The sequence below is a fragment of the Enterococcus sp. PF1-24 genome (genome assembly GCF_029893325.1).
Taxonomy (GTDB): Bacteria; Bacillota; Bacilli; order Lactobacillales; family Enterococcaceae; genus HY326.
In genome coordinates this window covers 57,672-144,728 of record NZ_JARXWL010000005.1, presented here as the reverse complement: position 1 = coordinate 144,728, position 87,057 = coordinate 57,672, and the positions used below count along the sequence as shown (strand labels likewise).

80 protein-coding genes (1 of these 80 cut by a window edge) are annotated in these 87,057 nt (G+C 36.1%); 16 read left to right on the top strand and 64 right to left on the bottom strand.

Annotation, left to right across the window (positions count from 1 at the left end; all coding sequences use genetic code 11):
• Positions 1-99: 99 nt before the first annotated feature.
• Entirely contained in the window at positions 100-1,530 is a 1,431-nt protein-coding gene (locus tag M2139_RS03895) for a 6-phospho-beta-glucosidase (RefSeq protein ID WP_280737357.1), read from the bottom strand.
• A 50-nt stretch (positions 1,531-1,580) separates the two neighbouring features.
• A complete protein-coding gene (locus M2139_RS03890) occupies positions 1,581-2,957 on the bottom strand; it encodes a 6-phospho-beta-glucosidase (protein WP_280737356.1) in 1,377 nt (458 codons plus the stop codon).
• A 259-nt stretch (positions 2,958-3,216) separates the two neighbouring features.
• On the opposite strand from M2139_RS03890, the gene M2139_RS03885 reads away from it, so the two are divergent.
• Complete coding sequence (locus M2139_RS03885) at positions 3,217-4,137, top strand: MurR/RpiR family transcriptional regulator (RefSeq protein ID WP_280737355.1); 921 nt, start codon at positions 3,217-3,219, stop codon at positions 4,135-4,137.
• Positions 4,138-4,212: 75 nt separating this feature from the next.
• On the opposite strand, the gene M2139_RS03880 is transcribed toward M2139_RS03885, so the two are convergent.
• From M2139_RS03880 to tyrS, 9 genes are all read right to left on the bottom strand, one after another.
• Complete coding sequence (locus M2139_RS03880; RefSeq protein WP_280737354.1) at positions 4,213-5,037, bottom strand: histidine phosphatase family protein; 825 nt, start codon at positions 5,035-5,037, stop codon at positions 4,213-4,215.
• Between the two features lie 64 nt (positions 5,038-5,101).
• Complete coding sequence (locus M2139_RS03875) at positions 5,102-7,006, bottom strand: beta-glucoside-specific PTS transporter subunit IIABC (RefSeq protein WP_280737353.1); 1,905 nt, start codon at positions 7,004-7,006, stop codon at positions 5,102-5,104.
• Between the two features lie 132 nt (positions 7,007-7,138).
• Complete coding sequence (locus M2139_RS03870) at positions 7,139-7,981, bottom strand: PRD domain-containing protein (RefSeq protein WP_280737352.1); 843 nt, start codon at positions 7,979-7,981, stop codon at positions 7,139-7,141.
• A gap of 370 nt (positions 7,982-8,351) precedes the next feature.
• Positions 8,352-10,136 (bottom strand): ABC transporter ATP-binding protein, encoded by a 1,785-nt coding sequence (locus tag M2139_RS03865; protein WP_280737351.1) that lies wholly within the window; start codon positions 10,134-10,136, stop codon positions 8,352-8,354.
• Positions 10,137-10,141: 5 nt separating this feature from the next.
• On the bottom strand, positions 10,142-11,890 hold the full coding sequence (locus tag M2139_RS03860) for an ABC transporter transmembrane domain-containing protein (protein ID WP_280737350.1): 1,749 nt from the start codon (positions 11,888-11,890) through the stop codon (positions 10,142-10,144).
• A 223-nt stretch (positions 11,891-12,113) separates the two neighbouring features.
• Complete coding sequence (locus M2139_RS03855; RefSeq protein ID WP_280737362.1) at positions 12,114-12,365, bottom strand: YneF family protein; 252 nt, start codon at positions 12,363-12,365, stop codon at positions 12,114-12,116.
• 163 nt (positions 12,366-12,528) lie between these two features.
• The gene (locus M2139_RS03850; protein ID WP_280737349.1) at positions 12,529-13,422 is read right to left on the bottom strand and encodes a deoxyribonuclease IV; all 894 of its coding nucleotides are present in this window, start codon (positions 13,420-13,422) and stop codon (positions 12,529-12,531) included.
• 75 nt (positions 13,423-13,497) lie between these two features.
• Positions 13,498-14,403 carry an AEC family transporter gene (locus M2139_RS03845; protein ID WP_280737348.1) on the bottom strand — a complete coding sequence of 302 codons (906 nt, stop codon included), beginning with the start codon at positions 14,401-14,403 and terminating at the stop codon, positions 13,498-13,500.
• Positions 14,404-14,485: 82 nt separating this feature from the next.
• On the bottom strand, positions 14,486-15,748 hold the full coding sequence (gene tyrS, locus M2139_RS03840) for a tyrosine--tRNA ligase (RefSeq protein WP_280737347.1): 1,263 nt from the start codon (positions 15,746-15,748) through the stop codon (positions 14,486-14,488).
• Positions 15,749-16,189: 441 nt separating this feature from the next.
• Between tyrS and M2139_RS03835 the strand changes: the two genes are divergently transcribed.
• Positions 16,190-18,736 carry a transglycosylase domain-containing protein gene (locus M2139_RS03835; RefSeq protein WP_280737346.1) on the top strand — a complete coding sequence of 849 codons (2,547 nt, stop codon included), beginning with the start codon at positions 16,190-16,192 and terminating at the stop codon, positions 18,734-18,736.
• Positions 18,737-18,796: 60 nt separating this feature from the next.
• On the opposite strand, the gene M2139_RS03830 is transcribed toward M2139_RS03835, so the two are convergent.
• The 21 genes from M2139_RS03830 to M2139_RS03730 form a co-directional block, all read right to left on the bottom strand.
• Positions 18,797-19,531: an amino acid ABC transporter ATP-binding protein gene (locus M2139_RS03830; protein ID WP_280737345.1), complete on the bottom strand. Its 735-nt coding sequence runs from the start codon at positions 19,529-19,531 to the stop codon at positions 18,797-18,799.
• A 35-nt stretch (positions 19,532-19,566) separates the two neighbouring features.
• On the bottom strand, positions 19,567-20,256 hold the full coding sequence (locus M2139_RS03825; RefSeq protein ID WP_280737344.1) for an amino acid ABC transporter permease: 690 nt from the start codon (positions 20,254-20,256) through the stop codon (positions 19,567-19,569).
• 26 nt (positions 20,257-20,282) lie between these two features.
• Positions 20,283-21,113, bottom strand: a complete 831-nt coding sequence (locus M2139_RS03820; RefSeq protein WP_280737343.1) for a transporter substrate-binding domain-containing protein — start codon at positions 21,111-21,113, stop codon at positions 20,283-20,285.
• A gap of 251 nt (positions 21,114-21,364) precedes the next feature.
• A complete protein-coding gene (locus M2139_RS03815) occupies positions 21,365-22,150 on the bottom strand; it encodes an acetyl-CoA carboxylase carboxyl transferase subunit alpha (RefSeq protein WP_280737342.1) in 786 nt (261 codons plus the stop codon).
• A gap of 1 nt (position 22,151) precedes the next feature.
• On the bottom strand, positions 22,152-23,012 hold the full coding sequence (gene accD, locus M2139_RS03810; RefSeq protein ID WP_280737341.1) for an acetyl-CoA carboxylase, carboxyltransferase subunit beta: 861 nt from the start codon (positions 23,010-23,012) through the stop codon (positions 22,152-22,154).
• A gap of 55 nt (positions 23,013-23,067) precedes the next feature.
• Positions 23,068-24,438, bottom strand: a complete 1,371-nt coding sequence (locus M2139_RS03805) for an acetyl-CoA carboxylase biotin carboxylase subunit (RefSeq protein ID WP_280737340.1) — start codon at positions 24,436-24,438, stop codon at positions 23,068-23,070.
• 7 nt (positions 24,439-24,445) lie between these two features.
• Positions 24,446-24,865: a 3-hydroxyacyl-ACP dehydratase FabZ gene (fabZ, locus tag M2139_RS03800; protein ID WP_280737339.1), complete on the bottom strand. Its 420-nt coding sequence runs from the start codon at positions 24,863-24,865 to the stop codon at positions 24,446-24,448.
• 86 nt (positions 24,866-24,951) lie between these two features.
• Complete coding sequence (accB, locus tag M2139_RS03795; protein ID WP_280737338.1) at positions 24,952-25,422, bottom strand: acetyl-CoA carboxylase biotin carboxyl carrier protein; 471 nt, start codon at positions 25,420-25,422, stop codon at positions 24,952-24,954.
• A gap of 7 nt (positions 25,423-25,429) precedes the next feature.
• Positions 25,430-26,665, bottom strand: coding sequence for a beta-ketoacyl-ACP synthase II (gene fabF / locus M2139_RS03790; protein WP_280737337.1), 1,236 nt, complete (start codon positions 26,663-26,665; stop codon positions 25,430-25,432).
• 60 nt (positions 26,666-26,725) lie between these two features.
• Entirely contained in the window at positions 26,726-27,463 is a 738-nt protein-coding gene (gene fabG / locus M2139_RS03785) for a 3-oxoacyl-[acyl-carrier-protein] reductase (RefSeq protein ID WP_280737335.1), read from the bottom strand.
• Positions 27,463-28,395, bottom strand: a complete 933-nt coding sequence (gene fabD / locus M2139_RS03780; protein ID WP_280737334.1) for an ACP S-malonyltransferase — start codon at positions 28,393-28,395, stop codon at positions 27,463-27,465. Before fabD ends, fabG begins: the two co-directional genes overlap by 1 nt.
• 127 nt (positions 28,396-28,522) lie before the next feature.
• On the bottom strand, positions 28,523-28,753 hold the full coding sequence (locus tag M2139_RS03775; protein ID WP_280737333.1) for an acyl carrier protein: 231 nt from the start codon (positions 28,751-28,753) through the stop codon (positions 28,523-28,525).
• Positions 28,754-28,805: 52 nt separating this feature from the next.
• A complete protein-coding gene (locus M2139_RS03770) occupies positions 28,806-29,774 on the bottom strand; it encodes a beta-ketoacyl-ACP synthase III (protein ID WP_280737332.1) in 969 nt (322 codons plus the stop codon).
• 9 nt (positions 29,775-29,783) lie between these two features.
• A complete protein-coding gene (locus M2139_RS03765; protein WP_280737331.1) occupies positions 29,784-30,224 on the bottom strand; it encodes a MarR family transcriptional regulator in 441 nt (146 codons plus the stop codon).
• A gap of 283 nt (positions 30,225-30,507) precedes the next feature.
• Positions 30,508-30,738, bottom strand: a complete 231-nt coding sequence (locus M2139_RS03760) for a YkuJ family protein (protein ID WP_280737330.1) — start codon at positions 30,736-30,738, stop codon at positions 30,508-30,510.
• Positions 30,739-30,848: 110 nt separating this feature from the next.
• Entirely contained in the window at positions 30,849-31,715 is an 867-nt protein-coding gene (locus M2139_RS03755; protein WP_280737329.1) for an NAD(P)-dependent oxidoreductase, read from the bottom strand.
• A gap of 79 nt (positions 31,716-31,794) precedes the next feature.
• Positions 31,795-33,024, bottom strand: coding sequence for a glycosyltransferase family 4 protein (locus M2139_RS03750; RefSeq protein WP_280737328.1), 1,230 nt, complete (start codon positions 33,022-33,024; stop codon positions 31,795-31,797).
• An 18-nt stretch (positions 33,025-33,042) separates the two neighbouring features.
• Positions 33,043-34,086, bottom strand: coding sequence for a glycosyltransferase family 4 protein (locus M2139_RS03745; protein ID WP_280737327.1), 1,044 nt, complete (start codon positions 34,084-34,086; stop codon positions 33,043-33,045).
• 344 nt (positions 34,087-34,430) lie between these two features.
• The gene (gene ptsP, locus M2139_RS03740; RefSeq protein WP_280737326.1) at positions 34,431-36,158 is read right to left on the bottom strand and encodes a phosphoenolpyruvate--protein phosphotransferase; all 1,728 of its coding nucleotides are present in this window, start codon (positions 36,156-36,158) and stop codon (positions 34,431-34,433) included.
• The gene (locus M2139_RS03735; RefSeq protein ID WP_280737325.1) at positions 36,158-36,424 is read right to left on the bottom strand and encodes a phosphocarrier protein HPr; all 267 of its coding nucleotides are present in this window, start codon (positions 36,422-36,424) and stop codon (positions 36,158-36,160) included. Before M2139_RS03735 ends, ptsP begins: the two co-directional genes overlap by 1 nt.
• A 161-nt stretch (positions 36,425-36,585) precedes the next feature.
• A complete protein-coding gene (locus M2139_RS03730; RefSeq protein ID WP_280737324.1) occupies positions 36,586-36,774 on the bottom strand; it encodes a hypothetical protein in 189 nt (62 codons plus the stop codon).
• Positions 36,775-36,995: 221 nt separating this feature from the next.
• Between M2139_RS03730 and M2139_RS03725 the strand changes: the two genes are divergently transcribed.
• Positions 36,996-39,242: an ATP-dependent Clp protease ATP-binding subunit gene (locus M2139_RS03725; RefSeq protein WP_280737323.1), complete on the top strand. Its 2,247-nt coding sequence runs from the start codon at positions 36,996-36,998 to the stop codon at positions 39,240-39,242.
• A gap of 238 nt (positions 39,243-39,480) precedes the next feature.
• Complete coding sequence (locus M2139_RS03720; protein WP_280737322.1) at positions 39,481-39,780, top strand: DUF1827 family protein; 300 nt, start codon at positions 39,481-39,483, stop codon at positions 39,778-39,780.
• Between the two features lie 46 nt (positions 39,781-39,826).
• On the opposite strand, the gene M2139_RS03715 is transcribed toward M2139_RS03720, so the two are convergent.
• The 3 genes from M2139_RS03715 to M2139_RS03705 all read right to left on the bottom strand — a co-directional run bounded on the left by M2139_RS03715 (position 39,827) and on the right by M2139_RS03705 (position 44,294).
• Positions 39,827-41,407: a peptide chain release factor 3 gene (locus M2139_RS03715; protein WP_280737321.1), complete on the bottom strand. Its 1,581-nt coding sequence runs from the start codon at positions 41,405-41,407 to the stop codon at positions 39,827-39,829.
• Between the two features lie 183 nt (positions 41,408-41,590).
• On the bottom strand, positions 41,591-42,964 hold the full coding sequence (locus M2139_RS03710; protein ID WP_280737320.1) for a hemolysin family protein: 1,374 nt from the start codon (positions 42,962-42,964) through the stop codon (positions 41,591-41,593).
• A 202-nt stretch (positions 42,965-43,166) separates the two neighbouring features.
• Positions 43,167-44,294: an AI-2E family transporter gene (locus M2139_RS03705; protein ID WP_280737319.1), complete on the bottom strand. Its 1,128-nt coding sequence runs from the start codon at positions 44,292-44,294 to the stop codon at positions 43,167-43,169.
• A 196-nt stretch (positions 44,295-44,490) separates the two neighbouring features.
• On the opposite strand from M2139_RS03705, the gene M2139_RS03700 reads away from it, so the two are divergent.
• Complete coding sequence (locus tag M2139_RS03700) at positions 44,491-44,925, top strand: GNAT family N-acetyltransferase (RefSeq protein ID WP_280737318.1); 435 nt, start codon at positions 44,491-44,493, stop codon at positions 44,923-44,925.
• A gap of 55 nt (positions 44,926-44,980) precedes the next feature.
• Here the strand turns inward: M2139_RS03700 and M2139_RS03695 are convergent, their stop codons facing one another.
• The 4 genes from M2139_RS03695 to M2139_RS03680 all read right to left on the bottom strand — a co-directional run bounded on the left by M2139_RS03695 (position 44,981) and on the right by M2139_RS03680 (position 48,834).
• Entirely contained in the window at positions 44,981-46,087 is a 1,107-nt protein-coding gene (locus tag M2139_RS03695) for an N-acetylmuramoyl-L-alanine amidase (protein ID WP_280737317.1), read from the bottom strand.
• A 91-nt stretch (positions 46,088-46,178) separates the two neighbouring features.
• The gene (locus M2139_RS03690; protein ID WP_280737316.1) at positions 46,179-46,712 is read right to left on the bottom strand and encodes a DUF402 domain-containing protein; all 534 of its coding nucleotides are present in this window, start codon (positions 46,710-46,712) and stop codon (positions 46,179-46,181) included.
• Positions 46,713-46,889: 177 nt separating this feature from the next.
• On the bottom strand, positions 46,890-48,044 hold the full coding sequence (gene mutY, locus M2139_RS03685; protein ID WP_280737361.1) for an A/G-specific adenine glycosylase: 1,155 nt from the start codon (positions 48,042-48,044) through the stop codon (positions 46,890-46,892).
• Complete coding sequence (locus M2139_RS03680) at positions 48,037-48,834, bottom strand: RecX family transcriptional regulator (protein WP_280737315.1); 798 nt, start codon at positions 48,832-48,834, stop codon at positions 48,037-48,039. Before M2139_RS03680 ends, mutY begins: the two co-directional genes overlap by 8 nt.
• A 176-nt stretch (positions 48,835-49,010) precedes the next feature.
• Here M2139_RS03680 and rlmD point away from each other — a divergent pair, with 176 nt between their 5' ends.
• A complete protein-coding gene (gene rlmD, locus M2139_RS03675) occupies positions 49,011-50,381 on the top strand; it encodes a 23S rRNA (uracil(1939)-C(5))-methyltransferase RlmD (protein ID WP_280737314.1) in 1,371 nt (456 codons plus the stop codon).
• A gap of 114 nt (positions 50,382-50,495) precedes the next feature.
• Here rlmD and M2139_RS03670 read toward each other — a convergent pair whose 3' ends face one another.
• The 6 genes from M2139_RS03670 to M2139_RS03645 all read right to left on the bottom strand — a co-directional run bounded on the left by M2139_RS03670 (position 50,496) and on the right by M2139_RS03645 (position 55,253).
• Positions 50,496-51,152, bottom strand: a complete 657-nt coding sequence (locus M2139_RS03670; protein WP_280737313.1) for a hypothetical protein — start codon at positions 51,150-51,152, stop codon at positions 50,496-50,498.
• A gap of 241 nt (positions 51,153-51,393) precedes the next feature.
• Complete coding sequence (locus M2139_RS03665; RefSeq protein WP_280737312.1) at positions 51,394-52,350, bottom strand: LCP family protein; 957 nt, start codon at positions 52,348-52,350, stop codon at positions 51,394-51,396.
• A gap of 398 nt (positions 52,351-52,748) precedes the next feature.
• The gene (locus M2139_RS03660) at positions 52,749-52,949 is read right to left on the bottom strand and encodes a cold shock domain-containing protein (protein ID WP_280737360.1); all 201 of its coding nucleotides are present in this window, start codon (positions 52,947-52,949) and stop codon (positions 52,749-52,751) included.
• 74 nt (positions 52,950-53,023) lie between these two features.
• The gene (gene dapF, locus M2139_RS03655; protein WP_280737311.1) at positions 53,024-54,007 is read right to left on the bottom strand and encodes a diaminopimelate epimerase; all 984 of its coding nucleotides are present in this window, start codon (positions 54,005-54,007) and stop codon (positions 53,024-53,026) included.
• Positions 54,008-54,116: 109 nt separating this feature from the next.
• Positions 54,117-54,725 carry a superoxide dismutase gene (locus tag M2139_RS03650; protein ID WP_280737310.1) on the bottom strand — a complete coding sequence of 203 codons (609 nt, stop codon included), beginning with the start codon at positions 54,723-54,725 and terminating at the stop codon, positions 54,117-54,119.
• A 99-nt stretch (positions 54,726-54,824) separates the two neighbouring features.
• Complete coding sequence (locus M2139_RS03645; RefSeq protein WP_280737309.1) at positions 54,825-55,253, bottom strand: GtrA family protein; 429 nt, start codon at positions 55,251-55,253, stop codon at positions 54,825-54,827.
• Between the two features lie 156 nt (positions 55,254-55,409).
• Here M2139_RS03645 and M2139_RS03640 point away from each other — a divergent pair, with 156 nt between their 5' ends.
• Both M2139_RS03640 and M2139_RS03635 read left to right on the top strand, forming a co-directional pair.
• A complete protein-coding gene (locus M2139_RS03640) occupies positions 55,410-56,219 on the top strand; it encodes a DUF1189 domain-containing protein (RefSeq protein WP_280737308.1) in 810 nt (269 codons plus the stop codon).
• 20 nt (positions 56,220-56,239) lie between these two features.
• Positions 56,240-57,190 (top strand): phosphoglycerate dehydrogenase, encoded by a 951-nt coding sequence (locus M2139_RS03635; protein ID WP_280737307.1) that lies wholly within the window; start codon positions 56,240-56,242, stop codon positions 57,188-57,190.
• A 46-nt stretch (positions 57,191-57,236) separates the two neighbouring features.
• On the opposite strand, the gene M2139_RS03630 is transcribed toward M2139_RS03635, so the two are convergent.
• The 8 genes from M2139_RS03630 to mltG all read right to left on the bottom strand — a co-directional run bounded on the left by M2139_RS03630 (position 57,237) and on the right by mltG (position 64,290).
• Entirely contained in the window at positions 57,237-58,175 is a 939-nt protein-coding gene (locus M2139_RS03630; protein WP_280737306.1) for a glycosyltransferase family 2 protein, read from the bottom strand.
• Positions 58,176-58,303: 128 nt separating this feature from the next.
• Complete coding sequence (locus M2139_RS03625) at positions 58,304-58,597, bottom strand: iron-sulfur cluster biosynthesis protein (RefSeq protein WP_280737305.1); 294 nt, start codon at positions 58,595-58,597, stop codon at positions 58,304-58,306.
• Positions 58,598-58,783: 186 nt separating this feature from the next.
• Complete coding sequence (locus M2139_RS03620) at positions 58,784-59,455, bottom strand: TrkA family potassium uptake protein (RefSeq protein WP_280737304.1); 672 nt, start codon at positions 59,453-59,455, stop codon at positions 58,784-58,786.
• A gap of 153 nt (positions 59,456-59,608) precedes the next feature.
• The gene (locus tag M2139_RS03615) at positions 59,609-60,241 is read right to left on the bottom strand and encodes a response regulator transcription factor (RefSeq protein WP_280737303.1); all 633 of its coding nucleotides are present in this window, start codon (positions 60,239-60,241) and stop codon (positions 59,609-59,611) included.
• Positions 60,241-61,311 (bottom strand): sensor histidine kinase, encoded by a 1,071-nt coding sequence (locus M2139_RS03610; protein ID WP_280737302.1) that lies wholly within the window; start codon positions 61,309-61,311, stop codon positions 60,241-60,243. Before M2139_RS03610 ends, M2139_RS03615 begins: the two co-directional genes overlap by 1 nt.
• Positions 61,308-62,042 carry a cell wall-active antibiotics response protein LiaF gene (gene liaF / locus M2139_RS03605; RefSeq protein WP_280737301.1) on the bottom strand — a complete coding sequence of 245 codons (735 nt, stop codon included), beginning with the start codon at positions 62,040-62,042 and terminating at the stop codon, positions 61,308-61,310. Before liaF ends, M2139_RS03610 begins: the two co-directional genes overlap by 4 nt.
• A 248-nt stretch (positions 62,043-62,290) precedes the next feature.
• Entirely contained in the window at positions 62,291-62,770 is a 480-nt protein-coding gene (greA, locus tag M2139_RS03600; protein ID WP_280737300.1) for a transcription elongation factor GreA, read from the bottom strand.
• Positions 62,771-63,036: 266 nt separating this feature from the next.
• Positions 63,037-64,290 (bottom strand): endolytic transglycosylase MltG, encoded by a 1,254-nt coding sequence (mltG, locus tag M2139_RS03595; protein ID WP_280737359.1) that lies wholly within the window; start codon positions 64,288-64,290, stop codon positions 63,037-63,039.
• A 606-nt stretch (positions 64,291-64,896) separates the two neighbouring features.
• Here mltG and M2139_RS03590 point away from each other — a divergent pair.
• Complete coding sequence (locus M2139_RS03590; protein ID WP_280737299.1) at positions 64,897-66,288, top strand: hypothetical protein; 1,392 nt, start codon at positions 64,897-64,899, stop codon at positions 66,286-66,288.
• Between the two features lie 26 nt (positions 66,289-66,314).
• Here M2139_RS03590 and uvrC read toward each other — a convergent pair whose 3' ends face one another.
• Together uvrC and trxA are read right to left on the bottom strand one after the other, a co-directional pair.
• Positions 66,315-68,102 (bottom strand): excinuclease ABC subunit UvrC, encoded by a 1,788-nt coding sequence (gene uvrC / locus M2139_RS03585; protein WP_280737298.1) that lies wholly within the window; start codon positions 68,100-68,102, stop codon positions 66,315-66,317.
• Between the two features lie 183 nt (positions 68,103-68,285).
• A complete protein-coding gene (gene trxA, locus M2139_RS03580) occupies positions 68,286-68,600 on the bottom strand; it encodes a thioredoxin (RefSeq protein WP_280737297.1) in 315 nt (104 codons plus the stop codon).
• 237 nt (positions 68,601-68,837) lie between these two features.
• Between trxA and M2139_RS03575 the strand changes: the two genes are divergently transcribed.
• The 3 genes from M2139_RS03575 to M2139_RS03565 are packed head-to-tail and all read left to right on the top strand — an operon-like array spanning position 68,838 to position 71,652.
• Complete coding sequence (locus M2139_RS03575) at positions 68,838-69,449, top strand: ATP-binding cassette domain-containing protein (protein ID WP_280737296.1); 612 nt, start codon at positions 68,838-68,840, stop codon at positions 69,447-69,449.
• Positions 69,446-70,606: an ABC transporter permease gene (locus tag M2139_RS03570; RefSeq protein WP_280737295.1), complete on the top strand. Its 1,161-nt coding sequence runs from the start codon at positions 69,446-69,448 to the stop codon at positions 70,604-70,606. Before M2139_RS03575 ends, M2139_RS03570 begins: the two co-directional genes overlap by 4 nt.
• On the top strand, positions 70,603-71,652 hold the full coding sequence (locus M2139_RS03565) for a hypothetical protein (RefSeq protein ID WP_280737294.1): 1,050 nt from the start codon (positions 70,603-70,605) through the stop codon (positions 71,650-71,652). The genes M2139_RS03570 and M2139_RS03565 overlap by 4 nt, the downstream gene beginning before the upstream one ends.
• A 72-nt stretch (positions 71,653-71,724) precedes the next feature.
• Here the strand turns inward: M2139_RS03565 and M2139_RS03560 are convergent, their stop codons facing one another.
• The gene (locus tag M2139_RS03560; RefSeq protein ID WP_280737293.1) at positions 71,725-72,012 is read right to left on the bottom strand and encodes a hypothetical protein; all 288 of its coding nucleotides are present in this window, start codon (positions 72,010-72,012) and stop codon (positions 71,725-71,727) included.
• 205 nt (positions 72,013-72,217) lie between these two features.
• Here M2139_RS03560 and M2139_RS03555 point away from each other — a divergent pair, with 205 nt between their 5' ends.
• Positions 72,218-72,880 (top strand): GPP34 family phosphoprotein, encoded by a 663-nt coding sequence (locus tag M2139_RS03555; protein WP_280737292.1) that lies wholly within the window; start codon positions 72,218-72,220, stop codon positions 72,878-72,880.
• Between the two features lie 63 nt (positions 72,881-72,943).
• On the opposite strand, the gene M2139_RS03550 is transcribed toward M2139_RS03555, so the two are convergent.
• The 4 genes from M2139_RS03550 to M2139_RS03535 all read right to left on the bottom strand — a co-directional run bounded on the left by M2139_RS03550 (position 72,944) and on the right by M2139_RS03535 (position 78,123).
• Complete coding sequence (locus tag M2139_RS03550) at positions 72,944-74,692, bottom strand: carbon starvation protein A (RefSeq protein WP_280737291.1); 1,749 nt, start codon at positions 74,690-74,692, stop codon at positions 72,944-72,946.
• Between the two features lie 263 nt (positions 74,693-74,955).
• Positions 74,956-76,296: an NADP-specific glutamate dehydrogenase gene (gene gdhA / locus M2139_RS03545; protein ID WP_280737290.1), complete on the bottom strand. Its 1,341-nt coding sequence runs from the start codon at positions 76,294-76,296 to the stop codon at positions 74,956-74,958.
• A gap of 199 nt (positions 76,297-76,495) precedes the next feature.
• The gene (locus tag M2139_RS03540) at positions 76,496-77,209 is read right to left on the bottom strand and encodes a DUF5131 family protein (RefSeq protein ID WP_280737289.1); all 714 of its coding nucleotides are present in this window, start codon (positions 77,207-77,209) and stop codon (positions 76,496-76,498) included.
• A gap of 23 nt (positions 77,210-77,232) precedes the next feature.
• Positions 77,233-78,123, bottom strand: coding sequence for a radical SAM protein (locus M2139_RS03535; protein WP_280737288.1), 891 nt, complete (start codon positions 78,121-78,123; stop codon positions 77,233-77,235).
• Positions 78,124-78,299: 176 nt separating this feature from the next.
• Here M2139_RS03535 and M2139_RS03530 point away from each other — a divergent pair, with 176 nt between their 5' ends.
• Together M2139_RS03530 and M2139_RS03525 are read left to right on the top strand one after the other, a co-directional pair.
• A complete protein-coding gene (locus M2139_RS03530; protein ID WP_280737287.1) occupies positions 78,300-78,602 on the top strand; it encodes a Dabb family protein in 303 nt (100 codons plus the stop codon).
• Between the two features lie 18 nt (positions 78,603-78,620).
• A complete protein-coding gene (locus tag M2139_RS03525) occupies positions 78,621-79,430 on the top strand; it encodes an MBL fold metallo-hydrolase (RefSeq protein ID WP_280737286.1) in 810 nt (269 codons plus the stop codon).
• Positions 79,431-79,490: 60 nt separating this feature from the next.
• On the opposite strand, the gene nifJ is transcribed toward M2139_RS03525, so the two are convergent.
• From nifJ to M2139_RS03510, 3 genes are read right to left on the bottom strand one after another with little or no spacing between them, the layout of a single operon-like run.
• Positions 79,491-83,021 (bottom strand): pyruvate:ferredoxin (flavodoxin) oxidoreductase, encoded by a 3,531-nt coding sequence (gene nifJ, locus M2139_RS03520; protein WP_280737285.1) that lies wholly within the window; start codon positions 83,019-83,021, stop codon positions 79,491-79,493.
• Between the two features lie 28 nt (positions 83,022-83,049).
• Positions 83,050-84,447: an NADPH-dependent glutamate synthase gene (gene gltA, locus M2139_RS03515; protein WP_280737284.1), complete on the bottom strand. Its 1,398-nt coding sequence runs from the start codon at positions 84,445-84,447 to the stop codon at positions 83,050-83,052.
• Positions 84,440-85,276 (bottom strand): sulfide/dihydroorotate dehydrogenase-like FAD/NAD-binding protein, encoded by an 837-nt coding sequence (locus M2139_RS03510; protein ID WP_280737283.1) that lies wholly within the window; start codon positions 85,274-85,276, stop codon positions 84,440-84,442. The genes gltA and M2139_RS03510 overlap by 8 nt, the downstream gene beginning before the upstream one ends.
• A gap of 443 nt (positions 85,277-85,719) precedes the next feature.
• Here M2139_RS03510 and M2139_RS03505 point away from each other — a divergent pair, with 443 nt between their 5' ends.
• Positions 85,720-86,340 (top strand): hypothetical protein, encoded by a 621-nt coding sequence (locus M2139_RS03505; protein ID WP_280737282.1) that lies wholly within the window; start codon positions 85,720-85,722, stop codon positions 86,338-86,340.
• 87 nt (positions 86,341-86,427) lie between these two features.
• Here M2139_RS03505 and M2139_RS03500 read toward each other — a convergent pair whose 3' ends face one another.
• Positions 86,428-87,057 carry the 3' portion of a cation-translocating P-type ATPase gene (locus M2139_RS03500; RefSeq protein WP_280737281.1) on the bottom strand. It continues 2,070 nt past the right edge of the window, so 630 of the gene's 2,700 nt are visible here — the last part of the coding sequence; the start codon falls outside the window, past its right edge; it ends in the stop codon at positions 86,428-86,430.

The following is an 87,057-nucleotide window of genomic DNA, read 5'->3' as shown; positions in this document are numbered from 1 at the left end:
AGAAAAAAGCAGTCAAGCAATGAAAGCTGCTTGACTGCAAAAATCAAATTATTCTATTGGATTTTCTCTTCACCAACACCAGTTGACAAAGAGCCTAAATTATTTACTTAAATCTTCACCATTAGAAGCAATTACTTTTTTATACCAATCAAATGATTTTTTCTTAGTACGTTTCAAAGTACCGTTGCCGTCGTTATCGCGGTCAACATAGATAAAGCCATAACGTTTTTTCATTTCGCCAGTTCCCGCAGAAACTAGGTCAATACAGCCCCAAGTTGTGTAGCCTAATAAATCAACGCCGTCAATTTCAACTGCATCTCTCATGGCTTTAAGGTGAGCGGCTAAGTATTCAATTCGATAATCATCTTCCACATAACCATTTTCATCTGGTGTATCAACAGCACCTAAGCCGTTTTCAACGATAAATAATGGTTTTTGGTAACGATCATATAAATCATTCATTGTGATTCTTAAACCTAATGGGTCAATTTGCCAGCCCCATTCACTAGCTTCCAAATAAGGGTTTTTAACTGAAGCAAAAATGTTGCCTGCTGTTTTTTCCAATAATTCAGGATCAGTTGTTGCAACACGAGAAGCATAGTAAGAGAATGAAATGAAGTCAACAGTATGCTCTTTTAATAATTCAGCATCGCCTTCAGCCATTTCAATTTTAATACCTTTACGTTCCATATCTTTCAAAGCATAAGCTGGATATTCTCCACGAGATTGTACATCAATAAAGAAATAATTTTCGCGGTCTTCTTGTTTACCAGCCCATACGTCTTCTGGTTTACAACTATATGGATAGTAATTACCCGCTGCTAACATACAACCCACTTGGTTTTCTGGATCCACTTCATGAGCAATTTTTGTAGCAATTGCACTAGCAACTAATTCATGATGAGCCGCTTGGAATTTAACTTGTTCAACGTTTTCGCCTTCTTCAAAGTATAAACCAGCGCCCATAAATGGTGCATGTAAAATCATGTTAATTTCGTTAAAAGTTAACCAGTATTTAACTAAGCCTTTATAACGGTTAAAAATTACTCGGCAAAGATTTTCATAAAAACCAACTAATTTACGACTGCGCCAAGCACCATATTTTTCAATTAAATGCATTGGACAATCAAAGTGAGTAATGGTAACTAAAGGTTCAATGCCATATTTATGACATTCTTTGAAAAGATCTTCGTAGAATTTCAAACCTTCTTCATTTGGCTCAGTTTCATCGCCATTTGGAAAAATTCTAGTCCAAGCAATTGAAAGACGGTAAGTTTTGAAACCCATTTCTCCAAATAAAGCAATATCTTCTTTATAATGATGGTACATATCAATCGCATTTTGTGCTGGATAAAAATGTTCGTCATCAAAATCAAACATTTTCATTTGTCCAGAAATAATTGGAAAACGGTCTTTACCGATTGGAACAACATCCACGTTAGCTAAGCCACGGCCGCCTTCGTTATAGCCACCTTCACATTGATTGGCAGCAGTTGCACCACCCCATAAAAAGTCTTTTCTAAATCCCATAAGTAAAATCTCCTCGTTCTCTAGTATTCGTTTTTCTATATAATAAATTATTAATCTAACGCTCGTGCTACTTCATCTTGAACAGTTACCCCTTCAGCTTCTAAACGAGCAATCGTTTCTGCAAATTGTGGTAAATGTTTTTTATGAGCGATAAATAGTTCATCCATAATTCTTACAGCTGTTTTTCCAGAACGAACTAACGGATTAATGGTAAATGCTTGTAAAGCTGTACCATAATCCCCCGTTACTGCAGCTTCAATTGTTAACAATTCCATATTTTTCATAACTTGCAACCAACCACGTTCAGCTGGTGGCAATGAACCAAAGGCAACATTACGAGCCCCTTGCGCTCCAATGTAAGCTGTCACCTCAACCACGCAATCAGCCGGTAGATCAGGTACGGCACCATCATTTTTAGTTGAAACAACAATTTGCGTATCTTTATTGCCATAAATAGAAGCAATAGTTTCGCAAGCTGCATCAGAATAATAAGCGCCACCGCGTTTTTGTAATTGTTCAGGTTTATAATTTAAGTTAGGATCTTTGTATAACTCAAATAATTCAGCTTCGGTTTCTTTGACTTGTTGTGCGCGGGTACCGATGCCGTTGTATTCCTCTAAAGCATGCTCCAACATTTCTTCTTCCATGTAATAATAGCGGTGATAGCCACAAGGAATCATTTTCATCTGTTGAAGTTGGGCTTTGTTGAAAGGAATATCATGAATATTTTTAGGTAGACCGCTGTCTCCTTCATACATTCTATCAATTAATTCTAAAGTGATATCATTGCCTTTATCGTCCGCAACTTTGTGCCAATGGAAGTGATTCAAACCAGCAAACTTATAAATTAAGTCTTCTTTTTTCACACCCATTAATTCAGGTTCAGTCATCATCGCCATCACTGGTACATTACATAAACCGACAACTTTATCCCATTTACCATAACGAACTACGGCTTCAGTCACCATACCACTTGGATTGGCAAAATTGACTAACCAAGCATCAGGACAAAGGCGCTTCATATCTTCTACAATTTCTAAAATAATCGGAATCGTTCTAAATGCTTTGAACATTCCGCCAGCACCATTCGTTTCTTGACCAATCATTCCATAATAAGCTGGGATACGCTCATCTTTAACACGAGCATTTAACTGCCCAACACGAAATTGTGTTGTAACGAAATCAGCATCTTTTAATGCTTCTTCACGACTTAAAGTCATATGAATTTTTACATCATAAGGGGATGCATCCCACATCCGTTGGGCCATTTTACCGACAATCTCTAATTTTTCTTTACCAGCTTCCACATCAACTAACCAAATTTCACGAATAGGTAGCTCATCGTAACGTTTAATAAAACCTTCCATCAATTCCGGAGTGTACGAACTACCGCCACCAATTGTAGCAATTTTAACACCTTTAGTCATAAAATGATTCTCCTTAGTTTTATTTACATATCTATTATCATTCACGTAAATAGGTTTTGCAATTGTAAAAATCGAAGTTTAAACATTATTTACGCCACCGCTAGAACAAAAGAGTATTTTTGTAAATTGAATTTACGAATATTTGATATGGAAGTAAATTAACTCACTAATCACGATATTTACCTTTACATTCCATTCACAATAAATTATAATTTTTGTAAAAATAAGTAAACGTTTTTTAGAAAATTTAGGTGGGAAAATGCTAATTAGAGAAAAAATGAAAAGTCATAAATTTTCAGCTGCAGAGCAAACCGTTGTGGATTATATTTTAACGACGCCAGAAACTTTAGCAGATTTAACCGTTCAGGAAATCGCCAAAAAGAATTTCACTCATCCCTCAACTTTAATTCGTATTGCTAAAAAACTGGAATATTCTGGTTGGTCCGAATTAAAAACAGCTTACTTAGAAGAATGGCAATATTTGAATACCCATTTTTCAGACATTGATGCTAATCTACCTTTTTCTAGCAGTGATGGTATTACCACAATTGCTAAAAAAATTGCTCAATTGGAGCAAACTACGATTGAAGACACATTATCGCTGATTCATCATGATGATTTACAAAAAGCGAAACAACTGATTTTATCAGCAAAACAAATTCGCATTTTTGCCAGTAATGCCAACACTTTAATTTCTCAAGACTTTGCTTTAAAAATGAATCGAATTGGCAAAAATGTTGCCATCTCCACTACTTTCGGAGAAAGCATGTACGAAGCTTACAACTGTTCTGAAGAAACTTGTTGTATTTTAATTTCCTACACTGGTGAAAACAGCATGATTCGTCGTTCTGTTGATGCTTTAAAAGAAAAACAAGCTAAAATTATCGCGATTACCAGCATTGGCGAAAACTATTTATCCAGCCACTGTGATGCACTATTACCAATCACTACCCGGGAAAAGCTCTATTCAAAAATCGGCAATTTCACTACCAATACTTCCATTTGCTATTTATTAGATGTGCTGTATTCTGTTGTTTTTGCAGAAAATTATCAAAAAAACTTAAATCATCTCATTCAATTAGGTCAAATTGTTGATAACCGCAAAAGTAATGTTGACATTATGCGTGAAGCCAAACCGATTGACGCTCTTAAAATCACTGATTCTTGGATTCCAAATTAACTTTTTTAGAAATAAGAGGTTAGTAGAAAGTCTGATTGACCTTCTAACTAACCTCTTTTTGCAACTTACAAAAATTTATTCTGCGCCTTTTTCAACATATTCAAGGCTACCTACTGATTCTACAGTGAAGTTGCCATCTTTATAAACAATTTTAGTTACACTAGCATTTGGTAATTGGCCACCTTCTGGCACTTCATCTGTCATATCAGAAATCATCGCCATAATTGACATACCATGAGCAACAACTAACACGTTACCCCCACCAGCTTTTTCAGTATCTTCAGCAATTGCTTTCAATTCAGTTTGCATTCTGTTTTTAACTGTTGCGAAATCTTCCGCCATACCGGCTTCAGAGTCAATCACATCAACAGCATCAACTACTTTTTCTAAATCAATAGCACCAGCTTCAAATAAAGCAGTTTGTGATTCATAACCCATCTCTTTAGCGATGGCATTCCACATATTTTCATCTGTGTCGCCTTCGTAAACGCCGAAACAAACTTCTCGCAAATCTGAACTTTCATTTAAAACTAAATCTTCTTGGCCGTTATTTTCTAATACTAAACGAGCCGTTTCTCTAGCGCGACCTGCATCACTAGAGTAAGCTGAAACAAATTCAATCCCTTCAGCTTTTAAACCAGCGCCTAACTGTTCAGCCACCTCTACACCAGCATCAGTTAGTGGTGTATCTGACCAACCTTGCGCCCGATGAACAGTATTAAACATTGTTTTACCGTGGCGCGTTACATAGAGCACCACTTCTTGTGGTTCTTCAGTTGCCACTACTGAACTTTCAACGGTAGATGCAGCTGTACTACTTGTATCAGTAGTACTTGTACCACAACCAGCAAAAGCTAATAGAGAAACCAAAACTAAACTAAGAGAAATTCTTTTTTTCATTATAAAACGCTCCTTCAATCATCACTTGAATGTAAAGTTCTTTTTTTGCAGCAATCAACACTTACTATGTTAAAGCTGTAATTAAGTCATCATTAAAGGATACTTCTGTAGCTTGTGGTTCAAGAATATCTAAATAGTCATTTGAGTTCGTTACAAGGACTGGTGTTTCTGTACTATAACCAGCCGCTTCAATCGCTGCTTTATCAAAAGTAACTAAAACATCACCTTTTTTTACTTTATCGCCTTGTTGAACAAAGCTTTCAAAATGTTGACCTTCTAATTGAACAGTATCTAAACCAATATGGATTAATAGTTCCATACCATTGTCAGAAATTAAACCAATTGCATGTTTTGTTGGAAAAAGAGTCATAACTGTGCCATCAAATGGTGCAACTACTTTACCTTCTTTTGGATAAATTAAAACGCCACGACCTAATGCACCTGTTGAAAATGCTTCATCTTTTGCTTCGCTTAAAGGAGCAACTTTTCCTTCAACGGGTGTAGAAATTACTTCTTTAGTAATTGTTTTTGTTGTTTCGACTTCAGCAGCTTCAACTACTGTGTCATCTTTCCAGAAGAAGTAAGTTAAAACAAAACCAATCACTGAAGAAATCACAATTGCTACAATTGCATGAATTGCACCAGTAGCATCCCCAGTTTCTTGATTAATATAGCTTGGAATACCAAAGACACCTAAACCGCCCATTACATATGAACGAACACCCATAATTGACATGTAAGCACCACCAGCGGCACCACCAATCATAGAAAAGATAAATGGTTTTTTCTTAGGTAGTGATAAACCATAAATCGCAGGTTCAGTTACCCCACAAATACCAGAAATAACGGCTGGAATAACCAATGATTTTTCTTTAGGATTTTTCAACTTGAAGTACATTGCTGCTACAGCTGCAGTTTGCGCAAAGCTAGCACCAAACATTCCGATTAAAGCAGTAGAATACCCTAAGCTTCCCAATTGAATGATTGCTAACGGAATCAAACTCCAGTGTAAACCAAACATTACTAACACTTGCCAGAAGAAACCAACGATTAAACCAAATAGTAATGGTGAGAAGTTCATCAATGCATCAAAACCAGCACCTAGCAAACCTGTTAAAATAGTAATAACTGGACCAATTACTAAGAAACCAACTGGTAAAGCAATTAATAGTACAAAGAATGGTACAAAGAAGTTACTAATTACTTCTGGAATAATTGGTTTGATTAGTTTTTGAACTTTACTTGCAAACCAAACAATTAATAATGCTGGAATAACACTACTTGCATAGTTATTTGCAACAAAAGGAATTCCTAAGAAAGTTGTATAAACTGGACTTTCAAACATTGTTCCTGCAAATAAAACAGATAACGGGCCATCAGGCATTGCTGCTTGAAAAGCTGATAATTGCAGATTAGGATACATTAACGCGCCACCGATGGCTAAACCAACATATTGATTAACACCGAATTTTTTCGCTGCGGAAACCCCTACTGCGATTGGTAAGAAATTAAAAATTGCATCGCCAATACCATTTAAAACCATGTAAGTACCACTATCAGTAGTTAGTACGCCAAAAGCAATCAGTAAGGCAACCAAACCTTTAATCATCCCGCCAGCACTTAAAGCACCTAAGAATGGTTGGAAGGTTCCACTAATCACATCAATCAAAGTATTAAAAATTCCTGATGATTCTTCACTTTGTGTTTCTGTTTCGCCAGATAAACCTGCGATACTAACCACATCTTCATAAACTGCAGGTACATGGTTCCCAATAACTACTTGGTATTGTCCGCCGCTCTTCATCACGGTTACAACGCCTTCCATGTTTTTCAGTACGTCATCATTGGCTTTGCTTTCATCTTTCAATTTAAAGCGTAGCCGTGTAATACAATGTGTTAAACTGTTAATGTTTTCTTTGCCGCCTACATTTGCGACAATTTTTTCTGCTAAATCATGATATTTTCCCATTTTTTTGTTCCTCCAATAATTTTTCTTTTAATTGAAGGTTTAGCCAACTTAATGTCACTATCCAAATTGTATCTTTTAATCAAAATTCCTTGCAGTTTTGAAACGACCCTCCTTGTTTCAAATTTTTATTTATCAACTATTTTTTTGCACCAAACGGGCAATATGAATAGTTAAATACAAACTTTCATCACTCGACATCTGATAAGCATAATTTTCTTCTAAAAAGTCAGCAATTCGTAGTACACACTGATAAGCGTTATGATATTTCATTTTTACAATTTCTAATAATTCCTCGTCTGTTTCGCCTTCGTGTGTTGAATGTGCCATCATTCTAGCGATGAAAAAGCGTAGATGCGTTGTGAAACGATAGAAATAAACGGACTCTTCATCAAAAGTTGTTTTGAAGAAGTACTTCACGATGTTCATAATATCTTGCATGGTCTTCGTTAAGTCGTACATATCATTCATTTCGTCGTTTTCGGTTTGGGCGTTCACCAAATGTAATGCAATGAAGCCCGCTTCATCCTCGGGTAAATCCACATGATATTCTTTATCAATTTTTTCAATGGCCTTTATCCCGATTTTGTACTCTTTAGGAAAAAAGCGTTTAATATCCCAAAGGAGCACATTCCTAATTTTGATGCCATTTTCTACTCGTTCAATGGCAGTTCGAATATGGTCGGTTAGTGAAATGTAGATTGCTTCACTTAAATCCTTGTCTAGAACACTCTTACTGTACTCAATAATTTCATCTGCCAATGACAAATATTCCAACGGCAAATCTTGAAGTAGTTCTTGAAATTTTTGTGATAGTTCATCGTTGGACAAGCGATAAACCTTGTCAATTAAGCTTTTTTCAATGCGATCACCAATCTTTTTCTTAAATGCCAACCCGCACCCCATCACAATCACTTCGTTGTCTTGATCATCTTTTGTAATCACGACATTGTTATTTAAAATCTTTTCGATTTGCAATATCTACCCTCCCCCCATAAAAAAAACCTAACACTACCCCATAAAGCAAGGAGTAGAGGCCCTTACTATTCATTAGGTACTGTTAGGTTTAGCTTGTCGAAACAATCACTATCCATCACATATTAAACTATAAGGTAATTCTACAGTCAATAATGAAAGTTGTCAACGTTTTCAGAAGTTATTTTTCGAAAAAATTTACAAAAAAGCTTTTTCCCGCGATTTTTTTTGTAAACAAAAAATTTATTTAGTAATAATGAAAAAAATTCAAGTATCTTCTTCGATTTTTAAATTCTTTTTATGACAAACTATTTTTTCTGGGTAAAAAACAACAGCGAGATTCTTCTTTAACCGAAAAATCTCACTGTTATTTTTAATATTCATTATTTTGAAGTTTATACATATCAGCATATAAGCCATCAATTTGTAATAAGCTATCGTGATTACCTTGCTCTACCACACGACCTTTATCTAAAACTAAAATTAAATCGGCATCTTTAATTGTCGAAAGGCGATGAGCAATCGCGATTGTCGTTCGACCCTGACGCATATTTTTCAAACCTTCTTGAATCAGGCCTTCTGTTTCCGTATCAATATTAGCAGTGGCTTCATCCAAAACTAAAATTTTCGGATTCGTCACAATCGTACGGGCAAAAGAAATTAACTGCCGTTGACCACTAGAGTAGCTGGCGCCCCGTTCAATTACTTTTGAATGATAATCATCCGGTAAGCTTTCAATAAATTTATCAGCTTGTACGAAACGAGCGGCTTCTACAATTTCTTCATCGGTTATTTTAGGATTCATCATGCGGATATTGCTAGCAATATCACCATAAAACATAAAGGCATCCTGTAACACCAAGCCCATTTTTTCCCGTAACTCAGTTAAAGAAAAATTGCGGATATCTTGATCATCCAGTAGAATTTCACCTTCGTAAAATTCATAAAAACGCATCAAGACGTTAATAATTGAACTTTTCCCACTACCAGTATGGCCCACTAAAGCAATCGTTTCACCTGGTTCAGCCACAAAAGAAATATTATTTAAAACATTGTTTTTACCATCATAAGAAAAACTAACATTTTTAAATTCAATTTTCCCAGTTAAAATTTTTGCTTGGGCATCAGCATTTTGTTGCGGGGTATATTCTTCAGTGTCAATAATTTTTAAAATACGACTACCTGCTACCAAACCATCGGTAAAAATACTTAAATAATCCATCATTTGCGACATCGGATTGAAAAAACTTTGAATATAAGTGATAAAAGCATAAATCAAACCGACTTCAGTTGGCGAATGTAATGTATCAAAACCAAAAAGCTGTAAAGTTAAAGCTACCGCTAAAGCATGCAATAGGCTAATTACCGGGCTTAACAATAAAGAATTAGTACGAATCATGTTATAACGAGTACCTAAATATTCATTGTTAATTTTATCAAACTCTTGGGCTAAACGTTTTTCTTGACGAAATTGTTGAATGATTTGCATCCCTGAAATCGACTCATTTAATTTAGTATTCAATTGACTTAATTTTTCCCGCATTTTCCGATAAATTCGTGAACTATATTTTTGATAATACCAAATAATCGTTAGTAAAATCGGTAAAAATAATAAATTAGCCAAAGCAATTTTTTGATTAATTTGAAACATCGCTACAAAAGAAGAGATGACCGCAAAAATCCCAGTTAAAACAGTTAAAAAAACAAACCAAAATTCAAAGAGAGTTTCTGTATCATTGGTCACTCGTGAAACAATCGAGCCAGCTGGTGTCTGGTCAAAATAACGCATCCCTAAAGTATGCAATTTTTCAAAAAGTTTCACGCGAATATGTTGATAAGTTTGCAATGACGCCTTTGAATAGAGAAACCATTGGAAAAACCAAATGACACTTTTCAAAATAACTCCTAATAAATATAACGCAGCAAAGTAAAGAATCACTTGCGTCGTCGCTGTATAATTCATTAAATATTCATCCATAAAGGTTTGAATAACTCTTGGTAACAAAACGTTGACGATAGATAAAGCAAACGCAAATAAAATTGCGGTAAAAAAAGTTTTTCTAAAAGGTTTTGTATATTTTAATAAACGCTTAATGATCTGGCCTTGCTCCTTCATTGATAAGGATTTGGACCATTCAGATTGATATTTTTCTTCCATAAAGCTTAGTCACTCCCTTCAATCTTAGCTTCTAGTTGTTGTTTTCGCCACATTTTATTGTACCAACCATCGTTAGCTAGTAAGCTTTCGTGATCTCCTCGTTCAACAATTTTTCCTTCATCAACAACGATAATCTCTTGAGCGTGCATCACACTGCTTAAACGATGAGCAGCAATAATAGTCGTTTTATCTGCCCGATAAGCTTTCAAATTCGTTAAAATCGCTTCTTCGGTTTTAGCATCAACCGCTGATAAAGCATCATCTAAAATCAGTAGCTCAGGATTGACAATTAACGCACGGGCAATTGAAATCCGTTGTTTTTGCCCACCTGATAGAGATACACCGCGTTCTCCTACCATCGTGTCATAACTTTCAGGCAATTCTTTAATATCTTCATCAATAAAGGCTAACGCAGCCGCCTCTTCCACTTGAGCTTGCGTATAATCAGGATTAGCAAAACGAATGTTATCGCGAATCGTCATGGAAAATAAGAAATGATCCTGTGGCACATAGCCCGTTGATTGCAATAACGCATCTAAACTGTAGTCTTTAACATCAACATCGCCAATCGTAATTTCCCCTTGATAATTATCATATTCTCGCATTAATAATTTCAAAATCGTGGTCTTACCCGCACCAGTTTTACCAACAATGCCTAAAGTACCGCCTTCAGAAATTTTGAAATGTAAGTCTTCCAAAGTCGCTTTTTCAGCATCAGGATATTTAAAGTTAACTATATCATAGGTTAATTGACCTTTAGCTGGCTGATTAACAGCCGCCATTTTTTCAACAATATGGCTTTTTTCATGCAGTAACTCATTAATCCGGTCGTAGCTGGCATTGCCCCGCTCTAAAACGTTAAACAAACGACCAATCGCAAACATCGGCCAAACCAACATCCCAATGTAACTAATAAAAGAAACTAACTGCCCAACGGTAATTGTTTGGTCCATAATAAATTTTCCGCCGACAATAATCGTCAGCACATAAGCACAACCAATAATTAAAGTAATCGTCGGATCAAACAATGCATCTAAAAAATTCACTCGGCGATTTTTTACAATTGACGCTTCAGTTTTGCTGATAAAATCATCTAAATCTTCTTTTTCTTGACCAAAAGTTTTGATAACTTTAATGCCGGTTACACTTTCTTGCGTCTTATCATTTAAATCAGAAAAAGCTTCTTGCGATTCTCTAAAAGCTTCATGAAGCTTCGTTCCTAAAACCCGCGCCATTACAGCTAACAGTGGCAAAGGAATTAAAGCAATCAGCGTCAAACGCCAATCAACAAATATCACCATCGCAATAATCGTTGCACCACCGGTAATAATCGAGTCAGCAAAAGTTAAAATCCCTACCCCAGCAACATTTTGAATTGCGCTTAAATCATTAGTCGCATGAGCCATTAAATCCCCTGTCCGATATTTTTGATAAAAAGTATGATCCATTTTAGTAAAATGAGTAAATAATTGCTGGCGAAGTTCTTTTTCTAAACGAGCCGCACCACCCCAAATTCTTCCCCGCCAAATATAGCGGAAAATGTATTGTGACAAAGCGGCAACCGCTAAAACAGCTACCCATAAAGTAATTTTTTTAAGCGTGAAATCTTTTTGAGCAATTTCATCAATGATAATCCCAATTACTTTTGGGGGAATCAATTGAAAAAGCGCTACTAAAATCAGGGCTGTTACCCCAACCACATAAGTTTTTTTCTCTTTCTTAAAAAACCAACCTAATTTTCGATAAATCGACATCGTGTACCTCCTTTTTTAGTTAACCTTTGCGATTAACTCCTTTCCTATAAAAATCTGACAAGCAATGATCGAGCAAATCATTACTTTTGAACAAAATAAAAATGCAGACACTCACAGTTGGACAACACCGAAAAGCGGAGCGAGCTCGTGCAGCTGGACAACAAAAAAACGACCAGAAAAATTCTGCTCGTTTTACATACGTGTGTCTTAAAAAATTCAAAAATTACTTAGCTTTTTTGTCTTTAGCATTTTGGCTCTTAGCTTGACCTTGTAATTGAGCTGTAATTTGACGAACTTTTTTCTCAGAAGGCTTTTGCCCCATTGACTGCATCATTGTACGTACTAATTCCTCATTAAAAGGAGGATTTTCTTGCAGATATTTTTCTAAATATTTTCTTGCGATAAAGAAACCACCAACTGCTCCCACAGCCAAAGCGATAACCGCGATTAGAATTACCATTCCTGTTGACATAATTAAATCTCTCCTCTCTAATAAATTGCTCTCAAGAAATTATTCTACTAGAACTTGTAGAAAAAGAAAAGCAGTTTTCTTAAAAAAATTCATTTTCTCTTAAAAATCTTCTGAAAAAGCTCAATTAAGTTACTTTCAACTCCATTTAACAGCTAATAAAACCTTTTTACACCTGATAATCAATTTCGGGGAAAGCTGTTTCATCAAAAGTTTGCGCTTTTAACATCGCAATTTCTTTTTTATAAGGGGCATAAGCTGTTTTTTTATCGGGCCCCACATAAGGTGTCTCTAAAATTTTAGGTAGCTCTATCAATTGCGGATGATGAACCACTTTATTTAAAGCCTCAAAACCAATCGTACCAAAACCAAGATTGGCGTGGCGATCTTTACCAGCACCGCGAGGATTTTTAGAATCGTTGACGTGAACAACTTTTAAACGATCTAAGCCAATTACATCATCAAATTCTTTTAGTACCCCGTCAAAATCTTCTTTTACGTTATAACCGGCATCGTTTAAATGGCAAGTATCAATCGTCACAGAAAGTTTTTCATTTAACGTCACACCATTAATAATCGTCGCTAACTCTTCAAAATTCCGCCCTAGCTCCGTGCCTTTTCCCGCCATAGTTTCTAAAGCGATTTGAGGAATTTGTTCTTTAGTAAGCACTTCATTTAAACCTTTAATAATTTGTTGTAACCCCGCATCAACGCCAGCGCCAACGTGAGCCCCTGGGTGCATAGTAATTTGAGTTGCACCTAAAGCTTGCGCCCGTTGAATTTCTTCTCTTAAAAATTGCGTCGCAAAACCAAAATTTTCCGGTTTAATAGTGTTGCCTAAATTGATAATATAAGGGGCATGTACCACCATGTGCGTTAAGTTATGCTCTTGCATAAAAGCTTGCCCTAACTCAATATTCATTTCCTCCACGCTTTTACGGCGAGTATTTTGCGGGGCACCAGTATAAATCATAAAAGTGGTTGCGCCATAGCTAGCGGCTTCTTCAGCTGCCCCTAATAACATTTTTTTACCGCTCATACTTACATGTGATCCAATTAGCATTTTTTTGCTCCTTTTCATCTGCGATTTCGTTACTTTAAACATAGCGAACTTTCTGCTTTGAAACAACTATTATGCTTATAAAAATACCATTAAGACGCCAGTCATCAATAAAAAGCTAATCAAAAAACTAGCTGAGGAAGCAAAACCTACCGCTTCTTCGGCCATGCCAGCTTTAACACTGTTAATCACGCCAAACGTGCTCATCGGCCCCACACACAATAAACATAAAACAATCGTTAGCATTTGTGGCAGCGGTAGTAAAACAATTATCAAGCCCATAACAATTCCGGTTAAATAGCGCACTCCTAAAACTTTAACTACCCCTTGATGAAAATCTTTAGGTAAATACAAATCTAAAAATAAACCAATCATAAACATCGAAAGAAACGTATTAGCGCCACCAGCAATTGTTGTTACCGACAAAACAGCGCTAGGAATCGTAATTTCAAAATAACGTAAGCCAAACATAATTAAATAGGTCAAAAAAGTCGGTGAACCAAATAATTTTTTAACAACTCCGATAAAATTATTACTTTCGCCATCTTTAGTTAACGCATCAATCGCTAAAGTCGTACCGCCTGCCAACATCACACTATTGCCTAAATCAAACAAAGCCAACAGCGGCAAAGCAGCTGGTAAAAAAGCTTGCGTGAAAGGAATCGTAAAATTTCCAATATTATAACCAGAAACACTATACATTAAAAACTTTTGTTGTGGCAAAGTTTTTTTCGTTGCTGAAAAATAGCCGATAATAATTAACAACAAATTAAAAAGAATGCCCAGCACAGCTAAAATCAATAATTTCGGATCAATTTGCAGCGTAGCTAAATTATTAATGACCGCAGCCGGCAAAGTTACATTTAAAATAATAATTGAAAGCCGTGAACCGTCATCTTTACTTAAAATATCTAATCTTTTCAACAAATAACCTAGTAATAAAATTGCAAATAATGCCCCAGTATTTTTTAAAACTTCTCCCATAAATATCCTCCAAATATCCTTGTAAAAAAGAAACTGGGCCACTTAACATCAGTAGTCAACCCAGTTTCAACATAATTAATTTTTAAAATTTCAACAAGAAATATTTTTTCTTCCCACGACGAACAACCGTAAATTGATTAGAAATTTTATCTTCAGCAGTTAAAACGTAATCAAGTTCTTGTTTTCGTTCACCATTTAAGTAAATCGCACCGTTTTGAATATCTTCTCTTGCTTGACGTTTAGAAGCTTCAATGCCGGCGGTAATTAACAAATCTACCAAATTCAAGCTATCAGTCGCTTGAACTTCATAACTAGGAACATCTTTAAAGCCTTGTTGAATTTCTTCAGCCGTTAGATTTTTCAAATCGCCACTAAATAGCGCTTCAGAAATATGCACGGCTTGTTGGTAAGCTGCTTCACCATGAACTAAAGTCGTTACTTCTTTCGCTAAAGCTTTTTGGGCTGCCCGTTGTTCTGGCGCAGCTGTAAAGGCAGCTTCAATTTCAGCAATTTCTTCAATCGTTAAGAAAGTGAAGTATTTCAAGAATTTCACCGCATCGCGATCATCGGTATTAATCCAGAATTGATAAAATTCGTAAGGTGAAGTTTTATCAGCATCTAACCAAACGGCGTTTCCTTCAGTTTTACCAAATTTCGTACCGTCAGCTTTAGTAATTAAAGGCATGGTTAAACCAAAACCTTGCACTTCTTTTTCACGACGCAATAATTCAATACCTGAAGTGATGTTGCCCCATTGATCACTACCACCTAATTGTAATAGGCAACCATGTTTTTCATATAAATTCAAGAAATCATAAGCTTGTAGTAATTGGTAAGCAAATTCAGTGTAAGAAATCCCCGTTTCGATCCGGCGTTTCACACTTTCTTTACTCATCATGTAGTTAATTGTAAAGTTTTTACCTACATCCCGTAAGAAATCAATTAAGCTGATTTCTCCTAACCAGTCGTAGTTATTGGCAATAATCGCTGGATTTTTTTCATCTTCAAAATCAATAAAACGTGATAATTGATTTTTAATACTTTGTGACCAGTTTTTAACGGTATCTAAAGTATTCAGTTGGCGCTCAGCGTCCTTAAAGGAAGGATCGCCAATCATGCCCGTCCCACCACCAACTAAGGCAATTGGCACATGACCATTTTGTTGAAAACGACGTAAAGTTAAAATTGGTAATAGATGCCCGATATGTAAGCTATCAGCCGTTGGGTCAAAACCTATATATAACTTCACAGACTCTTCGTTTAATTGTTTTTCTAAGGCAGCTTCATCCGTTACTTGATGAACTAATCCCCGCTGCTTCAGCTCTTGAAAAAAGTCTGAACTCATTTTTATTCCTCCTAATAATATGCAGTCGTTAGCTTTTTTGGCAAAAATGCTGATTACTCATACATTTCAAGCACTAACAACTTACTTAACTAAAATTTCTTTAACAAATTTTATATATACCTATTTATCTTAACTGAAATGAAAAAGAAATAAAAGTAGTTCAGCTTAATTTACCTAAGTTTTTTTACTAATTTCCAGCCTTCTTTTTTGAAATTTAGCATTTAACAGCAACTTTTTTAAAAATAATCCTGATTTTAACGAACATTAGTTTAAAATTGGGGATATTTTATAAGTTTCTCTTTGATTACTACCCAATGAATCGCTTATTTGGTATAATGACGGGTAGAAAGTTTTTTAATCAAGAAATTTTAATTGCGTTAAAAGTTTGTCTTAACAAACAAAGGACGCTGCTTTTATAGTAGGAAAGGTGGTTATTTTCTTTTGTCAGCTAGTGAAAATCCCAATCAACAAAAGAAACCTCAGAAAAAAATTGAAGGTGATGTTAGCTTTTTCGCTAATGTAACTTTACGTGTTTTTCAATCAGTATTCATTTTCATCATAGTTGCCATCATTTTATTAGGTTCTTTAGGAGCCGGAGTTGGGGCTGGCTACTTTGCCTCTTTGGTTGAAAAAACAGCTTTATTAGATAAGGAAAGTTATGATCGGGCTTTCGGTAATATTACCGAAACTTCTCATATTACTTATGCCAATGGTGAACGAATCGCGACAATTAGTTCTGATTTAGTCAGAACAACCGTTGCTTCTGATGAAATCTCTGATCTTTTGAAAAATGCCATTATTAGTACAGAAGATGAGCATTTCTATAAACATAAAGGTTTTGTCCCGAAAGCCGTTTTACGGGCCTTAATCTCAGAAGCTACTGGAATCGGTTCTTCTGGGGGTTCAACTTTAACGCAACAGTTAATCAAACAGCAAGTTTTAACAGACGAAACAACTTTTCAACGGAAAGCCAATGAAATTTTGTTAGCTGCTCATGCTGAGAAATTTTATAGTAAAGATGAAATCGTAACAACTTACTTAAACATCTCACCTTTTGGCCGAAATAATAAAGGCCAAAATATTGCGGGTGTTCAAGAAGCAGCTTTAGGAATTTTCGGGGTAAAAGCTTCCGAAGTTAATTTAGCCCAGGCGGCATTTATCGCTGGCTTACCACAAAGTCCGATTGTCTACTCCCCTTTCACTAACACAGGTGAGTTAAAAGAAGACTATTCATATGGTTTAGAACGTAAAGATTTTGTGCTTTTCAACATGTATCGAGAAAAAATCATTACTAAAGAAGAGTACGAAGAAGCCAAAGCTTATGATTTATCGCAAGACTTTTTACCACAACAAACAGTAGAAACCAATAATCATGGCTTTTTATATTATGCTGTTTTAGATGCTTCAGTAGAAACTTTAGCTAAACACAATGCTGAAGCTGATGGTATTTCAAAAGAAAAATTTGCTGAAGAAACAACTTACCAAAGCTATCGTACAAAAGCCCGTCGGGAATTAGAGAATGGCGGCTATACGGTAACTTCAACGATTGACCGTAGCCTTTATGATGCGATGGAAGCTGCCGTTAACGATTATGGTTATATGTTAGATGACGGTTCAGGTATTCCTGTCGAAACAGGTAGTGTTTTAATGGAAAACTCTACTGGTAAGATTTTAGCCTTTTTAGGTGGTCGCGATTATGGTACTAGCGAAAACAATCACGCTCTTGATACGATGCGACAATCTGGTTCTACAGCAAAACCACCTTTTGTTTACGGACCAGCAATTGATCAAGGAATGATTGGTTCGGAATCGTTAATCTCTGATTACAGTACTACTTACACCAACGGTTCACCAGTTAGTAACGCTGGCGGAACCGCCAGCAACACTTTCCAAACCGTCCGTAAAGCTTTACAAGTTTCTAGTAATAATACAGCGGTAAATACTTATCGTGATCTACAAAAGAAAATGGGTTCGGCTAATTTTGTTTATGATAATTATTTATCAAAAATGAACTTTCCTATTAGTGATAACAGTTGGCAAGAAGAATCTGCCGCTTTAGGTTCAACAGTCATTACAACTTTAGATATGACTAATGCCTATCAAACTTTAGCTAACAATGGTGTTTATCAAGAAGGCTATATGATTGAATCAATTGTTGATAATCAAGGCAATGTAATTTATCAACATGAAGCGGATCCAGTGCAAGTTTACTCGCCAGCCGCTGCTTCAATTATGATGGATATCACAAAGAGCGTCATCGATGCTGGAATCACAACTAGCTACAAAAATATTTTATATAGTTTAGATGGTAATTTAGCGAACACTAGCTGGGCTGGTAAAACAGGGACTTCTGAAAATAATGTTGACTCTTGGTTAATTGTCTCTAATCCAGCTGTAACTTTAAGTAATTGGTCAGGTAAAGATAACAATGCTGTTATGTATGGTGATACCGGAGCTCGCTCAGGTCGCTTTATGGCTTACTTAACTACTCGGCTTTATCAAGCAAATAGCGGAATTTTCGCAGTTGATCGTAAATTTGAATTAGCGCCTGATGTTAACTCTGTCTATGTATCTAGCTTTACTGGCTTGAAAAAAGGGAGTTTCCAACATAATGGAGCAACCATTCAAGATCCTGGTAAAGATATTCTTTCTTTATGGGCAACCCAAGATGTTCCTACTTCCAAATATCAATTTGGTTTAGGTGGCACCATGGCTAACTATGATAGTTATTGGAGCGGTCAAGGAAAAGAAGCTGATAAAGACAAGGATAAAGATAAAGACGCTGACAAAGACAAAGATAAGGATAAAGATAATCCTGATAGTAGTAGCTCTGACAGCAGTAGCTCATCTAGCTCAAGTTCTTCATCAGAGTCATCAACAGAGCCGCCCGCTTCATCAACAACGCCTGAAACGGAACCACCGGCTTCAGAAACAGAACCAGAGATACCAGAACCACCGACACCGGCACCAGAATCCGGCGGTGAATAAAATCGAAATTAGCAAAAAGCCTTGGGAGCAATCATACTCCTAAGGCTTTTTATTATTCTTTTACAAAACTTTTGATAAGAAATCAATCGTTCGCGGATGTTTAGGAGCATCAAAAACTTCAGCAGGTGTGCCTTCTTCCAAAACAATCCCTTCATCCATAAATAAAATTCGCGAACCTACTTCACGGGCAAAGCCCATTTCATGAGTGACAATAATCATCGTCATACCGTCTTTAGCAAGTTGTTGCATCACCCCTAAAACTTCTCCCACCATTTCGGGGTCAAGAGCCGAAGTCGGTTCATCAAAAAGCATTACTTCTGGTTCCATCGCTAAAGCTCGCGCAATCGCAATCCGTTGTTGTTGTCCACCAGATAAAGATTGAGGATACTCTTGAGCCTTATCTTCTAAACCAACTTTTGATAAGAAATCATAAGCAATTTTTTCAGCAACACTTTTTTCTAAACCTTTCACTTTAAGGGGAGATAAAGTTATATTATCTATGACTTTCATATTAGGAAATAAGTTGAACTGTTGAAAAACCATCCCCATTTGCTCACGAACTTTAAAAATATCCGTTTTTTTGGCGGTTAAATCGGTTCCCGAAAAGTTAATTTCCCCTTTGGTAGGTTCTTCTAACAAATTTAAACAGCGGAGAAAAGTGCTTTTGCCAGAGCCAGAAGGGCCAATCACAACCAAAACTTCCCCTTCAGTCACTTCTGTAGTAATCCCCTTTAAAACTTCTTGTTTCCCAAAATATTTATGCAAATTTTTAACAGTAATTATTTTTTTCGACATATTTTTCTCCTAGCTATTTTGAACTATCATAAAATTTAACGACGATAGCCCTTCCCTAATTTCTTTTCAAAAAGATTTAATAAACGAGAAGTTATAAAAGTTAATATGAAATAAATTCCCGCCGCAATATATAACGGCTCTAAAGGAATAAAGGAGCGAGAAATAATAATCTGTGAACTACTTAATAGCTCATAAATTCCAATGCTGGAAAGTAAAGAAGAGTCTTTTATCAAAATAATAAACTCATTTCCTAAAGCTGGTAAAATATTACGGATGGCTTGGGGTAAAATCACATAGCGCATCGCTTGAAATGGCCGCAAACCTAAAGAATAAGCCGCTTCTTGTTGACCAAAGTTAACCGCCACAATTCCGCCTCGGACAATTTCAGCCACATAAGCCCCTGAATTTAAGGAAAGAACAATCATCCCAGGAATTAAACGGCCTAAATCAATCGCTAACACTCCAAAATTCAATGTTAAAGAAGGAAAGATTCCTTGCAGCAAGCCAAAGCCAATTAAAATTTGAATCAACATCGGTGTGCCCCGTAAAATTTCAATATAAAGATTGGCAAGCAGTCGTAAAATTCGATTTTTAGACAATTTCATTAAAGCTAAAATGCCCCCTAAAATCGTCCCACAGATAATGGTGATAATCGAAATTAAAATCGTAACGCTAGCACCATCGATAAAATACATATAATATTTGGGTAAAAATGAAAAATTCAAACGTCTCGCCCCTTACTCACTTCGTTTTATTCAGCTTGTTGATTGGCTAACTGAATATTTTTATCCACAAATTCTTCAATTTGACCATTATCAATTAATTTTTGAATACTTTTATCAATTTCCGTTTTTAAGTCGCCACTATCTTTCGGTAAAGCAATTGCGTAAGCTTCGTCTTCACTAGAAGTTAATTCAATTTCCGCTAACATCAAATCAGGATTTTGATAAATATAAGATTCAGCAATCGTTTTTTCTAAAACTAAAGCTTCAATGGAACCTTGATTTAATTCAACAATTAAATTAGGAACTTTCGGAACGGAAACTTTAGTTGAATCTGGTAGTTGCGCGGTAACGATATCTTCTTGAATCGAACCTTTTTGTGCACCTACATTTTTACCTTTTAAAGAAGCCAAATCAGTGTAAACATCCGCATTTTTCTTATTAATCACCACTACTTGTGGGGGATTGTAATAATTCACGGAAAAATCAAAGCTTTCTTGACGCTCTAGCGTTGCGGAAATCCCTGATATCGCAATATCCACCTTGCCTTGTTGTAAAGCTGTCAGCACGGCATTAAACTCCATATCCATATATTCCACTTCGACCCCTAAGTCTTTAGCAAGCTCCGCTATTAAATCAACATCTGCGCCGACAATTTTATCTTTACCATCAACTAATGCGTGAAATTCAAAAGGAGCAAAATCGGCCGATGTGGCAACTTTTAACACGCCTGCTTCTTTAATTGCAGTTAAAGAGTCTTGCTCTGTTGTTTTTGAACTTTCAGCTTTGGCATCATTACCGCAAGCTGCCATTGTCATTACCATTAATCCTGTTGCTAATAAACTTAAAAACTTTTTCATACTTCATTCCTCCAATTATCTTTTATTTCCCGTCTAACTAAAATACAATTCCAGACTAATAAATATTCACTAAAATCAGCACATATTAGAATTATATACATAATAAAGTATTTTTTTGAATAACGCAAGTGTTTCTATGTAAAAATATTCATTTTATCGCGAATAATGCTAATTTATATTCAAAACAAAGCAAAAAGACACTTACAATCAACTAATTAATAGTCAATTTAAGCGTCTTTTTTTTCTCAAAATTAAAATTTTCTAAAACGTTGATAGCGATTATTTAACAGCTGCGTTTTTTCAATTTTAGCTAGTTCAGTTATTTTTTCAATGATTGCATTTTTTAACATTTCATCAATGGTAGCTTGTGGGATTAATTTGCCGTTCTTCGTTTCAGGAATCACCTGGTCAATTACCGCTAAATCAAACAGCTCATTAGCAGTGATTTTCATTAACTCAGCTGCCTCTGATGCTCGTGAGCCATCTTTCCAAAGAATTGAAGCAAAGCCTTCTGGTGATAAAATCGCATAGATGCTATGCTCCATCATCCAGACTTCATCAGCAACCGCTAACGCTAGCGCACCACCGCTGCCACCTTCACCAATAATTAAAGAAAGAATCGGTACTTTCAAATCTGACATTTCCATCAAATTTTTAGCGATAGCTTCCCCTTCACCACGTTCTTCGGCACCAACGCCACAAAAAGCCCCAGCTGTATTAATCAGATTAATTACCGGCCGGCCGAATTTTTCCGCTTGCTTCATTAAACGTAAAGCTTTGCGATAGCCTTCGGGATTGGGCGCACCAAAATTTCTTTTGATGTTATCTTGTAGATTTTTTCCTTTTTGAATACCGATAACTGTTACTGGTTTGCCGGACAAAGTAGCGACACCGCCAACAATCGCACCGTCATCAGCAAACAGGCGGTCGCCGTGAAACTCTTGAAAGTCATCGAATAAAGTTAAAAAGTAATCGAGACTGGTGGGACGATCTTGTTTACGGGCTAACTGAACAATTTCATTTGCAGTCATACTCATTTCAATCCCATCCTTTCAAACTATGAATTTCCAAAAGCACACCTAACCGCTCTCTTAGTTCTAAGCGGGGAACAATTTGATCCACAAAGCCATGAGCTAATAAAAATTCAGCTTTCTGGAAATCTTCAGGTAACTCTTGCTTAATTGTTTGTTCAATTACGCGACGACCAGCAAATCCAATTAAACTTTGTGGTTCCGCTAAAATAATATCCCCTTCCATTGCAAAACTGGCAGTTACACCTCCAGTTGTCGGATCGGTTAAGACGGTGATATATAATAAACCAGCGTTGCTGTGGCGTTTCACAGCTGCGGAAACTTTTGCCATCTGCATTAAAGAAAAAATGCCTTCTTGCATGCGGGCGCCACCAGAAGCGGTAAAAATCACTACTGGTAATTGCTCCTCAGTTGCTCGTTCAAATAGTCGGCAGATTTTTTCACCGACGACTGTTCCCATGCTCCCCATGATAAAATTCGCATCCATCACACCGATAGCAATTTTATGATCTTTAATTAAAGCTTGACCGGTAACCACCGCTTCATGTAAGCCAGTTTTTTCTCGTAAAGCTTCAAGCTTCTCAAGATAATTAGGAAAGTTTAAAGGATCTTCCGTTTCAACTTCGGTATCCCATTCAATAAAGCTTTTATCATCAACGGTTAACGCCAAACGTTCCCAAGCGCTGATCCTAAAGCTATAACCACAATGCGGACAGACCTTCTCTTGACCCATTTCCTTTGTATAAAGAGTTCTTTTACAACTAGGACATTTAGCCCACATATTATCTGGTACAGAAGGTTTAGTGGCGGTCTCCTCTAAACGATTCGGCTGGATTCTAATGTAATTTTTCTTTTTGAAAAGCGCCATCGAAAGCTCCTCCCCTTCATTCCATCTCAAAAATGAGATGCATTTCTATTTTAGCTTATTCACTCATATCAGGTTGCCAATTTGGCAAGAAAGTTTCTTGTAAAAAGCCAGTATCATAATCGCCAGCAATCACTGCAGGATGACTGATTAAATCTAATTGGAATTCGGCATTGGTAATAATGCCATCTGTCACAATTTCTCCTAACGCTCGTTGCATTTTCATTAAAGCTTCAAAGCGATTGTTGCCATGAACAATAATTTTAGCAATCATGGAATCATAGTAAGGCGGAATCACATAGCCAGAATACATAGCGCTATCAACTCGTAATCCCATACCACCGCTTGGCAATAAAAGATTTTTAATCGTCCCCGGTGAAGCTGCAAAATTAAACGCCGGATTTTCAGCGTTAATACGACATTCAATGGCATGACCTTTAAATTCAATGTCCGCTTGTTTTAGATTTAAAGCTTCACCAGCAGCGACTTCGATTTGTTTTTTAACTAAATCAACGCCAGTCACCATTTCCGTTACCGGATGCTCCACTTGAATCCGTGTATTCATTTCCATAAAATAGAAATCGCCAGCTTGATCCATTAAAAATTCAATCGTACCAGCATTTTGGTAATTAACCGCCTTAGCCGCACGAACTGCCGCATCACCAATTGCTTGACGCTTAGTGGCACCTAAAGCCACCGATGGCGATTCTTCTAAAACTTTTTGATTATTGCGTTGTAAGGAACAATCTCTTTCTCCTAAATGAACGACATTACCATAATTATCCCCTAAAATCTGCACTTCAATATGACGCGCGGGATAAATAATTTTTTCCACATACATATCACCATTGCCAAAAGCTGCTAAAGCTTCTTGGCTAGCAGAATCAAAATGTTGCGGTAATTCTTCAGCATTTAAAACTTTACGAATACCTTTACCACCACCACCAGCGGAAGCTTTTAACATAATCGGATAACCAATTTGTTCGGCAATCGCTAAAGCTTCGGCGACACTTTTTACAGCGCCGTCACTGCCGGGAATAACTGGTACCTTAGCTTCTTTCATTAAAGCACGGGCATTAATTTTATTACCCATGACATCAATCGTTTCACTTTTAGGACCGATAAAAACTAAATTTAATTCTTCACACATGGAAGCAAAACGACTATTTTCAGATAAAAAACCAAAACCAGGATGAATCGCTTCTGCTTTGGTTACAATCGCTGCACTTAAAACTTGTTGCACATTTAAATAAGAATCATTGGCTTTAGCTGGCCCAATACAAACGGCTTCATCAGCTAACTGGGTATGAAGAGCTTCTCGGTCGGCTTCAGAATAAACCGCAACCGTCCGCACTCCCATTTCTCGGCATGCCCGAATAATTCGTACGGCAATTTCGCCACGATTTGCAATTAAAACTTTAGAAAACATGATTCACCTATCCAATCATAAAGGTCAGTTCTGCTTCAGCAACTTTTTTTCCATTAACATAGGCGGTGCCTTTGCCGATACCTGCTACTGCCTTAACTTTTAAAATTTCAACTTCTAAAATTAATGTATCACCTGGTACAACTTTTTTACGAAATTTGGCTTTATCAATTCCGCCAAAATAAGCAGTTTTTCCACGAAAATTTTCTAAAGACAACAAAGCAACCGCGCCAGCTTGCGCTAAAGCTTCTAAAATTAGAACCCCTGGCATCACTGGCTCTTGGGGAAAATGCCCTTGGAAAAACTCTTCATTAATCGTCACGTTTTTACGAGCGACAATTCGTTTACCTTCTTCTAACTCATCTACCCGGTCAATTAGTAACATCGGATAACGATGAGGAATAATCGCTTTAATTTCTTCTATATTCATAACTCAATCCTCTTTCTGTAAAAAACAACCTTAAACTTGCAAGCAGCTGTTAAACACTTAGCTTGCAAGTTTTTTTAGATAGCTATTTATTTGACGCGGAAAAGGGCTTGACCAAATTCAACAACTTGTTCATTTTCCACTAAAATTTCGCTAATTACACCATCAACATCGCTAGTAATTTCATTCATGACTTTCATGGCTTCAACAATACAAACCACTTCGCCTTTTTTCACAGTATCACCTAAATCTTTAAAATTAGCTTTATCAGGTGCTGGTTTTAAATAAATCACACCGACAATCGGTGAAACGATTTCTGTACCAGAAACAACAGCTGCTTTTTCGGCAGGGACTTCAACTACTGGTGCTACAGGTGCCGCTGCAACTGGCGCAGCTACTACCGGACTCGCTTCAACAACAGTTGTAGTTGGTGTTGCCAGACTGCGACTCATTTCATTTTTATTCATATATAATTCAAAAGTGCCTTCTTTTAACTCAAATTCCTTTAAAGAAGACTCATCAAATTTTGCTAATAAATCTTTCACTTCATTGATATCCATGATGTATTTATGCCTCCCAACGCTTCAAGCAAATAACTGCATTGTGGCCCCCAAAGCCTAATGAGTTACTTAATGCATATTCAATTTCAGCAGACTGACTTTGATTTTTTACAATAGTAATATCAATTTCAGAATCTTGATTCGTTACATTAATGGTTGGTGGAATAAATTGCTCTCTTAACGCTAATAAAGTAGCAGCAGCTTCCACACCACCAGCAGCACCTAAAAGATGGCCTGTCATTGATTTAGTACTACTTACATAAGTATCTTTATAATTTTCACCTAAAGCTAATTTAATCGCTTTTGATTCAGCGCCATCATTAGTTGGTGTACTTGTGCCATGAGCATTAATATAGCCAACTTGTTCAGGGGTAATTCCAGCTTCAGCCATCGCAAGTTGCATCGCTTTAGCTGCACCAGAACCATCTGGCGTTGGGGCCGTCATATGGTAAGCATCACAATTAGCGCCATAACCAACCACTTCACCAAGAATTTCAGCACCACGCGCTTGGGCGTGCTCTAATGATTCTAAAACAAAAATCCCCGCACCTTCACCCATTACGAAACCATCGCGATTTTCGTCAAAAGGTCGTGAACCTTTAGCAGGATCTGACTCTGAAGATAAAGCTGTTAATGAAGCAAAGCCAGAAATACCAATTTCACAAATTGAAGCTTCAGTCCCACCAGCTAAAATAGCGTCAGCATAGCCATGTTTAATATTACGGAAAGCTTCCCCGATTGAATGTGTTCCACTGGCACAAGCCGTTACGATTGCTGAACAAATTCCTTTAGCGCCAACTTTTAAAGCAATATTGCCGGCTGCCATATTAGCAATTGACATTGGCACAAACATTGGTGAAACGCGTTTTGGTCCTTTTTCATTCATGCGAGTTACTTGATCTTGAATTGTTGGTAAACCACCAATTCCTGAACCAACAATCACACCTAAACGATCAGCATCCATTATTTCGGCTTTTAGATCAGCCATCTCCAACGCTTCTAATGCTGCATAAATGCCGTAGATTGAAAACCAATCCATCCGTTTAGCATCTTTTTTAATAAAATATTTATCAAATGGAAAGTCATTAATTTCACCCGCTAAAGAAATCCCAGTTTCTGTAGCATCGAATTTTGTAATTGGACCAATCCCATTTTTACCTTCTTTTAAGCTTTTTAAAAAAGTTTCATGGTCGTTACCGATTGGAGAAGCAACACCATAACCTGTAATAACTACGCGATTCATTTAATTCCCTCCAGATTTACGCTGAATTATTTTCAGCATTTTTGAGTAATTTTTTATTTTTTAACCATTCATAACTAATCCGCCATCAACATTGATGACTTGACCCGTAATATATGGACTTTTTGCTAAAAAGATAGCTGTATTAGCAACATCAGCTGCACTACCATATTTCGCTAATGGAATTTGCGCTACTGTTTGTTCTTTAATTTTGTCAGATAAAACTGCCGTCATATCTGTTTCGATAAAGCCAGGAGCAATGGCATTACAAGTAATTCCACGAGCGGCAGCTTCGCGCGCCACTGATTTAGTAAAACCAACCACACCAGCTTTACTGGCCGCATAATTTGCTTGACCAAAATTCCCCATTAAACCAGAGATACTAGCTAAATTAATAATAACGCCTTCTCTTAGCTTCATCATTTTTTTCAAAGCATGTTGCGTCATATTAAAAGTTCCTGTCAAATTAATTTTAAGGACACTTTCAAAATCTTCTTCCTTCATGCGAATCAATAATTTATCATTCGTAATTCCAGCATTATTGATTAAAATGTGAACTGGACCTAAGTTCGCTTCAGCTTTGGCAAACATTTCGCCGGCACTTTCAAAGTTAGAAATATCGCCCGAAACACCGATACATTTCACATCATAAGCTGTGATTTCCGCAATTTGCTCTGCTGAAATTTCACCACGACCATTTAAAATAATATTAGCGCCCGCTTTAGCAAAAGCTTTGGCGATAGCTTTACCTAACCCTCTAGTGCTCCCTGTTACAAAAACATTTTTTCCTGTTAATTCCATTATGTCCCCCTGTTTAATAAGACTTCTGTTTCTGCTAATGTCGCTAAATCTTCCACGCGACTGATAGCGATTGATTTATCAATTTTCCGAATAAAGCCACTTAAAGTTTTACCTGGACCGATTTCTACCATAGTATCTACCCCTAACTCACGTAAAGTAGCGATACTTTCAAAAAAGCGCACTGGCGACATCACTTGCTGCTCTAGCAAATTTTTAATTTCTGCTGGTTGCATGATTTTAGCGGTAGTATTACTGATGACTGGCACTTGCATTTCACTAAAATAAATTTCTGCCAAAGCTTCCCGTAATTGTTCAGCCGCTGGTTGTAATAAGGCGGTATGGAAAGGTCCACTAACATTTAAAGGAATCATGCGTTTGGCTCCTTTAGCCGCTAAAATTTCAACCGCCCGGTCAACCGCTGCCACTTCACCACCAATGACAATTTGTTGTGGGGTATTGTAGTTAGCCGGAGAAACAATCCCGACTTCACTAGCTTCTTGACAGCTTTCTTCAATTAATTCTACTGGCGTATTCATGACCGCCACCATTTTGCCAACGCCTGCTGGTGCTGCGTTAGCCATATATTTTCCTCGTTTAGCAATTAGGCGGATGCCGTCTGTAAAGCTTAAAGCGCCACTAGCGATTAACGCGCTATACTCTCCTAAACTTAACCCTGCCACAGCTACGTATGGATATTTTTTCGCTTGTAAAACACGTAAAAAAGCAACACTAACTGTTAAAATCGCTGGTTGCGTATATTCAGTTTGATTCAATTGAGGATTTTCCTCAAAGCATAATTTCGCTACGTCATATCCTAAAGCATCACTGGCTTCTTCAAAAGTTTGGCGAACAACTGCTTCAGCTTGGAATAATTCTTGTCCCATCCCAACGTACTGCGCCCCTTGTCCGCTAAATAAAAAGGCTGTTTTCATCGTTATTATCTTCCTTATTCAAAAAATATTAATAAAAGCATCATTATGTAACATCTGTCATTATAAATAGAGGGCTGGGACATTAATTAGTTACTAATTCTCCCCCGCCCCCTATTTGTATAATCAATTATTTTGCTGCGATTTGTTTTTCAACGTAAGTTACTAAATCTTGAACCGTTGTTAAACCATCTTCAACTTCAATTTTCACGTCAAACTCATCTTCGATTTCGTTGATGATTTGGAATAAATCTAAGCTATCAGCTTCTAAATCTTCTTGAATGTTTGTTGTTAATTGAACTTCTTCTGCTTCTTTACCTAATTCTTCTACGATGATTCCTTGGATTTTTTCGAATACCATAATGCTTATTCCTCCGATATGTTTGTTTTTATTTTTTATATTTGTGAAGGGGTTAAATCGCTATTAATAGGCTGCCCCATGTCAGGCCGCCGCCATACCCCGTTAACACCAATTTTTGGTTGGAACCGATTTGAATCTTTTTTTGTGCAACCATTTCATCAAGTAAAATGGCGATGCTAGCAGCTGATGTGTTGCCATAGCTGCCCATATTCATTAAAAAGCGTTCACTAGGAACTTTAAGTTTGCGAGCAATTTTTTCAATAATCCGCTGATTGGCTTGATGCAGTAAATAAAAATCAACTTCATCTTTTTCATCAGCAACTGTCGCTAAGATATTTTTTACAACATCTCGAGTTGCAAAATCAAAAATATCCCGACCATTCATTTGCAAATAGTAATCACTGACTGTTTCTCCTTGCCAGAAAGGACTGTTGTTAGCAAATTCGCCAGCCGTTAAAGCAGCACTTCTGGTCCCATCTGCCATTAAATTTTCCTTTAAGAGATGTTTTTGGCTATCAGCTTCCATTAAGACGCCACCAGCACCATCGCCGAAAAGAACAGCAGTTGAGCGGTCTTGCCAATTCAAAATTTTTGAAATGGTTTCGCCCCCGATAATTAAGCCCCGTTTTGAACCTGTGCGGATGAACTTATCCCCCGTTGCTAAGGCATAAACAAAGCCTGAGCAAGCGGCACTAATATCAAAAGCTAAGGCGTTTTTCGCACCAATTGCCCCTTGCACCATGCAAGCTACAGAAGGTGAAGTATAATCAGGTGACATAGTTGCTACAATAATAAAGTCTAGACTTTCAGGTGAAAGTTTTTGCTTTGCCAACAATTTTTTAGCAACTTCAATACATAAATCAGAAGTTGTTTGATTGGTGACACAACGTCTTTCTTTGATCCCTGTGCGGGAATAAATCCACTCATCAGAAGTATCCATTATTGACGCTAAGTCATCATTTGTTACAACTTTTTCAGGCACATAACTTGCGGTTGCCGAAATTCTTCCATAACTTTCCATTGCTCACACTCACTTATAAGATTGCAGGAAATCATGAAGATTCTCTAAAGCTTTTAGCAAAGCTTTTTCTTCATCAGCTTCCATATTAACTAAAATATTTTTTACCATTTCCCGGTGAAAATGTTGATGCACCCGATAAAGCAATTTGCCTTTTTTAGTCAAACTAAGTTTAACTACCCGGCGGTCATCTTCACTTCTTATTCTTTCTACATAACCTTTTTTGACTAAACGATTAATGGCTATCGTAAGTGTTCCAACAGTAATTGATAGTTCTTTAGCAACTTCAGAAGTTGTTTTACGATAATACATGCCAATTGCTTCAATTGTATGCATTTCAGTAATTGACAAATCGTTAAACTGAGATTTCTTTAACTCAGATTCCTCAATTGTCAAAATATCATTGAAAACACTCACCAGATAATCATTGACGCTTTTAAAATCAGTTGCCATTACTACACCATCCATTTAGTTTGATTATCAAATCTTTTGATATTCAAACTATATCTTAAAAAAAAAAAAATTGCAACAATCTTTTTGTGAAATTTATTCAAAAATTTCTTTTAGCTAATTACAAATCCCGTTATATCAACATTCATGCTTTTGCTAAAAATTTTCCCTACCTTTAAAATAACCATTCAGCCCATTAAACTTTAACTTTTTTTAAGATTTATAACTATAAATATGTAGATTAAAAAAAAGACCAGCAAATGCTGGCCTTTTCTCTACATGCAAATTATTGAATTAAATCATAAATTTCCATCGCAACAATATCAATATTGTCAAATTGGTACTGTTGTTGCGAATCAGTTTCAAGTAGGTCAAAAGTTTCAGTTGAACCATCATAGCTCACTGTACATTTTTCTACGCCTTCTTTTTCAAAACGGCGAACTTGTACTTCATTATCGGTTGCCTCAGTCATTGCTTCAAGTCTTTTGATAATGGCAACTAGTTGTGAATGTTTCATATGGGTACCTCCCTCTTTCTAGTTCTGTTATATTGTATCAAATACCGCTTAATCATGCACTAGTTTTTAGCGAAGTTTCATATTTTATTTGCAACTTGTTTCACAAGCATTTATTCTGCCTGCCACCAACGTTGAATTAAAGCTTGTGTTCCGCTATTTTCATAGCCTTCTGCTGCTAATTCAGCATATAATTTTTCAGCTAATTCCGTCATAGGTAAGTTTAAATTTAAAGCTTTTGCTTCAGTTAATGCAATTTTCAAATCTTTAATAAAATGCTTAATAAAAAAACCTGGTGAATAATCTTCCCGCAAAATCCGGGGACCATAATTATCTAAAGACCAATTGGCAGCTGCACCTCCACCAACAACTTGTAAAGTAGCTTCTAAATCTAAATTAGCGGCTTTCGCATAGACTAGCATTTCTGATAAACCTAACATTGTCCCTGCTACCATAATTTGGTTGGCCATTTTCGTATGTTGACCACTACCAGCGGCTCCTTGTAAAACAATTTTTTTACCGATTTTTTCAAAAATTGGCAAAACTTGTTGGAAAGTTGCTGCATCGCCACCGACCATAATCGTTAAAGTAGCATTTTTCGCGCCAATATCGCCACCCGAAACTGGCGCATCCAAAGCTTGCGCGCCCTGTTTGACAGCTGCATCAGCAATTTTTTTAGCTAAAGTTGGCGTACTGGTAGTCATATCAACAACAATTTTATCAGTCATTGTTGCTGCGAAAATTCCTTGCTCACCAAAATAAGTCATTTCCACATCACTTGGGTAGCCGACAATCGTAAAAATAATCTGACTGGCTTCTGCCACCGCTTGCGGACTAGCTTGCCAAATCGCTCCGTCTGCGATTAAAGATTGGGCTTTACTTTTTGTTCGGTTATAAATATTTACTTGATAACCAGCCTTTAATAAATTAGTAATCATGCCGCTGCCCATAACGCCAGTGCCAATAAAACCAATTTCCATATCTTTCATCTTCTTTCAAGTTAGATTTTAATCAAAAACAGCTAACTCTAGTCTACACGAGAATTAGCTGTCTAAAAAGTTATTTTTCTTGAAACTTCGAAGTAAATCTCACTTTTATTTTGTCGATCGGTGGCGTCATTTCTTTGACTAATAATTTCTGTTGATGATATTCAATCATATCTTGATAAAAAGCTAACATCGAATCGCCAAAACAAGTTGCTGAAATTTCATAAAGTTTTTCTTTTAAAATAATTGGATCCATACCTTGATTATTTTGCATATAATCAATCATACAATCGGCAAAATCTTCTTCCGTTTCATAAGTACAGCCTAATGTCGGATGATTAATCAACTGCTCCAAATAAGCATTTCCCATAACAACTGATTGTAAACCAGCTGACATAGCTTCTATATAAGTTAAGCCTTGTGTTTCAGAATGAGAAGCGCTGATAAAATAATCCGCAGCCTTATAGTAATATGCCACTTCTGCATTATCAACTTCTCCGACAAATTGCACAAACTCTTCTATATTAAGGTCGGCAATCAGCTTTTCTAATTCTTCTAAGTAAGGACCTTTCCCGACAACTACTAAACGAGCTTGTGGAAAAGCGGCCAAAATTTTAGGGAAACCTTTAATCAAAGCTTGAATATTTTTTTCATAAGAAAGGCGGCTTAAGGATAATAGCATTAACTGATCTTCTGCAATACCTAAATCTTCCCGTAATTTTTGAGTCATATCCGGCGTAATATCAGGCCGCAAAAATTTTTGAATATCAATCCCGGTGGGAATAATCCGCATCGGCGTCGTTGTTCCATAACGCTCCAAGGTATCCGTCACTCGTTTACTAGGACAAACAACCCCAGTTGAATGGTTAACAAACAAACGAGAAAAATATTTTACATGACTAGGTTTTACAACTTTACCTTTTGCAATATAGTGTAAATAATCTTCATACATCGTATGATAAGTATGAATGACGGGAATCCGTAATTTCTTCCCTACCATTTTACCTAAAATCCCGGTACCAAATTCGGTATGGGTATGAATTAAATCTAGTTCCAGCTCTTTCGCAATTAAATAGGCATACCACATTCCCCGAACCACAATGCGCCGGTCAGTAAAAGAAACAAACGGTACGCTGGGCATCCGAATAATGTCTTTTTCAACTTCAGGGGCTTGCGGATCAGTTGTTGTAAAAATATAGACTTCATGTCCACGATTTTCCAATTCATTTTTTAAAGTCTGAATTGATGTAGCTACCCCACTTACTTGTGGAAAGTAAGTGTCCGTAAAAAAACCAATCTTCACAATTATTACTCCCAACTTTTAAATCTTTTCGTGAATCATTTTCTCAGAAGAATCAGGTGTTCCTAACACTTCTGAATAAACACTCGCTAACTCACTACCAATTTCACTAATACTTCTTGATTGGGCCGTTTGATAACCAGCTGCTGTTAAATCCGGCAATTCTTTTTGAACAATTTGTCGGATTTTAGTAGCAAATTCTTGGTTATTACTACCCATATAGCAGTTTTCATCAGCCGCTAACCAGCCTTGATAAACCGGAATATCTCGTACCAAAACATTTTGTTTACTAGCTAATGCTTCCAACACAACAATTCCTTCTGTTTCTTCATAAGAAGGAAAGAAAAATAAGTCAGCGTTGGAATACGCGCCTTCAATAATATCCCCTTTAATATAACCAGGGAAAATCACGTTTTCAGGATGATCTTCTTTAACGATATTACGAATATTTTTAGGGATACTATACATAGGTACATCCCCAAACCAAATAAATGTATATTCTGGCATTTGACGAGCAATTTCAACAAAGTCAATAATACCTTTGCGTTCAAAGAATAAGCCGACACAAATAATTACTTTTTGATCAGGTGCTAATTGGAAATACTCTCTAAAAAGTTGTTCTTTTTCAGGGTTTGGTTGATAGCGTTCAATATCAATCCCGTTTGAAATAGCACTAATCGGCAATTGAATGCCGTAACTTTCTAACAACATTTTAGAATAAGGCGTTGGCGTAATCAAATAATCCGCCTTAGAATATAAACTAACCAAATATTTTTTTACAAGTGGTGAAATCTGGTTAGAACCAATAAAGGAATTTCTGAAATCTTCTTCTGTTGAATGGGCGTGGTAAATCACCTTTTTCCCCATTTTTCGTGCTTTAGCTACCATATTATGGCTATTAATTCCATAAGTGTTAATATGCAAAATATCATAGTCAGTACTATTTGCATCTAATGTATATTCAATCCCAACTTCTGAAAGAGCTCTTTTTTGATGTGCCAAGGCACGGCCAATTCCAGATTTCGCTAGGATCTTCTCACCTTCAAAGTACAGCAATACCTTCAAAGTTGGATCACCTCCAAGTTTCATACAATAACATTATAGCACAGCTTTAAAAAAATGCACTCAAACTAAAGTCTTAATTTTTGCAAAGAAATCATTCCAATCTCCTTAATATTTTAAAGAAGTTAATCAAACACCTAATAAATCAAGCTTTTATCAGATACTACCAGAAAATAACAAGTGTAAAAAAATATTTAAATTTTTTCTCATTTTTTTATCCAACTAATGGTTAGCTATCAAAGAATGACTACGCTTTTTTCAAAATGAAACTTTTTTATAAAGTAACAAGCGATTTACCACACCACAAAAAAGGACACCTAAATAGGTGTCCTTAAGTAGTTGTTTAATTAATTAGTATATTCTTCCACCAATGCTACAACTTCTTCCATTGTATCGCATTCATCAATTGCGCGATTTGCAAGTTCAGTCATTTTAGTAGTGTCCAAACGTTTCATTAAACTACGAGTTTTAAGAATAGAAGTTGCGCTCATAGAGAACTCATCTAAACCAAGACCCATTAATAATGGTACTGCAGTTTGATCGCCAGCCATTTCGCCACACATACCAGCCCATTTACCTTCAGCATGCGCTGCATCAATTACGTTCTTAAGCAAACGTAGAATAGATGGGTTATAAGGTTGATATAAGTAAGAAACGCGTTCGTTCATACGGTCAGCAGCCATTGTGTATTGAATTAAGTCATTTGTTCCAACTGAGAAGAAATCTACTTCTTTAGCAAATTTATCAGCAATGACAGCAGCAGCAGGAATTTCAATCATGATACCTACTTGAATTTCGTTAGAAACTTCAACGCCTTCGCTAACTAATTTAGCTTTTTCTTCTTCAAAGATTTGTTTAGCTGCTCTAAACTCTTTGATTGTTGCAACCATCGGGAACATAATTCGTAAGTTACCATAAACAGAAGCACGTAACAACGCCCGCATTTGTGTACGGAACATATCGTCACCTTGTTCTGATAAGCTAATACGCAATGCGCGGTAGCCTAAGAATGGGTTCATTTCATGAGGTAATTTCAAGTAAGGTAGCTCTTTATCGCCACCGATATCCATTGTCCGAACAACAACAGGTTTACCAGCCATACCTTCTAAAACAGCTTTATAAGCTACGAATTGATCTTCTTCGGTTGGGAAATCAGGTGAATCCATGTATAAGAATTCAGTCCGATATAAACCAATACCTTCCCCACCATTGTTATGCACACCTTCTAAATCTTTTGGTGTACCAATGTTAGCTGCTAATTCAAAGTGTTTGCCATCAGCAGTTACAGTTTCAGCATTTTTTAATTTTTCCCATTCAGCTTTTTGAGCTGCATAAGCATCACCAGCTTTTTTGAATTCAGCTGCTTGGTCATCAGTAGGATTAACAATTACATCCCCTTCAATCCCATTAACAGCTAAAATATCGCCAGCTTTAACTTTAGCAGTAATTTCTTTAGTACCAACAATTGCTGGAATTTCTAAAGAACGTGCCATAATTGCTGAGTGAGAAGTACGTCCACCAACATCTGTAACGAAAGCTTTAACGAAGTTACGGTCTAATTGAGCAGTATCACTTGGTGTCAAGTCATGTGCCACTACGACAACTTCTTCGTTAATCATTGAAGGATTCGGTAAAGTTACTCCTAGCAAATGAGCTAAAATACGTTTCGCAACGTCGCGGATATCCGCAGCTCTTTCTTGCATATAAGCATTGTCATCCATTGCTTCAAACATACCGATATACATATCAGTAACTTCTTTTAAAGCAGCTTCAGCATTTACTTTATTATCGCTAATATTTTGATTAATCTGACCAATCATTTCTGGGTCAGACAATACCATTAAATGTGCATCAAATACTTGTGCTTCTTCTTCACCAAGACTTTGTGCTGCCTTTTCCCGAATTGCTTGCAGTTCTTCAGTTGAAGTAGTTAGCGCTACTTGTAAACGTGCTTCTTCAGCAGCAACATCTTCCACATTGGTTTTACTGAAAGATAAATCCGGTTGAACTAGCAGGTAAGCTTTGGCAACGGCAACTCCATCACTTGCGGCAATCCCTTTTAGCATTTCAACCATTATTCAGATAAACCTTCCTTTTTCATAGTTTCAACGATCGCAGCAATTGCGTCTGCTTCGTCAGCACCTTCTGCAGAGATTGTTACGTCAGCGCCTTGGCCAACACCAAGAGACATAACGCCCATGATAGATTTAAGGTTTACAGATTTGCCTTTGTATTCAAGGTTGATATCTGAGTTGAATTTACTTGCAGTTTGCACTAATAATGTTGCAGGGCGTGCATGAATCCCAGTTTCTGCTACTACATGAAAGTCTTTCTTTTCCATAATAAATCGGTCTCCTTTGTGTAAAAAAAATTTAATGTTAGGGTTTTCTTTTTGATGCCTTTAAAGCGTCTTCAGAAACTCCCCTTCATTTTTTAAGATTAACATTTTTTTGTCATTGTTACAACCATTTTTGATTGTTTTGTCGCAAAAATCTATTTGTTTTACGAACTTTCTTGATAGCGATAGACAATTCGTCCATTAAATTGCGCTTCGCCGACAAAATTCTTCTTGTCTGCTTGGGTCATCCAAACTTCTCTAAACAGCATAAAATCAGCACGTTCAACAACTAATTCTGAACTTTCACCGTTACGCAGCGCGGCAATTTCTTTTTCATAGCGATTTTCTTCCAATCAGAATCCCTCCAACATTTTTACAAAGATTAACTTCATTATACCCCTTTATTTCGTCAAAACAAAATACTTGCATAAGGATAAAAAATTGCTATAATTATCTCAAAGGTCAAAATTGGTCAATGATTTATTTGACTAAAAAAAGCCTTATCTTTTTACCTTTCAGCTATCGAGGAGTAAAATAGTCGTATCAACTTATTTTGAAAGGATGTGCAGCATTTATGCTTTGTCAAAATTGTGGTCAAAATGAAGCTACCATTCATTTATATGCAACAGTCAATGGTTCTCGCAAGCAACTAGATTATTGTCAGAATTGCTATCAAAAAATTAAAAATCAAACTTTAGATAATCAGCCAAATATGGCACAACAAGACCCTTTTGGTTTTAATAGCTTAGAAGATTTATTTCGTTCAATGTCTCGTCAAATGCAACAAGGAAATAGACCTTACGAGCAAACACCACCCACTCAAATCGGTGGTGGCAATAACTTTAATGGTGGTCAACCTCCCCGTAATCCACAAGCCCCCAATGGTTTGTTAGGAGAATACGGCATTAACATTACTGAGCAAGCCCGCCAAGGTAACGTCGACCCAGTTGTCGGTCGTGACCAAGAAATTAAACGGGTGATTGAAATTTTAAATCGCCGCACGAAAAACAATCCAGTTTTAATCGGCGAACCTGGTGTCGGTAAAACAGCGGTAGTTGAAGGTTTAGCGCAAAAAATTATTGATGGCGATGTGCCCCAAAAATTGTTAGATAAAGAAGTCATTCGTTTAGATGTAGTTTCCTTAGTTCAAGGAACAGGGATTCGCGGTCAGTTTGAAGAACGGATGCAAAAATTAGTTGAAGAAATCAAACAATCTGAAAACGTAATTTTATTCATTGATGAAGTTCACGAAATTGTTGGCGCTGGTGCCGCTGGCGATGGCAATATGGATGCTGGTAATATTTTAAAACCAGCGCTAGCTCGTGGTGAATTACAAATGGTTGGTGCCACAACTTTAAACGAATACCGCATTATCGAAAAAGATGCCGCTTTAGAACGCAGAATGCAACCAGTGCGGGTAGATGAACCAAGTGTCGCAGAAACCATTACGATTTTAAAAGGTTTGCAACAGCGCTATGAAGACTATCATCACGTTAAATACACCGATGAAGCCATTACCGCCGCCGCTACTCTATCTAATCGTTATATTCAAGATCGTTTCTTGCCAGATAAAGCCATTGATTTATTAGATGAAACTGGTTCTAAGAAAAATTTAACGATTCAAATTGTCGATCCAAAAGTTATTGAAAAAAAATTGAGCGATGCTCAAGCGCAAAAACAACAAGCTTCCCAAGAAGAAGATTTTGAAAAAGCAGCTTATTATCGCGATCAAATCAATAAACTACAAGCTATGAAAGAAAAACAAATTAGCGATGAAGAAACACCAATCATCACAGAAAAAGATATGGAAGAAATTGTTGAACAACGGACTGGCATTCCAGTTGGTGATTTAAAAGAAAAAGAACAAACACAGTTAATCAATTTGGCCACTGACTTGAAAGCCCATGTCATCGGTCAGGAAGAAGCGATTGATAAAGTTTCCAAAGCGATTCGTCGTAATCGGGTTGGTTTAGGCAAACAAAATCGGCCGATTGGTTCCTTCCTTTTCGTTGGTCCAACAGGTGTTGGTAAAACAGAATTAGCGAAACAATTAGCCAAAGAAATGTTTGGTTCTGAAGAATCCATGATTCGTTTTGATATGAGTGAATACATGGAAAAACATAGTGTTTCTAAATTAATCGGTTCTCCTCCAGGTTACGTTGGTTATGATGAAGCTGGTCAGTTAACTGAAAAAGTCCGCCGCAATCCTTACAGCTTAATTCTGTTGGATGAAGTGGAAAAAGCTCATCCAGATGTTTTGCATATGTTTTTACAAATCTTAGATGATGGCCGTTTAACAGACGCACAAGGGCGTACCGTTAGCTTTAAAGATACGATTATCATCATGACTAGTAACGCGGGAACTGGTACAGTAGAAGCTAGTGTTGGTTTTGGTGCAGCTAGAGATGGCGTCACTCGTTCCGTTTTAAATCAACTAAATAACTACTTTACCCCTGAATTTTTAAACCGTTTTGACGGGATTATTGAGTTTCAAACTTTATCTAAGGAACACTTAAACAATATCGTGGCTTTAATGTTAGATGAAGTCAATCAATTGTTAGTGCCACAAAAACTGCATATTGAAGTTCCGGAAAACGTTCGTGAAAAATTAGTAGAATTAGGCTACAATCCTTCCATGGGTGCTCGCCCACTCCGTCGAACGATTCAAGATCATATTGAAGATGGCATTGCTGAATTCTATCTTGAACATCCTGAAATTCACGAGTTAAAAGCCAAATTGGATAAAGAAGGCAAAATTATCGTTACCTCAAAACCTGAACGCTTAGTTAAAGAAGCCACTAAAGAAAAAACTGTCGAATAACTACGGTCTTAGCTGCATGAATTTTGATAAATAATATTCATGCAGCTATTTCTTTTTATATGAAAAACTGCTTTTTTTGAAAAATCTGAATTTTAATGATAAATTACTTTCTATTTTTTCTAAAAAAATTTATAATTGGTATAGTGAGAAAAATTCTTTAATCAATTAATAATTTTTAAATAAGCGATTTAACTTTGCAGAAAAATTGCTTATCAAAATAGATGCTGAGGTGAATAATATGAAACTTGTTAATGTTACTAATAGTCACGCCCGTCTTGTTCGTAGCCAGCTGGAAAATACTGATGCTCAATTAGTCAAAGTTTATTCTGCCGGCAACACAACTGTCGTCTTCACACAAGCGATTAATCATAACGAAATTCTATTAATCAATAAAAAACGCAATATTTTAGCTAGCGAAATTTCTTATGTCAAAAAATATTTCTTAAAAAAATTGCCAAAAGATTCCTACGATGAAGCTGGCATTAAAGTTATTGAAATGGAAGGCTTAGTGGAAATTTCAATCCCTAAAACTGCTTAAAACCACCATGAGCAAGCTACTTGGCTCATAGTGGTTTTGCGTTTTTTTATAATAAACTTTTCAACTCAACGTCAGGATATTTATCGGCAAACCATCGCATCGCAAATTGATTTTCAAATAAGAACAATGGTTGGTCGAAGCGATCTTTCGCTAAGATATTTCTGCTTGAGCTCATTTTTTCATCTAAATCTTCTGGTTTAATCCAGCGAGCAATTTTACTACCCATCGGCGTCATGACCACTTCGGCATTGTATTCATTCAGCATCCGGTATTGGAAAACTTCAAATTGTAATTGCCCAACTGCTCCAATAATATATTCATCACTTAAATAAGTTTTATAAAGCTGAATAGCCCCTTCTTGCACTAACTGATAAATCCCTTTATGGAATGATTTTTGCTTCATGACATTTTTAGCAGTTACTCGCATAAATAATTCTGGCGTAAATGACGGCAACTCTTCATAAGCAACTTTTAATTTACCTTCATATAAAGTATCGCCAATTTGATAATTTCCGGTATCATAAACCCCAATAATATCGCCAGCTACCGCTTCTTCCACATTTTCGCGTGCATCTGCCATAAACTGCGTAACATTACTTAATTTCATTTTTTTAGCCGTGCGCTCTAAATTGACATCCATTCCCCGTTCAAAAGTTCCTGAGCAAATCCGCACAAAAGCAATCCGATCCCGGTGAGCAGGATTCATATTGGCTTGAATTTTGAAGACAAAACCAGAAAATTCTGATTCATAAGGACTTACTGCTTCCCCATCAATTGTCTTATGAGCGTGAGGCTCTGGCGCAAACTGTAAAAATGTTTCTAAGAAAGTTTGCACGCCGAAATTAGTTAAGGCTGAACCGAAGAATACCGGGGTTTGTTCCCCTTTAGCAATTTTTTCAACATCAAAAGCATCACCGGCTTCTTTTAACAGTTCAACTTCTTCCAAAACTTGCTGATAAACGCCATTTTCGGTTAAAGGATGGTCAGCGGCAATGCCACCTGTTTCATCTAAACTTACAAAACGTTGATTATCATAATTTTCTGGACGATATAATTCTACTCGTTGATTATAAATATCATATAAACCCTCTAAGCCTTTCCCCATGCCGATTGGCCAATTCATTGGGTAAGATTCAATTTGCAACAGCTCTTCCAGCTCTTCTAATAAATCTAATGGCTCACGACCATCACGGTCCAATTTGTTGATGAAAGTAAAAATCGGAATACCGCGTTTTTTAACAACTTGGAAAAGTTTTTTCGTTTGGGCTTCAATCCCTTTGGCGCTATCAATTACCATCACCGCGCTATCTACCGCCATTAAAGTTCGATAAGTATCTTCAGAAAAATCTTCGTGCCCAGGGGTATCTAAAATATTTACCCGTTTGCCGTCATAATCAAATTGCATCACAGAACTGGTTACCGAAATCCCCCGTTGTTTTTCAATTTCCATCCAGTCAGATTTCGCAAAATTCCCAGTTTTTTTCCCTTTAACCGTTCCTGCTTGACGAATCGCGCCACCAAAAAGCAACAGTTGCTCGGTAATTGTCGTTTTCCCCGCATCCGGGTGAGAAATAATCGCAAAAGTTCTACGACGTTGTACTTCTTTTTTTAAATTAGGATTATCCATTTTTAACTCCAATCATTTACTTATCTATCTTAAAGTTTTTATTAATTATTTTATGTATTAAGGCGTTAACGCCAACTAGTGTAGTATACCATGGAATTTCATGCTATTTCAAAAAATTATCACTAATTTTGTAAAAAAATAAATTAAGAGACAACCAAACATCATTGGTTGCCTCCGACATAACTATCTCCGTGGTTCATCCACATCAAAATCTTTTCTAAATAAGCGGCGTTCTTCTTCTGGCTCAACTTCAGGTTCTTCTGGATGGAAAATCGCCCGTAATTTTTCTACTCGGGAATTTTCCATTTCTTCAATTACTAAAGTTAAGTTATCTACGTCAAAAGATAACTTTTCATCAGCACCAGGAATCACTCCTAAAGCTGTGATTAAGTAGCCAGCCATGGTATCGACATCACTCATATGCAAATCAGTTGAAAATTCTTCGTTAAATTCATCAATCAGCATTCGACCTTGAACCAAATACTCGTTCTCGCCAAGTTTTTCATATAATTTTTCTGCTTCATCAGATTCATCATCAATTTCACCAACGATTTCTTCCAATAAATCTTCCAGCGTTGCCAAACCGACAACGCCACCATATTCATCTAATAAAATCGCCATCTGATTTTGCGTCTTTTTCATTTCATAAAGTAAATCATCAATAAAAATGGTTTCTGGAACAAACAACGGTTCTTGCATAATTTTCCGTAAATCCAAATGTTCAAAGCCAAATTTATGAGCGGCTTTTAACAGGTTTTTGGTATGTAAAATACCAACGACTTTATCTTTATCTTCCTCATATAAAGGAATCCGTGAATAATTTTCCGCTAAAACTTTTTGTACATTTTCATCAACATCATCTAAAATATCTAACATAAAGGCGACCGTTCTCGGTACCATTACCTCACGGGCAACTTTCGTATCCAAAGAAAAGACTCCTTGCAACATTTCTAACTCATCATTATCTAAAACACCTTCAGCTTCTAACATGTAACGCATTTCGTCACGGGTCATTTTATTATCTTCATCATCAAAATCCATCGGCGTGATTCTTGATAATAAATTAGTCGTAGCTGAAAGCAACCAGACAAACGGCCGAGCAATTAAACCTAAAGCCTGCACCGGTCCAGCAGTCAGATTAGCAACCTCTTCTGATTTATTCATAGCAATTCGTTTCGGATACAACTCCCCAAAAACGATAGAAACAAAAGTTAACAAGGCTAAAACAATAATCGTCGCCAAGTTTTTAGCTGCCGCACCGCCACCTAGTAAAGGCGCCAAGCGTTCCGCCAAAGTATCGGCTAAAGAAGCCCCAGATAAAATGTTAACTAAAGTAATCCCTACTTGAATAGTTGATAAAAAATTATTAGGATTTTCCAATAACTTTTGTAGTCGCTGTGCCTTTTTATCGCCTTCTTCAGCTTTTTGCTCCACGCGGTTTTTGTTTAAAGAAACCATCGCAATTTCTGAAGCTGCTAAAAAAGCATTCACAGCTGTTAAAAAAATTAAAAGTAAAATTTGTAGCAGTAACGACTGACTGTCAGGGTCAGCATTCATAGTTCTTTCTCTCCTTCGATTGTGTTTTTCAAAAATTAATTTTAGCTGAAAAATTAAGATTCGGAAAACAATTTAATTAAAAAAAATCGTGGCTAATTAAGCCACGATAAAATCGTATCATAAAGGGCGCTCTTTGGCAATATATCTAACTAGTTTTTGCCCTAAAGCTAAGAGTTATTTAGTAATTAGCACTAAATAATCACTATTTCTTAAACTCACTTGATTTATTTGTTTGAAAAAGGCGATTATTTTGGTCTTCTTTAACAATTCGCATCACGAAAATTACGATTGTCCGACAAACCGCATAAAAAGGTACCCCTAAGAAAATTCCTAACAAACCAGCTAAATTGCCAGCAACTAATAAAACAATAATAATAGTTAAAGGATGAATCGCTAAAGATTTGCCGATAACGTTAGGATAAATAATATTGCCGTCAATTTGTTGCACCACCAAAACAATCACGCAGCATAATAAAGCTTTAATTGGTGAATCAAAAACCGTTACAAAAAAGGCCGGCGCTAAACCTAAATAAGGGCCGATATACGGAATTAAGTTAGTTAAACCAGCAATCACGCCAAATAAAAATGCATAGTCGATACCTAACACTAAGTAGCCTAAGAAAGTAAATGTCCCTACAAACAAACACTCAATTGCTTGACCACTAATATAATTGGCTAAGGTTTGATTTAACTGCCCCAATAAGTCGGTAATTTGTTGGCGCCGTTTTTCAGGGAAAAACTTTTGAATCGTCGGCACTAAACGATGACCGTCTTTCAACATATAAAACAAGATGAAAGGTGCCGTAACAACGACAACAGTCGCTGACGCAATCGTCCCCACAATTGAACCTAAACTATTGGAAATTCCGCTTAAAGATTGTTGAATAATTTTCCCATAAGAAATATCTAATTTATCTAAGTAAGAAGCTAAATCGACTTCTTTAAAAGCCGGCAATTCGGTAATTTCATAAACTAAGGCTTCAGCTTGTTTAAAGAAAGTCGGCATCGCTGATGTCAAAGCAGCTAACTGTTTCGCTAAACTAGGAATCACGCTGACCAACATCCAGATAATAATGGCTACTAAGAAAAATAGCACCAAAGCCACTGCTAAAGTTCGCTTAATTTTAAATTTTTCCAGCAAGCCCACTAATGGATTTAACAAGTAATACAAAAACCCCGCAATTAACACCGGCGCAAATAAAGTTGAAAAAAAGGTGCTAATCGGCGCATATAAAAAAGTTAGCTTTGATAAAATCAAAACTAAACAGGCTAAAACTAATAGTTCCAGCGACCAAAAAAATAATTTTGATTGTCGTAAACGTTCAAACATAAGATTATCCTCCAACAAGTTGCCTTTATTTAATCATAGCAAAAATACTTAATCATTAGTATAACTAACTCTTACTATAAAAACTATTTTATTTAAAATCTATAAAAAATCTTAATTATTTTCTCTAAAATACTTTATTTCTCCAACAACTTTGCTACAATAAAAAAATCAAGAGAACTAAAAATAGGAGCCGCTTATGAAAATTTTATTTACTAAAGAAACCACTAGTCCCATTTATGCAGATGCCTTAACCATTCGCAAAGCCGTTTTTGTGGAAGAACAAGGTGTGCCGGTAACTAGAGAAGTGGACCAAGATGAAAACCAAGCCATTCACTTTGTTTTATATCTAAAAGAACAACCAGTTGCTACCGTGCGCTTATTACCTTTAAGCGAAAAAAATATCAAAGTGCAACGCATGGCTGTTTTAAAAGAATTTCGCCAGCAACAACTTGGTGCTGAACTTTTACAAGCTGCTGAAAGCTACGCAAAAGAACACAATTTCCACGAAATTCAGCTAGGTGCGCAAGCTGCAGCCTTAGCATTTTATCAAAAACAAAATTATCAAGTTGACGGTGAACTTTTTGAAGACGCGGGTATACCCCATCTTCACATGAAAAAAAGCTTAAATTAAGTCAACAGGACTAGGACAAAAGTTATTACATTTTTTGTCCTAGTCCTGTTTTTTACTATTCAGTAATTGAATCTAAAGTCGTTGATTCTTCGGTTGAGTTAATCGTTGCAATTGGATTCTCACCGGAAAAATATTTAGTTAATGCCGTGGTAATCCCTTCCGCCACTTGTTTATAATACTCATCATCCCAGATTACAATTAAATCTCCGTAAGAGTTAATATAGCCTAACTCTAACAACAATGATGGATAAGGACTTTCACGAGTGACAGAGAAATTATCCGTCTTCACACCTAAGTTAGGTAGTGATAATGCCGTACCATCAGCACCATAGCGCGTTTCTACAACTCCTAATCCATGACTAATGGCTTCCGCTAAAGCCTGATCTCTTTGATAATAGTAATAAGTTGTATAACCATTAAAAGTATCACTATAGTCAGAACTATCATAATGTAAGCTAATAAAAGCATCTGGTGCATACTTTTTGCTTAGCTCGGTTCTTTCATCTAAAGTCATATCGGTATCAGTTGTCCGCGTCATATAGACGGTTGCGCCAGCTTCTTCAAGGGCTTTTTGAACTGCTTCAGCAGTCGCTAAAGTAAAGTCTTTTTCTAAGTAAACTGTATTGGTACTTTCCGCGCCAATATCAGTTCCTCCGTGACCAGCATCTAAAACAATGACTGCATCTTTGATAGAGTTAACAGATTTACGATCAATTAATTTAGTAACATCCGCTTGTTCTTTAGCGATAAAGCCAGAGTTACCATTCTTTGTCCGCACATTAACAAAATCACTTTCTTCACCTAGATAGTCTGCCCACTCACCTGTAAAGACATCTTCAATGATCGTACTATCACTGTTAGCTGCCGCATATAAAGGAATATAATTTTCAGTATCTGAAGTGTCCGCTAGTCCATCACCGATTTCCTGATTATCATTAGGATCTGCGGTAGTTTCGACTTTATTAATTTGAACTTTTTCAATATACTTGATTTCTTCCTTCTTAACTTCGGTGGTTTCAGGCTCTGGATTTGTTTTCTTATTAGCGGAATAAGTTCGATCAAACCACCAACCTAAACCAATCGTCACAATAATCAATACAAAAATAAACATTGCAAATAATAATTTAGGCGAAACAACATTCTTTTTTTCCATATTTTCCATATTTTCAATCCTTCAATTCATTCTCTTTTTAATTATACCCTGTTACCGACAAGAAAAAAACAAAAAAGCCGAGAAATTTCTCGACTTTTTATCATTTTTTCGACAATTGCTTGTAACGATCATACCAAATATGAATATAGCCCTCGGAAAATGGTCCTTTACCGTTATTAATCCAGTCCACTAGAATTTTGACATTTTCCTTCAAAATATAATCAATTTCTTTAGGATAATGCATTGTTTTCCGATGAAATTCATATTCATCAACATCTAAAAGACGTTTTTCACCATCAGGAAAGACTTTGATATCTAAATCATAATCAATGTACTTAACTGCTTCCTCATCTAAAAGGTAAGGTGATGCTAGATTACAATAATAAGACACTCCTTTTTCACGAATCATTGCTATTATATTGAACCAGTATTTTTCATGGAAGAAAATAATTGCTGGTTCGCGAGTGACCCAACGGCGACCATCGGATTCTGTAACTAACGTATGGTCATTAACGCCAATTAGGGAATGCTCACTCGTTTTCAATACCATAGTATCTCGCCACGTTCGATGCAAATTGCCGTCATGCTTGTAGCTTTGAATCGCTACAAACTCTCCTTCTTTAGGAATTCGCATTGTAACCCTTCCCTCAGCAGTATCGTCGACTGCATTTTGTTTGGGTGCTATCACACCGACATCATAGATATTATATCAATAAAATTACTCTTTGCCTACTACTCTGTTTAAAGGAATGAATTTTTATTGCATATTCTTTATTTTTTCCTTAGCTAGTAAAGGTATTTTATTTCAAAGTTAATCTATTTTTGTTTGCCAACTAGCTAATAATTTATGTTGGATTTTTGGAAAAGTAAAATCGGTAAATTGCTCGACTGACAACCATTCTGATTTTTCACCGAAAGGAAAATTCGCTGCTACTCGTCCATAAAAAGGCAAGACATGCCATTTTAAATGGGTGAAAATATGTGTGACTTCGGGATAATGTTGTTTTTGCCAAATAACTGGTAATTCTGCAAAAATTTCAGGTTCGGCATTTTCCGCCACTAAAGGTAGCTGAAATTCAGCTTCACTATTTTGCCCCCAAAGATTTTTCAATTCATTAAATTCCGGTTGACTGACTTCTCTTAAAGGAAAAGTCCATAAATTTGCCAACAAGCCTTTATTTTGCCGCTGAGTTAACAAGACTTCTTCTTGATTATTTTCAATGATACCCGCCACTAAATAAACATCTTTCGGTTTCATTTTCTTAGTTTTTACCGGAAAATCCGGCTGACAATTATTTTCAAAGGCAAAACAATAACTGATTAGCGGACAAATTTCACATTTAGGACTTTTCGGCGTGCAAATTTGTGACCCTAAATCCATAAAAGCTTGGTTAAAATCCCCTGGCGCTTCATGACTAATCACGGTGCGGACTGCTTCATCAAAAATTTTACGACTACTGGCTTTAGCAATATCGGCATCAATAGCAAATAAGCGGCTGGCTACTCGCATAACATTGCCGTCAATCGCCGGTTCTGGCAGCTCAAAAGCAATGCTGGCGATTGCGCCAGCGGTATAAGGGCCGATACCTTTCAATTTTTGAATTTCCACCAGCTGACAAGGAACTTTCCCGCCGTATGTTTCAACAATTTGTTGCGCGGCTGCTTGAATATTGCGGGCGCGTGAATAATAGCCTAAACCTTCCCAAGCTTTCAATAAGCGTTCTTCTGGGGCAGCAGCTAAAGCTTCAATTGTCGGAAACCACTCCATAAAGCGATTGAAATAATCAATCACGGTTTCCACCCGAGTTTGCTGCAACATAATTTCCGAAATCCAAATGCGGTAAGGCTCGGTATTTATTCGCCATGGTAAAGTCCGTTTATTTTTTTGATACCAAGTTAAAAAATCAATCTGAAAATCACTAACTTTTTCGGCCGACCACGTTTGCCATAACGGCTGTTTATTCATCAAATTCTACTTTCTCCTCTAAATAACGCTGAATCAACTCAAAAGAAAAGCCTTTTTGGTATAAGCTCTGTTTGACTTTTTGCTGACGCTTTCTGATTTCTAAACGTTGATTTCGCTGCCATAATTTATCCCCTTGAAAAACCAGCGATTCATATTCCGCTTCGGGATTAGGCTCTTCTGTTAAAATTGCTAAAACCTCATTAATCACTTCTTGCGAGAAACCTTTTTGCATTAATTGCTGTTTGGCTTTTTGAAATCTTTCGCGACTACTCTTATTTCGTTGCTTTTTCAAAATCTTTTCAGCAGTCCTTAAAGCAACTTCTAACTGATCAGATAATGGATAAAAAGCTAAGCCAGCTTCAATATCTTCTGGTTTCAAGCCTTTTTGCCGTAATTGTTGAGCTAAAAAATTCGGTCCCTTGTCGCTTAAACGGACTTGCGTACGCACATAGTTTTCACCAAAGCGCCGATCATCCACTAAAGCCAATTCTCGTAGCTTTTCCATTATTTTTTTACTATCGGCTAAGCTGATTTCTTTTTCTTTCAAATAAGTAAAGACTTCTTTTTCAGTATGGATTTGATAACTTAAATAATGATAAGCCAACTGTAAACCTAAATCATAACCTGCTGTTGCTTTAATTTCTTTTAAACGTTCTTCTGTCAACTCTTGGCCTTTTAATAAGCGATATCTTACAAAAGCATCTTCTGACAATTGTACTTTTTCCTTGTTGGAGAAGGTGACAATATAGAAATTCCCTTTACCTTTAGCAACTTTTTCTACTGTTAGCATTTTCTCAGCTCCATTTTCGAACGTATATTCTACATATTTTACCACAAGAAATTATGAATGAAAAAGATTCTGTGCTAAAATAACCACAGTTACGATTATTTCTCAAAAATTAAGCAGGTTATTCATAAAACTAACCTTTTCTTTAAAAAAATATTTATTTACTGAAAGGATTCACAATGGTCAACTTAAAAGAATCACAAAAAATTAATCTTCAAATTAAACGACTAGGCATTAACGGCGAAGGTATCGGTTATTATCAAAAATTAATCATCTTTGTCCCTTTAGCTTTGCCAAAAGAGCAAGTCCAAGTAGAAATCACTAAAGTCACGCCGAAATTCGCCGAAGGACGCTTATTAAATATTTTGAAAAAAAGTCCCCAACGAGTTACGCCCCCTTGCAGTGTTTACGAAACTTGCGGTGGCTGTCAGTTGCAACACCTTGATTATCAAGGACAATTGGCGTTTAAAACTGACTTATTAAAACAAGCCTTGAATAAATTTAAACCAAATGGCTATCAAAATTATTCGATTAAACCTACTCTTGGTATGGAAACACCTTATCATTATCGTAATAAAGCCCAATTTCAATTAAGAAAAAACCAACAATTAAACAAAATTGAAGCCGGCCTTTATCAACCCAACAGTCACCAATTAGTGCCAATTAATGATTGTCTGGTTCAAGAAAAAACTACCCAAAAAGTCATGAATACGGTCGTACAACTTTTAAATAAATATAATATTCCAATTTATGATGAACACAAAAACAGTGGGATTCTGCGAACAATCATGGTGCGAATTGGCATTAAAACTGGTGAAGTTCAAGTCGTTCTGATTTCTCACACAAAAAAAATTCCGCAAATCAATCCTTTGCTTAGAGAAATTAGCCAACGCTTACCAGAAGTTGTTTCTGTTATGCAAAATATCCAGGAGAAAAAAACTTCTTTAATTATGGGAGATGAAACCATCTTTTTATGGGGAAAAGAAGCCATTACCGAACAAATTAATGAAGTCGTCTTTGAATTATCCCCGCGGGCCTTTTTCCAATTAAATCCGCAACAAACTGCAGTCCTTTACCAAGAAGCGATTAAAGCCTTAGCGCCGCAAAAAAACGAAAAAATTGTTGATGCTTATTGCGGCGTTGGAACAATTGGCTTAAGCTTCGCCAAAGAAGTTGCGGAAGTTCGCGGCATGGATATCATTCCTCAAGCCGTCGCTGATGCCAATCACAATGCAGAAAAATTAGGCTATCAAAATACTTTTTACGAAACCGGTGCTGCCGAAGTTATTTTACCCCAGTGGCAAAAAGCTGGCTTCCGGCCTGATGGCGTGGTGGTAGATCCCCCACGGACAGGTTTAGATGAAAAACTGAAACAAACCTTGTTGCAACTAGCACCGAAAAAGATTGTCTATATCTCTTGTAATGTTTCGACTCTAGCAAAAGATTTAGTAGCATTAACCAAACTCTACCAAGTCGATTACTTACAATCCGTAGATATGTTCCCGCAAACCGCCCGCTGTGAAGTCGTAGTTAAATTAACAAAGAAATAGCTCATTCAGTGTTTAAGAGAAATGCAAATGCAAATTTTAGCGTTGATTTTGCTCATTTAAAAGCAAAAAAGTAAGGGAGACAAGAAATTCTTGTCTCCCTCACTACGTTTTTATTTAAAATACAGATTCAAAATCATTCTCTGATTCGTTTTCAAAATCTGTTTCAGGTTCTGCCTCTTCAATTTGTAAACCTTCCAATAAGCGTGGATATTCAAAGTTAATTTTCATAACCATTTCACAGAATTTAATCAAGTCAGCCGCATGTTGTTTCGTTTTAATTGCAATTTCATGGCTTTCTTCAGAATCTTCTAAACGCAAACGATTCACCCATGTTTGAATTTTCGCTGTCACATAGTGATTTTCATCTAAGTAATCTACATAATCAACAAATGATAAGTTAGGTTCTGCTCCCAATTCAACACTGGCGTTCATTAAGATTTTTTGACAAAGTAAAACCGCTCCAGTATAAGCACCTGCCGAATAAGCTAAGCGAGCTTCATCATATAAAGTTGTGATTTCACTAGAAACTTCGCTGATTTTACTACCGATTTTAACGCCAGGTACTTGCATATCTTCCCATAAAAACGTTGGCATTTTACAGTGTGCACAAATGTAAATACCGCCTTCTTGATGGTATTCATCGCTAGCTGTTTCAATTAGAACCATACCTTTGTCAGAACGATTGTGTTCTTCACAATAGCCACAAGTAAATTCCTTTTCAGCTAAATCAGTTACTGCCCATTTCAAGTTTAAATCATTAATATATTTCATTTTCGCCACATCCTTATTATAAAACTAGATAAGTCTAAAGAACTTATCTTCATTTTTGCTCTTGATTCATTTTAAATGTTTAACTTTATTTGTCTGCTCAATTAACTCATTTAGCCAATTAGCAAGATCTCACATTTATTACTATACACTATTTTGCTTAATCTTAAAAGCGTTTGCCTTGATTTGTTCTTTAACCATAAGCAATAAGCTGAAGTAATAACTCACTTCAGCTTACTTTTAATTATTCAACTTGTTGTAATTGATCTTTTAATAAGGCTTGAACGCGATCTAGCTCATATTCACTGGCTTTTTGGTAAGAGATTTCTTCCATGCCAGTTTCGCCATCACCAATATAATCTTCACCTTGTAATTGATCACTAGTAAAGTTCTTTAAGGCTGGTAGATAATCAAGCAGTGGCTCGATTTGTTGCCAACTTAAATCGGTTTGTCCATTTTTACTAAGAACTTCCAATAAACTTTGATATTTAGTAATAATATCTACTGATTTCAATTTATCAAAAACTTTACCTAAAACTTCTCGTTGGCGCTCTTGTCGACCATAATCGCCACGTTCATCTTCATAACGCATGCGGGCATACATAACAGAACGACGACCATTCATGTGTTGCATACCAGGTTCAAAATACTCCCCATCAAGTTCAAAAGTAAATTGATTATCTACGTCAATACCATCAACCGCATCAATTAATTCAATCATGCCATCCATATTAACAGTAGCAACATGATCAATCGGAATATCTAATAGTTTTTCAACTACATGAATTGCTAAAGCTTCGCCACCATAAGCATAAGCCGAATTGACTTTATCCCAGCCAACTGTATAGCCATCATAATCGTAGTCCATATAAACTAAAGTATCACGAGGAATACTAACTAATGTTGTTTGCTCTTTACCAGGATTAATGGTAGCAACAATCATTGAGTCCGTTCTACCGCCATCGCCATCGCCTTCACGCTCGCTATTAGTATCAACCCCTAATAGTAAAATTGAAAAAGGTTCTAGCTGAGAAAAATCAATATCTCGTTGTGGTGCATCAATTCGTTCAACCGGCACATAAATATTGGCCATCGTTTGACTTGTGTCACTAAGAAACTTAGCAAAATAAACCGTTCCTGTTGTAACAAGTACTAAGATTAAAAAAGTAAAGCCTAAGACAATTTTTTGCCAGATACGCATAAATTAAACTCCCTATTCAAGCAGCGGAAAGATTTTTTCTAAAAAACAAAATCTAACAGCTAAGATTATTAAAAGTCATGGAGACACTGACTTTTTTTATTTAATTAAAATAAGTGAAGAATTAACTCCACTTATCAAAAGATACCAAAAAAAGAATTACAATTCAATTAAAACCGTAAAATCACAAATTTCTATAGATTTTTTTAATCTTATTGTAAAGAAAGACGCTTTCTTGTAACAAAAAAGATAAATATGACCTTACATTTTTATAACTTGTAGCTATGAAATTCCCGTCATTTTCGATTAAAAGTTATTACATTTGTTATTTTTTACAAAAAAATAGGTGCAATAAGTAATCACTGCAAAAAAATTACTCCTGCCACCTATTATTTCTTTAATTAGCGTTTAACAACGTCTGCAGCTTGTGGTCCCCGAACGCCATCAACAATTGAAAATTCAACTGCTTGACCTTCTTCAAGAGATTTGTAGCCATCTCCTTGAATTGCTGAAAAATGAACAAATACATCTTCTTGTCCATCAATCGAGATAAATCCAAAGCCTTTTTCATTATTAAACCATTTAACCGTTCCTTGTTTCATACGCACTCACAGCCTCCAAAATAATATCTAGCGGATTGATTTCCACTCGTTTATTATAGCTGATTCTACCAGGGCTAGCAATCAACAGCACTGGCGATTGCAGCTAAAAACTGCTGATAATCCCTTTGTTCATGGGTTTCTCTCAATTTTAGTAAATTAACTTCGCTTTTTAGAAAATCTGCCAATTCACCCGTTATTTCGTGGGTAACTGTCGCATTACCGATTAAATCCATCCAATAGCTACCATTTGCTCGCTGATGAACTCGCGTTTGCACCAAGCCACCCGGATTAACCACCGTGATTAATTGTTCGAATTTTGCGCCTTGCAGCAAAGCATAAATCAAGCTACTAGCACTCATAGCAGTTCCGCAAGCATTAGTTAAACCCACACCCCGCTCATAAGTCCGCACAAAAAGTCGATTTTCCTCTAAAATTTCAACAAAACTGACATTTACGCCATCTGGAAATAAAGCATTTTCCTGATTCACTTTACTGGCAATTTTCTCTAATAAATCACTTTCCAAGACTTCATGACTGACAAAAGTAATTAAATGAGGATTAGGAACAGCAACAATCGAAAAGCGTAACGTTTCTGAAAGCTCTGGTAACACTTGATTAAGATACTGGCCTGAAGGTAAATTTACAGGGATGGCTGTCGGTTCAAAACTAACTGGCGAAATTTCCACTTGATACGTAGCAATTTTATTAAAAATTGCTGGTGCCTGGCTAACGCTTAAATCCCCATGCATTGTTTTAACTTTAAAACTTGTCAAATGATGTTTTTCAGCTAAATAGCGGGCCACCGTTCGCAAGCCGTTGCCACACATGCTGGCTTCACTACCATCACTGTTAATTACCCGCATTTGCGCTAAAGTTTGTTGATCAGTAGTGGCTTCCACTAATAAAATTCCATCTGCCCCGCCTAATAAACCAGTTGTACGAGGACAGATAGCTTGTCGTAATTCATCAATCGTTCCATCTGAAAGTTTCTCAGAAAATTGTCGCTGATCTAAAATGAAAAAATCATTTTCAGAGCCATGGACTTTATATAGTTGCATAAGTTATATAACTCCTTATTATTTAATGGAAAAAACTTATTCACATTATAGCGAAAATAACCATAAAAAAAAAGGCTCACGACTTGAGCCTTTTTACTTAATTACAATTTTATTTTGCTGCTGCGAAACGTTTGTTAACTTCATCCCAATTAACTAAGTTCCAGAAAGCGTCAATATAGTCAGGGCGTAAGTTTTTATATTTCAAATAATAAGCATGTTCCCACACATCTAAACCTAAAACCGGTGTTTTGCCTTCAGATAGTGGTGAATCTTGATTGGCAGTTGACATAACAGCCAATTTACCTTGATCAACAACTAACCAAGCCCAGCCTGAACCGAAACGAGTTGTTGCCGCTGCTTTAAATTGGTCTTTAAAAGCTTGAAAGCTACCGAAAGCTTCATCAATCGCTGTTTTAATGGCACCAGTTGGTTCACCACCAGCATTTGGTGCTAAAATTTCCCAAAAGAATGTATGGTTGACATGACCCCCACCATTATTACGAACAGCTCCACGAATATCTTCAGGAACAGCAGCTAAATCAGCTACTAAAGCTTCAATTGTTTTATCAGCAAGTTCAGGATGTTTTTCAATGGCTGCGTTTAAATTAGTCACATAAGCATTGTGATGTTTATCATGGTGTAAATGCATGGTTTCAACATCAATATAAGGTTCCAAAGCGTCATAAGCATAAGGTAATTCAGGTAATTGGTAAGTCATTTTAAAATCCCCCTCATTCATTTCGTTGTTTAACTACATCTTTAGCTTAACAAAATTTACAAGATAGCTCAAAAGATATGCTTACAAATACCAAAAGATTTATTCCTTTTTGAAAATAAATAACTTACTAAAGGCATAATTAGCTACCACCACCACAATTTGTGCTAGAATTTTGACGATAAAAGTTGACCAACCAAGCTTATCAATAAATAGCCACATAACACCATTATCAATTCCTAATGATAAAATTCGATAAAAAACAAACTTAACAAACTCCCATAATAAATGGCTTAGATTTTCTGATTTCGTTTGAAAAACCCATAGTTTATTAGTAATAAAAGCCACCAATACCGAAATAAACCACGCTACCGTATTAGCTATCATCCAATCAATCGTTAACGTGTAATGTAATAAGCTAAAAACGGCAATATTCACAACAGTGGTTACCCCACCAAAAAAAAGATAGGAGAACGCCTCCCAGTAACCTAATTCTTCCAATTTCTTTTTACCCGCAAGTAATAATTTCATGTTGATGTTCCCTTCAAATTGTATAAATGCTCTTTTTATCATACGTCACTTTGTTAAATTTTGCCATGATTTTCAAAATTCTTTAATGTTCCCTTGTAATTACCAGTTGCCTTAGCTAGAATTAGGACATTACCTATTTTAAAGGAGTCTTTACTATTGTTAACCAATCGTCAATTATTTAAACGGGCTTTCCAAAAACCACAAGATTTAAAAGCTGCTCAAAACAGTTCATTTTTCAGAGCTTTTCTTTATGTTATCTTTTTAAGTTTGATTTTAAGTTTACCTTTAGCCAAAAGTGTTTTTCAAGAACTCAACGAATTTCAACAAGAGAATCAAAAAATTGCGGCTGAGATCCCTGCTTTCCATTTAGAAAACAATCAAATTGTTTTAGAGGAGGACGCGGAAGGTTTTATTTATCAAACTGACTGGCTTAATTTCACTTTCGATCCTGAAGGCAAACGTAAGAAGCAAGATGTTATCAATGATTTTTCCAACAATTTATTCAGCATTGGTATTTTGCAAGATCAATTGGTTTTCAGTGCTGATATTGGTGAAGAATATTTAGCTATTTTAGGCACTAATACCATTGAACTGCCTTATTCTGACAGTTATTTTCAAAATTTCGATAGCCAACATTTAAAAGCTACGCTTTCCCAAGGATTAAGCTGGCAATTTTATCTTTTATTTTTCGCTATCGTACTTTATCAAGCTTTTTGGCAATTAATTTGGGCATTGTTATTAGCAGCTGTTGGTGGAAAAATCTACACGGCACTGCGTCGCACACCGTTAAAATTCTCTAAAATATTTAAAACGGTCATTTACACTGCAACACTTCCAGTTTTAGTTGCTGCTGTGATTTTATTACTACCAATTAATCTTGATATTTCTATTTTTATTACTTTAGTTTCAATGTTTATCTTTATGCAAGTGATTAAACCCGCACCACCAGAAGACTTGCCCTCTTAAATTCAGGAAGGAGTTTTGTTATGCCTCAACCAATCATTTATTTACAAAGAAATTTTCGCAGTGAATTTATCAAAGAAATCAGCAAAATCGCCCCTAACTATCGGATTATGTATCAGTTGCAGCCAGAAGAATTAGCTGATGTGGAAATTTCAGTTGGTTGGAATCCGACCTTTGCCACAGCCCTCTTAGCTGCTGACAGTCACTTAAAATGGGTTCAAGCAATTTCAGCGGGAGTAGATACTTTACCTTTAACAACTTTTACCGAAAAAAACAACCTATTATCTAACGGTAGCGGAATTCATACTTTGGCGATTAGCGAACATGTACTCGGAGTGATTTTAGCTTACTATCGCAATTTAATTACCGCTATTCACGCCCAAGAAAAACAAATTTGGGATCGTGAAGCAGGCAGCTTTCAACAACTAGCAGGTAAAAAGGCGCTAATTTTAGGTACTGGGCAAATTGGCCAACAAATCGCTCAGTGTTTTCAAGCTTTCGGCGTAAGCAGTTATGGCGTAAATACAACAGGTCATAGCGTTCCGAATTTTACAGCTACTTATCCCTTGCCCAATAGTTCAGCAATCAGCTCAGAAGTAGATATTGTTATTAATTGTCTGCCTTTAACTAAAGAAACGACAAACTTTTTTGATTTGGCTTTCTTTCAACAAATGAAAAATTCAGCCATGTTTATTAATGTCGGCCGTGGTCCTTCGGTAAACACAGCGGATTTAATACAAGCTTTACAAAACAAACAGTTAGCTTTTGCCGCATTAGATGTTTTTGAAAAAGAACCGTTATCCTCTGACAGTTCTTTATGGCAAATGGATAATGTGCTAATTACTCCTCATATTTCAGGGATTTCGGCAGATTTCCAACGTAAATTTATGGATATCTTCTTGCCAAATTTACAAAGTTATTTAACAGAAGGAACTTTAGTTAAAAATCAAGTTGATTTAACAAAAGGTTATTAAACTAAAAAAGACGAGTCAGCGGCAATTCGCTGGCTTGTCTTTTTGTTTATTTTTTTGCAGTTTTTTCAGTTTCTTTAATAATATAGTCGGGACGATTTTTCGTTTCTAAAAAAATCTTACCGATATATTTACCGATAATTCCTAAGCACATCAGTTGTAACCCACCTACAAAAAGGAAAATCGAAACCATTGAAGGCCAGCCACTGGTTGGATCGCCATATAGTAATGCCCGTGCTACAATAAAAATCATCGCAATTCCTGACACTAAACAAGTGAAAAAGCCTACGAAGGAAGCAATATTCAATGGCGCATCTGAAAAATTGATAATGCCATCAATCGAATAATTAAACAATTGCCAGAAAGACCAAGAAGTGGTTCCCGCTACTCGTTCACGATTTTCAAAAGACAAATACTCGGTTTTAAAACCTACCCAGCTAAATAAACCTTTTGAAAAACGATTATGCTCTTTCAATTCCAAAATAGCATCCACCATTTGCCGCGTCATTAAGCGGAAATCACGAGCGCCATCAATCATTTCTGTTTGACCAATTTTATTAATTAGTTTATAAAATTGCTTAGCAAAAAAGCTACGAATCACTGGTTCCCCTTCACGATCGCCTCGGCGTGTGCCAACACAATCTAACTCTGGATCAGCCGCTAACATCGCAATCATCTGTGGTAACAGCTCTGGCGGATCTTGTAAATCCGCATCCATAACAGTCACTAACTCACCCGTTGCTGCTTCTAAACCTGCTAAAAGACCAGCTTCTTTACCAAAATTTCGTGAAAAAGAAATATAACGAACTTGTTTTGGATCCTCTTTCGCTAAATTCCGTAAAACTTCTAAAGTTTTATCTTTTGAACCATCATTTACAAATATATATTCAAATTCATCGGCAATTTCTTGATGAACTTTTTCCATTTCTTGATAAAAAAGTGGAATGGTTGCCTCTTCATTATAACAAGGGACCACAATTGATATCATACGATTTTACCGCTCCTTATAAAGTAATCATGCTTAAACTCTAATCTATTATAACAAACCTCATAAAAAAAAGAAGAGTTGCCCTTAAAAATCTCAGCTCTTCTTAAAAACTTAATAATCTATTTTTCTTATTCAGTAAAAAAAGTGTACTTAGGTTCTGCTAAAGTTTCGTCATAATCAACAGCTATTTGATATCCTTGGAAAAACCATTCATCGGCTGCTTCAATAAAGAACAACAAACCAGCAATCACCTCTTGATAAATCGGCGCTTCAGGCATTTCAATCATTAAACCTACAGAAAAGCCCTCGTGAACATTGGTAGAACCATAAACTTTGCCGAAAAAGCGTACGCCTTGCCCAGCGTCAATAACTAATTCATTTTGAAACCATTGCAAGGCTTTTTCAGTGACTGTAATTTTCAAAATTAGCACCTTCTTTTCGTTGAAATACATTATGTGCAGAACAAGCTTCTCCGCTTTTTATCTAATCCAGTTGCGAAGCTTTGCACCATTCGATAAAGTGAAGAAAAAATTCGCGACAAAAAACGCCACTATAATTTCTTTATGCACTTTACTCAAGAGCTGAACGAGCCCGCTCCGCTTTTAAATTCACTGGTTCATTTTTTCGTCTAGAAGTTCAACGTCGTTGATTTCGCCGATGACTAATAGGTGGTCGTCTTTTTGGACAAATTCGTTGGCGTCAGGTGAAACGACTACTTCGCCGTTACTGCGGCGAATAGCGACGACTGTTAAGCTAAATCTTTGGCGGAAGTTCAATTCTAATAAGGAACGGTCATAAAATTTGCCATTGCTTACTGAAACTTCGGCTAAGGTAAAATCATCTGATAGCTCTAAATAATCTAAAATATTTTTAGAAACTAGTTTATGAGCAATTCGTTCTCCCATATCTCTTTCTGGATGGACGACACGATCAGCGCCAATTTTTTCTAACACGCGGGCGTGGTATTCATTTTGAGCTTTCGCTAAAACGTTAGGAACACCCATTTCTTTAACCATTAAGGTAACTAAAATACTAGCTTGAATATCTTCACCAATCGCTACAATTACATGATCAAAATTACGAATTCCTAATGACCGTAGAGCCATTTCATCTTGGGCATTAGCTACTACCGCATGAGTAGCAATATTCATATATTCGTTGACGCGATCTTCGCTGCTGTCAATCGCCAAAACTTCCTGTCCCGATTCAACTAGGGTGCGGCAAATGCTTCCTCCAAAACGCCCCAATCCAATAATGGCATAACTCTGCTTAGCTGACATACTGATTTTTTCTCTCCTTAACTGCCTCTAATTATTACTAAACCCAAGTATAGCAAAGCTAACTAAAAAAAACTACCAAGATAGCTTTACTAATTATGAAAAAAACAGGTTATAAGACTAGCTACGATAGCTGAACTTATAACCTGCGTAATATTATTTAACTAAACCATGTTTAAAAGAATAAATCGCGGCTTGCGTCCGGTCCTCAACTTCTAATTTAGACAAAATATTCGAAACATGAGTTTTAACTGTTTTTAAAGTAATAAACAATTCATCAGCAATTTCTTGATTACTCATTCCTTGCGTAATTAAAAGTAAAATTTCCAACTCACGATTTGTTAAATCTTCATGTAAAATAGGTTCATTTTTACGACTCATGCGTTCCATCATTTTATTGGTTACTTCAGGCTCTAAAACCCGCTCGCCTCTTTGAGTCGCCCGAATCGCTCCAGCAATTTCACTAGCAGTTGACGTTTTTAATAAATAGCCAGCAGCACCTGCTTCAATGGCTGGATAAACCTTTTCATCATCAATAAAACTAGTAACGATAATAATTTTAGCTTCTGGCCAATCTTTCAAAATTAATTTCGTAGATTCAATACCATCCATTTCATCCATCACTAAATCCATCAAAATCACATCTGGTCGCAAATCCAAAGCTTTTTCATAGCCAATCCGACCGTTTTCTGCTTCACCAACTACCTCAATATCACTTTGAATTGATAAGTAAGAAGAGACTCCTAAACGAACCATTTCGTGATCATCAACTAACAACACCCTAATCATTAATCGTTATCCTCCTCTAATAACGGAACTTTGATTTCAACACTCGTTCCTTGGTTTTTAAAACTAATAATTTTCACCGTACCACCAACGCCGGCTACCCGTTCTCGGATATTATTTAAGCCATAACTACCTGCCCGGCTTTCTGATACATCAAAGCCAACTCCGTCGTCTACCACTCGCAACAAAACATTAGGGCCAACTTTATGTAGGTAAACCTCTAACTCTTTGGCTTTTGCGTGGCGTAGCGTATTGGAAAGTAATTCTTGCACAATCCTAAAAAGATGATCTTCAATATTTGCTTGTAAAGAAACATCTTCAGCATCCCATTTTAACTGAATTTGAATTTTCGTCTGTAATTCTTTTAATAATTGCTCAATCCCTTGACGTAAACTCTTACCTTCTAAATTAATTGGCCGTAGATGTAATAACAAGGCCCGCATTTCTGATTGAGAAGCATTAATAATATTTGTTACAGTTGCCAACTGTTGCCGGAAACCCGCCAATTCTTCTTCCTGATTAGCCATTTCATTAATCGCTGATAACATCATCATCGCAGCAAACAATTGCTGAGAAACCGAATCATGCAGCTCTCTAGCTAAACGTTGACGTTCTCCTTCTAAAATATCCTCTTTAGTCTGCCCATCAAGCACTTGCGGCCGCGCATTTAGCATTTGCAACTCTCGTGAGATTTCAATCATTTTCCCTTGAATCCGTGTAATATCACGATCCATCTCAGCCAGATAAAGATTATTTTCATCGTTAAATTTTTCAATTAAGCGAGGGCTTTCATAATTACCACTAGCTAATAAACGCAATTTTTCTTCCATATTACCAAATAGCATTTTCCGATAAAAAGAATTCAACAGCCATGTAACAAAGCCACTACAAACGGACATCAAAACAATATAAAAAATAATTGGAATAGCAAAAACTCTTTGCCGAAAAATCTCCAACCACCATTGTTCAATGCCACTAGCGTAAAAGTACATAAACAAAATAAAAATAATAAGGATAAATGTACTAAAAATTGTATAAGCAGTCAGCATTGGTTGGGAAATTTTTTTCATCATACGCGAATTACCTCAACATCACCAACCAAACTATTCGTTAACAGTTTTAAACGACGAGGATTTTCATCGTAATCCGTAGTGTACAGGCGGATACTTTCATTTTTTAATAAAGTTGTTTCTTCATCAAAGCTAACTGTACCATATAAAGTTGAATGTTGTAATTGAATGCTAATACCCGCAGGTACTAAAATTCTAGTACGTCCAAAACCTTTACGAATGATTACCACGCTATCATCTTTAGGCAATAAAGTATTTCCTAAATCGACAATCGTATCACCAGCAATTAAGTTGATATTGATATCGTCCCATTCATAAACTTCATTACCAATTCGTTGATTGCCAAACCATTGTTGTTGTTGGCGACTAGCTGAATAAGTTCCTGCCTCTTCCACATCAACCATAATCATTTGTTTTCTACGCCAAAAAGATTGTTTAGTTAAATCCGTGCCAGAAATTTCAATTCCTTTTAAGCCGATATACAAGATACCAAAAACAAGCATCATCCAAAAGGCAACACTGCTCACCAAGCTCATGAAAATTGAAAATCCACCTAAAACTAACTGAAAATTATTAAAGTTATTTCGTCTTTTTTTCTTAGCTAAAACATGATAAATATTAAAAATACCAAAAATTAACAAAATCAAAAGCGCAGGATTATATACAATTTGGTAAATACCAAAAATTAATAATAATAATTCAATAACTACAAACAAGCGAAATGAGCTTTTCATAACAGCTCCCCCTCCTAATAACCAACGAAATTAAATTTCGCCTTAATTTACTAGTACTACTATACTCTTTATTTGAATTTTTTTCATTAGACTTTAGTCCTAGAAAATGCGTGATTTCAAACGAACTCAGCCTTTCCTTATGTAAAAAACAAGGGCAGGCCATTAGTCACCATCCGTTATCTTCTTGTAAAGTAGATTTAACGGATGTTAAAGACTATCTGTCCCACCCTATTAGCTATTCATTAAACTTAAATTGTTTCTAATTTAACAATGCGAACTTTCATTTCACCACCAGGGGTTGTAATTGTTACTTCATCATTAATTTTTTTACCAATTAAAGCATGGGCAATTGGTGAGTCGTTAGAAATTTTACCAGCAAAAGGATCTGCTTCCGCACTGCCGACAATTGTATACTCTTCTTCATCGCCATCAGGTAATTCAATGAAAGTCACTTTTTTACCTAAAGAAACTTCATTTTCATCAACACCGTCATTATCAATAATTTGGGCAAAACGAATCATACTTTCTAAAGTAGTAATGCGGCCTTCTACAAAAGCTTGTTCATCTTTAGCCGATTCATACTCTGAGTTTTCAGATAAATCACCAAAACTACGGGCAATTTTAATCCGTTCAATAATTTCACCACGTTTTACGGTTTTTAATGTTTCTAATTCTTCTTCTAATTTGGCTTTTCCTTCCAATGTCATTGGAAAAACTTTTTCTACCATGATTCAAATCTCCTCTTTATTTGGTCCATAAGCTTAAAGATATTCTTGAAGCTTAACATAGCTGATAAATTTTATTGGACCCTTGATCTTTCTTCCAAATGTTTAGTAACTATTTTTTAATAGTATTTTTTTCTTTAACTTTGACTACTTTCCCTTAGAAATAGCGCTGCCAAGGATTTATTAAAGAATACAAAGGTAAATGGTAATCCTTTGTAAGAATAATTCCACAAAAGATTACCACGTCTTATTATAAAAGTAAACAGTCTTTACTCATTTTTCTTGTTATCTACATATTTTTCAACTAATTCCATATGTTCTTCGTAAGTTCCAGTAAAGTAAACTTGACCAGTTTCTACATCCGCCACAAAATACAAGTAATCATTCGGTTCAGGATTTAAAACAGCTTGAATCGCATTTTCACTTGGATTGTTAAACGGACCAGGGCCATAACCTTGATTTTTATACAAGTTATAAGGTGAATCAACTTCTAAATCTTCTAAAGTAACAAATTCTTTATGAGTATCTAAGGCATATAAAATAGAGATATCAGATTGTAGTGGCATTTGTTGCGCCAAACGATTTAAGAAAACTTGCGCAATCTTACGACGATCCGCATCTTCAACGCCTTCTTTTTCAACTAGAGAAGCTAGCGTTAATACTTCTTGAACAGTATAGCCTTGATTTTGAATTTGTTCATAATAACTTTGTAAAACCGCATCGCTCTTAGCAATCATTTGTTCAACTAAGCCTTTTAACGTGCTAGTTGCTGCATAATAATCGTAAGTGGCTGGGAATAAATAGCCTTCCAGACGATAACGTAAGCCTTCTGCCTGAGAAACACTGGTTAATAGTTGTGGATATTTTCCTAACATCTCTTGGAAAAAGGCATCGTCATTCATTAAAGCTTTAACATCAGCTGCTTTAATTTTCTTAGTGGTAGCTTCTTCAATTGAACTTGCAATTTGTGAAATATCATAACCTTCTGGAATCGTGATTTTCGCATCAGCAATATCAACTGGTTCTGCCGTACCACCAGATTGTAGCAATTGACTAATATCATCTAAGCTCATATTAGGTGCCATTTGATAATAACCAGCTTGAAAATCGGTTAAATTATTAAATTTCGTGTAAAAATGGAAAACCATTCCACTTTTAATTACTTTATCGTTTTCTAAAATCTCACCAATTTCTTTATTACTAGAGCCGCTAGGAATTTCAACTTGAACTAACTGCTTATTGTCAGTATCTAACGGTTTCAAGCCAGACTGAACATAGCTCCAAAAAGTTAGCCCTAAAACTAAACCAACAATTACTAAGGCTGAAACAACAAAGAAAACAATTTTGCGAGTTACTTTATCTTCTTTTTGGCGTTTTTGGCGTTTTACTTCTCCATAGCTGATCTTTTCTTTCGTGGTAGCTTCTGGAATAGCCGTTTGTTCCGTTTCAAAACCAGCTTCAACAGTCGAATTTACAACTGCTTCCGGCTCTGTTTCAACTGACGTGAAAGGTTCCTCAGCCATGGCTGTTTCTTCAGGAACAACTGGCTGAACAGGTTCTTCCGTTACAGTTGGTTCTGGTTCAGTAAAGGCTTGGCGACGCTCAGCATCAGATAAATAAGTAAAATCTTGATGCACTGGTCGTTGGCTATTGCTGTTCTCTTGATGACCATAACGTTGTGAACGCGTTGGCAAATCAGCATTTGCTGATTGATCGCCAGTGTTTTCACCAGTCTGGTTAGATTTATCTTGAAAATTACGAAAAATCTCATCATCATTCGCATGTAAAGATCGTAATATCTTATCTTTAAAGGTTTCCTCTGGTTGGTGATTGTTATCGTCTGCCAAAGTAATTCCTCCTTTTATCTATTTAAATTTTGAAAAAATCTCAATAATCGACAAATTAAGTGGTTGACTGTTGTTGCTTTTGTTCATAACTCATATAATTATACACGAAGTAAAGCTAAATTAAAATATAAACTAACATTTTGCAAGAAAATAACCTAAAAATCCCCCAATTTCTTCATTGGCTGCGTTAAATTGTGAGTGTTAGTAGGCTTTTTTACTTTTTAGCTTTTAAAATTTTTCAACAATATGTATAATGGGAATGGTTTAAGAGAAATGAAAGGCTTGGAAATTATGAAAGAAAATTTAACGGCTTCTTTAAGCCGCGATTCACAAAAAGAGAATCGCTCTGTTTTAAAAGCGCAAATCATCCTTGTTTTATTGATTTGTTGCTGGTTTGCTTTTTGGGCAAGTGAACTTCCTTATAATAAAGCCCCTGACGAAATGATGCGCTATTTGATTCCTTCGTATATTTATAATCATTTATCCCTACCAAGTGGTTATGATGCCGAAGCTATCTATGTAATCGGCAACTGGTCCTATGCTTTTTATCCACAAATGTTAGGAGCTATTATTAGTGCTTTTTTCATGCATGTCATGAACTTATTTCATTCCACACCGGAGACTTTACTATGGGCCGCACGTTTAACAAGCGTCTTATTTGGTGGGATAACAGTCTTCTTTACTGGTCGTAGCATTTATAAACTTTCTAACAATTTTGGTTTAAGTCTGTTAGGCATGGTCTTTTTAGGCTTTTTACCACAATTTACTTTTTTATCTTGTTACGTTAACAACGATGTCATTGCTGCTGCCGGTGCTAGTATTATTGTCTATGCAATGATTGACACTTGTTTTGAAGCTTGGAGCTATAAGCATAGCATTTATTTATCTTTAGGCTTTATTATTTGTGGCTTAGGTTATATGAACTCCTATGGTTTTATTTTAGTAGGTGGGTTATTTTTCCTAATTGTTAACTTTTTCAATTTGAAACATAAAATTACTGACAAAAAAGTTTTTTATAAAAACTTTGCGCTAATCTTTTGTTTATCAGCAATTGCTATTTTTCCCTTTTTAATTAGAAACTACCTATTGTACAAGGATATTTTCGGAATGCGGGTTTTCCGTGAAGAATACTTGAAGTGGTTAGATACGAAAGATGGCTATGTTTTACAACACCCTTACGAATCTGGCAACCTCTTGGCGATGTTGGGAGATTCACACTTTAGAGAATATACTTTGGATTCTTTTATCGGCTTATTTGGCTACATGAGTATTAAGCTAACTGATGCTTACTATACTTTTTATTACTGGATTTTCGGCTTAGGGATTGTTGCTTTTATTGTGCAACTAGTTCAAGGACGTTTTGCTAAAGCAAAAGATGCTATCGTTACAAGTCGTAAACGCATGGCTTTTAGCTTAATCGCTTTAGGTTGTTTAATTACTTTTGGCTTACATTGGTATTATGCTTTAAAAATTGATTATCAACCACAAGGGCGCTATATTATGGCGATTATCGCACCCTTTATGATTATGTTAACTCTAGGCTTTGAAAAAATGATTGATTTTCTGATTCAACCGGATAAGAAAAAATATGTTTATCTGATTTTGATTTTAGTATTCATCACCATTAATGTCTTGATTCATAATGAATACTTCTTATTATCAAAAACAATTTAACAAAAAAGACTAGGAAATTAAATTTCCTAGTCTTTTTTTTCTTCATTTTGAAAAGCTTGAAAGACATTTTCAGCAACATTTTTCGGCAATCCATGCTCTTGCAAAGTTTCCACTGTAGCTGCCATAATATTTTTCATAGATTTGAATTCTTTTAACAACATTTTTTTCCTTTTAGGCCCTAAACCTTCAATGCCATCTAATTTTGAAGCAAAACTATTTTTACTGCGCAATTGGCGATGGAAAGTGATAGCAAAGCGATGAACTTCATCTTGAATGCGTTGTAGTAAGAAAAATTCTTGTGAATTACGTTCCAAGGCAATCACTGCTAAATCTTCACCAAATAACAGCTCGCTAGTTTTATGTTGATCATTTTTAGCTAAACCGGCAATCGGTAAATCTAAGCCTAATTGATTTTCTAAAACCTCTTTGGCTGCATCTACTTGACCTTTCCCACCATCAATTAAAATCAAATCAGGCATCGCTAAATTTTCTTTCAAAACCCTTGAATAACGCCGATAAATAACTTCCCGCATGGAAGCATAATCATCGGGACCTTTGACCGTTTTGATTTTATACTTGCGGTATTCATTTTTAGCAGGCCGACCGTCAATGAAAACCACCATTGCAGAAACAGGATTAGTCCCCATAATATTAGAGTTATCAAAAGCCTCAATCCTAATCGGTGTGGGGATATTCATAGCTTGACCTAAACGCTCTACCGCGCCAATCGTCCGCTCTTGCTTGCGAACGATTAAATCAAATTTTTCTTGTAGAGCAACATTGGCATTTTTCGCTGCCAAAGCTACTAGTTTTTTCTTCTCACCAATTTTAGGTTGAATCACTTTCGTTTGTAGTAAAGCCTCCACGCTAGCTAAATCAATATCATTGGGAATTAAAACTTCTTTCGGGATAAAATGTTCATTTTCTTGATAAAACTGACCGATATAGGTTAAAAAATCATCAGTGGCTTCCCCATAAAAAGGAAAAATCGAAACATCTCGTTCAATCAGCTTCCCTTGTCTAACAAAGAAAACTTGCACACACATCCAACCTTTATCTACTGCATAACCAAAAATATCCCGATCCACTAAATCAGCATTGGTCATTTTTTGACGAGTCATAATTGTATCAATGGCAGCAATCTGGTCCCGGTACTCCGCCGCTTTTTCAAACTCCATATTTTCAGCAGCTATTTGCATTTTTTGCTGTAGCTCTTGTTGAATCGCTTGATGACCGCCATTTAAAAAGCGTTTGATTTCATTAATCATTTGGGGATAGGTGTCCTTAGGTACTTGAAAAACGCAGGGGGCCAAGCATTGCCCCATATGATAATATAAACAAACTTCTTTTGGTAAAGTTTTACACTTCCTTAAAGGAAACAAACGATCTAATAAGCGCTTCGTTTCATTCGCCGCACCGACATCTGGATAAGGCCCAAAATACCAAGCTTTATCTTTCAAAACTTTTCGGGTAATTAATAAACGGGGATAGGCTTCATTAGTTATTTTTATAAAAGGATAGGTTTTATCATCCTTTAACATAATATTATATTTCGGATCATTTTTTTTGATTAAATTAATTTCTAAAAGTAAAGCTTCAATATTTGATTCAGTCACAATATATTCAAAATCGACAATTTCACTAACTAAGCGTTCCGTTTTGGCATCATGACTACCAGTAAAATAAGAACGCACTCGATTTTTTAAAATTTTGGCTTTACCGACATAAATAATCGTGCCGTTTTTGTCCTTCATCAAATAACAACCTGGCTGATCAGGCAACAGACTTAATTTATGCTTAATCTTTTCGTTCACAACAGGCAGCTCACTTTCTCTCAATCTCTTTGCTAAATTATTATAGCATAAGAAAAGCCCCGAAGATTTCTTCTCATAAAATCTTTAGCTTTTGTTCTTTTTTCAGCTAAGCAACTCAAAAAAACTGCATCCTGCAATTAAAAGTTACAGGATACAGTTTTTATTTATCTAGCTACAATATTTTTATAAATATTTCGCTACAATTTCTCTTAACTGTTCTTTATTATGAACACCGACAACTTTTTCCACCATTGCACCGTCTTTTTTCAACATCAAAGTTGGAATACTCATAACACCAAAACTAGCAGGTGTTTCTGGATTTTCATCAATATCCATTTTAACAATTTTTAATTCTGATTCATCATATTCTTCTGCTAATTGATCTAAAATCGGTGCTTGCATCCGACAAGGTCCACACCAAGGTGCCCAAAAATCAATTAAAACTAAACCTTCATCTGTTTCTGCAGCAAAATCTTGATCAGTAATCACTTGTGACATTTATAATTCCCCCAATAGTTTTCTTTTATTTAAGATGGTTATATTATAACACGCCTTAAGAAATCACTCTAGTTTTTTGACTTTTAATCAGCGAACTTCCTTTAAAATTCCGTTAAACAATCTTAACAAATCTGCTCCCCTATGCTACGATATTAAAGAATAAATACACGAAAGTTTAAAAGATAAGGACTAAGTGAATGATTTAGTTCCGCTTTTTTTAACCGAGGAAAATAACAAATGACAACAATTATAGAAATTTCTGGCATCAAGCAAATTCGCCAAACCCAGCTCCCATGTGAATTAAAAATTTCATTGGCTGCCGGTGAAGGCTTAGCTATTTTCGGTCCTAACGGTATTGGTAAGTCAACACTTTTAGATATCTTGGCAGGTATTTTACCTGATAAAACTGCTCAAATCACAATTAATGGTACCTTAGGTTATGCCATGCAAAAAGATGGCTTCTATAGCAACCTGTCTTGCAAAGACAATTTAATTTTAGAAGCGAATTACGCCCAAATTCCTAAAGCTGAGATTGCGACGGTTGTGGCGGAGTGTGCCGAACTTTTTGGCGTCACCCCATTTTTAAATAAAAAAGTCGCCAAACTCAGTGCTGGTATGCGGGGAAAATTAGCTTTAGCTGCCGTTTTTATTTGCCAGCCACAAATTTTATTAATGGATGAATCTTTCAACGCTTTAGATGAACAAACCGTGATTGATATAAAAAAAGTTTTAAAAAAGAAAAAACAAGATGGCTTAGCTTTACTTTTTGTTAGTCACAATCGTGAAGAATTTGAAGGATTATGCGAAAAAATGCTAACTTTTCCAGAACTAGAGGAATTTAGCCTATGAGATTTTTAGCTTTATTAAAAGGCGAATTTAAAAATAATCTCCGCCAAATACCAGTGCTGATTGTTTTTATCGGTTTATTTTTAAGCACTTTAGTAGCTGCCCTCCCGCTTCATCTATTTCAACGAGGCGCCACTTTAAGCGACTTGAAAATTGCGATTTCTTCTCCTAACCATACAGATGTTTTTCAACAAATGTTAAGCTTTATCCAACTAGATGAACATATTGCCGAAATTGAACTGTTAGAACCTGAAGAAGCCTTAACTTTAGTTGCTGATAAAAAAATTGATTTCTATTTAGCTTTTCCTGAAAATCTGGAAGAAGCTCTCTTTGAACAAGAAACAGCTACCATTGAAATGTATAGCAGTAACGCTTTATTTGGTAGTATTACTCATCAAATATTAACAGCTGCCGTTGATTCTTTAAATAAGCTTCAAAGTTCTTCTTTAACTTATTATCAAACTTTGAAGAAATCTGACTTATCTCGTAAAGAACGCCAGCAATTAACTCAAAATTTTGATTTGGAGTTAGTGCAATTAGCTTTAACTCGCGGCAATTTTTTACAAGTAAGCGAACAAATTCCCCAATATTATTTGCAAATGATTGCTTTACTACTTTTTTTAAGTTGTAGCATCATTAGCTGTTATTATGGCATCTTGATTTCCCGTCAATTACAGCAACAAGTTTTCCGAAAACTATTACTTTATCGCTATTCTTTACCACAAATTTGGTTAAGCAAGCTGTTGAATTGTCTACCTTTATTAATTCCAGTAATTGCTTTAATTGCTTGGTTTGCTAAACAATTAGCGCTGCCGATTCAGCTCAATTATTTGATTTTAGCAGCCGGCTTTTTAATGCTCTTACTGTTTACTATTGTAATTGCCATCACTTCATTATTAGGAAAAAATAGTAGTGTCAGCAATGTACTATTAGTCAATTTTGTCGTTTTGTTTAGTTTATTATTTTTAGGTGGGCTGATTTATCCCGCTTACTCGCAAAATTTTCAAATTACCGTAGGAAATCCAGCTTGGTTAACCCAAAGTTTAACTGAAATGGCAATTACTGGTGAAGCCCTTAGCTGGCTGACTTATCTGCCTTATGTCCTAATTATTTTAGGTTGTTTCTACTTAACGACTAAAAGTTGGAGGAAGAGCTTATGAGTCAAGTCCTTAAAATTTATCTTAAACAACTACGGTTCCATTTTTTGATTATTTTAGTTATCGTTGCCGCCCAATTGGCAATCAGTCACATGAATCAATTATTTTTAAACAGCAATACACCACCGACAGCTTTAGAGGTTTACGTTCAAGAACCCTCTAAAGCTAGTCAACAATTAATAAACAAGTTGCAAGAAAAAAATCAAGTGACCATTCAGCAAGTCAAAACCCTTGATTTAACTGACTTAAAAACTGAAAATATTCAAGGAATCTTGATAATCCCAGCCACATTTGCTGAAGATTTACTTACCGATAAAGAAAAAATCATTGAGTTACAACTAGCTCCCGGCATTCAAGATGCCACAGCTATTAAAGAGCTGATTAGCACGAATTTGATTCAGTTAAAAGCTGAACAACTACTTTCTGAAAATCTTGAAAAACAAGCTTTAACTGTTAAAAAAAGCCAAATTGCTCCTGAACTCTTGATTAACATTGACTATGTTGATCAAGTTCATGGCTCTTTAAACAAGCAAAAATTGCCGCTGAGCATTAGTAGTGTGCTTTTCCTAGTTGTCGTACTTTACGGAATTAGCTTTATTCCCAGCTTAGAAAATCGCCGATTACAAATGTACTCCCTTAAAAATTTAGTAAAATGCCAAGCATTAGCTGTTTTTAGCTTACTGATTTTGTGGTTAACGGCTTTAAGCTTATTTTTACTAGGCGCTAATTTCTTTTTACAGGCCGATTATGGCGTGAATCAATTATTGCTACTACTAGCTTTGCTTTTTTATACTTTCAGTCTCAGCTGGTTCATTGTTAATTTAGGCGGACAAAAAATCGCTAGCTTCCTCTTTATTCCTTGGTTGCTATTAAATATGACTTTAGGGGGAGGTTTGTGGAATATGCCCACCTCTCAAACTTGGCTGCAACCTTTTTTACCAGTTGCTTTGGTTTTAACGCAAAAATTAAGTACCTTAATTTTTTTAGGTAGTCTTTTTCTGATTGGTAATTGTGGCTTGTTGATGGTTAAGAAAAACAGAAAATTATAAAGAATGCGATAAAAGTTTAGAAAAAGCTTTTATCGCATTCTTTATAATTTTATTGTGCATGTTTCTTTTTTTCTAAAAATAATCAGAAAAACCATCAATTGTTTCGCCGTCATAATAGCGTAGCAGTTCGGCTAAAGTAAAATCAGTTGCAACTTCATCCGTGTTTTCTGGTTTATGAGCTTCTCGATAAGCGGCATACTTTTCAGCCAATTGGCGATAGGCTTCTTGCAGTGAAAAACCTTCACCAGTTAAAGTCGGAATTTCACGAAGATAGACTGTATAGTGCGGCTTGTCTTCAGTCATTTCAACAGGCAATTCAACTACTGATAAATTCAACTCCGTAAATATTTCTTTATACATTATTTTCTCCAATCATCGCTCTTAATAACCAAATTATATCATATTTAGCAATGAGACTTTATTGAAAAACCTTCATAAATCGCTAGTTTTTACAACCTTACAGTTTTGTAGGATACTAAGCCTTTTTGTAAGTATTTTTTCTTGCAAAAGTTCAATATAATGAACTCAACAAATAAATTTATATTAAGAAAAGGAAGTGTTCTTTATGAACTTAGCACTTAGTCAAAAAATAACTTTACTTACATTAAAACCAAACGGAAAAAACTTTTTAGATAAAGAGCTTGCCCAAATAAATATTTTAGCGGCAGCCCTTTATGATTTAAAAAGTAGCCAACATATCGACATTGATAAAAGTTCTTTTACTATCTTGAAAGAAAATCTTGATGATTCACTGATTTTCTTAACACCACTTTTTGAAACTTTGAAAAATTTGAAAAAGAAAAAACTAAAACAATTAACTAATTCTTTCAATTTTTCACTTACAAATAAACCTGGCAATCAATTAGTAGCTTCCTTGAAAGCTTCATTAGTTGAAAATAATCTAGCTACTTCTGATGTTAAACAAAGCTTATTAGGAAAAGAAAAAACGATTGTCTTACCAGAAACATCGCAACAAGAAATGCTTGTTGCAGAAATCAAAAATTCATTGACTACTTCACAAATAGCAGAAGATGAACTGATTTTATTAGCTCTTTTTACTAGTAGTCGTTTAGCGAAAAACTATTTCAACTCTGAAGAAATGAAAACTGCTAAAAAAGTAATCAAAACTTATAAAGACAACACCTCTTACCAATCAATTAAAACGATTATTGATTATCATGAAGCAACAGTTGCAGCAGCAATTGTCGCTGCAACTGTTCAAGTATAATTTCGTTACAACAAAAAAGTTTTAGCACCACTTCCAATTTGAAGTGGGCTAAAACTTTTTTTATTAAGCAACTTTTTCTTCAGTGCCTTTAACTTCTTTTTTAGTGTGCAATTCCATTAAACATTTCGTCGCGACTAAAACGCCTAACGCCAGTAAAGCAATTGCAAAGAATAGCTGTAAACCATCAGATAAAACAACAAATTGACCAACAACTGCTTCTTTCGGAATTAAAACAGTATAACTTGTTGCGCCGAAAAGTTTAATAACTGATTTATAAACAGACATTGATAATGCTGTAAAAGTTACTGCTAACATAAAGTACATTGGGATATAAAACATTACACCACTACGTTTAGTTGTTTTCAAGAAAACGGCAATGGCAATCATCACTAACGCTGCTAACAACTGATTAGCTGAACCAAATAACGGCCAAACACTGTTGTAGCCACCTTTTGAAAGAACATAACCACAAATTAAAGTTACTACGGTTGCCACATATTTATTAGTTAATGCTTTGGCAATTGGATTTTGGCTTTCTTTTTCTTCAGTAAAGAATTCTTGCAATGCCATCCGACCGATACGAGCAACTGAATCCAATGAAGTCAGTGCCAATGCTGAAATACACATGGTCATAAAGGCTTGCGCGATATTCGTTGGTAAACCAAACTTCGTTAAGAAACCAGCGACAGAACTAGAGAAAATTTGAAATGGTGTGCCTTCTGGTAAATAGCCACCTTTTGAAACCGCACCAGCTACTACTAAAGCCGCTACTGCTAACACACATTCTGCCATCATCGCACCATAACTAACAGGGCGCATATCTTTTTCATTACGAATCTGTTTTGAAGAAGTTCCTGATGACACTAAACTATGGAATCCAGAAACAGCCCCACAAGCAATCGTGATAAATAAAATTGGGAACAAGTATTCAACCGTACCTGTAGCCGCATTTTCAATAGCAAAGCCATTAAACACGTTTAACTCCATTGTTGGGTTACTAATTAACAAGCCGACAACCGCGGTTACAATCATCCCTAATAGCATATACGTGCTTAAAAAATCCCGTGGTGCCATCAAAAGCCACATTGGCGTTACCGAAGCTAAAAACAAGTAAACAAAAACAATAATTAACCAGGTATCTTTGCCAGTGAAAATCGGAAAAGCAATCCCTAAAGCTAAAGTCCCTAACAACAAGACAATCGCCACAGCATGCATCGCTAAACCTTTCAATTTGAATTTCTTCATTAAAATCCCTAAAACCATCGCTGTTAAAATGAAAATCATTGAAATTGATGCCGCTGAAGCATTGGCGGTATTAACCGATTCTGCGACACCAACTGTTTTACCATTAAATGTATTAGCTACAATATCGCCAAAAGCAGCAATCACTAATAGTGAAAATAACCAAGAAAACAGTAAAAATAATTTTTTGCCGGTTTTACCAATATAACGCTCAATAATTAAACCAATTGATTTTCCTTCATTTTTAACGGAAGCATACATCGCTCCAAAATCATGAGCTGCTCCGAAGAAAATACCACCAACGACAATCCATAAAAAGGCCGGCAGCCAGCCAAATTTAGCTGCGATAATCGGTCCGGTAACCGGTCCAGCACCTGTAATTGATGAAAACTGATGGGAAAATACCACGGAAGCTGGTTCCGGTACATAATCCACGCCATCCTCATAAGTATAAGCTGGGGTTTTGGCATTGCGGTCAATCCCCCACTTCGTTTCTAACCACTTCGAATACACAAAGTAAGCTGCGATAAAACAAATAATTGCGATAACTAATAAAAGTACACCGCTCATTTTTTCTCCTCCTTTTAATCTAGCTGAAAAATTGTAAGCTTCATCAGCTTTTCAAATGAAAAACACTATCACATTTTCAGATAATTTTCTTAACAACAATAATTATTTTTCATAATTCTTATTTAACACTTTTTTTAAGGAAAAGTAAACAGTTAATTTTAAATTTTCAGAAAATTCTAATTTTTAAATAACCAGAAAAAAGCATCCAAGTAATCATTTTACTTGGATGCTTAAAATAATTTTCTATCTTAAAAAGCTGTTTTTTAAACCAAACCTTGCGCTAACATCGCTTTGGCAACTTTTTTAAAGCCAGCGATGTTGGCACCCATTAATAAATTATTTTCATTGCCAAATTCAGTAGCGGTTTGACGACAAGTGTGATAAATATTTGCCATAATCGTATCTAAGCGTTGATCAACTTCTTCAAAAGTCCAACTTAAACGTTGACTATTTTGGCTCATTTCTAAAGCAGAAACCGCAACACCACCCGCATTGGCTGCTTTACCAGGACAGTAAACGACTTTGTTTTCAGCTAATACTTCAACCGCTTCTAAAACAGTTGGCATATTAGCTCCTTCAGCAACAATTTTCACGCCATGCTTCACTAAGTTTTCAGCATGAGCTACTTGAATTTCATTTTGGGTAGCACAAGGTAGCGCAATATCGCAACTTCCTGCATGAGCCCAAACGCTTCCTTCATGATATTCTGCACTTGGTCGTTGTGCTTTATAAGCTGTTAAACGTTCTCGCTTAACTTCTTTAATTTCTTGCAACAACGGTAAATCAATGCCTTCAGGATCATAAATGTAGCCACTTGAATCAGAACAAGTTACAATTTTTGCCCCTAGCTCTTGGGCTTTTTGAATGGCATAAATCGCTACATTACCGCTACCTGATACAAAAACGGTTTTATCTTTAAAACTATCGCCTTGATCAGCTAACAAATGCTTCACATAATAAACCAAACCATAACCAGTCGCTTCTGTTCGACCTAAACTCCCACCGAAATCAAGCCCTTTGCCGGTTAAAACGCCAGCATCAACTTCTCGTAAACGGCGATACATTCCATACATATAACCAATTTCACGTCCACCAACTCCAATATCTCCCGCAGGAACATCTAGTGAGGGACCGATATGACGATGTAATTCCATCATAAAACTTTGACAAAAACGCATGATTTCACTATCTGATTTACCTTTAGGATCGAAATCACTACCGCCCTTACCACCACCAATTGGTAGGCCAGTTAGGCTATTTTTAAAAATTTGTTCAAATCCTAAAAATTTCAAAATACTTAAATTGACAGTTGGATGAAAACGTAAACCACCTTTATATGGACCAATTGCCGAATTAAACTGCACGCGATAACCACGGTTGACTTGCCAAGCACCGGCGTCATCTTGCCAAGGAACACGGAACTGAATCACCCGTTCAGGTTCAACAATCATTTTCAATACATTTTCATATTCAGAATGTTTCTCTAAAAACGGTGCTAGAGTTGGCAATAATTCATCAATAGCTTGCAAAAATTCAGTTTGGTCTGCATCTTTCTCATGTAGCTTACTTTGTACTGCTGAAATCATTTCTGTTGCGTTTGACATAAAACAACCCCTATTCCTAATTTTTAGTTCCTAACAAAATTAGAAAAGACTTTCCTTTTCTGATTTTAAATTAAGATTTGATGATTAAATTTTATTCTTATTTTAATAATTTGTCAAATGATTCTGAAAATTTCCGCAACTTTTTCAATATTTCTAACTAACGGTTTATTAACACAAAAAGCCCATTGATTCTGCAAAATCAATGAGCTCGCCAGTTAATGTCCGCTTTTTTAGCTTGGGCAGTTAGCTGTTTATAGGTTAAATGATAGATTTTTTCATCTTTAATAAAATTAGTTCCACATTGACGAAAATCAAAATTCACATTTTGGCGGATACATTGCTCTCTAATATCCAACACCCACTGATAATCTAAGGGCCGCGCCGCTTTATGATATTCCCCGCCAACAATAACTTCTGCCATTCCTGGTAAATATTCTTCCAGTTGAACCGCTTCAATTAAAGGCTGACAAATCACACTTTTCTTCTTAATAGGTAAGGTTTGAAAAAATGCTAAGCGTTGCTCAACTTGCTGCTGATTTTCCACTGAACAGCCAATTTGCACATTTTCATAACCAGTTTGCCAATCATCAGGAATCACTTCATAGAAACGCTCAATTCGCTTTGTTAAAAAAATAAACTGTAAATCTTGCCGCTCTTTTATCATTTGCCAACAAGCAGGCCGCCAATCATCGGCTTCTTCAATAAAGAAATCACTGGAAAAACAAACAAAAACTTTTCGACCTGCGGGAATTTTATATACTCCATTAACTTTTTTGACAGGCGCATCAAACTGAGGCAATTTAACAATTTCATTGGTGTTCATTTTACGTTTTTGGTCTCCTTGATGAACATAACAGAACTTACAGCCTTCACTGACCCGCCGACAGCCCCGCCACGGATTCCACATCGCCATTTCACTACCTCTTCTCTACGTAATTAAAACAGGCTGAGTTGTTGCCCACTGCCTTTTTCTTTATAAGCATAAATAATATCCGACATCTTCGTTAACAAGCCATAGCGTTGACATTCAGCATTTAATAAAGCTTCATATTCTTGACGATACGGCGTTTCACAAACATAGTTATCTCCATAAACAGCTTGATATTTTTTCACTAAACTAGGATTTAAAGCCGCTAATTTTTCGTAAAAATATTCTCGCTGACCTTCCCGTAAAGTCATGCCATACATGGAATAAACAAATTTCGCTTGGCTTTCATAAGCCATCCTTACAATATTTTTAACTTCTTTTTCAGTATCTGTGATAAAAGGCAGCGTCGGCGTCAGTAAAACACCCGCAAAAACGCCCGCTTGACTTAATTCCTTAATCGCTGCAAAGCGTTTTGAACTAACCGCTACGTGGGGTTCGATTTTCCGAGAAATTTCATCGTCGCTTGAAATGATTGATAATTTAATAATTCCGCCTGAACGTTGACTAATTTCCCGCAAAATTTCTTTATCCCGCACAACTAAATCGCTTTTCGTCGCTAAAGCTACCCCAAAACCTAAATCTCGCAATGACTCTAAGCTTCTTTGAGTTACTTTTAAACGTTTTTCAAAAGGATTGTAGCTATCAGACATCGCACCAATTCCAACAATGCCTTTGCGCCGTTTAGTCGTTAATTCTTGATTTAACAGCAAATTGGCATCTTGTTTAACTCGGACACGGTCAAAATCTTCAATTCCGTAAACGCTACTACGGCTATCGCAATAAATACAACCATGGTTACAGCCCCGATATAAATTCATATTATAATCAATGCCAAACCACATATTGCCGTGATTAAATTTTTGCAAAATCTGCTTAGCAGTAATCTCTTCAATTTTCATCTATTCATCCTTTTATCCCTGAAATTTTTGCTGCTCTTTCATCTATCATAGCAAATATTTCCACGGACTAAAAGCAGCTTTTAACTAGTTTGCTCTTTCCTTTAAAATTTCAACTTGTCTTACTTCTTTCCCTATGAGAAAATGGCTCTAACACAAAAATTAGGGAGTTGATTTTAATGATTCGTCATATCGTCACTTGGAATTTTGCTAAAGATTTAACCACCACCGAAAAAACGCGTAATGCTCATCTTATGAAAACTGAACTGGAAGCGTTGCTTAAAATTGTTCCGGGTATCCTTTCTTTAGAAGTTATCACCGAAACTTTGCCTAGTAGCAACTGTGAAATTGCCTTATATAGTTCATTTGCAAGTATTGAAGCGTTAGCTGCTTATCAAATTCATCCCGAACATCAGCGGGTAAGTCAAATGATTGGTAACTTCTTAACAAATCGGACTTGTCTTGATTTTATTGAAGAATAAATTTTTAAAGGAGTCGCTATGAAATTAACCGTTTTAGTTGATAACAATGTTTATATTGACCATTATTATTTAGGCGAACCGGCATTGTCATTTTGGATTGAAGACGGGGATGAAAAAATTCTTTTTGATACTGGTTATAGCAATTGCTTCATTGAAAATGCTGAAAAATTAAAAATTGATTTATCACAAGTTTCTACACTGGCCCTTTCTCATGGTCATAATGACCATACTGGGGGTTTACCATTTTTCAATCAATATTTGAAAACTACTAAGCCTAAATTAGTTGCTCATCCACAAGCTTTTTTTCCAAAACAAGCGGTAGAAGGGTCTATTGGCTCGCCACTTTCTTTAGCTGAGTTGGCAGATAATTATCAGTTGCAACTAAGCACTGCTCCTGTTCAACTTTCTGAAAATATCCTCTTTCTTGGGGAAATTCCGCAATTGGTTGACTTTGAGCCGCGGCAACAAGTCGGGGAATATCAAGCTGCTGAAGCTTATCAGCCCGATTATGTTTTTGACGATTCGGCATTGGTTTTTACCGGTAAAGCAGGTCTTTACATCATTACTGGCTGCTCTCATAGCGGAATTTGTAATATTTGTGAGTACGCTAAACAAGTTACCGGTCAAACTAAAATTGCTGGCGTGATTGGTGGATTTCATCTTTTTGAAGAAAATACTCAGTTACAAGCAACGATCAATTACTTTAAAGAAAACCAGATTGAAATACTTTATCCTTGTCATTGTGTTTCCTTTTTTGCGAAATCAGCGATTCATCAAGAAATAGCAATTGGTGAAGTGGGCGTTGGTTTAACGCTTGAATGGCAGTAAAACTTAATTAACTAAAATAAACGACTAGCAACTCAGCTGCTAGTCGTTTATTTATATCAACTATTTTTTACTTGCTAAATCTTTATAGCCTTCTGTCCGTTCAGTCATTTCTTCAACGGTTTCGTTTAACATTTCGGTAACTTCTTCGCTGTCTTTCTTCACATTATGAAGGGCAGAGAAACGCGTTTCTTTGGTTAAGAAATCATTCATCATGCTGTAATCAGCTTTCTTGAAGTCCATTCGCATTGGCTCTTTACCTTTTTCAGCTTGACGAGGGTCAAAGCGATAAAGTTGCCAGTAACCAGATTCAACTGCCAATTTGGCTGCTTCCACTGATTGTGTCATACCGCCTCTAATACCGTGGTTAATACATGGAGTATAACCAATAATCAAAGAAGTTCCTGGATAAGCTTCTGCTTCCGCAATAGCTTTCAAAGCTTGTGCTGGATTGGCTTCAATTGAAATTTGTGCAACATAAACATCTTTATAAGTCATGGCAATCATACCAAGATCTTTTTTCTTACGAGATTTACCACCAGCCGCAAATTTAGCAATTGCCGCATGTGGTGTTGCTTTCGACATTTGACCACCGGTGTTAGCGTATAATTCGTTATCCATAACAAAGATATTCACATCTTCACCACTAGCTAATACATGATCAATTCCGCTAAAGCCAATATCATAAGCCCAACCATCACCACCAATAATCCATTGGCTTGGTTTTGCAAACATATCTTTATCAGCTAAAACAGATTGTAGTAATTCATCGTCTTCGGTTGCTAAAATCGCTGCTAATTTAGCTGCTCGTTGTTGTGTGCCTTCACCATCATTACAATGCTCTAACCAATCTTGTAATTGTAATTTAGTATCTTCGCTGCCAACACCAGTTGCTAAAGCTAACTCAATTTTAGTTGCTAAGCGATTGCGTTTTGTTTGGTTCGCTAAATGCATGCCTAAACCATATTCAGCATTATCTTCAAACAGTGAATTACTCCACGCAGGACCTTGACCACATTCGTTAGTTGTATATGGTGCCGCTGGAGCAGAACCACCCCAGATTGAAGAACAACCGGTTGTATTGGCAATCATCATGCGATCTCCATAAAGCTGTGTTAACAATTTAATGTAAGGTGTTTCCCCACAACCTGCACAAGCCCCTGAAAACTCTAGTAATGGTTTTTCAAATTGAGAACCTTTAACAGAGAATTTCTTAACTGGATTAGCTTTTTGACGTAATGTCATGGCAAATGCCCAGTTTACAGCTTGTTCTTTTTGAGCATCGTAAGGTTTCATAACTAAAGCTTTTTCTTTAGCCGGACAAACTTCTACACAAAGACCACAGCCTGTACAGTCTTCTAAAGAAACTTGAATACGATATTTCAAACCATCAGCGCCACGCATATCACGCACGATAAAGCCTTCTGGTGCTGCTTCCATTTCTTCGTCATCAGCAAGGAATGGTCGAATAGCCGCATGTGGACAAACAAAAGCACATTCATTACACATGGTACATTTATCTGAAATCCATTCAGGCACTTCTAAAGCAATTCCGCGTTTTTCATAAGCCGCAGTTCCGTTTGGAATCACGCCACCTAACATGCCATTTTCAATTAAATCGTTGACAGAAAGTTGATTCCCTTCTTGACGATTAATTGGGTCTAAAATATTTTGAATAAATTTAGGACGATCTGTATCAACAGGTTTTGGCGCATCTAACTCTAAAGTTGCCCAGTCAGCTGGGATTTCAATTTTAACTAATGAGTTGAAAGTTTCATCAATTGCTTGCCAGTTACTTTCAACAATCTTCATTGATTTTTTACCATAAGCGGTATTTACTTCGTCTTTTAATAATGGTAAAAATGTTTCGCGATCCATAATATCAGTTACTTCAAAGAACGCGGCTGACATGACAGTATTAATTCTACGGCCTAAACCTAATTTTTGAGCAATTTCCATCCCATTAATAATGTAGAAATTAATATTATGTTGACCTAAATAGCGTTTCAAACGGTTAGGCAATAAACGTAAAACTTTATCTTTATCCCAAACGGTATTTAATAGGAAGGTTCCGCCATCTTTTAGCCCTTTCAACAAATCATATTGATGAATATAAGCTGCATTATGACAACCAATAAAGTCCGCTCCTTCAACATTATAAATGGAACGAATCGGTTCTTTACCAAAACGTAAATGAGAGACTGTCAAACCGCCTGATTTTTTAGAATCATAGGCAAAATATGCTTGAGCGTAATCATCCGTGTTATTTCCGATAATTTTAATCGCTTGTTTATTGGCACCAACTGTACCATCTGAACCAAAGCCCCAGAATTTTGCTTGAAAAGTTGATTCAGGGGTTAAATCTAACACTTCAGTCATTGGTAATGATAAATGTGTCACATCATCATTAATACCAATAGTAAAGCGCATTTTCATTTCGTTAGCAGGTAATAATAAATGATCATAAACTGCTACGATTTGATCTGGGGTTACATCTTTAGAGGCGATACCATAACGACCACCAATCACAATTGGACGATTAATATGACGATATAGGACGCTTTGAACATCTAACAGCAATGGTTCACCATCTGAACCAGGTTCTTTTGTACGGTCTAAAACAGCTACTTTTTCAACTGTTGTTGGTAATTTTTCTAATAAGTTTTCAGCTGGGAATGGACGATATAAATGAACGTTAATAAAACCAACTTTACGGCCATTGGCATTTAAATAATCCACTGTTTGCTCGATTGTCGGTCCAGCAGAACCCATTGCAATAATGACTTCTGTTGCTTCTGGATCACCATAATAAGTTGTTAAATCATAATTTGTGCCCCGTAAATCATTAATTTTGCCCATATATTTTTGAACAATTGCTGGCATTTCATCATAAAACTTATTAACTGTTTCTCTTTGTTGGAAATGAATATCAGGATTTTGCGCAGTTCCTGATGTATTTGGACGATTGGGGTTCATCCCTTGTTGACGAAATTCTTCTAAAGCTTGCCAGTTAACCATGGCTTTTAAATCATCATAATCAATCACTTCAATTTTTTGCAGTTCATGACTTGTTCGGAAACCATCAAAGAAATTCATAAATGGTAGTTTACCTTCTACACTAGCTAGGTGAGCTACCGCTGATAAATCCATTACTTCTTGAACACTTGATTCTGCCAACATACAAAAACCCGTTTGACGAGCAGCCATTACGTCACTATGATCACCAAAAATACTTAAGGCATTGGTTGAAACCGTTCTTGCTGCTACGTGAAAAACAGTCGGTAACAATTCGCCGGCAATTTTGTACATATTCGGAATCATTAATAATAATCCTTGGGAAGCCGTATAAGTCGTTGTCATTACACCCGTTTTTAAAGAGCCGTGGACAGCACCCGCTGCACCAGCCTCCGATTGCATCTCAACAACGTTTACCGTTTCACCAAAAATGTTTTTGCGTCCGTGCTCTGCCCATTCATCTACTACTTCCGCCATTGTTGAGCTAGGCGTAATAGGATAAATAGCCGCCACTTCTGTAAAAGCATATGAAATATGTGCCGCTGCAGTATTACCATCCATTGTTTTCATTGTTTTCATCCTGCTATTTCCTCTCTTGCTTTTGATTTTATGCTTTTTTACTTTGAATATATTGATCGATTTCTTTTGCGGCTACTTTACCTGCCCCCATGGCTAAAATAACTGTTGCTGCTCCAGTTACAATATCCCCACCAGCATAAACTCCTGGAATTGAGGTTGCGCAAGTTTCTTCATTAGCATCGATATAACCCCACTTATTCAATGCTAACTCAGGAAAAGTATCTAAAAGAACTCGATTTGCACCCTGACCAATTGCTTCAATTGCGGTATCAGCCTCAATAATGAACTCACTACCTGGAATCACTACTGGGCGACGGCGACCAGAATCATCTGGTTCACCAAGTTCCATTTTAACACATTTTACAGCTTTCAACTGACCTTGACCGTTGTCAATATATTCGATTGGATTAGTTAACCAACTATAGTCAATTCCTTCTTCAACCGAATGATGGTACTCTTCTGCTCGGGCTGGCAATTCTTCTAAAGAACGACGATAAACAACCGTTACGTGCTCTGCCCCTAAGCGTCTTGCTGAACGCGCAGCATCCATGGCAACATTTCCGCCACCGATTACTACCACGTTTTTAGATTTTTGCACAGGCGTATCATATTTAGGGAACTGATAGCCTTTCATTAAATTAATCCGTGTTAAATATTCACTAGAAGAATACACTCCATTTAAAGAAGTGCCAGGAATCCCCATAAAGTTTGGTGCTCCTGCTCCTACTGATAAATAACAAGCATCATAATCAGCTAAAATTTCATCCATTGTAATGGTTTTACCAACTACCACATTGGTTTCAATTTTTACCCCTTGTGCTTTAATTTGATCAATTTCTTTTGCTACAATTGTCTTCGGTAAACGAAACTCTGGAATACCGTAAGTTAAAACGCCACCAGCAGCGTGTAAAGCTTCATAAACAGTCACATCATAACCAAGCTTTGCTAAATCACCAGCTGCGGTTAAACCTGAAGGACCTGAACCAACAACAGCAACTCGACCTTTATCCAAAACATGCTCTTTTTCTTCAAGGGGTTGCTCTAACGCCCAATCAGCTACTAAACGCTCTAGTTTACCAATTGCAACCGGTTCAAATTTTTTCGAACGGCCTAAACGGCATACCATTTCACATTGTTTTTCTTGTGGGCAAACCCGACCACAAATAGCTGGTAAATTCGTATATTTACTTAACACTTCATGAGCTTTCGGTAAATCATCATCTTCAATCGCTTTAATAAAGCCAGGAATATCAACCATTACCGGACAATTTTGAATACAAGGAGCATTTTTGCACTGTAAACAACGGCTCGCTTCTAAGCGGCCTTCTTCTAAAGTATAGCCTAAAGCCACTTCTTCAAAATTATGACTACGAATCTCCGGATCTTGTTCTCTCATAGGAGTTTGCGTATAACTACGTTTAGCCATTTGACTTCACCTGCTTTTCATATGCTTCATTAGCAATTTCTTCTTCAACGTGATATTGTTTCATGCGGTTAATAAATTCATCCCAATCAACCTCTGCACCTAAAAATTCCGGTCCATCAACACAGGCAAATTTAGTTTTGCCAGCAATCGTCACCCGACACCCGCCACACATCCCGGTTCCATCAATCATAATCGGATTTAAAGAAACAAAAATCGGCACATTGTATTTTTCAGCAGTTAGATTACAGAATTTCATCATGATACTCGGGCCAATGCTCCAAGCCATATTAATTGTTTCTCTTTGAAAAACTTCTTCCATCGCTTGCGTAACTAAACCCTTTTGACCTAAAGAACCATCATCAGTCATTAAAATTAATTCATCAGAGTACTTAGCGCACTCTTCATGCAAAATCAGTAAGCTTTCATTTTTGGCACCTAAAATTGTGATGACCCGATTACCAGCTTGTTTAAGCGCTTTAACAATTGGGAATAAAGCCGCAATCCCAACGCCACCGCCAACTAGCATCACCGTACCATAATTTTCAATATCGGTTGGTTTGCCTAATGGGCCTACTATATCACTTAGCGAATCGCCAGCCATAATCGTTGCTAACTGCGCAGTTGATTTACCAATCACTTGGAAAATTAAGCGAACTAAGCCTGCTTCCGGGTCAGTATCAACAATCGTCAACGGAATCCGTTCACCAGCCTCATCAATTCTTAAAATCACAAATTGACCTGCCCGAGCCTTTTTAGCAATTAAGGGAGCTTCTACTAATATTTCAAATTCAATGGGAGCTAACTCTTTACGATCAACAACTTTAAACAAAAGGGTCACCTTCTTTTTCTATAAATTTATCTGTTAATTAATTCTTTAAAAAGCTATCTCTTATTAAGAATAATTACAATTAATATCATTCGTTAATTTGTCCGAAAAATTTCTTTCATCAAATTATAATAATTATAACAGATTTACATCTGATGTGAAGAAGAATTATAGTAATTATTACCATTTTTTTCAAGTTTTACCACTTTTCAGTTAAAAAGACTTAAAAATATCTCGATATAAAGAATAATTAATATTAAATGATAATTATAATAAATATCCTCAGTCTTTTTTGACCATTCCTATACGATAATTTTCAAAACTCGAAAAAATATCTATCAAAATTGACACACAGATTTCCAAAAAATAACGTATACTAAAATTGTCAAATATTCTTTGGAGAACGTCTTGCTATAAGTTAGTTATTTAAGAGGAGGGGTAAGTTTATGAAAAGAAAACATTTTATCTATTTCTCTGTCATCTTCTTTATTCTTGGATTTTTCTTTTTGTCATTCGGATTTTATCAAAAACAGACACAAGAGTTCGAAATTAAGCAGCTTTCTATTGAAGAATTTTCAAAAAGTGAAATTGGAATTTTGGAAAACTTAAAAGTAGAAGAAGCAAATTCCCTGTATGCCTTCAGCATTACTAGTAACGACCAACAGCCAATTTACGTAGAATTATCTCGCAAAAGAGTCTTTCACAGTCAAAGCTCAACGATTCCTGAAGAAGTTTTTCTCACTTATCCTACCGATTTATCTTCAAAAAAATTCCCAACAGAAGTTCAACTTTGTATCTGCCAGCAACCACAAGGAATAACTGAGTTTTTAACCACACCCCAAGTCAGTAACAGCCCAGTTCGTTCTTCTGGCGATTTAGACAAAAAATATTTTTGCTTCATTCCCAACAACTCTACTGTGATTCGGAAAACCAGCAGTATTGGTTATTGTATTTTCACTAACGATAAAAACATTATCAAAAAAGCTACGCAAGACAATCTGCAAAATTTAATTTCTGACAAAGATGTGGCCTTTGAATATAAAATTAGCGTCACTAAAAAATCATAGTTAAAGAAGCACCACTCAAACAATGCAAAAAAACTCAAGGAACAGCTTTTCAACAGTTCCTTGAGTTTTTGCTATATTAAACTAATTTTATTCTCTACCCATGCTTCGTTGAACAGCTTTCACTACTTCAACAATTGGGATAATCGCAAAGGATGAGCCTACAACTGTTGCCCATTGATAAAGGTCTAAATGTGAAACCCGGAAAATATCATTTAAACCAGGAACTAAGATAATCACGGCCATTAATGCAAAGGAAAGTAAAATCGCTGCGTTAAAGGCTTTATTAAGGAAAGGACCGACTTTAAATAATGATTGGTGAATTGATTTCACGTTGAAAGCATGGAACAACTGCATTAAACCTAATGTTGCAAAACACATTGTCAAGGCATCTGCATGTTGTAAAACTTCTAACTTAGTAGCTGCTGTATTAGCAAGTGTATGAACTGGGAACTCAAGTGCAAACCAGTAAACAAACAGTGTAATACCGCCTTCTAAAATCCCTTGATAAATAATACTGCTTAATACACCACCAGAGAACAAGTTAGAGTTACGGCCACGAGGTTTGTGTTTCATCAAATCTTTTTCAGCTGGTTCCATCCCTAAAGCAATCGCTGGGAAAGTATCGGTTACTAAGTTAATCCATAATAAATGAATTGGTAATAACGTATCCCAACCAAGTAAAGTAGCAATAAATAAAGTTAATACTTCACCTAAGTT

Bases quoted from the DNA above. Each gene is read 5' to 3' on its own strand.
- M2139_RS03705 (WP_280737319.1), bottom strand. From the start codon at position 44,294: ATGTTTGAACGTTTACGACAATCAAAATTATTTTTTTGGTCGCTGGAA.
- M2139_RS03530 (WP_280737287.1), top strand. From the start codon at position 78,300: ATGATTCGTCATATCGTCACTTGGAATTTTGCTAAAGATTTAACCACC.
- M2139_RS03755 (WP_280737329.1), bottom strand. From the start codon at position 31,715: ATGGAAATTGGTTTTATTGGCACTGGCGTTATGGGCAGCGGCATGATT.
- M2139_RS03880 (WP_280737354.1), bottom strand. From the start codon at position 5,037: ATGAAAAAAAGAATTTCTCTTAGTTTAGTTTTGGTTTCTCTATTAGCT.
- rlmD (WP_280737314.1), top strand. From the start codon at position 49,011: ATGGTCAACTTAAAAGAATCACAAAAAATTAATCTTCAAATTAAACGA.
- M2139_RS03875 (WP_280737353.1), bottom strand. From the start codon at position 7,006: ATGGGAAAATATCATGATTTAGCAGAAAAAATTGTCGCAAATGTAGGC.
- M2139_RS03820 (WP_280737343.1), bottom strand. From the start codon at position 21,113: ATGAAAAAGTTTTTAAGTTTATTAGCAACAGGATTAATGGTAATGACA.
- M2139_RS03890 (WP_280737356.1), bottom strand. From the start codon at position 2,957: ATGACTAAAGGTGTTAAAATTGCTACAATTGGTGGCGGTAGTTCGTAC.
- M2139_RS03660 (WP_280737360.1), bottom strand. From the start codon at position 52,949: ATGAAACAAGGAACGGTTAAATGGTTTAATAATGAAAAAGGCTTTGGA.
- M2139_RS03670 (WP_280737313.1), bottom strand. From the start codon at position 51,152: ATGAAATATATTAATGATTTAAACTTGAAATGGGCAGTAACTGATTTA.
- M2139_RS03555 (WP_280737292.1), top strand. From the start codon at position 72,218: ATGAACTTAGCACTTAGTCAAAAAATAACTTTACTTACATTAAAACCA.
- M2139_RS03535 (WP_280737288.1), bottom strand. From the start codon at position 78,123: ATGAAAATTGAAGAGATTACTGCTAAGCAGATTTTGCAAAAATTTAAT.
- M2139_RS03805 (WP_280737340.1), bottom strand. From the start codon at position 24,438: ATGTTTTCTAAAGTTTTAATTGCAAATCGTGGCGAAATTGCCGTACGA.
- M2139_RS03860 (WP_280737350.1), bottom strand. From the start codon at position 11,890: ATGTCGATTTATCGAAAATTAGGTTGGTTTTTTAAGAAAGAGAAAAAA.
- M2139_RS03575 (WP_280737296.1), top strand. From the start codon at position 68,838: ATGACAACAATTATAGAAATTTCTGGCATCAAGCAAATTCGCCAAACC.
- M2139_RS03715 (WP_280737321.1), bottom strand. From the start codon at position 41,407: ATGGATAATCCTAATTTAAAAAAAGAAGTACAACGTCGTAGAACTTTT.
- M2139_RS03710 (WP_280737320.1), bottom strand. From the start codon at position 42,964: ATGAATGCTGACCCTGACAGTCAGTCGTTACTGCTACAAATTTTACTT.
- M2139_RS03815 (WP_280737342.1), bottom strand. From the start codon at position 22,150: ATGAGTATGACTGCAAATGAAATTGTTCAGTTAGCCCGTAAACAAGAT.
- M2139_RS03845 (WP_280737348.1), bottom strand. From the start codon at position 14,403: ATGGGAGAAGTTTTAAAAAATACTGGGGCATTATTTGCAATTTTATTA.
- M2139_RS03665 (WP_280737312.1), bottom strand. From the start codon at position 52,350: ATGCGTATCTGGCAAAAAATTGTCTTAGGCTTTACTTTTTTAATCTTA.
- M2139_RS03775 (WP_280737333.1), bottom strand. From the start codon at position 28,753: ATGGTATTCGAAAAAATCCAAGGAATCATCGTAGAAGAATTAGGTAAA.
- M2139_RS03850 (WP_280737349.1), bottom strand. From the start codon at position 13,422: ATGCTAATTGGATCACATGTAAGTATGAGCGGTAAAAAAATGTTATTA.
- greA (WP_280737300.1), bottom strand. From the start codon at position 62,770: ATGGTAGAAAAAGTTTTTCCAATGACATTGGAAGGAAAAGCCAAATTA.
- mutY (WP_280737361.1), bottom strand. From the start codon at position 48,044: ATGAATAAACAGCCGTTATGGCAAACGTGGTCGGCCGAAAAAGTTAGT.
- M2139_RS03735 (WP_280737325.1), bottom strand. From the start codon at position 36,424: ATGGAAAAGAAAGACTTTCATGTAGTAGCAGAAACTGGGATTCATGCA.
- M2139_RS03765 (WP_280737331.1), bottom strand. From the start codon at position 30,224: ATGGCAACTGATTTTAAAAGCGTCAATGATTATCTGGTGAGTGTTTTC.
- M2139_RS03505 (WP_280737282.1), top strand. From the start codon at position 85,720: ATGAAAAGAAAACATTTTATCTATTTCTCTGTCATCTTCTTTATTCTT.
- trxA (WP_280737297.1), bottom strand. From the start codon at position 68,600: ATGTCACAAGTGATTACTGATCAAGATTTTGCTGCAGAAACAGATGAA.
- ptsP (WP_280737326.1), bottom strand. From the start codon at position 36,158: ATGGTTGAAATGCTAAAAGGGATTGCCGCAAGTGATGGAGTTGCCGTT.
- gdhA (WP_280737290.1), bottom strand. From the start codon at position 76,296: ATGTCAAACGCAACAGAAATGATTTCAGCAGTACAAAGTAAGCTACAT.
- tyrS (WP_280737347.1), bottom strand. From the start codon at position 15,748: ATGAGTTCAGACTTTTTTCAAGAGCTGAAGCAGCGGGGATTAGTTCAT.
- accD (WP_280737341.1), bottom strand. From the start codon at position 23,012: ATGGCGCTTTTCAAAAAGAAAAATTACATTAGAATCCAGCCGAATCGT.
- M2139_RS03885 (WP_280737355.1), top strand. From the start codon at position 3,217: ATGCTAATTAGAGAAAAAATGAAAAGTCATAAATTTTCAGCTGCAGAG.
- fabG (WP_280737335.1), bottom strand. From the start codon at position 27,463: ATGGAATTAACAGGAAAAAATGTTTTTGTAACAGGGAGCACTAGAGGG.
- M2139_RS03770 (WP_280737332.1), bottom strand. From the start codon at position 29,774: ATGGAAAGTTATGGAAGAATTTCGGCAACCGCAAGTTATGTGCCTGAA.
- M2139_RS03615 (WP_280737303.1), bottom strand. From the start codon at position 60,241: ATGATTAGGGTGTTGTTAGTTGATGATCACGAAATGGTTCGTTTAGGA.
- gltA (WP_280737284.1), bottom strand. From the start codon at position 84,447: ATGGCTAAACGTAGTTATACGCAAACTCCTATGAGAGAACAAGATCCG.
- M2139_RS03540 (WP_280737289.1), bottom strand. From the start codon at position 77,209: ATGGCGATGTGGAATCCGTGGCGGGGCTGTCGGCGGGTCAGTGAAGGC.
- M2139_RS03865 (WP_280737351.1), bottom strand. From the start codon at position 10,136: ATGGAAGAAAAATATCAATCTGAATGGTCCAAATCCTTATCAATGAAG.
- M2139_RS03720 (WP_280737322.1), top strand. From the start codon at position 39,481: ATGAAACTTGTTAATGTTACTAATAGTCACGCCCGTCTTGTTCGTAGC.
- M2139_RS03830 (WP_280737345.1), bottom strand. From the start codon at position 19,531: ATGTCGAAAAAAATAATTACTGTTAAAAATTTGCATAAATATTTTGGG.
- M2139_RS03680 (WP_280737315.1), bottom strand. From the start codon at position 48,834: ATGCTAACAGTAGAAAAAGTTGCTAAAGGTAAAGGGAATTTCTATATT.
- accB (WP_280737338.1), bottom strand. From the start codon at position 25,422: ATGGATATCAATGAAGTGAAAGATTTATTAGCAAAATTTGATGAGTCT.
- M2139_RS03630 (WP_280737306.1), bottom strand. From the start codon at position 58,175: ATGATATCAATTGTGGTCCCTTGTTATAATGAAGAGGCAACCATTCCA.
- fabF (WP_280737337.1), bottom strand. From the start codon at position 26,665: ATGAATCGCGTAGTTATTACAGGTTATGGTGTTGCTTCTCCAATCGGT.
- fabZ (WP_280737339.1), bottom strand. From the start codon at position 24,865: ATGAATATAGAAGAAATTAAAGCGATTATTCCTCATCGTTATCCGATG.
- M2139_RS03695 (WP_280737317.1), bottom strand. From the start codon at position 46,087: ATGGAAAATATGGAAAAAAAGAATGTTGTTTCGCCTAAATTATTATTT.
- liaF (WP_280737301.1), bottom strand. From the start codon at position 62,042: ATGAAAAGCTCATTTCGCTTGTTTGTAGTTATTGAATTATTATTATTA.
- M2139_RS03610 (WP_280737302.1), bottom strand. From the start codon at position 61,311: ATGATGAAAAAAATTTCCCAACCAATGCTGACTGCTTATACAATTTTT.
- M2139_RS03725 (WP_280737323.1), top strand. From the start codon at position 36,996: ATGCTTTGTCAAAATTGTGGTCAAAATGAAGCTACCATTCATTTATAT.
- mltG (WP_280737359.1), bottom strand. From the start codon at position 64,290: ATGGCTGAGGAACCTTTCACGTCAGTTGAAACAGAGCCGGAAGCAGTT.
- M2139_RS03565 (WP_280737294.1), top strand. From the start codon at position 70,603: ATGAGTCAAGTCCTTAAAATTTATCTTAAACAACTACGGTTCCATTTT.
- dapF (WP_280737311.1), bottom strand. From the start codon at position 54,007: ATGCAACTATATAAAGTCCATGGCTCTGAAAATGATTTTTTCATTTTA.
- M2139_RS03645 (WP_280737309.1), bottom strand. From the start codon at position 55,253: ATGAAATTATTACTTGCGGGTAAAAAGAAATTGGAAGAATTAGGTTAC.
- M2139_RS03570 (WP_280737295.1), top strand. From the start codon at position 69,446: ATGAGATTTTTAGCTTTATTAAAAGGCGAATTTAAAAATAATCTCCGC.
- nifJ (WP_280737285.1), bottom strand. From the start codon at position 83,021: ATGAAAACAATGAAAACAATGGATGGTAATACTGCAGCGGCACATATT.
- M2139_RS03650 (WP_280737310.1), bottom strand. From the start codon at position 54,725: ATGACTTACCAATTACCTGAATTACCTTATGCTTATGACGCTTTGGAA.
- M2139_RS03620 (WP_280737304.1), bottom strand. From the start codon at position 59,455: ATGTCAGCTAAGCAGAGTTATGCCATTATTGGATTGGGGCGTTTTGGA.
- M2139_RS03550 (WP_280737291.1), bottom strand. From the start codon at position 74,692: ATGAGCGGTGTACTTTTATTAGTTATCGCAATTATTTGTTTTATCGCA.
- M2139_RS03760 (WP_280737330.1), bottom strand. From the start codon at position 30,738: ATGAAACATTCACAACTAGTTGCCATTATCAAAAGACTTGAAGCAATG.
- M2139_RS03690 (WP_280737316.1), bottom strand. From the start codon at position 46,712: ATGCGAATTCCTAAAGAAGGAGAGTTTGTAGCGATTCAAAGCTACAAG.
- M2139_RS03560 (WP_280737293.1), bottom strand. From the start codon at position 72,012: ATGTATAAAGAAATATTTACGGAGTTGAATTTATCAGTAGTTGAATTG.
- fabD (WP_280737334.1), bottom strand. From the start codon at position 28,395: ATGAAAACAGCCTTTTTATTTAGCGGACAAGGGGCGCAGTACGTTGGG.
- M2139_RS03525 (WP_280737286.1), top strand. From the start codon at position 78,621: ATGAAATTAACCGTTTTAGTTGATAACAATGTTTATATTGACCATTAT.
- M2139_RS03700 (WP_280737318.1), top strand. From the start codon at position 44,491: ATGAAAATTTTATTTACTAAAGAAACCACTAGTCCCATTTATGCAGAT.
- M2139_RS03895 (WP_280737357.1), bottom strand. From the start codon at position 1,530: ATGGGATTTAGAAAAGACTTTTTATGGGGTGGTGCAACTGCTGCCAAT.
- M2139_RS03635 (WP_280737307.1), top strand. From the start codon at position 56,240: ATGCCTCAACCAATCATTTATTTACAAAGAAATTTTCGCAGTGAATTT.